Source organism: Amycolatopsis methanolica 239, from assembly GCF_000739085.1.
In the GTDB taxonomy this organism is placed as follows: Bacteria; Actinomycetota; Actinomycetes; order Mycobacteriales; family Pseudonocardiaceae; genus Amycolatopsis_E; species Amycolatopsis_E methanolica.
This window is the reverse complement of the sequence record NZ_CP009110.1, coordinates 2983929-3095272: the sequence shown is the minus strand read 5'-3', so window position 1 is coordinate 3095272 and position 111344 is coordinate 2983929. Positions and strand designations below refer to the sequence as shown.

At 72.2% G+C, this 111344-nt stretch carries 116 protein-coding genes, 1 tRNA gene and 9 pseudogenes (2 of these 126 cut by a window edge); 50 read left to right on the top strand and 76 right to left on the bottom strand.

Features of this window, described 5'->3' with window-relative positions; translation table 11 throughout:
• On the top strand, positions 1–161 hold the final stretch of the coding sequence (locus tag AMETH_RS14885; protein WP_026153989.1) for an IclR family transcriptional regulator. Its footprint begins 586 nt before the window's first position; only the last 161 of its 747 coding nucleotides appear in the window; its start codon lies off the left edge, out of view; the stop codon is at positions 159–161.
• 121 nt (positions 162–282) lie between these two features.
• On the top strand, positions 283–747 hold the full coding sequence (locus tag AMETH_RS14880) for a hypothetical protein (RefSeq protein ID WP_223843153.1): 465 nt from the start codon (positions 283–285) through the stop codon (positions 745–747).
• A 34-nt stretch (positions 748–781) separates the two neighbouring features.
• Here the strand turns inward: AMETH_RS14880 and folP are convergent, their stop codons facing one another.
• Entirely contained in the window at positions 782–1594 is an 813-nt protein-coding gene (gene folP / locus AMETH_RS14875; RefSeq protein ID WP_051079604.1) for a dihydropteroate synthase, read from the bottom strand.
• 145 nt (positions 1595–1739) lie between these two features.
• On the opposite strand from folP, the gene AMETH_RS14870 reads away from it, so the two are divergent.
• Complete coding sequence (locus AMETH_RS14870) at positions 1740–2366, top strand: TetR/AcrR family transcriptional regulator (RefSeq protein ID WP_017988059.1); 627 nt, start codon at positions 1740–1742, stop codon at positions 2364–2366.
• 250 nt (positions 2367–2616) lie between these two features.
• Here the strand turns inward: AMETH_RS14870 and rpsA are convergent, their stop codons facing one another.
• Positions 2617–4113 carry a 30S ribosomal protein S1 gene (gene rpsA, locus AMETH_RS14865; protein WP_017988058.1) on the bottom strand — a complete coding sequence of 499 codons (1497 nt, stop codon included), beginning with the start codon at positions 4111–4113 and terminating at the stop codon, positions 2617–2619.
• A 273-nt stretch (positions 4114–4386) separates the two neighbouring features.
• On the opposite strand from rpsA, the gene AMETH_RS14860 reads away from it, so the two are divergent.
• The 9 genes from AMETH_RS14860 (at position 4387) to AMETH_RS14825 (ending at position 11401) form a co-directional block, all read left to right on the top strand.
• On the top strand, positions 4387–5256 hold the full coding sequence (locus AMETH_RS14860) for a class I SAM-dependent methyltransferase (RefSeq protein ID WP_017988057.1): 870 nt from the start codon (positions 4387–4389) through the stop codon (positions 5254–5256).
• Complete coding sequence (locus AMETH_RS14855) at positions 5247–6170, top strand: GNAT family N-acetyltransferase (RefSeq protein WP_017988056.1); 924 nt, start codon at positions 5247–5249, stop codon at positions 6168–6170. Before AMETH_RS14860 ends, AMETH_RS14855 begins: the two co-directional genes overlap by 10 nt.
• A 73-nt stretch (positions 6171–6243) precedes the next feature.
• Positions 6244–6897 (top strand): ATP-binding cassette domain-containing protein, encoded by a 654-nt coding sequence (locus tag AMETH_RS14850; RefSeq protein ID WP_017988055.1) that lies wholly within the window; start codon positions 6244–6246, stop codon positions 6895–6897.
• On the top strand, positions 6894–8774 hold the full coding sequence (locus tag AMETH_RS14845) for a YhgE/Pip family protein (protein ID WP_017988054.1): 1881 nt from the start codon (positions 6894–6896) through the stop codon (positions 8772–8774). Before AMETH_RS14850 ends, AMETH_RS14845 begins: the two co-directional genes overlap by 4 nt.
• Positions 8771–9355, top strand: a complete 585-nt coding sequence (locus AMETH_RS14840; RefSeq protein WP_017988053.1) for a TetR/AcrR family transcriptional regulator — start codon at positions 8771–8773, stop codon at positions 9353–9355. Before AMETH_RS14845 ends, AMETH_RS14840 begins: the two co-directional genes overlap by 4 nt.
• Before the next feature lie 87 nt (positions 9356–9442).
• The gene (locus AMETH_RS14835; protein WP_017988052.1) at positions 9443–9745 is read left to right on the top strand and encodes a dihydrofolate reductase family protein; all 303 of its coding nucleotides are present in this window, start codon (positions 9443–9445) and stop codon (positions 9743–9745) included.
• 147 nt (positions 9746–9892) lie between these two features.
• A complete protein-coding gene (locus AMETH_RS14830) occupies positions 9893–10246 on the top strand; it encodes a YciI family protein (protein WP_017988051.1) in 354 nt (117 codons plus the stop codon).
• A gap of 40 nt (positions 10247–10286) precedes the next feature.
• Complete coding sequence (locus AMETH_RS42080; protein WP_338059789.1) at positions 10287–10598, top strand: sigma factor; 312 nt, start codon at positions 10287–10289, stop codon at positions 10596–10598.
• The gene (locus AMETH_RS14825) at positions 10523–11401 is read left to right on the top strand and encodes an RNA polymerase sigma factor (RefSeq protein ID WP_323807005.1); all 879 of its coding nucleotides are present in this window, start codon (positions 10523–10525) and stop codon (positions 11399–11401) included. The genes AMETH_RS42080 and AMETH_RS14825 overlap by 76 nt, the downstream gene beginning before the upstream one ends.
• A gap of 457 nt (positions 11402–11858) precedes the next feature.
• Here the strand turns inward: AMETH_RS14825 and AMETH_RS14820 are convergent, their stop codons facing one another.
• From AMETH_RS14820 to polA, 4 genes are all read right to left on the bottom strand, one after another.
• Positions 11859–12476: a Rossmann-fold NAD(P)-binding domain-containing protein gene (locus tag AMETH_RS14820; protein WP_223843152.1), complete on the bottom strand. Its 618-nt coding sequence runs from the start codon at positions 12474–12476 to the stop codon at positions 11859–11861.
• Positions 12477–12596: 120 nt separating this feature from the next.
• Entirely contained in the window at positions 12597–13028 is a 432-nt protein-coding gene (locus tag AMETH_RS14815; RefSeq protein WP_017988049.1) for a VOC family protein, read from the bottom strand.
• 31 nt (positions 13029–13059) lie between these two features.
• Positions 13060–13500, bottom strand: coding sequence for a helix-turn-helix domain-containing protein (locus AMETH_RS14810; RefSeq protein ID WP_017988048.1), 441 nt, complete (start codon positions 13498–13500; stop codon positions 13060–13062).
• A gap of 4 nt (positions 13501–13504) precedes the next feature.
• Complete coding sequence (gene polA / locus AMETH_RS14805; protein ID WP_026153987.1) at positions 13505–16240, bottom strand: DNA polymerase I; 2736 nt, start codon at positions 16238–16240, stop codon at positions 13505–13507.
• An 85-nt stretch (positions 16241–16325) separates the two neighbouring features.
• Between polA and AMETH_RS14800 the strand changes: the two genes are divergently transcribed.
• Positions 16326–16769 carry a hotdog fold thioesterase gene (locus AMETH_RS14800; protein ID WP_017988046.1) on the top strand — a complete coding sequence of 148 codons (444 nt, stop codon included), beginning with the start codon at positions 16326–16328 and terminating at the stop codon, positions 16767–16769.
• Between the two features lie 63 nt (positions 16770–16832).
• Here AMETH_RS14800 and AMETH_RS14795 read toward each other — a convergent pair whose 3' ends face one another.
• From AMETH_RS14795 to AMETH_RS14770, 6 genes are all read right to left on the bottom strand, one after another.
• The gene (locus tag AMETH_RS14795; protein WP_017988045.1) at positions 16833–17546 is read right to left on the bottom strand and encodes an ABC transporter ATP-binding protein; all 714 of its coding nucleotides are present in this window, start codon (positions 17544–17546) and stop codon (positions 16833–16835) included.
• Positions 17533–18450, bottom strand: coding sequence for an ABC transporter ATP-binding protein (locus tag AMETH_RS14790; RefSeq protein ID WP_017988044.1), 918 nt, complete (start codon positions 18448–18450; stop codon positions 17533–17535). The genes AMETH_RS14795 and AMETH_RS14790 overlap by 14 nt, the downstream gene beginning before the upstream one ends.
• The gene (locus AMETH_RS14785) at positions 18447–19559 is read right to left on the bottom strand and encodes a branched-chain amino acid ABC transporter permease (RefSeq protein WP_017988043.1); all 1113 of its coding nucleotides are present in this window, start codon (positions 19557–19559) and stop codon (positions 18447–18449) included. The genes AMETH_RS14790 and AMETH_RS14785 overlap by 4 nt, the downstream gene beginning before the upstream one ends.
• Positions 19556–20551: a branched-chain amino acid ABC transporter permease gene (locus tag AMETH_RS14780; RefSeq protein ID WP_026153986.1), complete on the bottom strand. Its 996-nt coding sequence runs from the start codon at positions 20549–20551 to the stop codon at positions 19556–19558. The genes AMETH_RS14785 and AMETH_RS14780 overlap by 4 nt, the downstream gene beginning before the upstream one ends.
• Positions 20552–20640: 89 nt before the next feature.
• Positions 20641–21813 carry a branched-chain amino acid ABC transporter substrate-binding protein gene (locus tag AMETH_RS14775; protein WP_017988041.1) on the bottom strand — a complete coding sequence of 391 codons (1173 nt, stop codon included), beginning with the start codon at positions 21811–21813 and terminating at the stop codon, positions 20641–20643.
• Positions 21814–22126: 313 nt separating this feature from the next.
• The gene (locus tag AMETH_RS14770) at positions 22127–22744 is read right to left on the bottom strand and encodes an ANTAR domain-containing response regulator (protein WP_017988040.1); all 618 of its coding nucleotides are present in this window, start codon (positions 22742–22744) and stop codon (positions 22127–22129) included.
• A gap of 226 nt (positions 22745–22970) precedes the next feature.
• Between AMETH_RS14770 and AMETH_RS14765 the strand changes: the two genes are divergently transcribed.
• A tRNA-Leu gene (locus AMETH_RS14765) sits at positions 22971–23044 on the top strand.
• Here AMETH_RS14765 and AMETH_RS36775 read toward each other — a convergent pair.
• Positions 23033–24874, bottom strand: coding sequence for a recombinase family protein (locus AMETH_RS36775; protein WP_156131663.1), 1842 nt, complete (start codon positions 24872–24874; stop codon positions 23033–23035). The two genes, AMETH_RS14765 and AMETH_RS36775, sit on opposite strands and share 12 nt — an antisense overlap.
• 41 nt (positions 24875–24915) lie before the next feature.
• The gene (locus tag AMETH_RS37970; protein WP_017988039.1) at positions 24916–25089 is read right to left on the bottom strand and encodes a hypothetical protein; all 174 of its coding nucleotides are present in this window, start codon (positions 25087–25089) and stop codon (positions 24916–24918) included.
• 735 nt (positions 25090–25824) lie between these two features.
• Here AMETH_RS37970 and AMETH_RS42075 point away from each other — a divergent pair.
• Together AMETH_RS42075 and AMETH_RS42070 are read left to right on the top strand one after the other, a co-directional pair.
• Positions 25825–25974 (top strand): annotated as a pseudogene (locus AMETH_RS42075) (ATP dependent DNA ligase); the annotation flags it as partial.
• 89 nt (positions 25975–26063) lie between these two features.
• Entirely contained in the window at positions 26064–26180 is a 117-nt protein-coding gene (locus AMETH_RS42070) for an ATP dependent DNA ligase (protein WP_323807004.1), read from the top strand.
• A gap of 115 nt (positions 26181–26295) precedes the next feature.
• Here the strand turns inward: AMETH_RS42070 and AMETH_RS14755 are convergent, their stop codons facing one another.
• Entirely contained in the window at positions 26296–26550 is a 255-nt protein-coding gene (locus tag AMETH_RS14755) for a hypothetical protein (RefSeq protein WP_017988038.1), read from the bottom strand.
• An 870-nt stretch (positions 26551–27420) separates the two neighbouring features.
• On the opposite strand from AMETH_RS14755, the pseudogene AMETH_RS37965 reads away from it, so the two are divergent.
• Both AMETH_RS37965 and AMETH_RS14745 read left to right on the top strand, forming a co-directional pair.
• A pseudogene (locus AMETH_RS37965) lies at positions 27421–27582 on the top strand (CpaF family protein); the annotation flags it as partial.
• A gap of 39 nt (positions 27583–27621) precedes the next feature.
• Positions 27622–27888: pseudogene (locus AMETH_RS14745) on the top strand (MmyB family transcriptional regulator); the annotation flags it as partial.
• A gap of 107 nt (positions 27889–27995) precedes the next feature.
• Here the strand turns inward: AMETH_RS14745 and AMETH_RS14740 are convergent.
• From AMETH_RS14740 to AMETH_RS14725, 4 genes are read right to left on the bottom strand one after another with little or no spacing between them, the layout of a single operon-like run.
• The gene (locus AMETH_RS14740) at positions 27996–29537 is read right to left on the bottom strand and encodes an acyl-CoA synthetase (RefSeq protein ID WP_026153984.1); all 1542 of its coding nucleotides are present in this window, start codon (positions 29535–29537) and stop codon (positions 27996–27998) included.
• A 14-nt stretch (positions 29538–29551) separates the two neighbouring features.
• Positions 29552–30472: a fumarylacetoacetate hydrolase family protein gene (locus AMETH_RS14735; RefSeq protein WP_017988034.1), complete on the bottom strand. Its 921-nt coding sequence runs from the start codon at positions 30470–30472 to the stop codon at positions 29552–29554.
• Positions 30469–31251 carry a cyclase family protein gene (locus AMETH_RS14730; RefSeq protein ID WP_026153983.1) on the bottom strand — a complete coding sequence of 261 codons (783 nt, stop codon included), beginning with the start codon at positions 31249–31251 and terminating at the stop codon, positions 30469–30471. Before AMETH_RS14730 ends, AMETH_RS14735 begins: the two co-directional genes overlap by 4 nt.
• A gap of 51 nt (positions 31252–31302) precedes the next feature.
• Positions 31303–32814 carry a CocE/NonD family hydrolase gene (locus AMETH_RS14725; RefSeq protein ID WP_017988032.1) on the bottom strand — a complete coding sequence of 504 codons (1512 nt, stop codon included), beginning with the start codon at positions 32812–32814 and terminating at the stop codon, positions 31303–31305.
• A gap of 156 nt (positions 32815–32970) precedes the next feature.
• Here AMETH_RS14725 and AMETH_RS14720 point away from each other — a divergent pair, with 156 nt between their 5' ends.
• Positions 32971–33606: a TetR/AcrR family transcriptional regulator gene (locus tag AMETH_RS14720; RefSeq protein ID WP_017988031.1), complete on the top strand. Its 636-nt coding sequence runs from the start codon at positions 32971–32973 to the stop codon at positions 33604–33606.
• A 148-nt stretch (positions 33607–33754) separates the two neighbouring features.
• On the opposite strand, the gene AMETH_RS14715 is transcribed toward AMETH_RS14720, so the two are convergent.
• The 3 genes and pseudogenes from AMETH_RS14715 to AMETH_RS41485 form a co-directional block, all read right to left on the bottom strand.
• Positions 33755–33991: a hypothetical protein gene (locus AMETH_RS14715; RefSeq protein ID WP_017988030.1), complete on the bottom strand. Its 237-nt coding sequence runs from the start codon at positions 33989–33991 to the stop codon at positions 33755–33757.
• 356 nt (positions 33992–34347) lie between these two features.
• A pseudogene (locus AMETH_RS14710) lies at positions 34348–35536 on the bottom strand (IS3 family transposase).
• Between the two features lie 39 nt (positions 35537–35575).
• Positions 35576–35929 (bottom strand): annotated as a pseudogene (locus AMETH_RS41485) (AMP-binding protein); the annotation flags it as partial.
• 30 nt (positions 35930–35959) lie between these two features.
• Between AMETH_RS41485 and AMETH_RS14700 the strand changes: the two are divergent.
• Positions 35960–36253, top strand: a pseudogene (locus tag AMETH_RS14700) (alcohol dehydrogenase); the annotation flags it as partial.
• A gap of 40 nt (positions 36254–36293) precedes the next feature.
• Here AMETH_RS14700 and AMETH_RS14695 read toward each other — a convergent pair.
• On the bottom strand, positions 36294–36524 hold the full coding sequence (locus AMETH_RS14695) for a hypothetical protein (protein WP_026153981.1): 231 nt from the start codon (positions 36522–36524) through the stop codon (positions 36294–36296).
• A gap of 25 nt (positions 36525–36549) precedes the next feature.
• Positions 36550–37002, bottom strand: a complete 453-nt coding sequence (locus AMETH_RS14690) for a winged helix-turn-helix transcriptional regulator (RefSeq protein WP_209436871.1) — start codon at positions 37000–37002, stop codon at positions 36550–36552.
• A 275-nt stretch (positions 37003–37277) separates the two neighbouring features.
• Between AMETH_RS14690 and AMETH_RS42065 the strand changes: the two are divergent.
• A pseudogene (locus AMETH_RS42065) lies at positions 37278–37955 on the top strand (MFS transporter); the annotation flags it as partial.
• A gap of 55 nt (positions 37956–38010) precedes the next feature.
• Positions 38011–38172: a hypothetical protein gene (locus tag AMETH_RS42060; protein WP_017988023.1), complete on the top strand. Its 162-nt coding sequence runs from the start codon at positions 38011–38013 to the stop codon at positions 38170–38172.
• A gap of 47 nt (positions 38173–38219) precedes the next feature.
• Here AMETH_RS42060 and AMETH_RS14680 read toward each other — a convergent pair whose 3' ends face one another.
• Genes AMETH_RS14680 through AMETH_RS14645 form a run of 8 tightly spaced genes read right to left on the bottom strand, consistent with a single transcriptional unit; the run spans position 38220 to position 46609 of the window.
• Positions 38220–38588: a hypothetical protein gene (locus AMETH_RS14680; protein ID WP_017988022.1), complete on the bottom strand. Its 369-nt coding sequence runs from the start codon at positions 38586–38588 to the stop codon at positions 38220–38222.
• Positions 38585–38956, bottom strand: a complete 372-nt coding sequence (locus AMETH_RS14675; protein WP_017988021.1) for a VOC family protein — start codon at positions 38954–38956, stop codon at positions 38585–38587. Before AMETH_RS14675 ends, AMETH_RS14680 begins: the two co-directional genes overlap by 4 nt.
• Entirely contained in the window at positions 38956–39651 is a 696-nt protein-coding gene (locus AMETH_RS14670; RefSeq protein WP_017988020.1) for an arsenate reductase/protein-tyrosine-phosphatase family protein, read from the bottom strand. Before AMETH_RS14670 ends, AMETH_RS14675 begins: the two co-directional genes overlap by 1 nt.
• Before the next feature lie 32 nt (positions 39652–39683).
• A complete protein-coding gene (locus AMETH_RS14665; RefSeq protein ID WP_017988019.1) occupies positions 39684–40571 on the bottom strand; it encodes an alpha/beta fold hydrolase in 888 nt (295 codons plus the stop codon).
• On the bottom strand, positions 40564–41748 hold the full coding sequence (locus AMETH_RS14660; protein WP_017988018.1) for a catalase family protein: 1185 nt from the start codon (positions 41746–41748) through the stop codon (positions 40564–40566). The genes AMETH_RS14665 and AMETH_RS14660 overlap by 8 nt, the downstream gene beginning before the upstream one ends.
• On the bottom strand, positions 41748–43091 hold the full coding sequence (locus AMETH_RS14655; RefSeq protein WP_017988017.1) for a Dyp-type peroxidase: 1344 nt from the start codon (positions 43089–43091) through the stop codon (positions 41748–41750). The genes AMETH_RS14660 and AMETH_RS14655 overlap by 1 nt, the downstream gene beginning before the upstream one ends.
• 6 nt (positions 43092–43097) lie before the next feature.
• Positions 43098–44792, bottom strand: coding sequence for a hypothetical protein (locus tag AMETH_RS14650; protein WP_017988016.1), 1695 nt, complete (start codon positions 44790–44792; stop codon positions 43098–43100).
• The gene (locus tag AMETH_RS14645; RefSeq protein WP_017988015.1) at positions 44789–46609 is read right to left on the bottom strand and encodes a peroxidase family protein; all 1821 of its coding nucleotides are present in this window, start codon (positions 46607–46609) and stop codon (positions 44789–44791) included. The genes AMETH_RS14650 and AMETH_RS14645 overlap by 4 nt, the downstream gene beginning before the upstream one ends.
• Positions 46610–46865: 256 nt before the next feature.
• Between AMETH_RS14645 and AMETH_RS14640 the strand changes: the two genes are divergently transcribed.
• Positions 46866–48119, top strand: coding sequence for a cytochrome P450 (locus AMETH_RS14640; protein WP_223843151.1), 1254 nt, complete (start codon positions 46866–46868; stop codon positions 48117–48119).
• 308 nt (positions 48120–48427) lie between these two features.
• Here the strand turns inward: AMETH_RS14640 and AMETH_RS14635 are convergent, their stop codons facing one another.
• Positions 48428–49978, bottom strand: a complete 1551-nt coding sequence (locus AMETH_RS14635) for a DUF2235 domain-containing protein (RefSeq protein WP_017988013.1) — start codon at positions 49976–49978, stop codon at positions 48428–48430.
• A gap of 147 nt (positions 49979–50125) precedes the next feature.
• Here AMETH_RS14635 and AMETH_RS14630 point away from each other — a divergent pair, with 147 nt between their 5' ends.
• From AMETH_RS14630 to AMETH_RS14615, 4 genes are all read left to right on the top strand, one after another.
• A complete protein-coding gene (locus AMETH_RS14630) occupies positions 50126–50509 on the top strand; it encodes an ArsR/SmtB family transcription factor (protein ID WP_017988012.1) in 384 nt (127 codons plus the stop codon).
• Entirely contained in the window at positions 50469–51098 is a 630-nt protein-coding gene (locus tag AMETH_RS14625; RefSeq protein WP_017988011.1) for an SRPBCC family protein, read from the top strand. Before AMETH_RS14630 ends, AMETH_RS14625 begins: the two co-directional genes overlap by 41 nt.
• 280 nt (positions 51099–51378) lie before the next feature.
• A complete protein-coding gene (locus AMETH_RS14620; protein WP_017988010.1) occupies positions 51379–51927 on the top strand; it encodes a L,D-transpeptidase in 549 nt (182 codons plus the stop codon).
• Between the two features lie 46 nt (positions 51928–51973).
• Entirely contained in the window at positions 51974–52342 is a 369-nt protein-coding gene (locus tag AMETH_RS14615) for an STAS domain-containing protein (RefSeq protein ID WP_223843150.1), read from the top strand.
• 3 nt (positions 52343–52345) lie between these two features.
• On the opposite strand, the gene corA is transcribed toward AMETH_RS14615, so the two are convergent.
• Positions 52346–53317, bottom strand: coding sequence for a magnesium/cobalt transporter CorA (gene corA / locus AMETH_RS14610; RefSeq protein WP_085929455.1), 972 nt, complete (start codon positions 53315–53317; stop codon positions 52346–52348).
• 103 nt (positions 53318–53420) lie between these two features.
• Here corA and AMETH_RS14605 point away from each other — a divergent pair, with 103 nt between their 5' ends.
• The gene (locus AMETH_RS14605) at positions 53421–54101 is read left to right on the top strand and encodes a Gfo/Idh/MocA family protein (protein ID WP_209436870.1); all 681 of its coding nucleotides are present in this window, start codon (positions 53421–53423) and stop codon (positions 54099–54101) included.
• A 16-nt stretch (positions 54102–54117) separates the two neighbouring features.
• The gene (locus AMETH_RS14600; protein ID WP_017988005.1) at positions 54118–54795 is read left to right on the top strand and encodes a GNAT family N-acetyltransferase; all 678 of its coding nucleotides are present in this window, start codon (positions 54118–54120) and stop codon (positions 54793–54795) included.
• A 2-nt stretch (positions 54796–54797) separates the two neighbouring features.
• On the opposite strand, the gene AMETH_RS14595 is transcribed toward AMETH_RS14600, so the two are convergent.
• From AMETH_RS14595 to AMETH_RS14565, 7 genes are read right to left on the bottom strand one after another with little or no spacing between them, the layout of a single operon-like run.
• Positions 54798–55784, bottom strand: a complete 987-nt coding sequence (locus tag AMETH_RS14595) for a pyridoxal-phosphate dependent enzyme (RefSeq protein WP_017988004.1) — start codon at positions 55782–55784, stop codon at positions 54798–54800.
• The gene (locus AMETH_RS14590) at positions 55705–56640 is read right to left on the bottom strand and encodes a GHMP family kinase ATP-binding protein (RefSeq protein ID WP_017988003.1); all 936 of its coding nucleotides are present in this window, start codon (positions 56638–56640) and stop codon (positions 55705–55707) included. Before AMETH_RS14590 ends, AMETH_RS14595 begins: the two co-directional genes overlap by 80 nt.
• Positions 56637–57440, bottom strand: a complete 804-nt coding sequence (locus AMETH_RS14585) for a Rossmann-like domain-containing protein (RefSeq protein ID WP_017988002.1) — start codon at positions 57438–57440, stop codon at positions 56637–56639. The genes AMETH_RS14590 and AMETH_RS14585 overlap by 4 nt, the downstream gene beginning before the upstream one ends.
• Positions 57437–58159, bottom strand: a complete 723-nt coding sequence (locus AMETH_RS14580) for a class I SAM-dependent methyltransferase (RefSeq protein WP_017988001.1) — start codon at positions 58157–58159, stop codon at positions 57437–57439. The genes AMETH_RS14585 and AMETH_RS14580 overlap by 4 nt, the downstream gene beginning before the upstream one ends.
• A gap of 11 nt (positions 58160–58170) precedes the next feature.
• Positions 58171–59157: an ABC transporter substrate-binding protein gene (locus tag AMETH_RS14575; protein ID WP_458645619.1), complete on the bottom strand. Its 987-nt coding sequence runs from the start codon at positions 59155–59157 to the stop codon at positions 58171–58173.
• The gene (locus tag AMETH_RS14570; RefSeq protein WP_017987999.1) at positions 59154–59936 is read right to left on the bottom strand and encodes an ABC transporter ATP-binding protein; all 783 of its coding nucleotides are present in this window, start codon (positions 59934–59936) and stop codon (positions 59154–59156) included. The genes AMETH_RS14575 and AMETH_RS14570 overlap by 4 nt, the downstream gene beginning before the upstream one ends.
• Positions 59936–61003, bottom strand: coding sequence for a FecCD family ABC transporter permease (locus AMETH_RS14565; protein WP_017987998.1), 1068 nt, complete (start codon positions 61001–61003; stop codon positions 59936–59938). Before AMETH_RS14565 ends, AMETH_RS14570 begins: the two co-directional genes overlap by 1 nt.
• Before the next feature lie 151 nt (positions 61004–61154).
• Between AMETH_RS14565 and AMETH_RS14560 the strand changes: the two genes are divergently transcribed.
• Positions 61155–62357, top strand: a complete 1203-nt coding sequence (locus AMETH_RS14560) for an MFS transporter (protein ID WP_017987997.1) — start codon at positions 61155–61157, stop codon at positions 62355–62357.
• Positions 62358–62433: 76 nt separating this feature from the next.
• Positions 62434–62847: an STAS domain-containing protein gene (locus AMETH_RS14555; RefSeq protein WP_017987996.1), complete on the top strand. Its 414-nt coding sequence runs from the start codon at positions 62434–62436 to the stop codon at positions 62845–62847.
• On the opposite strand, the gene AMETH_RS14550 is transcribed toward AMETH_RS14555, so the two are convergent.
• On the bottom strand, positions 62834–63208 hold the full coding sequence (locus tag AMETH_RS14550; RefSeq protein WP_223843149.1) for a hypothetical protein: 375 nt from the start codon (positions 63206–63208) through the stop codon (positions 62834–62836). The genes AMETH_RS14555 and AMETH_RS14550 overlap by 14 nt on opposite strands.
• A gap of 165 nt (positions 63209–63373) precedes the next feature.
• Complete coding sequence (locus tag AMETH_RS14545; RefSeq protein WP_017987994.1) at positions 63374–65377, bottom strand: acyltransferase family protein; 2004 nt, start codon at positions 65375–65377, stop codon at positions 63374–63376.
• Positions 65378–65457: 80 nt separating this feature from the next.
• Here AMETH_RS14545 and AMETH_RS14540 point away from each other — a divergent pair, with 80 nt between their 5' ends.
• The 3 genes and pseudogenes from AMETH_RS14540 to AMETH_RS14535 form a co-directional block, all read left to right on the top strand.
• Entirely contained in the window at positions 65458–66033 is a 576-nt protein-coding gene (locus tag AMETH_RS14540) for an NUDIX hydrolase (RefSeq protein WP_017987993.1), read from the top strand.
• 57 nt (positions 66034–66090) lie between these two features.
• Positions 66091–66228 carry a hypothetical protein gene (locus AMETH_RS40140; protein WP_223843148.1) on the top strand — a complete coding sequence of 46 codons (138 nt, stop codon included), beginning with the start codon at positions 66091–66093 and terminating at the stop codon, positions 66226–66228.
• A gap of 12 nt (positions 66229–66240) precedes the next feature.
• A pseudogene (locus tag AMETH_RS14535) lies at positions 66241–67044 on the top strand (TIGR03557 family F420-dependent LLM class oxidoreductase); the annotation flags it as partial.
• A 43-nt stretch (positions 67045–67087) separates the two neighbouring features.
• Here AMETH_RS14535 and AMETH_RS38720 read toward each other — a convergent pair.
• From AMETH_RS38720 to AMETH_RS14525, 4 genes and pseudogenes are all read right to left on the bottom strand, one after another.
• Positions 67088–67264, bottom strand: a complete 177-nt coding sequence (locus AMETH_RS38720; RefSeq protein ID WP_017987992.1) for a hypothetical protein — start codon at positions 67262–67264, stop codon at positions 67088–67090.
• 147 nt (positions 67265–67411) lie between these two features.
• Positions 67412–67681, bottom strand: coding sequence for an acyl-CoA dehydrogenase family protein (locus AMETH_RS40135; protein WP_017987991.1), 270 nt, complete (start codon positions 67679–67681; stop codon positions 67412–67414).
• A gap of 242 nt (positions 67682–67923) precedes the next feature.
• Positions 67924–68127 (bottom strand): annotated as a pseudogene (locus AMETH_RS42570) (acyl-CoA dehydrogenase family protein); the annotation flags it as partial.
• A complete protein-coding gene (locus AMETH_RS14525; RefSeq protein WP_017987990.1) occupies positions 68124–69416 on the bottom strand; it encodes a phosphoribosyltransferase family protein in 1293 nt (430 codons plus the stop codon). The gene AMETH_RS14525 and the pseudogene AMETH_RS42570, both read right to left, overlap by 4 nt.
• 195 nt (positions 69417–69611) lie before the next feature.
• On the opposite strand from AMETH_RS14525, the gene AMETH_RS40125 reads away from it, so the two are divergent.
• Positions 69612–70169, top strand: coding sequence for an HNH endonuclease signature motif containing protein (locus AMETH_RS40125; protein ID WP_081617759.1), 558 nt, complete (start codon positions 69612–69614; stop codon positions 70167–70169).
• A gap of 61 nt (positions 70170–70230) precedes the next feature.
• Positions 70231–71562, top strand: a complete 1332-nt coding sequence (locus AMETH_RS14515; RefSeq protein ID WP_017987987.1) for a carboxylesterase/lipase family protein — start codon at positions 70231–70233, stop codon at positions 71560–71562.
• A 305-nt stretch (positions 71563–71867) separates the two neighbouring features.
• On the opposite strand, the gene AMETH_RS14510 is transcribed toward AMETH_RS14515, so the two are convergent.
• A complete protein-coding gene (locus AMETH_RS14510) occupies positions 71868–72776 on the bottom strand; it encodes a proteasome assembly chaperone family protein (protein WP_017987986.1) in 909 nt (302 codons plus the stop codon).
• A 213-nt stretch (positions 72777–72989) separates the two neighbouring features.
• On the opposite strand from AMETH_RS14510, the gene AMETH_RS14505 reads away from it, so the two are divergent.
• Genes AMETH_RS14505 through AMETH_RS14495 form a run of 3 tightly spaced genes read left to right on the top strand, consistent with a single transcriptional unit; the run spans position 72990 to position 76633 of the window.
• Entirely contained in the window at positions 72990–74519 is a 1530-nt protein-coding gene (locus AMETH_RS14505; protein ID WP_017987985.1) for a prenyltransferase/squalene oxidase repeat-containing protein, read from the top strand.
• On the top strand, positions 74520–75758 hold the full coding sequence (locus AMETH_RS14500) for a cytochrome P450 (RefSeq protein ID WP_017987984.1): 1239 nt from the start codon (positions 74520–74522) through the stop codon (positions 75756–75758).
• Positions 75746–76633, top strand: coding sequence for a UbiA family prenyltransferase (locus AMETH_RS14495; RefSeq protein WP_017987983.1), 888 nt, complete (start codon positions 75746–75748; stop codon positions 76631–76633). Before AMETH_RS14500 ends, AMETH_RS14495 begins: the two co-directional genes overlap by 13 nt.
• Here AMETH_RS14495 and mmuM read toward each other — a convergent pair.
• Together mmuM and AMETH_RS14485 are read right to left on the bottom strand one after the other, a co-directional pair.
• Positions 76602–77480: a homocysteine S-methyltransferase gene (gene mmuM / locus AMETH_RS14490; RefSeq protein ID WP_017987982.1), complete on the bottom strand. Its 879-nt coding sequence runs from the start codon at positions 77478–77480 to the stop codon at positions 76602–76604. The two genes, AMETH_RS14495 and mmuM, sit on opposite strands and share 32 nt — an antisense overlap.
• Positions 77477–78100, bottom strand: coding sequence for a TetR/AcrR family transcriptional regulator (locus tag AMETH_RS14485; RefSeq protein WP_017987981.1), 624 nt, complete (start codon positions 78098–78100; stop codon positions 77477–77479). Before AMETH_RS14485 ends, mmuM begins: the two co-directional genes overlap by 4 nt.
• A 305-nt stretch (positions 78101–78405) precedes the next feature.
• On the opposite strand from AMETH_RS14485, the gene AMETH_RS14480 reads away from it, so the two are divergent.
• The 5 genes from AMETH_RS14480 to AMETH_RS37960 all read left to right on the top strand — a co-directional run bounded on the left by AMETH_RS14480 (position 78406) and on the right by AMETH_RS37960 (position 83557).
• The gene (locus AMETH_RS14480; RefSeq protein WP_017987980.1) at positions 78406–79497 is read left to right on the top strand and encodes a helix-turn-helix domain-containing protein; all 1092 of its coding nucleotides are present in this window, start codon (positions 78406–78408) and stop codon (positions 79495–79497) included.
• Between the two features lie 7 nt (positions 79498–79504).
• The gene (locus tag AMETH_RS14475) at positions 79505–80158 is read left to right on the top strand and encodes a YdcF family protein (RefSeq protein ID WP_017987979.1); all 654 of its coding nucleotides are present in this window, start codon (positions 79505–79507) and stop codon (positions 80156–80158) included.
• A gap of 13 nt (positions 80159–80171) precedes the next feature.
• Positions 80172–80888, top strand: coding sequence for a WbqC family protein (locus tag AMETH_RS14470; RefSeq protein ID WP_081617758.1), 717 nt, complete (start codon positions 80172–80174; stop codon positions 80886–80888).
• 78 nt (positions 80889–80966) lie between these two features.
• The gene (locus AMETH_RS14465; protein WP_017987977.1) at positions 80967–83072 is read left to right on the top strand and encodes a transglycosylase domain-containing protein; all 2106 of its coding nucleotides are present in this window, start codon (positions 80967–80969) and stop codon (positions 83070–83072) included.
• 290 nt (positions 83073–83362) lie between these two features.
• Positions 83363–83557 carry a hypothetical protein gene (locus AMETH_RS37960; RefSeq protein WP_156131662.1) on the top strand — a complete coding sequence of 65 codons (195 nt, stop codon included), beginning with the start codon at positions 83363–83365 and terminating at the stop codon, positions 83555–83557.
• 45 nt (positions 83558–83602) lie between these two features.
• On the opposite strand, the gene AMETH_RS39185 is transcribed toward AMETH_RS37960, so the two are convergent.
• From AMETH_RS39185 to AMETH_RS14450, 3 genes are read right to left on the bottom strand one after another with little or no spacing between them, the layout of a single operon-like run.
• The gene (locus tag AMETH_RS39185) at positions 83603–84097 is read right to left on the bottom strand and encodes a phosphodiester glycosidase family protein (protein WP_051079601.1); all 495 of its coding nucleotides are present in this window, start codon (positions 84095–84097) and stop codon (positions 83603–83605) included.
• Positions 84028–84747 (bottom strand): hypothetical protein, encoded by a 720-nt coding sequence (locus tag AMETH_RS39180; protein WP_209436869.1) that lies wholly within the window; start codon positions 84745–84747, stop codon positions 84028–84030. The genes AMETH_RS39185 and AMETH_RS39180 overlap by 70 nt, the downstream gene beginning before the upstream one ends.
• Positions 84748–84786: 39 nt before the next feature.
• Entirely contained in the window at positions 84787–85191 is a 405-nt protein-coding gene (locus tag AMETH_RS14450; RefSeq protein WP_017987975.1) for an SsgA family sporulation/cell division regulator, read from the bottom strand.
• A 130-nt stretch (positions 85192–85321) separates the two neighbouring features.
• On the opposite strand from AMETH_RS14450, the gene AMETH_RS14445 reads away from it, so the two are divergent.
• On the top strand, positions 85322–87268 hold the full coding sequence (locus AMETH_RS14445; RefSeq protein ID WP_017987974.1) for a YibE/F family protein: 1947 nt from the start codon (positions 85322–85324) through the stop codon (positions 87266–87268).
• An 85-nt stretch (positions 87269–87353) separates the two neighbouring features.
• Entirely contained in the window at positions 87354–87626 is a 273-nt protein-coding gene (locus AMETH_RS14440; RefSeq protein ID WP_017987973.1) for a hypothetical protein, read from the top strand.
• On the opposite strand, the gene AMETH_RS14435 is transcribed toward AMETH_RS14440, so the two are convergent.
• Positions 87583–88236 carry a hypothetical protein gene (locus AMETH_RS14435; RefSeq protein WP_017987972.1) on the bottom strand — a complete coding sequence of 218 codons (654 nt, stop codon included), beginning with the start codon at positions 88234–88236 and terminating at the stop codon, positions 87583–87585. The genes AMETH_RS14440 and AMETH_RS14435 overlap by 44 nt on opposite strands.
• Before the next feature lie 10 nt (positions 88237–88246).
• Positions 88247–88855 (bottom strand): MBL fold metallo-hydrolase, encoded by a 609-nt coding sequence (locus AMETH_RS14430; protein WP_017987971.1) that lies wholly within the window; start codon positions 88853–88855, stop codon positions 88247–88249.
• Between the two features lie 145 nt (positions 88856–89000).
• Here AMETH_RS14430 and AMETH_RS14425 point away from each other — a divergent pair, with 145 nt between their 5' ends.
• Positions 89001–89852 carry a peptidylprolyl isomerase gene (locus tag AMETH_RS14425; protein WP_017987970.1) on the top strand — a complete coding sequence of 284 codons (852 nt, stop codon included), beginning with the start codon at positions 89001–89003 and terminating at the stop codon, positions 89850–89852.
• A gap of 53 nt (positions 89853–89905) precedes the next feature.
• Here AMETH_RS14425 and AMETH_RS14420 read toward each other — a convergent pair whose 3' ends face one another.
• The 13 genes from AMETH_RS14420 to pdxS form a co-directional block, all read right to left on the bottom strand.
• Complete coding sequence (locus AMETH_RS14420) at positions 89906–90679, bottom strand: enoyl-CoA hydratase-related protein (protein ID WP_026153976.1); 774 nt, start codon at positions 90677–90679, stop codon at positions 89906–89908.
• Positions 90680–91047: 368 nt separating this feature from the next.
• Entirely contained in the window at positions 91048–93378 is a 2331-nt protein-coding gene (locus tag AMETH_RS14415; RefSeq protein WP_017987968.1) for a RelA/SpoT family protein, read from the bottom strand.
• 106 nt (positions 93379–93484) lie between these two features.
• A complete protein-coding gene (locus AMETH_RS14410; protein ID WP_017987967.1) occupies positions 93485–94003 on the bottom strand; it encodes an adenine phosphoribosyltransferase in 519 nt (172 codons plus the stop codon).
• A 1-nt stretch (position 94004) separates the two neighbouring features.
• Positions 94005–95234, bottom strand: a complete 1230-nt coding sequence (gene secF / locus AMETH_RS14405; protein ID WP_017987966.1) for a protein translocase subunit SecF — start codon at positions 95232–95234, stop codon at positions 94005–94007.
• A 1-nt stretch (position 95235) separates the two neighbouring features.
• The gene (gene secD, locus AMETH_RS14400) at positions 95236–96810 is read right to left on the bottom strand and encodes a protein translocase subunit SecD (protein WP_017987965.1); all 1575 of its coding nucleotides are present in this window, start codon (positions 96808–96810) and stop codon (positions 95236–95238) included.
• A 140-nt stretch (positions 96811–96950) separates the two neighbouring features.
• Positions 96951–97346, bottom strand: coding sequence for a preprotein translocase subunit YajC (yajC, locus tag AMETH_RS14395; RefSeq protein WP_017987964.1), 396 nt, complete (start codon positions 97344–97346; stop codon positions 96951–96953).
• Positions 97347–97443: 97 nt separating this feature from the next.
• Positions 97444–98502, bottom strand: coding sequence for a Holliday junction branch migration DNA helicase RuvB (gene ruvB / locus AMETH_RS14390; protein ID WP_410468251.1), 1059 nt, complete (start codon positions 98500–98502; stop codon positions 97444–97446).
• Positions 98503–98514: 12 nt separating this feature from the next.
• Positions 98515–99108, bottom strand: coding sequence for a Holliday junction branch migration protein RuvA (gene ruvA / locus AMETH_RS14385; RefSeq protein WP_017987962.1), 594 nt, complete (start codon positions 99106–99108; stop codon positions 98515–98517).
• Positions 99105–99734: a crossover junction endodeoxyribonuclease RuvC gene (gene ruvC / locus AMETH_RS14380; protein ID WP_081617757.1), complete on the bottom strand. Its 630-nt coding sequence runs from the start codon at positions 99732–99734 to the stop codon at positions 99105–99107. Before ruvC ends, ruvA begins: the two co-directional genes overlap by 4 nt.
• A gap of 96 nt (positions 99735–99830) precedes the next feature.
• On the bottom strand, positions 99831–100349 hold the full coding sequence (locus tag AMETH_RS14375; protein WP_017987960.1) for a DUF4262 domain-containing protein: 519 nt from the start codon (positions 100347–100349) through the stop codon (positions 99831–99833).
• Between the two features lie 176 nt (positions 100350–100525).
• A complete protein-coding gene (locus tag AMETH_RS14370) occupies positions 100526–101278 on the bottom strand; it encodes a YebC/PmpR family DNA-binding transcriptional regulator (protein WP_017987959.1) in 753 nt (250 codons plus the stop codon).
• The gene (gene pdxT, locus AMETH_RS14365) at positions 101275–101910 is read right to left on the bottom strand and encodes a pyridoxal 5'-phosphate synthase glutaminase subunit PdxT (RefSeq protein ID WP_017987958.1); all 636 of its coding nucleotides are present in this window, start codon (positions 101908–101910) and stop codon (positions 101275–101277) included. Before pdxT ends, AMETH_RS14370 begins: the two co-directional genes overlap by 4 nt.
• A gap of 87 nt (positions 101911–101997) precedes the next feature.
• Positions 101998–102912: a pyridoxal 5'-phosphate synthase lyase subunit PdxS gene (gene pdxS / locus AMETH_RS14360; protein WP_017987957.1), complete on the bottom strand. Its 915-nt coding sequence runs from the start codon at positions 102910–102912 to the stop codon at positions 101998–102000.
• Positions 102913–103120: 208 nt separating this feature from the next.
• Between pdxS and AMETH_RS14355 the strand changes: the two genes are divergently transcribed.
• Together AMETH_RS14355 and AMETH_RS14350 are read left to right on the top strand one after the other, a co-directional pair.
• On the top strand, positions 103121–105244 hold the full coding sequence (locus AMETH_RS14355; RefSeq protein WP_026153975.1) for an elongation factor G-like protein EF-G2: 2124 nt from the start codon (positions 103121–103123) through the stop codon (positions 105242–105244).
• Between the two features lie 43 nt (positions 105245–105287).
• Positions 105288–105596 carry a hypothetical protein gene (locus AMETH_RS14350; protein ID WP_017987955.1) on the top strand — a complete coding sequence of 103 codons (309 nt, stop codon included), beginning with the start codon at positions 105288–105290 and terminating at the stop codon, positions 105594–105596.
• Positions 105597–105662: 66 nt separating this feature from the next.
• Here AMETH_RS14350 and AMETH_RS14345 read toward each other — a convergent pair whose 3' ends face one another.
• From AMETH_RS14345 to AMETH_RS14320, 6 genes are all read right to left on the bottom strand, one after another.
• Complete coding sequence (locus tag AMETH_RS14345) at positions 105663–106169, bottom strand: XdhC family protein (protein WP_026153974.1); 507 nt, start codon at positions 106167–106169, stop codon at positions 105663–105665.
• A gap of 9 nt (positions 106170–106178) precedes the next feature.
• Positions 106179–106673, bottom strand: a complete 495-nt coding sequence (locus tag AMETH_RS14340; RefSeq protein ID WP_017987953.1) for a hypothetical protein — start codon at positions 106671–106673, stop codon at positions 106179–106181.
• Positions 106670–107809 (bottom strand): glycosyltransferase family 4 protein, encoded by a 1140-nt coding sequence (locus AMETH_RS14335; RefSeq protein WP_017987952.1) that lies wholly within the window; start codon positions 107807–107809, stop codon positions 106670–106672. The genes AMETH_RS14340 and AMETH_RS14335 overlap by 4 nt, the downstream gene beginning before the upstream one ends.
• Positions 107806–108720, bottom strand: coding sequence for a phosphatidylinositol mannoside acyltransferase (locus AMETH_RS14330; protein WP_017987951.1), 915 nt, complete (start codon positions 108718–108720; stop codon positions 107806–107808). The genes AMETH_RS14335 and AMETH_RS14330 overlap by 4 nt, the downstream gene beginning before the upstream one ends.
• Positions 108720–109328 carry a phosphatidylinositol phosphate synthase gene (gene pgsA / locus AMETH_RS14325; RefSeq protein WP_017987950.1) on the bottom strand — a complete coding sequence of 203 codons (609 nt, stop codon included), beginning with the start codon at positions 109326–109328 and terminating at the stop codon, positions 108720–108722. The genes AMETH_RS14330 and pgsA overlap by 1 nt, the downstream gene beginning before the upstream one ends.
• Positions 109329–109472: 144 nt before the next feature.
• Positions 109473–109979, bottom strand: coding sequence for a MarR family winged helix-turn-helix transcriptional regulator (locus AMETH_RS14320; protein WP_017987949.1), 507 nt, complete (start codon positions 109977–109979; stop codon positions 109473–109475).
• Positions 109980–110073: 94 nt separating this feature from the next.
• On the opposite strand from AMETH_RS14320, the gene AMETH_RS14315 reads away from it, so the two are divergent.
• Positions 110074–110622 (top strand): YceI family protein, encoded by a 549-nt coding sequence (locus AMETH_RS14315; protein ID WP_017987948.1) that lies wholly within the window; start codon positions 110074–110076, stop codon positions 110620–110622.
• Between the two features lie 53 nt (positions 110623–110675).
• On the opposite strand, the gene AMETH_RS14310 is transcribed toward AMETH_RS14315, so the two are convergent.
• Together AMETH_RS14310 and thrS are read right to left on the bottom strand one after the other, a co-directional pair.
• Positions 110676–111227, bottom strand: a complete 552-nt coding sequence (locus tag AMETH_RS14310) for an HIT family protein (protein WP_017987947.1) — start codon at positions 111225–111227, stop codon at positions 110676–110678.
• A protein-coding gene (gene thrS, locus AMETH_RS14305; RefSeq protein ID WP_017987946.1) for a threonine--tRNA ligase crosses the window boundary here: on the bottom strand, positions 111224–111344 show its final stretch. It continues 1907 nt past the right edge of the window; the window shows 121 of its 2028 coding nt (coding positions 1908–2028); its start codon lies off the right edge, out of view; the stop codon is at positions 111224–111226. The genes AMETH_RS14310 and thrS overlap by 4 nt, the downstream gene beginning before the upstream one ends.

The following is a 111344-nucleotide window of genomic DNA, read 5'->3' as shown; positions in this document are numbered from 1 at the left end:
CCGGGGTGGGCGTAACCTGTGCAGCCAGTCCAGTGCTCGGCGCGACCGGCCGGGCACGGGCGGCGATTTCGATCTCGGGCTGGAGCAACCGGGTCCGGGTCGAGCGCGTCTCTCCAGCGGTGCGCACGGCGGCTCTCGCTTTGTCGCGAGCCTTGCCGTAGGGTCTCGCGCACCAGCGGGGAAGATCGACATGTACGGTCCCGTAGCGCTCGCCGGGCCACGGGGATGTTAGGGAGGATTGGCGTGACCACCGCGACCACCCAGGTAGACGACCTTCGGCTCGTGGCTGCACCGACCGCCGTCAGCTGCGCCGAGATGTTCGTCCGTTTCGCCCTCCTGGAGTGGAAACTGCGGCCACTGGCCGACGACGCGGCGGCCGTCATCCGGCACCTGGTGCGGTCCTCGGTGGAAGGGGCGGACCGGCGATCGCCCCGCTTCCTGACCGTCCGGTTGCGCCTGCACCGCGACGTCGTGGTCGTCGAACTCGACGACGACCGCCCCGGCGAACCCCCCGAGCTCCCCGGCTGGACCATCAACACCGTCGCCCTGCCCGGCGGGCACCGCACGGCGTGGTGCGAGCTGCCGCTGCCGCCCGGCCTGACCGGGGCCCTCCCGACGCGCTCCCCGCACCGCATGCCCAGCCCGGCGACCGAATACCCGGCCGAGGAGCCGTTGCCGGAGCCGGACTTCCTGGACTCGCAGATCCTGCAGCGCGTGCTGCACGGGCTCAACGGCTCCTCGCGATAGCGCTTTCCCAAAGCTGGCGGAGGCGCCGTCCGGCTCAGGCCAGGCCGCGCACCGCCTGGGCCGGTGGCCGGTCCCCGGCGATCGTCGCCACCATCTCCAGCACGCGGCGCGTCTGCTGGACCTCGTGCACCCGGAACACCTGCGCGCCGTCCCTGGCCGCGAGCGCGGTGGCGGCCAGGGTGCCGTCCAGCCGTTCCGTGACGCCCGCGCCGAGGGTCTCGCCCACGAAGTCCTTGTTGGACAGTGCCATGAGGACCGGCCAGCCGGTCGCGGTCAGCTCGCTCGCGTGCCGCAGCAGGGCGAGGCTGTGCCAGGTGTTCTTGCCGAAGTCGTGCGTCGGGTCGATCAGGACCCCGCCGCGGGGCACGCCGAGCGCCACGACCTCCTCGGCCCGGCGGGTGATCTCCTCGATCACCTGGCCGACGACGTCCTCGTAGCGGACGCGGAACGGGCGCGTGCGCGGCACCGCTCCCCCGGTGTGCGAGCACACGTACCCGGCGCCGAACTCGGCCGCGACCTCCGCCAGCCGCGGGTCGGCGCCCGCCCAGGTGTCGTTGAGCAGGTCCGCCCCGGCCTCGCAGGCCAGCCGTCCGACCTCGTGCCGCCAGGTGTCCACGCTGATCACCAGGTCCGGGTGCCGCCGGCGGATCTCCGCGACGAACGGCACCACCCGGCGGGTCTCCTCGTCGACCCCGACGTCGCTGCCGGGGCCGGCCTTGACCCCGCCGATGTCCACGATGTCCGCGCCCTCCGCGACGGCGCGGTCGACCGCCGCCAGCGCGTCCGGGTCCGCGAAGGACGCGCCCCGGTCGTAGAACGAGTCGGGCGTGCGGTTCACGATCGCCATCACGAGCGCGCGGTCGGCGACGACGCGCCGCCCGCGGAAGACCAAGTCGACTGCCACGAGTTCATCATGCCTGCCGTGGCGGGGGCACGATAACACGCGTTATGCCCTAAGTTGCTTCCAGGAGAGCGAAGGGGGTGCGCGGCGGATGGCCACCCGACACGGCCACGGCGACAACCACAGCAGGGAACGCTTCCTGCAGGCCGCGCTGACGGTTCTCCTCAAGCAGGGTGTTTCCGGGCTGACGGTGCGCAGCGTCGCCGAGGCGGCCGGCACGTCGACGATCGGGGTCTACACGCGCTTCGGCGGCCGCAACGGGGTTCTGGACGCGTTGTACGAGCGCACTTTCGAGATGCTGCACGAGAAGATCCGGGCGGTGCCGCCGGTTTCCGGCGATCCGGCCACGGGGATCCTCGCGCTGGCCCACGCCTACCGCCGGTTCGCGCTGGACAGCCCGGCGCGGTACGCGTTCATGTTCGAGCAGTCGGTGCCCGGGTTCGACCCGGACCCGGACCTGCGGGCGTTCGCGCAGCGCAGCAGCTTCGACCTGCTCGTGGACCGGGTGGCGCCGGTGACGCCGTCCGGCCGGGACCCGAACGTCACCGGGTACCTGATCTGGACCACGATGCACGGGCTGGTGAGCGTCGAGCTGACCCACCGCGCACGCAACCCGCCGCCGAAGTGGTTCATCGAGACCACCGACGACGCCTACGACGAGGTGTTCGGCGCCGGCATCCGCGCGATGATCAACGGGCTGGACCTCGAACTCGCCTGAACCACTCCCGCCCCCTCCCCCGCCGCGGTCCCGCGACGCGGCATTCACCCCCGCACGAAGGCACAGCGCGCCGCCGCACGCATCGGAGCGCCGATCCGGGCCGCCCCGCAGCGCCCGCCCTCGGCCACGGCCCCCCGATCCGGCTTCGCCGTCCTGCAGCGCCGGCCCCGCCGGTCGCCCCCGGCAACGACCGTGGCCCCCGGTCCAAGCAGGACCGGGGGCCACGGATCAGTCACTCAGCCGGGAGGGCTCACGCACCGCCCGAGAGCTTTTCGCGCAGAGCCGCGAGCTGCTCGTCGCTGGCGAGGGTGCCGCCGCTCCGCTGCTCCGAGCCACCGCCGGTCGAGCTGTAGTTCTGCTCGCCGCCGCCGACCGGACCACCGGTGGCCTCCTCGGCCGCCGCCTGGGCGCTGGCCTCGGCAGCCTTGGCGATCTGCCGCATGTGGGCCTCGTAGCGGGCGTGCGCCTCGGCGTACTGGCGCTCCCACTCCTCACGCTGCTTGTCGTAGCCTTCCTGCCACTCCTGCGTGTCGGGGTCGAAGCCCTCGGGGTAGATGTAGTTGCCCTGGTCGTCGTACTCGGCGGCCATGCCGTACTGCGTCGGGTCGAACTCGGTGTCGGTGGTGAAGCCCTCGTTCGCCTGCTTCAGCGACAGCGAGATCCGGCGGCGCTCCAGGTCGATGTCGATGACCTTGACCATGACCTCGGTGCCGACCTGCACGACCTGCTCCGGGATCTCCACGTGGCGCTCGGCCAGCTCGGAGATGTGCACCAGGCCCTCGATGCCCTCCTCGACGCGGACGAACGCGCCGAACGGGACGAGCTTGGTGACCTTGCCCGGCACGATCTGGCCGATCGCGTGGGTGCGGGCGAACTGGCGCCACGGGTCTTCCTGGGTCGCCTTCAGCGACAGGGACACGCGCTCGCGGTCCATGTCGACGTCCAGCACCTCGACGGTGACCTCCTGGCCGACCTCGACGACCTCGGACGGGTGGTCGATGTGCTTCCAGGACAGCTCCGAGACGTGCACCAGACCGTCGACGCCGCCGAGGTCGACGAACGCGCCGAAGTTGACGATCGAGGACACGACGCCCTTGCGGACCTGGCCCTTGGCGAGCGCGTTGAGGAACTCGCTGCGGACCTCGGACTGGGTCTGCTCGAGGTAGGCCCGGCGGGACAGGACCACGTTGTTGCGGTTCTTGTCCAGCTCGATGATCTTCGCCTCGAGCTCGCGGCCGACGTAGGGCTGCAGGTCGCGCACGCGGCGCATCTCCACCAGGGAGGCGGGCAGGAAGCCCCGCAGGCCGATGTCGAGGATCAGGCCGCCCTTGACGACCTCGATGACGGTGCCCTTGACGGGCTCGTCCTTCTCCTTGAGCTCCTCGATCGTGCCCCAGGCGCGCTCGTACTGGGCGCGCTTCTTGGACAGGATCAGCCGGCCTTCCTTGTCCTCCTTCTGGAGAACGAGGGCCTCGACCTCGTCACCGACGCTGACGACCTCGCCGGGATCGACATCGTGCTTGATGGACAGCTCACGCGAGGGGATGACGCCCTCGGTCTTGTAACCGATGTCGAGCAGCACCTCGTCGCGGTCGACCTTGACGATGGTGCCCTCAACGATATCGCCGTCGTTGAAGTACTTGATCGTCTTGTCGATCGCGGCGAGGAAGTCTTCCTCCGACCCGATGTCGTTGACGGCGACCTGGGCGGCGCCGGACGTCGGGGCGGTGGTGGTGTCGGTGGTCATTAGGTGGGTTGCTCCGGTTGGTTTACGGCTCGAGTAGGTTTGCAGTTTGCGCGCGCGGTGAGCGTGCGACGGCAACCATGAGCAAACGTTCACAACGGAACGGCCGCGGAGCATCACCGCCGACGGTGCGCGACCCGGAACCCGGCTCAGCTCTGCCGAGTGGAAGGTAGCGCGAACCCACTGCGCTAGAGATATCGTACGCGGCCGCCCGCGCGCGGCACAAACAGGGTCGCCCGCACGGACGCGGCGGGGCTGACCGGTGAGAATACCGGTGTGACGACGGCGGCAGACGACAACGGCGGCGAGCTCGACCCGGACCGGCACGCCCGCGCCGAACACCGGCTCGGCACGGTCGGCGTGGCGCACCGGCAGGTGACCGCGGACGAGGCGACGGCGGCCAACCTGGCCTGGTGGGACGCGGACGCCGACGACTACCAGGCGGCCCACGGCGGCTTCCTCGGCGACGCGGACTTCGTGTGGTGCCCGGAGGGCGTGCGGGAGGCCGACGCCCGGCTGCTCGGCGACGTGCGCGGCCGCCGCGTGGCCGAGATCGGGTGCGGCCAGGCGGCGTGCTCGCGCTGGCTGGCCACGGCGGGCGCGCACCCGGTCGGCCTCGACCTGTCGCCCGGGATGCTCCGGCACGCCCGCGCGGGCGCGGCGCGCACCGGGATCGAGGTGCCGCTGGTCCAGGCGACGGCCGAGCGGCTGCCGCTGGCGGACGGCAGCGTCGACGTGGCCTGCTCGGCCTTCGGCGCACTGCCCTTCGTGGCCTCGATCGAGACCGTGTTCGCCGAGGTGCGCCGAGTGTTGCGGCCGGGCGGGCCGTGGGTGTTCGCGGTGACCCACCCGATCCGGTGGATCTTCCCGGACGACCCGGGGCCGGCCGGGCTGACCGCGAGCCAGCCGTACTTCGACCGCACCCCCTACGTGGAGGTCGACGGGGACGGGCACGCGACCTACGTCGAGTACCACCGCACGGTGGGCGACTACGTGCGGGCGCTGGCGGCCACCGGGTTCGCACTGGAGGACCTGGTCGAGCCGGAGTGGCCGGCCGGGCACACCCGGGTGTGGGGCCAGTGGAGCCCGTTGCGGGGCAAGCTCTTCCCGGGCACGGCGATCTTCCGGGCGCGCGCGTGCCCGTGAGCGCGGCGCTGCTGTCCGCGCAGCGGGCCCGGTTCAGCGCGCTGGACCCGCTGCTGCCGCCCGCCGCGCCGCAGCCGGAGGGCGAGGTGCTGGTCGCGGCGACCGCGGACGGCACCCGCGTCACCGGGGTGGTCCAGGTGCAGCGGCACCAGCCGGGCGCGTTCGACCTGCTGTGGTCGGCCGAGCAGGTGTGGCAGCTGTTCCCGTGCGTCGGGGACACCGGGACCGCGGGCATGGACGCGCTGCTGCGGGCCTGGCGGCGCCGGATGGACCAGGAGTCGCCCGGCGCGGACTCGTCGTGCACGGTGACCTGGCCGAGCCGGGACGCCGAGGCGGTGCGCGCGTTTCTCGACCACGGCCTGGTCCCGCTGTCCGTGCTCGCCGTGCGCACCGGCCGGCCGGCGGAGCACCCGCCCCCGCCGGGGGTGACGATCCGCCGCGCGCGGCCGGAGGACCTCGAGGAGGTCGTGGCGCTGTCGCTGGTCACGTTCCGCTACTCCAGCCTGGTCGCCGGGCCGTGGCGGCCGGGCACCGCGGAGCTGATCACCCCGCGGCTGGAGCGCAACCTCGCCGCGGGCGCGCCGGTCTGGCTCGCCGAACGGGACGGCGTCGCCGTCGCGCTGGCCGACTGCGGCTGGGTCGAGTCGGCGCCCGGGTCGTGGGCCGCCGAGTTGCTGCCCGCCGGACAGTGGGGTTACGTCAACAACGTGGCGACCAGCGAGCACGCGCGCGGCGAAGGCATCGGCAGGGCGCTGCTGAGCCGGGTGCACCGCGAGTTCGCCGACCTCGGCGCCCGCGCGACCTACCTCTACTACAACCCGGCCAACCCGCTGTCCTCGGTGTTCTGGCCGCGCCAGGGGTACCGGCCGCTGTGGTCGTACTGGGAGGTCCGGCCGGCGTCCGCACTGCGGTGACCCCCGAGTTGCGGGCTCCCGGGGACGGGCGTAGGTTTTGAACTGACCAGTCAGTTCAAAAGAAGGGGATCCTGTGCGGGTGCACGCCGACCGGGTCACCGTCGAAGGTCCGCACGGCACGGTGCTGCCGCCGACCTCGCTCACCGTCGCCGAGGGCGAACTCGTCTTCGCGCACGGCGAGCCGGGCGCCGGGGTGACCGCGTTCGGTCTCGCCCTGACCGGGCGGATGCGGCCGACGACCGGGCTCGTGACGATCGACGGCAAGACGGACGCGGCGAAACTGCGCCGCGTCAGCGCCGTGGTGGACGCGCCGGAGATCACCGCGCCGGAGGGCTCGCTGCCGGTGCGGATGGTCGTCGCCGAGGAGCTGTCGATCGGGAAGCTGCCCGCGGGCAAGGACGCCGTCGCGCGGTGGCTGTCCGAGCACGACCTCGCCGGGCGCGCGGACGTCCGGTTCGAGCACCTGTCCCCCGCCGAGCGCACCCGGCTGCTCACCGCGCTGGCCGCCGCGCGGCCCGGTGTGCGGCTGCTCGTGCTCGACGCCCCGGACCGGCATACCAGCGACGTCGGGAGCTGGGCCGGCCTCGCCCGCGAACACGCCGAGCGCGGCTTCGCCGTCGTCGTGCTGACCGCCACCGCCCCACCCGGGGTGCTGCCCGCTCCTCCGGCGCTGCTCGGCCGCACCGAACAGCCCGAACCCGAACTCGTGCAAGGAGATCCGCAGTGACCGGCCTCCGGCTCGCCGCCGGGGAACTGCGCCGCCTGACCTCCGGCAAGCTGCCCAAGCTCGCCGTGGCCGCGCTGGTGCTCGTCCCCCTGCTGTACGCGTCGTTCTACCTCTACGCCAACTTCGACCCCTACGGCCGCCTCGGCAAGCTGCCCGCGGCGATCGTCAACGAGGACGCGGGCACCGCCGACCGCAACGTCGGCGACGAGGTCACGTCCACGGTGGTCGGGTCGGGCACGTTCCAGTGGCACGAGGTCTCCGCGGCCGAGGCCGACGCCGGGGTGCGCGACGACCGCTACGCGTTCGCGATCACCGTCCCGCGCGACTTCTCCGCCGCGCTGCTCTCCAGCGGCAACTTCACCCCGCAGCGCGCCACGATCCAGCTGACCACGAACGACGCGAACAACTACCTCTCGCACACCATCGCCAACCAGGTCGCCGAGCAGATCCGCGACACGATCGCGGAGAAGGTGAGCAGCGAGGCCGCGAACCGGTTCCTGATGGGCTTTTCGACCATCTACCAGCAGACCCAGCAGGCCGCGACCGGCGCGACCCAGCTCGCCGACGGCGCGAACCGCCTGCTCACCGGCCAGCAGCAGCTCGCGGACGGGGCGCAGCAGCTGGCCACCGGCAGCGCCCAGCTGTCGTCCGGGCTGTCCACGCTCCGGTCGAGCACCGCGACCCTGCCGCAGAGCACGCGGCAGCTGGCCGACGGCGCGCAGCAGGTCGCCGACGGCAACAGCCAGGTCGCCGCGGCCGGGTCCACCGTCGCGAGCGGTTCCGCCCAGCTCGTGCGCAACCTCGACAACGTGAACAACCAGCTCACCGACCGGCTGCGCGCGGCCGGGCTGTCCGAGACCGACATCGAGCGGGTGCAGGGCGTGCTGGGCGACCTGCGGGCCCCGGTCGACCAGGCCAACGCGAAGGTCCAGCAGACGTCGGCCCAGCTGAACCAGCTCGCCGACGGGGCACGGCAGGTCGCGGCCGGCGCCGCCACGCTCGCGAACTCGGCGCCCGCACTGTCCGGCGGGATCGCGCAGGCCGCCGACGGCGCGAGCACGCTCTCGGCCGGGGCGAACCAGCTCAACGACGGTGAAAAGACCGCCCTGTCCGGCACGCAGGAACTGGCGACCGGCGCCGGGCAGCTGCGGGACGGTCTCAACAACGGGCTGCAGCAGATCCCCAACCCCAGCGACCCGACGCGGACCGCGACGGCGGACACGATCGCCGACCCGGTCGAGGTCAACTCGGTCGGCGTCGCCTCCGCGGGCACCTACGGCGCCGGGCTGGCCCCGTTCTTCCTCGCCCTGGCCACCTGGATCGGCGCGTTCGTGCTGTTCCTGCTGATCCGGCCGCTGTCGTCGCGGGCGATCGCGGCGGGCACCGCGCCGCTGCGGGTCGCGCTCGGCGGGTGGCTGCCCGCGGCTCTGCTGGGCATCGCGCAGGTCGTCGTGTTGTTCGCCGCGGTGACCTGGTTCGTCGGCATCCACATCGCGAACCCGGTGGGCGCGCTGGCGTTCGCGATCCTGGCGTCGCTGACGTTCACCGCGATCGTGCACGCGCTCAACGCGTTCTTCGGCGCCGTCGGCAAGTTCCTCGGGCTGGTGCTGCTGGTGCTCCAGTTGGTCAGCGCGGGCGGCACGTTCCCGTGGCAGACCCTGCCGGACGCGCTGTACCCGCTGCATGTCGTGCTGCCGATGGGGTACGTGGTCGACGGGCTGCGGCACCTGCTCTACACCGGCGCGTCGCTGCGGAACCTGCTGGACATCGGGGTGCTGGTCGCCTATCTGGCAGGCGCGCTCGCGGTGTCGGCGCTGGCGGCGCGCAGGCAACGGGTGTGGACGGTGTCGAAGCTGCAGCCGGAGCTGTCGCTGTGAGCCCGCGCGGCGAGAACACCAAGCAGAAGCTGTTCGAGGCGACGCTGCGGCTGGCCACCGAGAAGGGGCTGGCCGGGCTGACGGTGGACGAGATCGCGGCGGCGGCCGGGGTCGCGAAGGGCACGGTGTACTACAACTTCGGCAGCAAGGACGGGCTGATCGACGCGCTGCTGCGCTACGGCGTCGGTCAGCTCGCCGAGCGGCTGCGGGCGCACGCGGCCGAGCCGGACCCGGTGGCCGCGCTGGAGTCCCTGGTGGACACCGGGCTGGAGTTCATCGCGGGGCACCGCGGGTTCTCGCAGATCCTGGTGAGCGAGCTGTGGCGAACGCCGGGCCAGTGGCAGGAGACGCTGTCGCTGCTGCGCGAGGACATCGTCTCCATCGTGAAGGAACAGCTGCAGCGGGTGGCCGACGCCGGGCGTCTGCCGCCGGGCATCGAGGTGCCGACCGCGGCGGCCGGGCTGTTCGGCACACTGCTGGTCGTCGCGCTGGACTGGCAGGTGTTCCAGCCGCAGCGCTCCCGTGCGGAGGTGCGTGAAGGCATCATGCTCCTCGTCCGGGGTGTGGCCCGCGCAGATTAGTTCCCGCTGGTTGTCGATTCCGGGGCCGCTCGTTCGCTGTCAGGGCGCGGGCGTCACCAGGGCGCCCCCGAGGAGAGGGCCGACGGCGTGATGCAGGCGCCGGGCGGCCCGGACGAGGACCGCGACGGCGGTTTCGCGCACGGCGGCTGGGCGGTGCCGTTCACCGGCGAGCGGGTGCTGGAGCTGACGCTCGAGTTCGACCGCGGGGCAGGCGCGCTGCTGCTCGGCCGGAAGACCTATGAGGAGTTCGCCGCGGCGTGGCCGCTGGCCGACGACCCGTTCGTCGACGTGGTGAACGGCCTGCCGAAGTTCGTCGCCTCGCGGACGCTGACCGGGGTGGGCTGGCGCAACTGCACATTGGTGCGCGGACGCCGCCGCGGCGGTGGCTGAGCTCAAGCGCGGCTGTTCGGCGCCGGCGCCGGGCCGGGCTCGCTGGAGCTGACCCACTCGGAGCGGCTGCCGCGGGGCGGGCTGCTCCACCGTTACCGGCGCGCGGGCGGGCTCGATTGTGGCGATGGGCCCGGAAACGGGGAACTGGTGAGCGGGGACGAGACGATGCCGCAGTACGCGATCCTGATCTACGAGAAGGAACTCCCCGGCGGCGCGGCCGACATTGCGCCCGAGGTCATGGAGGCCAACCTGGCCGTCGGGCCGAAGATCGAGGCCATGGGGGCGCGGGTGGTGCACGAGCAGGGACTGCAGCCGGTGGCGCGGGCCCGCACGATCCACAAGGGCGGCGCGGTGACCGACGGCCCGTTCCTGGAGAGCAAGGAGGTCATCGCCGGGTTCCTCGTGGTCGAGGCGGCCGACCTCGACCAGGCGGTGGCGATCGGGAAGCTGCTGCCGATCATGGACGGGGCGGTCGAGGTGCGGCCGCTGATCGAGGTGTGACCGGGGTCCGGGACGCCGTCGCCGTCGCGCACCGCCGCGAGTGGGCCAGGTGCTCGCCGCGACGGTGCGCGTCACGCGTGATCTCGACCTGGCGGAGGAGTGCGTCCAGGACGCCTACGCCGCCGCGCTCACCGAGTGGGCACGCGACGGCGTCCCGGACCGACCGGCCGCCTGGCTGACCACGGCGGCGCGGCACAACGCGCTGGACGTTCTGCGGCGCGCGGCGACGCTGCGCGCGAAGCCGCCGTTGCTGGTCGAGCCCGCGCCGGACGGCCGGTGGCCGACGACCCGCTGCGGCTTGTGTTCCTGTGCTGCCACCCCGCGCTGTCGCCCGAGGCGCAGGTGGCGCTGACCTTGCGGCTGGTGTGCGGCGTGCCGACGCCGGACGTCGCGGCCGCGCGGATCTCGTTCCGGATGCCGGCGCCGGCCGAGCTGCCGGAGCAGCTGGACGCGGTGCGGACCACGATCCACCTGCTGTTCACGACCGGGCACACGGCGCCGTCGGGCGAGTCGCTGACGCGGGTGTCGTGCGCCGAGCGGGCGCTGGAACTGGCGCGGCTGCTGCGGGAGCTGGTGCCCGACTCGCGGGAGGTGCGCGGGTTGCTGGCGTTGCTGCCGATGGGGCACGCGCGCCAGGCCACGCGCACGGACGGGACGGGGCGGCTCCTGCTGCTGTCCGAACAGGACCGTTCCCGCTGGGACCGCGCCGCGCTGGCGGAGGCGGACGAGCTGGTGGTATCGGCCCTGCGGGGCGGCCCGCCAGGACGGTTCGCGCTGCAGGTGGCGATCGCGATGCCGCACGCGAGCGCGCCGTCGTACGAGGAGACGGACTGGCCGCAGATCCTGGTGCTGTACGACGAACTGGCGAAGGTGTGGCCGTCGCCGGTGGTGGCGCTGAACCGGACGGTGGCGGTGGCGATGGTGGACGGCCCGGCGCAGGCCCTGGCCGAGGTGACGGAGCTGGAAGCCGACCCGAGGCTGTCCGGGTACCACTACCTGCCCGCGATCAAGGCCGATCTGTTGCGGCGCTCAGGCCGGTTCGCCGAGGCGGCCGGATGTTACGAGGAAGCACTGCGCCTGACGGACAACGAGGTCGAACTCGCATTCCTGGCCGAACGCCTCGCGGAGATGCGGGAAACGGGCTCGGTGGGTTGACGCGCCGCGCGCGGCGCCCGCCGCCAGGGCGCTCCCCGGGGCATGCTGTCCCGGCTGTCAGGGCGCGCGCCGAGTGGACGGTCCAGCGCAGCAGCGGCCACGCCCGCCCGCCAACAAAGCGGCCCCGCCCGGCACCGGCAAACCACCGCGAACTCCGCCGGCACACAGTCCCGTGCCGGGGCGCGCGCCGAGCGCACCAGCGGCCGCGCCGCCATCGAGGCCGATCCCCCGCCCGGCGGCGGCAAACCTCCGCCAATCCCGGCGGCACATGATTCCCGCTGCCAGGCGGGCGCCGAGCGAGCGGTCCAGCGCAGCGGCGGCCGACCACCATCAAGGCAGATCCCGCCAGCCCGCTATCAAGGCGGCTCCCCGCCCGGCATCGTCACGCCATCAAGGCAGGTCCCATCCGGCATCGGCGATGCCTCCGGGCCGTCGGCCGGAGGCACCTGCCGCGGGGCTAGCGCACCATGGGCCGCAGCTGGCCGATCTGGTGGGTGGACGTCGCGTGGCCGTTCAGGGCCCGGCGCACCGCTTCGAGGACTCCCTCCCCGATCTCGGCCTGCGCCAGTGACCGGTGGGCGTCGTAGGCGGAGACCGTGCCCAGTTGCACCACCTGGGTCGGGTGCAGGGGCAGCAGCGGGTCGGGCGGCTCGACCGCCCCGGTGCCGCTGAGGCCGCCCCGCACCTCCACCACCGGCGCGCCGTCGGCGAGCAGGGACTCCACCGCGCCCATCACCGACCGCCGGTACTGCTCGTGGATCCACGCGACCAGCAGGTCCGCCTGCCCGCGCAGCGCCAGCTCCGCCTTCGCCCCGAGCTCCCGCGGCCGGTCCCAGTGCGCCTCGACCCAGATCGCCTTCCCACCGCCCCACGGACGGATCGTGCCGTCGCGGAAGGGCCGGTGCCCCGGCGGCCGCATCGACCGCCGCGCCGCCTCCCCCGGCCGCACCTCGCAGTCGAGCGGGTGGTATCGCCGGGACGGCAGCACCACGTGCCAGCCCTCCCGGGTCAGGACTTCGGCGAGCCCGGCCAGCATCCCCGTACCCGCCAGGATCAGCGCTTTCCGGCCAGCCATGACCCCACGCTACCTGCTGCTCCCGGCACGGGCAGCCTCTCGACGTGGCGTTCTCCCGCCAGCAACGCGCCGGAAACTTCCCACGCCGAAACGCCCGGTCCGGCCGGAAACCGGCGAAGATCAGCCCCAGTCCTTGCCCGGGTCGAACGCGTGCGGCTGGGTGAGGCTGAACCAATTGCCGGAGTCGTCGCGGAACACGGCCTCGATCCCGTACGGCCGTTCGGCAGGCTCCTGCAGGAACGTGACGCCGCGGGCGGCCAGTTCGGCGTGCGTCCCGCGGCAGTCGGCGGTCTTCCACACACCCCCGCCGAGCGCGCCCTTGGCCACCAGTTCCCGGATCTGCTTCTCGGTCTCCGCGTCGTGCTGCGGCGGCCCCGGCTTCATGAGGATGAAGTCGAGGTCCGGCTGGTCGGCCGGGCCGACCGTGAGCCAGCGGAACTCGCCGATCCGCAGATCCTGCCGCACCTCGAAACCCAGCTTCTCGGTGTAGAACGCCTTCGCCGAGTCCTGGTCCAGCACGTAGACGCTGGAGTGGGACAGCCCCTTGATCATCGCGAACCTCCTGTGGTCGATGGGAGGAACGCTACTGACCTGGGGCGTCCCCGGGCTTCTCCGAATGTGCTGTTCCCGCCGTGGGCCGGGTCCACATCATCAGGTAACACCCGGGCACCGGCGGCGGGGCGTCCGAGCGCACCCGCGCCCGGTACTCGCTCGGCGAGGAGCCGGTGATCTCGGCGAAGCGCCGGCTGAACGTGCCGAGGCTGGTGAACCCGACCGCCAGGCACACCTCGGTGACCGTCAGGTTCACCGACCGCAACAGGTCCTGCGCCCGCTCGATGCGCCGCCGCGTCAGGTAGGCCTTCGGGCTTTCCCCGTACGCGGCGGCGAACGAGCGCATGAAGTGGTAGCGCGAACAGCAGGCGACGGCGGCGAGCGCGTCCACGTCAAGGGGTTCGGCGTAGTGCGCGTCCATCCAGTCCTTGGCGCGGCGCACCTGCGCCACCACCGCCGCCCGGTCTGTCATGCCGTCAGTGCGCCGCCTCGTTCCAGGATCGGCCGAACCCGACCGACACCTCCAGCGGGACGGCCAGCTCGTAAGCCGCGCCCATCTCGCGCCGCACCAGCTCCTCGACCTGGTCGCGCTCGCCCTCGCTGACCTCGACGATCAGTTCGTCGTGCACCTGCAGCAGCACCCGCGACCGCAGGCCGGCCTCGGCGATCGCGCGGTGCACGCCGATCATCGCGACCTTGATGATGTCGGCGGCGCTGCCCTGGATCGGCGCGTTGAGCGCCATCCGCTCGGCCATCTCGCGCCGCTGCCGGTTGTCGCTGTTGAGGTCGGGCAGGTAGCGGCGGCGGCCGAAGATCGTCTCGGTGTAGCCGACCTTGCCCGCCTCGACCACGACGCTGTGCAGGTAGTCGCGCACCCCGCCGAACCGGGCGAAGTACTCGTCCATCAGCCCGCGGGCCTCCTCGGTGGAGATCCGCAGCTGCTGCGACAGCCCGTAGGCCGACAGCCCGTAGGCCAGGCCGTAGTTCATCGCCTTGATTTTCGCCCGCTGCGGCCCGGTGACCTCGGCCGGGTCGACGCCGAACACGCGCGCCGCGGTGGCGGCGTGGAAGTCGAACCCGGACTGGAACGCCTCGATCAGGGCCGCGTCCTCGGACAGGTGCGCCATGATCCGCATCTCGATCTGGCTGTAGTCCGCGGTGAGCAGCTCCGCGTACCCGTCGCCGACGACGAAGGCGTCGCGGATGCGGCGGCCCTCCTCGGTGCGGATCGGGATGTTCTGCAGGTTCGGGTCCACAGAGGACAGCCGTCCGGTGGCCGCGATGGTCTGGTGCAGCGTGGTGTGGATCCGGCCGTCGTCGGCGACCGACTTGAGCAGGCCCTCGACGGTGCTCTTGAGCCGGGTGGCGTCACGGTGCTCCAGCAGGTGCTGCAGGAACGGGTGCTCGGTCTTCTCGTACAGCGTCTGCAGCGCCTCGGCGTCGGTGGTGTAGCCGGTCTTGGTGCGCTTGGTCTTCGGCATGCCCAGCTCGTCGAACAGCACCACCTGCAGCTGCTTGGGCGAGCCCAGGTTGACCTGCTTGCCGATCACGCCGTAGGCGGCCTCGGCGGCCTGCTTCACGCGGGCACCGTAGTGCGCCTCCAGCGCGGTCAGCTGCTCGATGTCGACGGCCACGCCCGCGGCCTCGACCTCGGCGATGACCTGCAGCAACGGCAGCTCGATGTCGCCGAGCAGCCTGGTGCCGCTGATCTTCTCCAGCTCGCTGGAGAGCGCGCCGGCCAGCTCAGCGACGGCGCTGGCGCGGACCAGCTCGCCCTGCACCAGCTTCTTGTCGCCGTCGTCGCCGTCGAGCAGGGACAGCTGGCCGTCGCCGGAGTCGCTGTCGTTGCGCAGCTCGCGCTGCAGGTACCGCAGCACCAGGTCGTCCAGCTCGAACGACCGTTGCCCCGGCCGGACCAGGTACGCGGCCAGCTCGGTGTCCATCGCCAGGCCCGCGAGCTTCCAGCCGCGCGCTCGCAACGCGTGCAGCGGCACCTTCAGCGCGTGCCCGGCCTTGGCGATCGCCGGGTCGGCCAGCCACGCGGCCAGCGCCTGCTCGTCGGCCTCGTCCAGGGCGGTGACGTCGACGTACCCGGCCTCCCCGCCCGGCGCGGCCAGGCTGATCGACTGGATGTCGGACCGCACCGACGAACCGGTGGTGCGGAAGGACAGGCCCACGGTCTGGCCTGCCTTGGTGTGCTTCGACAGCCACGCCGCGAGACCGCCGGAGGGCACCGCGGCGCCCTCCACCTCGAACCCGGACTCGGCCTCCGGCTCGGCGCTGGACAGCGTCTGGAACAGCCGGTCGCGCAGCACCCGGAACTCGAGCTCGTCGAACAGCCGGTGGACCGCGTCCCGGTCCCACGGCCTGAGCGCGAGGTCGCCGGGCGTGGCGTCCAGCGGCACGTCCCGCACCAGCTCGGTGAGCTGGCGGTTGAGCGTCACCGAGCTCAGGTGTGCGCGCAGCGCGTCCCCGACCTTGCCCTTGACCTCGTCGACCCGGTCGATCAGCGCGTCCAGCGACCCGAACTGCTGGATCCACTTGGTGGCGGTCTTCTCCCCCACGCCCGGGATGCCCGGCAGGTTGTCCGACGGGTCGCCGCGCAGCGCCGCGAAGTCCGGGTACTGCGACGGCGTGAGCCCGTACTTCTCGGCGACCCCGGCCGGGTCGTAGCGGACCAGGTCGGACACGCCCTTGCGCGGGTACAGCACCGTCGTCGAGTCGTCCACCAGCTGCAGCGCGTCACGGTCGCCGGTGCAGATCAGGACCTGGTAGCCCTCGGCCGTCGCCTGCGTGGTGAGCGTGGCGATGATGTCGTCGGCCTCGTAGTTCTCCTTGGTCAGCGCCGGGATGCCGAGCACCCCGAGCACGTCCTTGACCAGGTCGACCTGCCCCTTGAACTCGTCCGGCGTCGACGTCCGGGTCGCCTTGTAGTCGGCGAACGTCGCCGAGCGGAACGTCTGCCGCGACACGTCGAACGCCACCGCGAGGTGCGTGGGCTGCTCGTCGCGCAGCAGGTTGATGAGCATCGAGGTGAACCCGAACACCGCGTTGGTGACCTGGCCGGTGGAGGTCTTGAACCGGTCGGCAGGCACGGCGAAGAAGGCGCGGTAGGCCATCGAGTGGCCGTCGATCAGCAACAGCCGCGGCCGTCCTTCCGCGGGCGCCGTCGCTGTGGTGTTGGCTACTGGCTGGTTCTGGCTGGGGCTCACGGGTGCGAGTCTAGGGTGGGGCACCGACAGAACCGCGCGAGCGGTCGTTCCGCCCTGCCGTCGTCTCACCGAGGAGTCACCCGCGTTGTCCGAGAACCTCTCCGAAGCCATCCGCGAGCAGCTCGCGGGCATCGATCCGCGCGTCGCGGAGCAGCAGCTCAACGACAAGCTCGGCATCGAGTTCGTCGAGCTCACGGCGGAGCGGGTGGTCGGCACGATGCCCGTTGAGGGCAACCTGCAGCCCTACGGCCTCCTGCACGGCGGCGCGAACGCCGTGCTCGCGGAGGCGCTGGGCTCGACCGTGGCAGCGCTCAACGCGGGGGCGGACAAGGCCACGCTCGGGTTCGAGCTCTCCTGCACCCACCACCGCGCGGCGCGGGAAGGCCTGGTCACCGGTGTGGCGACGCCACTGCACGTCGGGCGGGGCACCATCACCGCAGAGATCGTGCTGACCGACGACCAGGGCCGCCGCACCTGCACCGCGCGGCTGTCCTGCCTGGTGCGGGACGCCGCCCCCGGCAGCCGCTGACCCGGACGAAGAAGGGCCCCGGCGCACGAGCGCCGGGGCCCTTGTCGTTCCAGATCCACCCGATCAGGCGACGCCCAGGTAGGCCTCCTTGATCGCGGAGTCCGCCAGCAGCTCGGTGCCGGTGCCGGTCTTGGTGATCCGGCCGGTCTCCAGCACGTACGCCCGGTGGGCGCGGGACAGCGCCTGCTGCGCGTTCTGCTCCACCAGCAGCACGGTGGTGCCCTGCTTGTTGATCTCCGTGACGATCCGGAAGATCTGCTGGATGAACTGCGGCGCGAGCCCCATCGAGGGCTCGTCGAGCAGCAACAGCCGCGGCTTGGCCATCAGCGCCCGGCCCATGGCCAGCATCTGCTGCTCACCGCCGGACAGGGTGCCGCCGGCCTGGTTGCGCCGCTCCGCCAGCCGCGGGAACAGGTCGAACACGCGGTCCAGGTCGGGCTGCAGGTTCTTCCGGTCCTTGCGCGCGTAGGCGCCCATGTCCAGGTTCTCCGCGACCGTCATCCCCGGGAACACCCCGCGCCCCTCGGGCACCTGCGAGATGCCACGGACGACCCGCAGGTCGGCGCGCAGCTTCGTGATGTCCTCGCCGGCGAAGGTGATCCGGCCCGCCGACAGCGGGCGGATGCCGGAGATGGCGCGCATCGTGGTGCTCTTGCCGGCGCCGTTCGCGCCGATGAGAGCGACGACCTCGCCCTCGTCGACCCGCAGCGTCAGCTCCGAGACCGCCTGGATCCGTCCGTAGTGGACGGAGACCCCGTCAAGCTCAAGCAGCGTCATCGTCAGGCACTCCCAGGTAGGCGGCGATCACAGCGGGGTTCTCCCTGATCTCGGCCGGCAGTCCTTCGGCGATCTTCTTGCCGAACTCCAGTACGACGATCCGGTCGGTCACGCCCATGACCAGCTTCATGTCGTGCTCGATCAGCAGGACGGTGAAGCCGTCGTCGCGGATCTTCCGGATCAGCCCCATGAGCTCTTCCTTCTCCGCCGGGTTGAACCCGGCGGCAGGCTCGTCGAGGCACAGCAGCTTCGGCTCGGTGGCCATCGCCCGCGCGATCTCCAGGCGGCGCTGGTAGCCGTACGGGAGGTTCTTGGCCTTGTCCGCGGCCCGGTCGGCGATGCCGACGAACTCCAGCAGCGCCATCGCCCGCTCGACCGCCGTCTTCTCCTCGCGGTGGTGCCGCGGGAGCCGCAGCAGCGCGCCGAGGACACTGGTCTTGTGGCGGGCGTCGGTGCCGACCACCACGTTCTCCAGCGCGGTCATCTCGCCGAAGAGCCGGATGTTCTGGAAGGTGCGGGCGATGCCGCGCTGGGTGATCTGATGCCGGGTGGCCTTGCCCAGCGGCTTGCCCTCCAGCAGCACCTGCCCCGACGTGGGCCGGTAGACCCCGGTCATCGCGTTGAAGCAGGTGGTCTTGCCCGCACCGTTGGGCCCGATCAGGCCCAGGATCTCGCCGCGGCGGATGCCGAACGACACCGAATCCAGAGCGGTGAGGCCGCCGAACTTCAGCGTGACGTCGCGGAGCTCGAGCAGGGTCTCGCCGACCTCGACCTGGATGTCCCGGTCGACGGCGACCGCCTCGGCGACCTCGGCGTCGTGCTCGGCACGCTGCTCCGGGGTCATCCGGGCGACCTCGGCGACCAGGCCGCCCTCGACCGGGGCGTCCTCGGTGGGGTGGCTCATCGGGGACCTCCCGTCGTGTCGGCGGCCAGTGCGCTCTCCCCGCTGATCTGCTCACCGCGGCCGAGCAGCCGCTGGTAGGCCTGGCGGCCCCGGGCCAGCAGCCGCTGCCGGGCGCCGAGCAGGCCCTGCGGGCGGAAGATCATCAGGATGATCAGCGCGATGCCGAAGATGAGGTAGTTGTACTCGGCCAGCTGCACGAACCGCAGCGGCAGGTAGGCCACCACGGCGGCGCCGAGCAGCACGCCCACCTTGTTGCCCGCGCCGCCGAGCACCACCGCGGCCAGGAACAGCATCGAGGTGATGACGTCGAACGACTGGTTGTTCACGAACCCGAGCTTGCCCGCGTAGAGCGCGCCGGACAGGCCGCCGATCGCGGCGCCGATGACGAACGCCCAGATCTTGAACTTGAACACCGGGACGCCCATGATCTCGGCGACGTCCTCGTCCTCGCGGATCGACACCCAGGCGCGGCCGACCCGGCTGCGTTCCAGGTTCCCGACCAGCAGCAGGACCGCGATGATGATCGTGACCGTCAGCCAGTACCAGGCGGTGGCGTTGGCGAAGAACGGCGTGCCGTTCGCGTCGGTGCCGACCCGCTCGAAACCGGACTGGCCGCGCAGCGGGTCGACGTTGTCCGCCACCAGGCGGATGATCTCGCCGAACCCGAGCGTGACGATCGCCAGGTAGTCACCGCGCAGCCGCAGGGTCGGGGTGCCCAGGATGATCCCGAAGATCATCGTGACCACCATCGCCAGCGGCAGCGTCCACAGGTAGGGCAGGTGGTGCAGGCTGGAGTTCGGGCTGGTGAACAGCGCCGCGACGTAGGCGCCGACGGCGAAGAAGCCGACGTAGCCCAGGTCCAGCAGGCCCGCCTGGCCGACGACCACGTTGAGCCCGATCGCGACCAGCGCGTAGCGGGCCACGTCGAACATCGCGGTCGGGAAGTCGGTGCCGGTCGTCGCGATCAGCGGCGGGTTGAGCACCGGCAGGAAGTAGATCAGCACCACGACCGGGATGAGGAACGCCCACTGGGCCGGCCGGGACAGGTTGTTCCACTGCTCGCGGATGGAGCGGCGCTTCGGCGGCGCGCTCACCGTCTGGGTCGTCATACGCGTGCCTTCCCGAGGGACTCGCCGAGGATGCCGGTGGGACGGAACATCAGGACGACGATCAGCACGACGAACGCCACGATGTCCTTCCACTCGCCGCCGAACAGCGACTGCCCGTAGTTCTCCACGAGACCGAGCAGGAACCCGCCGAGCAGCGCGCCGCGCAGGTTGCCGATCCCGCCGAGCACGGCCGCGGTGAACGCCTTGATGCCGAGCAGGAAGCCGCCGTTGTAGATGGCGCCCTGCGGGATCCGCATCATGTAGAACAGCGCGGCGGCGCCGGCGAGCAGCCCGCCGACGAGGAACGTGATGACGATGACCCGTTCCTTGTTGACGCCCATCAGCGTGGCGGTGTCCGGGTCCTGGGCGACCGCGCGGATGCCGCGCCCGAGTCGGGTCCGGTTGACGAAGTAGTCGGCCACGAACCACAACAGGACAGCGGCCACGAACAGGATGATATGGATGTTCGTCACCGTCGCGCCGAAGAGCCGGAACAACGGTTCCGGCTGCAGCAGGCGGATCTGGGGCTGCTGGTTGAGACCGAAGATCAGCCGCAGGGTCTGCTGGATGGCGAACGAGGCGCCGATCGCGGTGATCAGGAAGACCAGGCGCGGCGCGTTGCGCTTTCTCAGCGGCCGGTAGGCCACGCGTTCCAGCAGCACCGCGGTGCCGCCGGAGACCGCCATCGCGGCGAGGCAGGCGATGGCGAGGAAGAGAATGATCTCGAAGACCGACAGCGCCGGAGTGGCGCCGGAGCGGAACCCGAGGCCGTAGAACGTCAGCCAGGTGGCGAACGCGCCGACGACGAAGACCTCGGAGTGCGCGAAGTTGATGAGTTTGAGCACGCCGTAGACGAGCGTGTAGCCCAGTGCCACGAGGGCGTAGATGCCGCCGAGCGCGAGGCCGTCGACGGTGTTGTTCCAGAACTGCTCCGCCAGGCCGGCCACGTCGAAGGAGATCCATGGCTCGGACTGCGCGAGAAATGGGGTCATCGCGGGGTACAAGGGTTCACTCTATTCCCGGGTACGGATCGGGCATGCACGCGACGGTCGGCCGCGTGCATGCCCGATAGGCCAGGTCGTTAGCTGATCTGGCCGTTGTTGACGATCCTGCCGTTCTCGACGCGGTAGCTCCACACCGGAGTGTCGGAGAGCTCGCCCTTGTCGTTCCACTTGAACTTCTTCGTCAGTCCCTGACCGTCGTAGTTCTTGACGTAGTTCAGCATCGCCGCGCGGTCCTTGATGCCGCTGTCGATGCCCTTGAGGAAGATGGTCGTGACGTCGTAGCCCTCGGGCGAGTACGTGCCCGGGTCGGCGCCCTCGACCGACTTGAACGCCGCCGTGAAGTCCTTGAAGTTGTCCTCCGGGACGCACGGGCAGGTGAAGTAGGCGTTGGTCGCGCCGCCGCCGGCGCCCTTGAGGAACTCGTTGTCCTTCACGCCGTCCGGCCCGACGAACTTGGCGGTGACGCCCTTGTCGTTGAGCTGCTGCGCGAACGGGCCCGCTTCGGGGTAGTAGCCGGAGTAGAAGATGGCGTCCGGGCTCTCGGTGGAGATCTTGTTGACCACCGCGGAGAAGTCGGTCTGGCCGGTCTTCACCTTGTCGCTGCACGAAGCCTTCGAGCCCAGCGCCTGCTTCACGGCGTTGGCCAGGCCGATGCCGTACTCGGAGTCGTCCTCGATGACGCAGACCTTGTTGGCCTTGAGCGTGTCGGTGAGGAACTTGGCCGCGGCCGGGCCCTGAACCGAGTCGTTGCCCATGCCGCGGAAGAAGGTCTTCCAGCCGTTGGTGGCCAGCGCCGGGTTGGTCGCCGAGGGGGTGATGGTCACCAGGCCGGCCTGGTTGAACAGGTTGCCCGCCGCCTTGGACTCACCGGAGAAGGGCAGGCCCACGACGCCGATGATGTCGGGTTCGCTGATGACCTGGGTGACGATGCCCGGGGCCCTGTCCGGCTTGCCCTCGGTGTCGAACTGCTTCAGCGTGACCTGGCAGTTCGGGTTCGCCTCGTTGTGCTGCTTCACCGCGAGGTCGGCGCCGCGCAGGATGTTCTGGCCGAGCGCCGCGCTGGCGCCGTTGATGGTGCCCGCGTACGCGATCGAGACTCCCGAGCACACCGCCTTGCCGTCGCCGCGCGGGTTGGCCGCGTCAGCCGCCTGCGAAGGCGCCGCCGCCGAGCCAGTGGTGTTGCCCGACGTACTCCCCTCGTCACGCGCCGCGCACGCACCAAGCGCCAGCGTCGCCGCCGCTGCCAGCACGAGAACTCGCGTGAGTCGTGCTCCTGACACTCGTTCCTCCAATATCCACCCGGCCGCGGACTGCGGCCGTCCCGGGATGGGACCTATCGGGCGCTGAACGTAGCCGCCCGGTGAGGTCAAGCACAGCGGTACGCGCTGTCTTGTTTCCACATCGTGACGGGGGTCACTATAGTTCACCCATGATTTACACCCGGTTGCTGCATTGCAACAACCGGGTGATAACAACCAGTGACCTTTGCTCAGATGAGCAGCGCCGTCACGCCCTCATTGGAGTGATGTCGGAGCTTTTGACCTCCCACGCGATCGCGGGGGGTTACTTCTGACCGATGCTCTCGACGACCGCCTGGGCAACGGCCTTCATGGTCGTGCGCCGGTCCATGGCGGTGCGCTGGATCCACCGGAACGCGTCCGGCTCGGTCAGCCCCTGGTGGGTCATCAGCAGGCCCTTGGCCCGGTCGATGACCTTGCGGGTCTCCAGCCGGTCGGACAGGCTGGCGACCTCGGCCTCCAGTGCCTGCATCTCCGAGAACCGGCTGACGGCCAGCTCGATCGCGGGAACGAGGTCCCGCTTGTTGAACGGCTTGACCAGGTACGCCATCGTGCCCGCGTCACGGGCGCGCTCCACCAGCTCGCGCTGGCTGAACGCGGTCAGGATGACCACGGGGGCGATGCGATCGGTGGTGATCTGGGACGCCGCCTCGATGCCGTCCAGCTTGGGCATCTTGACGTCCAGGATCACCAGGTCGGGCTTGAGCTCGGCTGCCAGCTTGATGGCCTCTTCGCCGTCGCCCGCCTCGCCGACCACCTGGTATCCCTCTTCGCGCAACATCTCGACGAGGTCAAGCCGGATCAGTGCTTCGTCTTCGGCGACGAGCACCCGACGCTGCGGAGCGGTGGCCACACCGCTGGCCTCGGTAGCCTCTTCGGTCACCGGGGTCCTCCTGCGTGCTCGACGGAATGTGGAATGCGGCTAACCGCAGGACGAGCCTACCCGGAACGATCCAGTCGGTGGATGACGCGGACCACGTGGCGGGCATGGTGTTCACCACGTCGTGGCACGGCGTGTCGCGTTGATCGGCCCGCCTGTGACCAGTCGTCACGCAGGGCTACCCCCACTGCCGCGGCGGCAGGCGGGGCGCGTAAAGTCTGGCTGCGCCGCCCCCGTAGCCCAACTGGCAGAGGCAACGGATTCAAAACCCGTCCAGTGTGAGTTCGAATCTCACCGGGGGCACTCACCAGATGCACACAGCCCCTGACCTGGGGCTTCACGGCATTCATCGCCAGCCTGCCGCGACACATCGCTCGTTGCCGCGCCAAGGTGCCCTATCGCGGTCACGTTCTCGGCGGGCAGAACCACCTTCAGCGTTGCCTCGTCGGCCGCGTAGTGCACCTGGATAGTTAGTTGAGTGAGGTCGAACAGCCGGTCGAGCAGCTCGGCCGGCGCCCGGTGGAGGTTGAGGGCCAGGTGCGGCAGCGCGTCGAGGAGATCGGCCTGACTGGCGTGCGGCCGGTCCGGCTGGTCGCGCTCGATCTCGTCCAGGCCGTCAAGCGTGCCGACGAGCGCTAGCCGTTCGGTCTCCAGTGCGTTGTAACGCTGCCTGAGCCCCTGCACAAACGGGTCAGTGGGATCAGCCGACTCGGCCTGCCCGAGAACGTTGTCCTGCTTACTGGCGATATCGGCGAGCCTGCGACGCAGCCGCTGACGCTGCTCCTCGCGGTCCCGGCTGGCGGCGTCGTCCGCAGTGTCGAGCGCGGCCAGGAACAACTCCCGACGGTTCGGCCCGAAGACCCGCTCGGCGAAGAACCGGCTGACTTCGGCCATGATCAAGTCTTCCCGCATGTACACGGTCGGCGGGTGGCCCTCGTGCTTGTCCGGACGGCCACGGTTGTTGCCCGCCGGGTAGCAGCGGTAGTAGACGCCGCCTGGGCGGGTGTGGCCCATCATCCGGCGGCCGCAATCGCACAGCACGCGGCGGCGGAACCGGTAGGTCCGCTTCGCCCGCGGATCGTTCTTGAGGCCGACCCCGTCGCGCGACCGTTCACGCAGACCGGGCTTCTCGTTGATCGCTTCCCACATCCACCTCGGGATCAGCGGCTCATGCACCGGTTCGGCCGACCACACCCACAACTCCGGCGGGTTGTGCCGGTTGCGCCCTCCCCGGCTGCGCCGCGCCCGGCGGTTGTAGACCTGATACCCGGTGTACTTCGGATTGCGGAGGATGTCACGGACGCTCGACTTCGACCAGGCGTTGCGCGCCCGCAAGCCACCCGGCGGCTCCGGCGGCGGATGCCGATCGAGATCCTGGTTCAGCCGCTCCGCGATCGTGTCCGTGCCCAGCTGTTCGTAGTAGCGCCACTTGGCGATCAACGTGACCGTCTCACCACGAACACCGTCCGGTTCGAGCCGAGATCTGGTCAGACCTTTCTCCGCTTTCGCCGCGTTCGGGTGGCGCAGTATTTTCGCGACATACCCGTGTGGCGGCTTGCCGATGTTGTAACCCTCCCGGATGTGGGTGCAGGTTCCACCCCAGGACAGTTCGAGCATGTTGAGCACTTCATACTCAGCGACCGACTGATTGATCCGCCGCTGCAGAATCTGCTGAGCCCGGCCCCCGGTGAGCATGATCGGCTCGTTCGACGCGAACACCGGGACATCCGCGCGCTCGAGCTCCCGCTCCACCGACAACGTCTCATACATCTTCCGCGCGATCCGCGACATCGACTCACAGATCACGACATCGAACCGGCGACTGTCCTTCGGTGCTTCCCCCAGTAGGTCGGCGATGCCACCGTCCCGGGCGATAGGGATGTCGAACCGGTCGTACCCGGTGCCCCTCCCCCGCCGCTCCAGCTCCATCCGCCCCGACTCGACGTCGTAGAAGTGGCAGACGATGACCCACGACTCGGGCAGCACCACCTTGCAACGCTCCAGCTGACGCAACAACGACTGCCGCGGATCCTGATGCTCCTCGGTGGACGTCCGGCCCACCCAAGCAACCCGAACCTCCTTCGCATGCAACGACAACGGCAACCCGAACGGCGACACAGCCAGATCGCTCAACCGGTTAGCCGCAGGCGACGGAGGGTTCGTACCGGAGACACTCACAGCGCACGCTCCTCGTCCGCCGACGTGCGCACGACCTCCCAAGTGGACCGATCCTGCAAGGCCCACAACAAAAGATCACGCACGACCATCCCGATCTCACCCTTCAGCCAGTCACCCTCCACGCCCTCGATCAACCGCACGTCGAGCCGGAACCGCTTTGCGTCGGACACGAACGGCTGCCGACGATGGGAATCACCAGCACCACGGGTCGTTGGCCGCCGCGCGTCGGTCCGCCCTTTAGGACGATTCACAGGAGGCACGACGACACCTTTCCCGATCCTTTTCCCACAACGCACAGACGTGATCGACGCCAACCGAATCCGGATCGAGGCACGCCTAGTGGAAACACGCGATTCGAATATCGTTCCGACACGATCGGATTTACGCTCCGCCACTACACCGACGTCAAGGACAATCGCCAGGCAGCGCCGGCCTTCCACGGTGTGGACCGATAGCCCGACGTGACCATCGCGCCGACAAGACCTGACGCCCTAAAATCCGAGCCAGGAACGCTGCGGGGACAGCCGGGCAGGCAAAATCCTCTCAGCGGGTGACACCCTAGAGCGGCGCGAACCGAACCGGCCGAACCCGATCGTGACCCCCCAGTCGCGGGACGACTGAGCGGCATGCTCCGGCCTGTTCTTCCAGGTCAGCTCCCAGCATAACCAGTCCGAGTAAAGGAGTCTTCGGATCCAGCCCCTTCGCCCCCCGTCGTGGCTGAGCAGGTGTGGAACTGAGGAGAACCTGGTCGGACGGGGCGAACCGGCGCTCCGGGTCAACGGCGACTGGCTTGCAGTCGTCGACTTCGAAGCCCCCTACGCCGACGGACACGAAACAGCTCGCCATACGCGCCCGGTCGCCGCTCCCGGGACTGGGTCAAGACGCCTCTGAGGCAGACGCAGGAGGTGATCATCTGCGGATGGATACCGGGCGAGGGGCGGCGAGCTGGAACGCTCGGCGCATTGCTGCTCAGCGTCCAGAACGAGCACGGTCAGCTCATCTACGCAGGCCACGTCGGCACGGGCTTCACCGACCAGGCGCTCGACGAGACGCGAGACCGGCTGGTGTCACTCGTTCGACAGGCGAGCCCGTTCGTTGTTCTGGTGCCGCGCGAGTTCGCGCGACACGCCGCTGGGTCAAACCCGTGCTCGTCGGCGAGGTCGAGCACCGGCAGTGGACCGGCGACAACCGGCTCCGGCATCCATCTTGGCGTGGTCTCCGCCCGGACCCCGACCCGGAACAGGTTCGACGCGCCGGCTGATACGCCGAGATTGAGGGGCCATCACCTGTCGAGCCGGCGCCTCGTTACACGGTTCTCGAACAGACGTTCTACGTCACTGGCCGCGCATGGAATACGAGTATCCGCAGGTTGACGGTTAGATCTTGTCCGACCGGCGCGAGCGGACTTCAGATGGCCCGACCAAGTGCTGGACGCCGCCGAAGATGAATCCGGCCGAGATGTTCCGCAGCGACGGGAACTCCTCCGGAATAGCCTCGGCCTTGGGGAGGAACACGTCATCGCGGCGCCGCGCCAGTACCTCGGCCGCCGTCGGTTCGCGATCCTCGCTCCCCTCATCCTCCGCCGTTCGCTGCTCCGTGCGCTCACCTGTCCGCTCGTCGATCTGGGTCATGCCTACATCACGACAGTCTCCGTCGAATCGTTCCGAGCGCCGCACAGTCACCGAACGTCACGACCTCCTCACCCACCGACGTTCCTCTGTGAGCTGCAACTGTCACCAAGAGTTCGTGACGTTACCGCGGTCGGTCGGTGCAGGCAGGTCCGCAGTTGCGCCTGGCGGGGACATGTTGCGTGCGACCCACCGGCCGCACTGCGGGGCGGGCGCGGTTGTGTGCGTCTGCGATCCGCCCGTGGGTCAGCAACGGCGATGTGCATGCTGCGGCGCGGACGGCCCTTCTCAACATGTCGGGTTGCCGGGCCGAACGCGCTGATCCTTACCAGCAAGCGCGGTCGCATGGGTAGCTGCCGAAGGCGCTCCAGGCGGAGGGCTCACTCCTCTCGGTTGCTGATGTTTGGGTGAGTCTATTGTGCTTGGTTTGGCGGCCGGAGCCGACGCGGGAGGCAGCGAAGGATGACGATGATCGCGTTCGCGGATGAGGCGGGTGGCCGGGACCGCACCGAAGCGCTCCTGTGGTCTGCCCCTACAGGAGCGCTGCCGGCACCACCGATCGACACCAGGGCTCGGCTGCTGCCTATCGGCGAACTGGAATGGCCCGACGCCGAGCGTCTGTTCCTGAGGCTGCTGCACACCGTCCGGCCTGTCCAGTACGCAAAGCTTTTCGGTGTTCCAGGTCAAGCCCAAGCCGGGATCGACGCCTACGCTCGGCTCCCGCTCGATCTGATGCACGGCGAGTCCGGCGGGCGGGACTACATCACCTTGCAATCTCGGCGGATCGAAACGCTGACCGCAACCAAGATCAAGAAGTCCGTCGACGACCTGCTGAAGGGCGAATGGGCGGACAAGACGTCGGCGTTCCACTTCGACGGGCCGCAGATCATCTCGAACGAGATCTACCGGCCGGGTCCGGACCGGCGCGCTCGCCCTGTTGCCGGCGCCCTGCGCAGCGACACGCTCGACGACCTGGTCGACGCTGGGTTCGACCCCGGCGTGCTCGAGAACCCCGAGGGCTGGTGGGCACCATGAGCGTCACGCTCGGCCTTACCGCCCTGCAGCGCCGATTTCAGGACCCGCTCGGCCGAGCGCAACGTGCGCCGCCACTTACGCGGGCGCAAGGTCGTCAACCACCCGGCCGTGGGAACCACGGACCTCGCGTACGACGACTTCGCCCTGCCCGGCGACCCGCACGTCTCCATCACCACCTACACCGCAGAGCCCGGCACACCCAGCGCCGACGCACTCACCCTGCTGGCGACCTGGGCCGAAGCGCAGAAGCAACCGCAGACCATCACCAGCAACGACGGACGCCGCACTCGCCCCCGTCACCCTTAGATGTGCGACCCGCCCGGGCGGCCCAGCTCCCGCCCGTCGTGATCCACCGCGACGACACGGCTCGACAAGCACGTGATCACGTCGCTACTTTGCGACTGTTGTCCGAGCTAGGACACCGGGGCCGCGTCGTGCTGGGTGCGTAGTGATCGCTTGAGGATTTTGCCGCTCTGGTTGCGTGGGAGTTCGTCGATGAAGACGACACGTTTGGGCACCTTGAACGGGGCGAGCCTGGCTTTGACGTGGTCGATGATGTCCCGGTCGGTCACGTCGCCGTGGCCGGGTTTGGTGACCACGTATGCGGTGACGGCTTCGATCCATTTGTCGTCGGGGGCGCCGACGACGGCGACCTCGGCGACGGCGTGGTGGGTGTAGATGGCGTCTTCGACTTCACGGGAGGCGACAAGCACGCCGCCGGTGTTGATGACGTCTTTGATTCTGTCAACGACCGTGATGTAGCCCTGCTCGTCCGCGGTGACGAGATCGCCGGAGTGGAACCAGTCCCCGTCGAACGCTTCGGCGGTCGCGTCGGGGTTGTTCCAGTACCCCAGGCACAACTGCGGAGATCGGTAGAGGATTTCGCCGGGCGTACCGGGCGGCACGTCGTCGCCGTTCTCGTCGACGACCCGGGTCTGCACGAACAGCACTGCACGCCCACACGAGGAGGGCCGCTCGGCGTGTTCGTCCGGCCCGAGCACCGTGGCGAGCGGGCCGATTTCGGATTGGCCGAAGCAGTTGTAGAACTCCAGGTCCGGGTAGCGTTCGCGCAACCGGTTGAGCACGGTCACCGGCATGATCGACGCTCCGTACTGGGCCTTCCGCAACGAGGACAGATCCCGCGTTTCCAGATCGGGATGGTTCGACAGCGGCACCCACACGGTCGGTGCCAGGAACAGCGACCCGATCCGCTCCTCCTCGATCCGCCGCAGGATCTCGGGCACGTCCGGTGCTTCCATCAAGGTGATGGTGGCGCCCACCGCGAGGTAGGGCATGAAGAACACGTACATGCCTGCCGAGTGGTAGAGCGGCATGCAGATCAGCGGGTTGTCGGTGTCGGTGAGCCGCAGCGCGACGATGCACGAGACGTATTCGTGCAGCAGCGCGCGATGGGTCATCATCGCGCCTTTCGGCTTGGACGTCGTCCCGGAGGTGTAGAGCAGCTGCACCAGATCGGTGTCGGAGGCCGCCGATTCGCTCGCCGGGCCCGGGTCGACGGACGCGATGGTGAGCAATGATCGGTCATTTCCGCGCAACGTGACGAGGTGCTCGATCTGCAGCTGGTCCTGCACCTTGTCAACCTCGGATGCCAGCGCCGGGTCGATGAGCACAACCCGGCTGCCGGACTGACCAATCAGGTACACCAGCTCTTCTCCGGTGAGTGCGTAGTTCACCGGGACGTGCACGAAGCCGGCGCGCGCGCAGGCCAGGAACGCGATGGCGTAGGCGTCGGAATTGCGGCCGTAGGCGGCGACCCGGTCGCCGTGCTGCAGGCCGAGCTGTTGCAGATGCGTCGCGGCCCGGCTTACCGCGTCGTCGAGTTCGCGATAGGTCCACGTTCGATCGGCGAAGGCGAGCGCACGGCGATCAGGGAACCGAGCTGCGCTTCGGCGCAGCACTCCATCCACGGTACTCGAGCGCGGATCAACGGTCATGGCGGGTTTCTCCTTCAGCGTGAGCGGCGAGCCGGTGGAACGTTGTGCAGCGGTGGGCCGGCGACCACGGTGTTGTGGATGGTGCCGATCCCTTGCACCGTCATGCGCACGGTGTCGCCGATGCGCAGTGGCGGTGGTTGCCGGTCACCGTGCCATCCCCACAGTTCGGCGAGGCAGCCACTGCCGCACGTTCCGGACCCGAGCACGTCACCGGGCCGCACCCAGGTGCCGCGGCTGGCGTAGGCGATCAGCTCGGCGAAGGTCCAGGCCATGTGCGCGAGCGTGTCGCCGCCGATGCGGGTGTCGTTCACGAACACCTCCATGGCGAGGTCGTAGCGGCCGTCGCTCTCGTAGTCGGCGAGTTCGTCCGGGGTGACCAGCACGGGGCCGAGTGTGGTGGCGGTGTCCTTGCCCTTGGCCGGTCCGAGCCCGACGCGCATTTCCCGGCTCTGCAGGTCGCGGGCCGACCAGTCGTTGAGGATGGTGAACCCGGCGATGTGGTCCACGGCCTCGGCCACGGACAGGTTGAAGCCCGCCGTGCCGATCACGACCGCGACTTCCAGTTCGAAGTCCAGCACCTCGCACCCGGGCGGGATCGGGACCGGTGTGCCGGAGCCGATCGCCGCGTGCGGGTTGGTGAAGTAGAAGGCGGGTGCTTCGTACCAGGCGTCCGGGACCTCGCTGCTCCCGGTGATCGCGCGGAGCGAGCCGGCCGTGTGCTGTTCGAAGGTGATGAAGTCGCGGATGCTGGCGATCGGCACCGGGACGGCGATCGACGCGGTCTCGTCCCAAGGCAACCGCTGACCAGCCGCCGCGGGATCCCCAGTCGCGAGCACCTCGAAGACGTCGGCGGTCTCGTCGAGCAGAGCGATGCGATCACCGTCGACGACGCCATAGCGCCGCACACCATCGACGAGCAGGGAACCGAGTTTCATGCCACGTCCTCGTCGAAGATCGCCACGGCGCGGGTCCAGCCGGCGGAGGCTCGATGGATCTTGACCGGGAAGCAGGCGACCTGAAAGCCGTGTGCCGGGAGGTTCTCCAGGTTGTGCAGCTTCTCGATGTGGCAATAGCCGATCTCACGTCCCGCCCGGTGGCCCTCCCAGATGATGGAGGCGTCGTGGTCCCGGGCGTAGCGTTCGGCGGTGAACACGAACGGGGCGTCCCAGCTCCAGGCGTCGGTGCCGGTCACCCGAACCCCTTGTTCGAGCAGGTGCAGGGTGGCGGCGCGGCCGACCCCGCAGCCGGAGGTGACGTAGTCGTCCTGGCCGTACCGGGTGCCGGCGCGGGTGTTGATCAGCACGATGTCGAGCGGGCGCAGCTGGTGGCCGATCCGGTCGAGCTCGGCGTCGATGTCGGCGGGGGTGACGACGTGGCCGTCGGGGAGGTGGCGGAAGTCCAGCTTGACCCCGGGCTGGAAGCACCAGTGCAGGGGGACCTCGTCGATCGTGATGGCCCGGCTTCCTCCGTCCATGGTGGACGCGTAGTGGTAGGGGGCGTCGAGGTGGGTGCCGGTGTGGGTGGTGGCCTCGATCCGCTCGATCGCCCAGCCGTCGCCGTCGGGCAGGTCCTCGGCCGTCGCGTCCGGGAAGAAGCGGAGCATGTCCGGGACTGACTGCTGGTGGTCGATGTAGGTGATCGAGGGCCGGTGGCCGGGTGGGTCGGAGGCGATCCCGCTCTGCAGCGGGACCGAGATGTCCACGAGTTGTCGCATGGCGAATCCCTTTCCGGGGCTCACGGGCGCAGGACCCGGGCGTGGCTGGCCCTATCGCGGGATGACGGGAACGAGCAGGTGGGAGGCGTGGTCACCGCCGAGGTGGATGGTGGCGGTGGTCGCCGGGCGGCGCAGATCGGGGTGGTCGTGGGTCATGAAGCCGAGGTCGCTGTCCCCGGTGACCAGTTCGAGGCGCAGCCGCTCGCCTGGTGCGAGTGTGATGCTGGTGGGCCAGATCTCGACTTCGAGCAGGGTCGGCTCGCCGTGCACGAGGGGGATCTCGCGGGCGTGGGTGTGCCACGGCCGGTAGGGCAGTGACCGCTCCGGGTCGGTCTCGCGGTGTGACGCCCTGAGCCAGCCCATGGCCATCGGGATCGGGTCGCCCTGCGGGCCGACAGCCGGGATCGGCTCGCCGTCGACGCCGATGTGCTGCACCCGCGCGAAGATGTCGAGGTCGTCCTGCTCGGCGCTGAGCCACAGGCGCAGCGCGACGGGACCGGTCAGCTCGAGTGGTTCGGACACCGGTGCGGTGTCGAAGCTGGCGGGGTAGGCCACCGTCGTGGCGTCTGCGGGCGGGTCCCAGTCGAGGACGCCGTCGCCGAGGTGGAGTTCGCGCCACTGCGTCTGCGGGAGCGGGAAATCCGTGGCGTCCCGCCAGCCCACCTCGCGTCCGCGCCGGATCGCCAATCGCACCGGGGCCACGCCGTCCATGCGGTCGGGCTGGTCTTTGAGGAAGCGGTCGAGGAAGCGCAACTGCAGATCCAGTGCCCACTCGGAGTAGTAGGGGTCGATGTGGGTGCCGGTGTGCACCACGAGCCACTTGTCCTGCGACGCCGCGCGGGCCCAGCCTTCGATGTTGCCGCGCAGGTGCACATGCAGGGCGCCCCAGTTGGCGGCCGACAGCACCGGAACCGTGACCCGGTCGAGATCGACGATGCGCGCTTGGTGGTACTCGTCGAGCACGGGATGCTGCGGGAGCACCTCGCGCCAGTCGTCGCCGTCGCTGCCGTTGCGCTGCGGTGTGATCTGGCGGTTCCACCAGAACTCGACGAACCCGTGGGCGTACAGGCCGCCCTGGTAGATGAAGTCGCGGTAGAAGTCGGACGCGCCTTCCCAGATCACGATCGCGGCGAGGTGCGGCGGCTGCAGCTCCGCCACCCTCCAGCCCATGATCGCGAGCCAGGAGATGCCGCTGGAAGCCACCTTGCCGTTGGACCACGTCTGTTCGGCCGCCCACTCGACGACGTCGTAGAAGTCCTCGGAATCAGCCGGGCTCAGCAGGTCCATCCGGCCGGGTGCCTTCCCGGTGCCCCGGGTGTCGGCGCGCAGTACCGCGTAGCCACGGGCCGTCCACCACTCGGGATCCGGGGTCTCCCAGACCATGTGCTCGTTCTGCGGAACGAGTTCGTAGAGCGGGTAGCGGTCCGGCCAGTGCACGTCCTTGCCGTACGGGCTGATCGACGCCAGCACGGGAAAGGCGCCGTCGCCATCGGGCAGGAACACGTCAGCCAGGATCGGCGAGCCCGTGCGGGTGGGGACCTCGATGTCCCGTTCGATGCGCATTTCAGTACTCCTGTGAGTGGGGCAGGCGGGCCGGGTCCGAGCGCCGCCGCGGCGACCCGGCAGCCGACGCTCGCCGTTAAGGCCAGTCGGCTTGCGTCAGGAGTATGTCGGGTCGCCAGCACTAAAGCAAGAGGACTTGTATTAGGATGTTGTCCTGTGAGTGACGTGGACGTCCGGCGACGGCCGGGTGGACGGTCGGCGCGCGTGCGCGCCGCTGTCATCGAGGCCACCAACCAGCTGCTGCTGGAGCAGGGCCTGGCGGGCCTGACGGTGTGCGAGGTCGCCCGGCGCGCGCAGGTGAACGAGACGTCGATCTACCGGCGGTGGGGCACCCGCGAGAACCTCATCATCGACGCCCTGCTCGCCGATGCCGCCGAACAGCTCCCGGTGCCCGACACCGGGAGCCTGCGTGACGATCTGATCGCCTACGCCACCGCGCTCGCCAGGTACCTGACCTCGCCCGGGGGTAACGCCCTCGATCGGGCGCTGGCCTCGGCCGGCGACGACCCGGCCACCCGGCGACTGCGCGACCAGTACTGGGACGCCCGCTACGCCCAGTCCGGACAGATCGCCGAGCGGGCGATCAAGCGCGGCGAGCTGCCCGGCACCACCGAACCCCGCTTCGTGCTCGAGATGCTCGTCGCGCCGTTGCACTTCAGGATCGTGCTCACCCGCGAGCCGCTCGAACCGGACCTGCCCACCCGCATCGTCGACGCCCTCCTCCACGGGCTCGTCACGCCCGTCGAGCCAGATCGTGAGGAGAGTTCGGTCAGCGGCGTGGCCGCTGGGTGAGGATGACGATCGATGATCACGTGCAGCAGCATCGCTGCTGAGAGGCAAGCAGCTGGCCGCGTCGTGCCGTTCGGCTCCGTCGCGCTGCTTCACAGCCCTCAGCAGCGCCACCTGAGGACCCGCAGACCCGCGTGCACTACTCCCAGATTCAAGTGCGGCTCACCACGCGCACGCCCGCGGCGACCCCTGGCCGACGGGAACGCGGAGTGCGGTGGGCGCGGCGGACCAGGGCGATCACGCGATGGGCGGGATCTGCGGTGATGAGGAACCTGCTCAGGTGACCGCGGGGGTCGAGCCAGGAGTCGAGGGCGATCAGGTCGGCGCGGACCTTGTCGGCCAGCTGCAGCGCGCTGTGCGGATCGAGGGCGTGCCCGGCCAAGAACATGCCTGCACCAGCCCGCGCAGGCCCTCGCGGTGAACCGGAACCGGATCCACCATCGCGACCGTGATGCCGCCGGTGTGCCTAGGCTCGAGGTGCGGTGCGGCCGCCACGATGGCACTCCGTTCGAGGTGGCCAGCCGTGGAAGCCCGCAGCCCCGTGCGGGTGGGCCGCCCCCTAGGGCCTGTTTCATAAGCGAGGTAGCCACTCGTTGATCGCGGCGATGTGGATTGTGGCTTCGTAGCGGACGGCGAGCTTGTCGTATCGGGTGGCGAGGGCTCGGTGACGTTTGAGGCGGTTGATCCCGCACTCGACCGCGTGTCTGAGCTTGTCCCCGTTCGTCGGACACGTGGGGTGTGGTGTCAGCGATCGTGTTGTGGTGACGGTCGCTCGGGGGTGTGGGCTTCGAACTGGACGGGGCTGAGCATTCCCAGGCTGGAGTGCCGCCGTTGCGGATTATACCAGCATTCTATCCATTCGAAGATCGCGGCGGCAAGCTCGTCGCGTGTTTCCCACGTTTGCGTGTCGAGTACTTCGAGTTGGAGTGTGCCCCAGAAGGATTCCATCATGGAGTTGTCGTAACAATCGCCGACGCTGCCCATGGAGGGCAGGAGTTCGGCGGCGCGGAGTCGTTGCCCGAATGCCCAGGAGGTGAATTGGGATCCGTGGTCAGAATGGAGGATAGTGTTGCCAGGTTCGGGTTTGCGGCGGAGCGTGGCCATGCCGAGTGCGTCGATCACCAGCTCGGTGCGCATGTGGTTGTCGATGGACCATCCGATGATGCGTCGTGAATAGGCGTCCATAACGGCAGCGCAGTACAATTTCCCTTCTTTCGTGGGATGTTCGGTGATGTCAGTCAGCCACAGCCGATTCGGGCCCTTGCTGGTGAACGTGCGGTTGACCAGGTCCTCGGCGGTTTCCTCGGCGGGGTTGCGGACGGTGCAGCCACGGCGGCGACGTCGGTAGAGACCCTGGATGCCGGCCTCGCGCATGAGCCGGGCCACCCGTTTATGGTTGACGCCGACGCCCATCCCGAGGACAAGTTCGGCATGCACTCGCGGCCAACCATAAGTGCCGCGAGATTCGGCGTGAATGGCCTCGATGTGCTTGAGCAGCAACGTGTTGTCCTGCTCTCGAGATGAGGGCGGCCGGTCACGCCAGTCGTAATAGCCCGACCGTGACACCTTCAATACCCGGCAGGCCACCGCGACGTCGATACCGTCCACGGCGAGTTCACGGACCAGCGGGTAAATTACTTTGGGAGGATGTTCTCCCGTGCGAAGTAGGCAGCCGCGCGTTTGAGAATCTCATTCTCCATCTCAAGCTGGCGGGTTTTCTTCTTTTCTTCCGCAGCTCGGCAAGTTCTTTCTTCTCCGCGCTCGTCAACCGGCTCGCTGAGCCGTTCTCGTCGGTCTCGGCCTGGGCCATCCAGTTGCGCAAGCATGACTCGCTGATGCCCAACTCTGTGGCCAGCCCAGAGACCGGTTTGGAGCCCTGACGGGCCAACCCGACGGCACGACGACGAAACTCAGGCGGGTGTGGTGCAGGCACCGCAACATCCTTCCTGGTGACCCAAGGCCACCTCAAGACCGGTGTCCGAGCCACGGGGACAAGCTCAGTCATGCCCCACCCGTGCAGCAGCTGCACACCGTACTTGTCCGCGAACGTCCGCATGACCGACGGCGGCAGCGCCGCGCCACCCACGACACAGGTGCGCAGGTGCGAGATGTCCTGCGGATTCTTCTCCAATGTGGACAGCAGACCGCTCCAGATCGTGGGCACGGCGGCGGCGAAGGTCGGCCGGACAGCGGCCATCATCCGCGGCAGGGGCTCCGGCTGCAGGAACCGGTCCGGCAACAGCAGATCGCTGCCCGCCATGAGCACCGCGTACCGAAGCCCCCAGGCGTTGGCGTGGAACAGCGGCACGATCGCCAGCACCATGTCCTCGGGCCCGAAGCCGAAGCCGCCCGGCGCGATCACTACCTCGGCCTGCTCCGCGTCGGGGGCGCGATGGTCAACGTCAGCGCGCCCGGCGAGCCGCTGTCCTACAACGCGTTCTCCCTGCTCGGCGGCAACAAGGTGCTGGCCGGGTCGATGATCGGCGGGATCGCCGAGCCCCAGGAGATGCTCGACTTCTGCGCCGAGCACGGCATCGGCGCCGAGATCGAGACGATCTCCGCCGACCAGGTCAACGAGGCCTACGAGCGCGTCGAGAACAGCGACGTGCGGTACCGTTTCGTCATCGACACCGCCACGATCGGCGCGTGAGCTCGGTGGGGCTGTCCGCGGCCGCGGGCAGCCCCACCGGCTAGTCCGAAGGGCCGCGCAGGGTCAGCACCACGCGGATCACGTGCTCGACGGCCGCCGCGAACATGGCGCCCCGCAGCTCGCCCCGCTCGGCGAGGTTGCGCGAGGCGAACTCGAGCACGGCGTCCGGCCCCGCCTTGCGCACCAGGAGTTCGGCGATCTCCTCCAGGTCGAGGTCCGGGTGGTCCAGCCGCGTCAGGGCGACCTCCACCAGCAGTTCCTCGTCCGTCACGCCGACCCGCCGCACGCTTCGCACACTACTTGCGCACCGACGTGGTGTCACTCGTCAGCGGACGCCCGCCCGCATCGGCGGGCACGATCGGCGGGACGACCTCGCCGCGGTCGTCGACCAGCACCGAATGCCGTTCACCGCTCGCGTAGGCATGGCGCTCGCCCCACTGCCGGAGCGTGACGATCACCGGGAACAGGTCCTTGCCCGCCGGGGTGAGCGCGTACACCTTCCGCCTGCCCGACGGCGCCTCGACCTGGGTGATCAGGCCGTGCGCGGCGAGCTTGCGGAGCCGGTCGGCGAGGATGTTGCGGGCGATGCCGGTGCGCTGCTGGAAGTCGGTGAACGAGCGGGCGCCGTCCATCGCGTCCCGGATGATCAGCAGGCTCCACCGGTCCCCGACCACGTCCGCCGCCCGCGCGACCGGGCACTCCGGGTCCGTCCACACGCCGTCCTCCACTGAGTTGCGTAATGAAACCATTCTGCCCTAACCTCCAAAGAGTTGCAATTTGAAACCAAATGGGAGGCCACGGGTGGGGCGCGGGACGAGGCTGCTGCTGGCGGCGGTGTGCGGGGTGGCGGTCGCGGGGGTGTACGCCGGGCAGCCGGTGCTCGTCCAGATGGGGCAGGATCTCGGCGTCGCCCGCGATTCGGCCGGCTGGCTGGTTGCCGCCGCGCAGCTGGGGTACCTAGCCGGGCTGGTGCTGCTGGTGCCGCTCGGCGGCATGCTCGACCGCAGGCTGCTGATCGCCACTGGTGGCCGCAGGGGTGGCGGTCACCGCGACCGCGCCAGTCGCGTGGCTGGCGTTCGCGGGTCTCCTCCTGGCGGGCGCGTTCGCGGTGGTCGTGCAGACCGCGGTCGCGTTCGCCGCGTCGATCTCTCCGCCCGGCGAGCGCGGCCGGAACCTCGGCGTCGTCACCTCCGGCGTGGTCGCCGGCATCCTCGGCGCGCGGGGGGTCACCGGGAGCCTGGCGGAACTGTGGGGCTGGCGGAGCAGCTACCTCGCCCTCGCGGCCCTCGCGGCCGCCCTGTGCGTGCTCAGCCTGGTCGCACTCCCCGCGGACGTCCGGGCCGGCGCGGAACCGTACGGACAGGTGCTCCGCTCGCTGGGTGGACTGTTCACGCGGCCGGTGTTCCTCGGGCGCGGGCTGATCGCGTTCTTCCTGTTCGCCTCGTTCGGCACGCTGTGGAGCGGGCTGGCGCTGCCGCTGGCCGGTGAGCCGTGGCGGCTGAGCGAGGCGCAGATCGGGCTGTTCGGGGTCGCCGGGCTGTGCGCCGCGCGATCCGGCCGCTGCGCCGACGCCGGGCACGGCGCCCGGGGCAGCGGCGTCGCGCTCGTCCTCCTGCTCGGCTCGTGGGCCGCCATCGGGCAGCTCGGCTGGTCGCTGGTGCGGCTGATCGCGGGGGTGGTCGTGCTCGACTTCGCCGTCCAGGCCGTGCACGTCGGCAACCAGCACGTCCTCACGAGCGCCTTCCATCGGCGGCTACATGGTCTTCTACTCGCTCGGCTCCGCACTCGGCGCCACCGCGACGACCGCCCTGTTCGAGGCCGTCGGCTGGACGGGCTGCGCCCTCCTGGGCGCGGCGTTCGCCCTGGCCGCGCTCGGCGCCTGGGCGGTCAGCGAACGCGGACGCGCGCGTTCGCCCTGACGTTGTCGTGCGCACCGCCCGCCGGTGACGATTCACGGGCCGCCGCTTCAAGCCGGGCCGGCGACGTCTTCGACGTGGACGACGTGGAGTTCCGTGGCGTCGCGGTGGCGTTTCGACCGTCCGAAGAGTCCGATCGTGACGTCGGACTCCGCGGGCGGCTCGCCGGGGGCCACGTGCGTCAGGACGTCCGGGCGGTACGAAGTGACCAGCCAGCCGCCACCCTCGTCGAGGGTGATCACCCCGAAGTCCCCGGCGGCGCCACCGCCGCGGACCGGGCCGAACGTCCGCAGGAGCTCCGTCGCCTGGTGGGCGAGGTCGCCCTCGGGCTCGGTCAGAACCACGCACGTTCCGTGTTCGAACAGGACCCACGGGCGCGCGCCGGTCAGAATGGCGCGCCAGACGCCGGCTTCGCTCATCGGGCCGCGGGCTGGAACAGCTCGACCAGGTTGCCGGCCGGGTCGGTGAGCAGGATCTGCCGTCCGCCCGGTCCGGTGACCGGCTCGCCGACGAAGGACACCCCTTCGGCGCGCAGGCGCTCGATCTCCGCGTCCAGTTCCGGGACCACCAGGTGGATCCGGTTGCCGCCACCGTCCAATCCGGACGGGGTGGCTCGCGCGCCGGAGCTCGCCGGACCGGACAGCAGCAGCCGCAGGGGTCCGCGGACCACGTCGGCGAACGCGGGGGCCGCACTGGTGTTCACCGTGAACCCCAGGTGCCCGGTGTAGAAGTCGACCGCCGCCTGGACGTCGTCGACCAGGTAGCGGACCGAGGCGTGTTCGGTCATCACACCGCTCCTCCGGTCAGGGCCGGCACCAGGTGCCGGACACGGACATCGATCTCCGCGGCCGTCGCGCGGAAACCCTCGTACCCCTCGGGCTCGGGAATGCTCCAGTGCGCCCGCCGCGCCCCCAGGTCCGGGCAGACCTCCCGCGCCTTGTCGCACAACGTGATCACGTGGTCGAACCGGCGCCGCGTCATCGTGCGGACGTCGCGGGTCCTCCCCGAAACCGCCACGCCCAGCTCGCGCAACACGCGCACGGCGGACGGGTGCAGGCGCTCCGCCGGCCGCACCCCGGCGCTCGCCGCCCGCACGCGCCCCTCGGTGTGGTGCCGCAGCAGCGCCTCGGCAATCGGCGACCGCACGCTGTTCCCGGTGCACACGAACAACACGGCGATCCCCCGCCGCACCGGCACCGCGCCCGGGCCCAGCGACGGGTGCAGCGCGGCGCCCGCCGCCGCGAGTCCCTCCCCGCACCGGCGCAGGTCGAGATGGTAGTAGCTGTCCCGGCCGTCGAAGGTGCTGCGCGCCGCGGTCACCAGACCCGCCTCGCGCAGCAGCCGCAAGTGGTAGGACACCAGGTTCTGCGGCTCACCGGTCAGCGCGACCAGTTCGCGGACGCGCAGGTCCCCGCCCGCGAGCAGGCCGAGCAGCTGCCACCGCAGCGGGTGGGCGGCGAGCCGGACGAAATCCGGGACCATCTCCCCATGGTGCATCAAACCGCCTTGATACATCAAGCCGATTTGACGAGTACCGCCCGCTCGATCTCCGCCGCCAGCAACGAGGGCGCCTCCAGGTCCACGAAGTGCCCGATGCCCTCCAGCGGCCGCCACTCCACGTCGCAGCCCGCGTCGCGGAAGCTGTCCCGCGCCACGGCCGACGGCAGCGCCTCGTCCTCCAGCCCCCACACCAGCGTCACCGGCACCGGGATCGGGCGGTCGTAGGTGGCGTACAGCCGCGCGCGGGACAGCGGGAACACCAGCGTCGCGAGGATCGCACGGTAGTAGTCGATCGGCGGGCCCAGATCGGCCGCCGACCGGAACCGGCCGACCAGCTCGTCCACCAGCGCCCGGTCCATCCGGCCCCGGGAGCCCTCCCGCAGCGTGAACGACAGCCGCAGCCCGGCACGGCCCAACCGGGTCGTCAGCAGGAACTCCGGCGCGAACGGCACCTGGAACGGCAGCACCCAGGGGATCCGCAGCGGCTGCAGCTCCCGGAACGTCAGCGCGGCCCGCACCAGCGTGCGCGGGTGGGTGCAGTTCACCACGACCAGTTTGCTGATCACCGGGCCGAACCGGTGGGCGAAGATCCACCCCAGCGCGCCACCCCAGTCGTGCGCCACCAGCGCGGGCCGGTCCAGCCCGAGCGCCTCGATGAGCAGCCGGACGTCGTCGGTGAGCGTGAACACGTCGTAGCCCCGCCGCGGCCGGTCGCTGCACGGGTAGCCGCGCAGGTCGGGCGCGTACACCCGCAGGCCGTCCAGCGCGGCCATCGTCGGCCGCCACCCGGCCGCGCCCTCCGGGAATCCGTGCAGCAGCAGGACCGGCGGGGCGTCGCGCGGGCCGTCGGCCAGCACGTGGAAGTCCAGCCCGTTCGCGGTGACCCGCAGGTGCTCAACCACGGCCGTCCTCCGGGAAGAACCGCTCGGCGCCCGGTTCAACGTGCTTGACCGCGTTCATGTCCTGCCGCAGCCGGGACAGCTGCTGGTAGACCTCCCGCCGCGCCCGGTTCTGGCTGCCCAGCGGCCGGTGCTCGGCGATGGTGTGCCACGGGTTGATCGACAGGCTGTCCGCCCGGGCGCGCTGCTCTGCCGGGTCAAGCTCCTGCCGGTCCAGGACCAGCGTGGCGACCCGCACCGGCGGCGACAGCCGCTCCGGCCACACGATCGAGGCGTCCTCGACCGGCATCCGCCGCGGCTCGGTCTGCACCTGCAGGCACAGGTCGAACCCGGCCTGGCGCTGCGCGAGCGTGGCCCGCAGCGCCTCGGACAGGTAATCGTCGGACGGGTTCCACGGCGCCCGCCCGCGCGCGCCCCGCGGCACGAACCGGTACTGCATCGCCCGGCCCCCGCCGAGCAGGTACGCCGCGCAGCTCCAGTACGGCGTGTCCAGCGGGCTGCTGTGCGTGCGGGCGTAGAGGCCCTGCATCACGAGGTCGGCGAGGTGGCTGTCCCGCGGGTTCACGAAGTACCACAGCGGCGAGTCGTGCCCGATCTGCCGCTGCAGCTTCGCGTTCTCCACCACGTCCGGCGTGGTGAACGTCGGCGCGCTGATGCCGGTGAGGTCCAGCGTGTGCCGCTCGTCGTCGAGAAGCTTCGGCCCTGGCACCCCGACGAGCTTGACGCCGATGCTGAGCACCCCGTTGTCCTTCAAATCCGGCGGGGCGAACGGCCCGGGGCCGGCGAACCGCACCCAGGCCGGGTAAGTCGCCGGGCGCGCGAACAGCCCGTGCCGCACCGGGAACGGCAGGCCGTCGTGGATCCGCAGCGAACCGCGCACCACGCCGTAGGTCTTCGTGTTGCCCGCCCGCAGCGCGTGCCCGTGCGGGTAGTGCCGGTGCAGGAACCGGCTCATCAGGTCGACGATCTCGTCGGTGGCGGCGGCCTCACCGGGCAGCGGCGTCTCCTCGGCGGGCACCGGCGAGCCGGGCACCCGGCTGCGGACGAGCGCGGCCTGCACGAGCGCCTGGACCGGCGGCCGGACCAGGGCGTCGAAGGCGGGCCGGACCCACGGGTCGACCCGCCGTTCCGCCGCGACCAGCCCGAGCACCGCGTCGTTGAGCAGTTTCAGCCAGTTCATCACGCCGCCAGGTACCGCAGTGCCGCCACGCCGGGCAGGAAGCAGTACGCGCCGCCGCGGACCCGCACGAAGGACGGCAACCCGCCGTGCCGCCGCCGCACCGGCGTGGCCTGTTCGGTGAACAGCGCGCCCCGCCCGTTCTTCGGCGCGACCAGCGGGTCGGCGTCGTCGTGCAGACCGTCGAACACCGGGCTGTTGACCCAGGTGTGCTGCACGAACTCGTACTGCCGGGCCAGGTTGGCGCTCAGGCACAGGAAGTGCAGCCCGCGTTCGTCCGGGCCGGAACCGTCCGCGCGGGCGATCGTGTAGCTGCGGCCGCGGCGCAGCAGCCGGTGCCGGTTGTTGACCGCCACCGACTTCGCCGAGCCCGGGTCGGGGTCGAGCGAGTCGCGCGGGTTCGCACGGCGCACGTGTGCGCCCAGCGGGCAGGACAGGCCGTGCGGATCTTCGGCCTGGTAGGCGAAGCCCTGTTCGGCGAGCGCGGGCTCGTCCCGCTCCGGGGCGAGGACGAGCGGCGCGCCGCTGGGCCACCGGCCCACCATCTTCGCCGCGAGCCGCCGGGCGGGCTGCTCGCCGCCGGCCCGCTCGCGCAGGTGCGCCCAGAACCCGTCGACGTCCTGGCGGAGCTGGCGGAACACCAGGTAGCTGCCGTTGCGGCCGAGGTCGGCGGCGCCGTCGGGGGTGCGCGGCAGCAGGCCGCGCGGATCGGCGTCGGCGGGCAGCAGCGGCCGTTCGGTGAGCCGCCCGTAGGCGTTGCGGTAGCCGAGGACGAACTCGCCCAGCTCGACGTCGCCGGGCACGGCCTCCTCCCCCAGGCCGGACAGCTTCGGCTGGGACAGGCCGTCGCGGAAGCCGAACGGCTCGGTCGTGGTGAGCTCGTCGGTGGGCAGCGCGACGGTCAGGGACAGTCCCTCGCTCTCCCGCTTGATCTGGGCCTCCCGCCGCCGCAGCTCGGTCACGGTCGCCGCGTACACCAGGACCAGCAGGTGCACCGGCGCGGTGGACGGCCCGCCCCACGCCCACCGTCGCGGGTCGGCGTCGCCGGAGTCGCCGAGCAGGCGGCTGCGGTGCTCGGTGGTCATGCCCTCGGCGAAGGGCGCCGAAAACGAGTCGACGACCGCCGCGGGGACGCCGAGCGCGCGCATCCCGGCGGCGGTGAGGGCCACGTTGACCGCGGTCTCGGCCGGCTTGGCCGCCGCCGTGGACACCTGGCCGGCGAGGTTTCGCAGCGTCGCGCGGGCCGCCCGCTCGTCGGTGACCGCGAACACCAGGAACGTGGCGTGCCGCAGCCCGCCGTAGCCGCGGACGAGCAGGCCCTGGGTGTCGCTGAAGTCGAGGGTCATCGCACCTCACAGCAGAGCCAGCCAGGACCGCGCCGCCTCCGCGTCGAGGTCGCGGGTGAGGCCGTCCCGGAGGGCGGAGTTGTCGTCGATGTTGCGGGCCGACAGGTCGCCGTAGGCGGAGTACCAGACGGCGGGCAGCTGGTGGGCGCGCAGGTAGGACTTGAAGGCCTGCTCGTCCCGCGCCCCGCCCCACAGCAGCCACCGGGTGCGCGGGTAGCCGGCGCCGTTGCTGAACACCGCGTTGAGCCCGGCGGACAACTTGTCGATGAAGTCGTCCATGTAGCTTTCCAGGCTGCCGTCGTAGTTGCTGGCGAAGACCAGCCTGCGGCCGCCGTCGAGGTAGACCCACCGGGCGAAGTGGATGGTCCGCACGCCGGCCAGCCCGCCGGTGGCGTAGACGTGCCGGTTGAACCAGTCCAGTCCGTAGAGGACGGTGCGCAGGGTGAAGTGCCGCACCGGCCCCGGTTTGACGTAACCGGTGGCGGTGAACGGGTTCTGCACCCGGGTGTCCTCCTGCTGCGTCAGCTCCGCGAGCCGCGCCCGGGACACGGTCGCGTGCTCGGGCTCGTCGCGCAGCTCCTTGAGGCGGATCAGCGCGGCCAGCGCCGGGACGGCCGGCAGCAGCAGCGGCGCGACCGCGGGGACCGCGACCAGGTGCGCGGCCTCGCGCAGGCGGTGCCCCACCGCGGTGGGGGCCGCGGGCCGCAGCGCCCACGACAGGTCCGGCTGCTGCGCGACGAAGTCCCGGATCGCACGGTGCACGGCCACCTCGCCGGTGCCCGTCCACTCCGGTTTCTCGTCGAGGAACTGCTCGATGCGTTCCCGCAGCCTCGCCTCGTCCCGGATCCGCGCGAGGCTTCGCCCGGTGCGGTGCACATAGGTCGCGGCGGGCGGGATCTCGTGGTCGCGCAGCCACCGCACCCGGCCGCCCGCGGTGCGGGTTTCCGGGTACTCCTCGCACAATCCGAGCAACGCGGACAGCGCGTCGCCGCGGGCGGCGGCGAGGTCGTGCAGGTGGGCCAGCACGGGCGTGTCCAGCTCGGCCATGTAGATCAGCGACTCGCGGCCGTCACCGTCGGGCGGGAGGACGAACACCCGCGCGAAGTGCACTCCGGCCATGTCGCGGAACGGGCCGCCGTCGGAGTCGACGCCCTTGCGCAGCTCGTCGAGCAGCCCGGGCACGTCGCCCTCGTGGCCCTGCCGCAGCGGCGCCCGGATCGTGAGCGGGATCTGGTGCGGCGACGGGCTGGCCGCGGCGCCGGTGCCGGGCCTGCGCAGCAGGAACCAGCCGACCCGGCGCCGCCACAGCCACACGACGCCGAGGTAGAGGTCCTTGGCCACCAGCCGGATCTCGTCCCGCACCCCGTGGGCCACCAGCGAGGTCTTGGAGTAGTCGATGACGACGCACTCCCGGCCGTCCACCCAGCTGTGCCCGGGCGCGACGACCGCCTTGATCGCGGTCACGCCGACCGGGCCGATGCGGTTCGCCAGGGTCCGGCCCGCGGGGTCGAAGACCTTGCCGCGCCAGGCCACCGACCGGGCGAGCGAGGCGACCAGCCGGTTCACCGGCGTGCCCGGCGCGAGCACCGCGGTGCCGTCCATCGGGCCGTGCGGCACCTCCCCGGGCGGGCTGGCCCGGAACAGCCGGTCCAGCTCGTCGTGGGTCGCGCGCAGCAGCGCGGCCTCGTCCACGACGGTCATGCCCGCACCTCCCAGGCGGCGAACGCGTTGTCCACCGTCGCGAGCACCGGCCGCAGGCCCGGGTAGTGCCGGGTGAGGACGGTCGCCATCGAGTTGTCCCGGATCCACGCCAGCCCGGCGTCGGAGTAGACCCGCGGTGTGTAGTACTCGGTGAAGAACCGGTCGCTGTTGAGCCGCCGAGACGCCATCAGGACGAAGATGCGGAACGCCGTGTCGCTGAACGCGAAGCCCTCCGGGCGGCGCTCGGCGAACATGCCGACCGTGAGGTCGACCTGCTCGATGTCCCCGTCGTAGGCGCGGCGGATCTCCTCGGCCCACTCCGGGTCGGCGGTCAGGTCGCGGAAGTCCCCCGCCGGCGGCAGGTGCAGCAGGCGGCGGAACTCGTTGTACCGCGGCACGCCGAGCTCCCGCGAGCGCAGGATGTCGGTGGCCGCCAGGTCCTGCAGGTGCCCGTCCGGGCGCTGGAACTGCTGCAGGTGCTTCGGGAAATTGTGCAGCGTGACCAGGCCCGGCGGCAGGGTGCCGAAGGAGTACAGCAGGTCGGTCATCGCGATGCTGTTGAGGACCTTGAGCGCGTTGGCGCCGGAGATGTCGGGGAATTCGCAGTCGAGGATCGTGCCGTCGTCCCCGGCGGAGCGCAGGCTCCAGGTGTCGCGCACCAGCGGGTGCATCCGGTACACCGCGACGAACTCCTCGGTCAGCCCGAAGGGCACCCCATAGTGGTCGGTCGCGCCGCCCGGGATCCCGCTGACCACCTCGCTGCCGCTGATGCGGCCGAACAGCCGGTGCACCCGCTCCCCCGCCAGGCCGAACCAGTTGGCCCGCAGCGCGGCCTTCGTAGTCGGGTGACTGATCACCGCGGGCGTCCACTCCACGGTGTGGATCTTCGCCAGCAGCGCCGAGGTGACCAGGCGGGCGCGCTGGAACAGCTCCTCGTCCGGCCACGACGGGTACTCGGCGTGCAGCCGGTCGCAGATCGCGTTGTGCTCCAACGTGAACAGGGTGCGCAGCATCTCGGTGCCGAGCCAGAAGCCGGGGACCAGCGCGGGGTCGCGGGATGGGTCGTCGGGGATCGGCAGCAGGCCGTTGTCGAGCACCCGCAGCTTGCCCTGCTCGCCGCTGCGCAGCCAGCCCTGATCCTCGCCGGTGACGCCGTAGATCTGCGAACCGTCCCACCAGTGGGTGAGCACGTTGACGCGGGTCTGGGGCATCGACGCGCCCGGCGGGCGGGTCGGGTCGTCCGGCGTGCGCATGATGCGCATGGGCTTGTCCGGCCACGTGTCGTCGTCGGCCAGCGGCACCACCCACGGGTTCTCCTGCGGGCTGGTGCCGTGGCTGAACCAGTCGCGGATCATGAACTGCAGCCACGCGGCCACCAGCGAGTTCACCGAGGTGGCCGGCACGAACGTGGTCCGGGTCAGCAGTTTCCGGCTGATCTCGCGCGGGCTCGGCTTCAGGACCGCGTCCTCGGTGGCCGGGGTGATCTTGTCGAGCGGGATGTTGCGGCCAAACCGCGAGCCCGCCATGCCCATCGCGGGCTCGGTCAGGTCGTTGTGGCTGCCGTCCACGGACCGGCTCACCAGCCGGTCCGGCGTGAGCGGCGGCACCGGCGGCGTGCCCGTCGCCGGCAGGTGGCTCATGTCGTGCAGGTTCTCCTGGCGCAGCCTGGTGCGCAGCCCGATCAGGTCGAGCAGGCCGAGCGGGACCGGCAGCCGGTCCCAGCCCACCACCCGGTCGACGATTCCGGTGATCATGGTGAACGCCCGCCAGGGCAGGCTGGTGCGATATGTCCGGGTGGTGTTTTCTTGATCGGCCATCGCGGGTTCCCCCGTATTCGTCGGTTGCGCGAATGGACGTGCGAAGATCGGCGCCTTGCCTGCCAGCGTGCGTCGCGAAATGCCCAGCGTGGCACCGGATCACGCGCCCTGTCCAGTACCCGGATGGCCCAAGTGCGCGGCGCCGCTGCGAGAATTTCACCAACACCGGCAGCCGGGCGATCGCGCATTTCCCGGGTAGCCTGGAAAAGGCCGGAATCGAATCTCCGCGGAATTGTCCTCGCCGGAGGTGGAAATGATGTCCACGACCACTCTCCCCGCCCGCACCGTGGTTCCCCGTGCGGCCCTGCCCGACGCGCTGGCGGTCGGCGCGCTGGTGCTGGCGCCGAACCTGGCGCAGGGGCTGTTCGCCCGCAGGCCCGCCATGGTCCGGGTCGCGGCGGCCGCCGGGGTGGACGTCGCGGCGGTGCGGCACCTGTCGGCGATGGCGCGCCGGAACCCCCGGCCGGTGCGCGTCGGCGGGACGGTGCTCCTGCTCGACCCGCGCGACGCCGACCGGGTGCTCGAGGGGCCGGTCGACGTCTACGCCGGTGACCCGGACCCGAAACGCCGGGGCATGGCGCACTTCCAGCCCGGCGCGGTGACGATTTCGCGGGGCGAGGCGTGGCGGGAGCGGCGCCGGTTCACCGACGCGGTGCTCGCGTCGGTACCCGCCATCGTGCCGCGGGTGGCGGAGTGCGTGGCGCAGGAGGTCGCCCGGCTGCCCGCGGTGACCGGGTGGCGGCCGTGGAACCGGGCGTTCCAGCGGATCGCGCGCCGGGTCGTGCTGGGCGACGAAGCCGCCGGCGACGACGCGCTGTCGGTGACGCTGGGCCGGATGATGGCCGAGGCGAACCGGTTGCCGCGCCGGCCGTCCCGGCGTCTGCCCGCCTTCCGCGCGAGCGTCGAGGGCCACCTGGAACGGGCCGAGCCGGTCAGCCTGGCCGCGGCGATCGCGGACACGCCGGCTGGTCCGGACACCGAGCCGGGCGCGCAGGTCACGCACTGGCTGTTCGCGCTCGGCGACACCCTGGCGGCCAACGCGCTGCGGGCGCTCGCGGTGCTCGGCCAGCGCCCGGGGGACGCCGAACGCGCCCTGGCGGACGCGGACCATGCGGCGGCGTGCCTGCAGGAGACGATGCGGCTGTGGCCGACCACGCCGATGCTGTCCAAGCAGACCCGCGCCGAGGTGGTGCGGGACGACGGGACGGTCCTGCCGGCCGGGACGCGGATCCTGGTGGTGAACACGTTCTTCCACCGCGACCCGCCGCGCGTGCCGGACGCGGACGCGTTCGTGCCGGGGCGCTGGCTGGACGGCCCGCCGCCCGGGGTGAACCACTTCAGCCGCGGCCCGCAGCGCTGCGCCGGGGTGGACCTGGCGCTGCTCACCGGCCGCGAAGCGCTGCGCGCGGCGTTGATGCGCACGCTGACCATCCGCACCCCGCGACTGCCCGCCCAGCCGCCGATGCCCCACGCGCTCGACTACTTCCGCATCGAAGCCGTACTCGCCTGACGCCGGGTGACCGTCGGCCGGCCCGCCGGCGGCACCACCGGCCGCGCGCGGGCCGCCGGCCACCGCAACCGGCTCGCCGCTCGGGCAACAAGACCTGGAGCCGGCTGATCGTCAGGCGGACCACCGCGACCCGGCGCACGTGCCGGGGCGGTGGCTGGACGGCCCGCCACCGGGGGTGAACCACCTCAGCCGCGGCCCCCGGTGCTGTGCCCGAGCCGCCGCGGGTAGCGGCCCCACCCAACAGCCACCAACGGCCCCGCGCCGGCCGGCGGCGCACCGCAACGGGCTCGCCGCTCGGGCAGCACGGCCTACAGCCGCGTCACCGTCAGGCGGACCGCGCCGGAGTTACGGCCGTAGAAACCCCACGCGTCGTTGGCGAAGGCGTAGAAATACCCGGGCTCGGTGACCTCGTGGGCGGTGCCCGTGCCGATCGCGATCCGTTCGTGTTCGGGGTCCGCGCTGGTGCGGTCGCTGTCGTTGGCGACGTAGCCGACGAGGAACAGCCACGGCAGGTCCAGCTCGCGCGGCGCGAGCGGGGCGTGCGCGCCGCGTGCGCGCCGCACGAGCCGGTACAGTCCGACCGCCTCGCCGACCACCGTGCCTGCCAGGCGCCGCGGGCTCAGCCCGCGCAGCAGCGGGATTCCGCCTGGCCCGCACCAGTCCACCCCATCCGACCACTGCCCGGCCGCGGTGAAGGTGTACCGGCCGGGTTCCAGGTAGAGCCCGGTGCCGGTCCACAGCTCCTCCGCCGGAACCTCGATCGTCGCCTGCTGGCCGCTGCCCAGGATGCGCGTCCGCCGGTACGGGCCGCCGGTGATCGGCTGCGCCTGCTGCCGTTCCAGCGCCGACGGGTCCAGCACACCGCCCTGGCCGCCGGGCACGACGGCGGGCACCGCCCGCGGCCGGTAGTGCAGACCGGCCTCCAGCAGCGGCTGCAGCAGCGGGTCCACCAGCGGCGGCGCGACCCCGAACACGCCGCGGTCGTCGTCGTGCAGCAGGCCGGCCGGGTCCGGCGCGAGGCCGGCCAGCGCGGGCGGGTGGAACGCGATGCCCGCGCACTTCGCCGCCTCGTCGGTCATCCACTGCAGCGAGATGTCGCTCAGCCCGGTCTCCCGGTGGCCGCCGCCGACGTCCATGTGGCTGCCGGGGAACCAGCGTTCCGCCATGTCGGTGCTGCCGTTGGGCGTCCACCGCGCCGGGGTGAAGGGCCGTCGCCACTCGTCCAGCGCCAGCGCGTGCCGGGCGTACGGGATGTGCGGGTTCAGCTCGACGTCGTGGAACCGGTAACGCGAGCCCGGGGTCAGTTCGCTCAGCCCGGCGAAGTAGCCCGGCACGCCGAGCGCGCCCACGGTGTCCCACACGCCGATGAAGTCGATCGGGATGTCCGCGGCCCGCTCCGGGTCGAAGTGGAACCGCAGGCCGGCGCGCCACGTGTCGCCGGGTGAGCGGGTGCGGTAGTGGCGGTAGGCGCGGGCGGCCAGCAGCCCGCTGGTGCGCGAGTCGATCTCGCGCAGGTCGAGCAGGCCGGATTCCTTCACCAGCCCGGCGAGGCTTCGGGCGGTGAACGCGCCGCGGCTGAACCCGAACAACGCGATCTGGTCGCCGGGCCGGTAGGTGGTGCACAGCCACAGGTAGGCGGCCACGATGTCCTTCGGCAGCCCGGCGCCGATCGCGCCCGCGGCGAGCCTGCTCAGCAGCCCGCCCCGCGTGCCGACGCCGCGCCGGTAGCTCGACACCTGCTCGCGGCCGCTGCTGTCGGCCGCGGCGAGCGCGTTGTGCAGGCGGCGCACGTTGGTGACCGCGTCCAGTTCGGGGTCGCACCAGGTGCCGTCGCAGCACACGATCAGCCTTCTGGACATTTGGCCGTCCTCCCCGTCGAGGGCCTCCGCAGCGGTATAGCGAACCCCGGCCGCGGCCGCCTAGAGCCGAAGGTCCCCTGCGCGCGGGCCCCTGGAGCAGGAATTTAAGACTTGACTTATATAACCTGCGACTGACACACTGGGCACGTGCACGCGTTCGATGTGCTCGGCGACCCGGTTCGCCGGCGGATCCTGGAGCTGCTGGCCGACGGGGAACAGTCGTCGGGGGCGATCGCCGCGGTCATCCGGGAGGAGTTCGGCATCTCCCAGCCGGGCGTCTCCCAGCACCTGCGCGTGTTGCGGGAAACCGGTTTCACGACCGTGCGCGTGGCAGGGACCCGCCGGCTCTACGCGGTGAACTCCGCGCCGCTGCGGGAGGCCGGGGAGTGGCTGGAGCGGTTCCGCCACATCTGGGACCAGCCCCTCGACGCGCTCGCCACCGAACTGGCCCGCGGTAAGCGGGAACGACGACTCAGGCAGGAGAAGGACAATGCTCGACATCGCGAACCACCTGAAGGCGATCCACCGTGAGGTCCGCCGCGGCACGACGACCGAGGGCGAGACGGTCACGGTCCTGGTGCGGCGACGCTACGACGCCACCGCCGAGGACGTGTGGGACGCGGTGACCGACCCGGCGCGGGTGCGCCGCTGGTTCCTGCCGCTGACCGGCGACCTGCGCGAGGGCGGCTCGTTCCAGCTGGAGGGCAACGCCGGTGGCGACATCCTCACCTGCGACCCGCCCCGGCTACTGAAGGTGACCTTCGGCGGGCCGACCAGCGTGGTGCAGGTGCGCCTGGCCGGCGACGGCGACAGCACCGAGCTCGAGCTGGAGCACACGGTGCCGATCGAGATCGCGCAGAGCGGCGCGGGCGCGCTGTTCGTGGGCCCCGGCTGGGACAGCGCGCTGATGGCCCTGGCACAGTACTTCGCCGGGGACATCGCCGAGGACCCGGTGGCGGCCGCGAATTCCCGCGAGGTGCAGGAGTTCTGCGCCGGTTCGGTGACCGAGTGGAGCACTGTGGTCGAGGACTCCGGCACGGCCACCGCGGAGGAAATCGCCGGCGCCGCGCAGATCTCGATGGCGCAGTTCGCACCCGACCTGACCGGAGACACCGAGTAGCGGCGCCGGTGCGCACCTGGCCGCCTCGGCGACGCTCGCCGGGAGCTGGCAGGGCCGCCAGGCCCGGCACCGCCGGCAGTGCCGGGCCTCGCCGCCGCACCACCGAGTTCCCGCCCGCTCCCGATCGTCACGTGGATCCGGTTGGACAGGTCGGTCAGTGCGAGCGCCCGGAACTGTGGCCGTACCGGCTCAAACCCGCGTCGGCGATCATTCACCCGAAGTCGTGGAAACCCGCCGGATTCGGGCGACCGGACCGGTTCAGCACCGCTAGGGTGCGGCCGTGGCACCGCACCGCTCCACTTCCTCCGGTCTTCATCGCCAGGCCTGCTGGACCACCCTCGCCGCGCTCACCCTGGTCGCCGGGTGGGCCGTTCTGGAGGCCGCGCCCGCCGAGACGGCCGCCGCGCCCGCGCCCCGCCCGGTTCCGCCGCCGATGCCGTTGTCCATCGCCGCCGCGCCCGCCCCGCGCACCGAACTCTGCCCGGACACCGCCCGCGCCTGCGTCGCCGAGGAACGGCGCGTGAGCTGGCTCCAGCACGACGGTGAGATCACCCACGGCCCCGTCCCGATCATGCCCGGTGCCACGGACACCCCGGACTCCGTCGCCACCCCGCGCGGCGTCTTCCGCGTGGAGTGGAAGGACGCCGAGCACACCAGCGCCCAGTTCGGCGACCCGATGAACCACTCGGTGTTCCTCGCCCCGCGCGGGATCGCTCTGCACGAGGGCAGCCTCGACGCCCCGTCGCACGGGTGCGTCCACTGGTCGGCCAGGGATGCCGCCCTCTTCTACGACGCCCTGCCGGTCGGCGCCGAGACCGCCGTGGTCTGAAACGACCGGATCGATTTCCCGGTGCGGCCGTGTCATCATGAAGGCGATGCAGTCCAGCGGCGGCCCCCAGCCCGGCCCCGGCGCTCCCTTCGCCGTCACGGTGCAGGAGCGGGAGGCCGCCGTCGTCGTGCACACCTCCGGCGAGCTCGACGCCTCCACCGTGCCGCGGCTGCGCGCGATCATGCGTGGCGTCCTGAGCGGCGCGCCCGCGGTGCTGGTCGTCGACCTGTCCGGCGTGACCTTCCTCGGCTCGGCGGGGATGCACGTGCTGCTGGAGATCCAGGACCTCGCCGGGAACACCGAACTGCGCGTCGTCGCGGAGGCGCACGGCACCGTGAAACCGTTGTGCCTCACCAGGCTCGTTGACGTGCTCGACGTCTACCCCACCCTCGCGCAGGCGCTGCGCCCGGCATGACGATCACAGCCAGTCGCGCCGTTTGAACATCGTGTACAGCGCGCCCGACAACGCCACGATCACCGCGGTGGACAGCCAGAACCCCCACGGCCGCTCGAATCCCGGGTAGGGCACGTTCTGCCCGTAGAAGCCGGTGATCGCCGTCGGCACCGCGATGATCGCCGCCCAGCTGGTCACCTTCTTCATGATCAGGTTGAGCCGGTTGGCCTGCAGGCTCAGCTGGGTCTCGCGGATCGTGGTGACGAGGTCCCGCAACGACTCCGTCCACTCCGACGCGCGCAGCACGTGGTCGTAGACGTCCTGGAAGTACGGCATCAGCGTCTCGTCGACCAGGTGGTGGTCGCGGCGCATCAGCGAGTTCACCACCTCACGCATCGGCAGCACGACCCGGCGCAGCGCCACCAGGCTCTTGCGCAGCCGCAGCGACCGGCGCTGCATGTCGGTGTGGTCGACGTGATCGGCGAACACCCCGTCCTCGAGGGACTCGATCTGGTCGTCCATCGCCTGCACCGCGTCGAAGTGGGTGTCCACGATGTAGTCGAGCAGGCCGTGCACGAGGTAGCCGGTCCCGCCCTTGGCGAGGTCGGCGGAGGCGTCCCAGCGCTGCACCACCGCCTCGATGTCGAAGTGCTCGTCCTTGCGGACCGTCACCAGCGCGCGGTCGGTGAGGAACGCCGCCAGCTCGCTGTCGGACAGCACGCCGGTCGCGGTGTCCAGCCGCACGGCGTAGGCGGTGAGGAACGCGTGGCTGTCGTACCGGTCGACCTTGGGCCGCTGGTGCTCATGCACCGCGTCCTCGACGGCCAGGCGGTGCAGGCCGAGCTCCTCGCTGATCGTGGCGAGGTCGGCTTCGGTGGGCTTGACGAAGTCGAGCCACACCACCGCCGCCGGGTCCTGGAGGTGGTCGGACAGTTCGGCCGCCGGGAAGTTCTCGGCTTCGAGAACTCCGTGGCGGTACACGCGGGTACGGGCCATGCCCCAACGCTAGGCTGTGCGACGGACGACGGCGCAGCAGAGGATCTGGAAGCACGTGCTGAGCGAGAAACCGTTCGCCGCCAACGCCGAGTAGGCCCGCGAGGTGGCCGCCGCGGCAGAGGCGGCCGGGGTGCGGGTCATGGAGGCCTTCCACTACCTCTACCACCCGGTCCTGCTGCGGCTGCACGAAATCCTGGACTCCGGCAAGCTGGGCGAACTGCGCGCCGCCGAGGCCGAACTGCGCATCCCCGCGCCCGCGGACAGCGCTCCGCGGTGGTCGTTCGAGCTGGCGGGCGGGGCGCTGATGGACGTGGGCTGCTACGGGTTGCACGCGCCGCGTGGTCTCGCGCCGTGGGCGGGCGGCGCGCCGGTGCTGGAGTCGGCGACCGGGACAGCGCGGCGGCCCGGCGTGGATCAGGCGGTGGACGCGCGGCTGGCGTTCCCCGGCGGCGCGGCCGGCATCGTGCGGTGCGACATGGCCGCCGCGGAGGTCCGCTTCTGCCTGCGGCTGACCGGCACGCGCGGCGAGGCGACCGCGGTGAACTTCGTGCGTCCGGACATCGACGACCGGGCCCTGGTCGGCGACCGGGTCGAGCACCTCGGCCGCCGCCCGTCGTACTCCTACCAGCTGGAGGCCTTCGCGTCGCACGTCCGCGAGGGCGCGCTGCTGCGCAACGACCTCGCCGACGCGGTCGACACGATGGCGTTGATCGACGAGTGCTACCGCGCCGCCGGCTTCCCGGTGCGTCCCCGCTCACGTGTGGAACCGGTGACGGGCGCCTGACCGGTAACGTCGGGTCGTGAGTTCTGTTCTGGACAACCCGGCCTTCGCGTCGCTGACCGGTCCGCACGCCCGGTTCGCCGAAACGCACGGGACAGCCGTGCGGTACGACCCGGAAGTCTCGCCGTGGGCGGGCATGCCGGACGACGCGGACGAAACGGCCTGGAAGGACCTGGCCGAGCTGGCCGGGCCGGGCGGCGTGCTGGCGCTGCCGGGGCCGCCGCTGCCACCGCCCGCGGACTGGGCCGTGGAGTTCGGCGTGCCGGGCGTGCAGATGGTCGCCGACTCGGCCGACACCGCACCGGATCCGGAGGCGGTGCGGCTGACCGCGGCCGACGTGCCCGAAATGCTCGCGCTGGCGGAGCGGACCCGGCCGGGCCCGTTCCTGCCGCGCACCGTCGAACTGGGCACCTACCTCGGCTTCCGCCACGAGGGGCGGCTGGTCGCGATGGCCGGGGAGCGCATGCACCCGCCCGGCTACACCGAGATCAGCGCGGTCTGCACGGATGCGGAGTTCCGCGGGCAGGGGCTGGGCACGCGGCTGGTGCTCGCGGTGGCGCACGGGATCCGCGAGCGCGGCGAAACGCCGTTCCTGCACGCGGCGGCGGACAACACCAGCGCCATCCGGCTCTACACCGCACTGGGCTTCCGGCTGCGCCGCGAGATCGACTTCGTCGGGGTGCGGGTGCCGGCCTGACCTCAGGCGGGCGCCGGCCACGCCATGCGGGACCACGGCAGCGCCAGGCCCGCCCGGGTCGCCGGCTCGACCGGCGCCAGTGACGTCACCGGGACCGCTTCGGCGTGGCGCGCGAACACCGTGTCCACGTACCGGTGCCCGGTGTCCGCGCCGATGAACAGCACCGTGCGGTCGCACCGGTCGCGTTCCCAGCGCGCGGCGAGGTAGGCGGCTCCGGTGGAGAGCCCGGCGAAGATCGCGTGCCTGCGCAGCAGGTCGACGCTCCCGGACAGCGCCGCGCCGAACCCGACCCAGTGGATCGTGTCGTACAGCTCGTGCGCGACGTTGCCGAACGGGATGGAACTGCCGATCCCGGCGATGATGATGTCCGGATCGGCGACGTGCTCGCTGCCGAAGGTGACGCTGCCGAACGGCTGCACCCCGACCAACCCGACCCCGGGCGCGGCGGTCCGCAGCCACGTCGCGAGCGCCCCGGTGGAGGCGCCCGATCCGACGCCGCCCACCACGATCAGCCGGGACGGATCCAGCTCCCGCGCGATCTGCCGGGCCACCGCCCGGTACCCGAGGTAGTGGACGCGGTCGTGGTACTGCCGCATCCAGTGCCAGTCCGGGTGCGCGTGCAGGATCTCCCCGATCCGCCGCACCCGCCGGTTCTGGTCGAGCTTGAGGTCGGCCTCCGGCGGCATCTGCTCGAGCGTCGCGCCCAGCACCGCCAGCTGCGTGCGCAGCGTGTGGTCCACTGTGGTCGAACCGACGATGTGGCAGCGCAGGCCGAACCGGTGGCACGCCAGCGCGAGCGCGTAGGCGTAGATCCCGCTGGAGCTGTCCACCAGGGTGTCGCCGGGGGCGATCACGCCGGTGCGCAGCAGGTGCCGCACGGCCTCCAGCGCGGAGACCACCTTCATCGTCTCAAACCGCAGGCAGACCAGCCGCTCGCCGGTCCGGACCAGGTCCGGCCGCGCGATCGCCTCCGCGATGTGGTTGTGCATCCGTCCCTTCCGTGGTGAACAGGCGGGTCGCGGGCAGTCCGGCGGCCCGCAGCGCGCGGAAGCACCGGCGCACGCGATCGGGGTCGCCGCCGGGGTCGAACAGCAGGCCGGCCACGTTGCCGCTGTGCGCGACCTGCACCCCGGCCGCGCCGGTGACGGCCGCGATCCGTTCCAGTTCCGGCAGTTCGTCCTTGACGAGCACGCGCTGGTTCAGCCGGGCGCTTTCGGTGCTCACGCGGCCGAGCAGCGCGACGTCACCGGTCACGATCGCCAGCCGCAGCATCCGCCGCAGCCGCTCGAAGGCGGCCACGTCGGCGACGGCGCCCAGCGCGAGCGTGTCCACCGGCGCCCCGCCGCCGGTCACGCACCCGATCACGACGACGGGCGGGAGCCGCGGGCCGAGCCGTTCCAGCACCCGGCCTTCCCGCTGCGCGAACAGCACCGCGCCGCCGCCGAGCATGATGGGGTCGCAGGCGCGCTCGGCCCGCACCGCGATCCGCGCGACGGCCTCCGGCGCGAGCACCACGCCGAACGCGGCCGACACGGCGCGCACGGTCGCCAGGATGTCGCTGGTGGACGATCCGAGCCCGAGCCCGACCGGCAGACCGCTGTCCAGCCGGAGGGATCCGCCCGCCGGGCGGCCGCACGCGGCGGCGGCCAGTTCGGCGGCGCGCCGCGCCTTCGCGCGGTCCGGCGGGGTCACCGTCACCGGACCCGGCCCCGGCACGAACTCGGCACGCGTCACCGCGCCGGGCACCGGCAGCGTGACCAGCCCGCGGCAGCGGCGGCCGCGGTCGCGGAAGACGCCCTGCAGGATCTCGCCGTGGTGCCCGGGCGCGTGCCCCACACCGGTCACACCGCCGCCCGGTACCGGTACAGCGTGGTGGGCGCCGCGCTGAACTGCGAGAACGGGAACGGCTCGGCGGACAGCGCGCTGACCCCGTGGCCGAGGAACGCGCGGGCCACCGCGCTGCCGGTCTGCGCGTAGACGACCAGCGGCACGGACCGCTCCCGGCACCGGCGGACGATCTCGTCGAAGGTCCCGTTGCCCAGGGTCATCCCGGTCGCCACGACCGCGTCCGCCACACCGAGCACCTCCCCCATCTCCGGCGTCACCGGATCGCCCCACTGGGTGCGGCGCAGGTTGAGGTCGCACGGCAGGCAGGTCCCGCCGCGGTCGCGGATCGCCGCGACGAGCGGGTTCACCACGCCGATGAGGGCGACCCGCGCGCCGGGGGCGATGTCCAGCAGCCGGGCGATCGCCGCGTCCCTGGCGTGTGCCCGGACCTCGGGGGTGCCGGCGGGCAGGACGACCGGCTCCGCCGCGGGCTGCGCCTCGTGTGGCGCGGCCGCCGACAGGTAGGCGTCCAGCGCGGCGATCCGCAACGGCACGGAGTGCTGGCGCAGCAACACATCCAGTGGCGCCCCGGAGAACTCGGCGCACACCTCCGGCGGCAGCTGCCCGGTCTCGAAGGCACACGCGCCGAACGCGGCGCCCAGCCGCACCAGGACGTAGGAGTTGCGGTAGGTCACGTCCCCGCCCGCCAACCGGGTGCCGTGGTGCAGCCAGAAGACGCTGGTGGCGGTCAGCTCGGCCGGGTCCGGGCCGTGCTTCCCGGCGAGGACCTCGGTGGTCAGCGCGGCGACGGTGGTCACGCCGCCTCCAGCCGGAACAGGTAGGTGAGCACGCCGTCCCCCCAGTCGTGGCGACTTGCGACCTCGGCGGCGAACCCGTGCCCGGCGGCGTCCCGCACGATCGTGCGGAGGTCCGCGGTGTTGGACGCGATGAGGAACACCTCGCCGCCGGGAGCGAGCAGGTTCCGTCCGGCCAGCTGCGCGAAGAACCGCTCCAGCAGCGGGGCGCCCACGCACACGTTGCGCACGACGTCCGGGTCGTCGCTCACCGGCTGGCTCACCGCGGGCGGGTTGAAGGTGATCACGTCCAGCCGCACGCCGTCCGGGAACCCGTCGAAGAGGTCGGCGACCACCGGGACGAACCGGGTGCCCGGCCGCGCGCCCACGATGCGTTCGTAGTGCCGCCGCGTGGTTTCGACGCTGTCCGGGTGCACGTCGATCGCGTGGATCTCGCGTGCCCCGCGCAGGCCGGCGGCGACGGCTTCGACGCCGAGCCCGCTGCCCATCGCGGCGTAGACGCGGCCGCGCACCTCGATGGTCCCGTCCAGGACCCGTTCGTGGATCATCCGGCTGGTCGCGCCGGGCAGGAACACGCCGGGCGGCGCGGTGAACTCCCACCCGCGCCAGGTGTACGGGCGGGTGGTGCGCAGGTCGCCCTTCGGCTGGTTGAGCGCGATGATCCGCTCGGCGGGCAGGGGCGGCGGGAGCCGGTCGATCAGGGCGGTGTCCACAGTGTCCATTTCTGTCTCCGTCAGCGTCCGAGCGATCGCAGGTAGCCGGCCAGTTTTTCGGCGGCGTCGAGGTTGCGCGGGCCGCTCACGGCCTCGCCGTAGTCGAGCACGTGGAAGCGGTTCTCCCGCACCGCGGGGCTGTCCGCGAGCGGCGGGAAGGACTTCAGGAACGCGATCTTGTCGGCTACCGGCCGGTCGCCGTAGTCGACGACGGCGATCACCTCGGGCTGGGACCGCACGACCGGTTCCCAGCCGATCGTGGTCCAGCGGGCATCCAGGTTGCCTGCGATGTTGCGGCCGCCCGCCAGCGACACGATGGTGTCCGGCGCGGCCTGGTTGCCGGAGGTGAACGGCTGATCGGTGCCGGAGTCGTAGACGAACACCCGCGCGGGCTCCCCCGCCGGCGCGTTCGCACGCAGCGCCGCGGCGCGGGCCTGCAGGTCCGCGACGAGCGCTTCGGCGCGGTCGGGGACGTGGAAGATCTGCCCGATCTGCCGCAGGTCGGTGTAGAGCGCCTCCAGCGGCGGCACCTTGACCGGCCGGTCGCCGTAGTTGAAGCAGCTCTCGGTGTGCTGGTAGCTGCGGATGCCGACGCCGTCCAGTTTGGCCGGTGTGATGCCGCGAGCCTCGCTGAAGCCGGAGTTCCAGCCCGCCAGGACCCAGTCGGCCTGCGCGCCGACGACGGTTTCGAAGCTGAGCACATCGGTGCTCAGCGTCTCTACCGAGCGGTAGTCGGCGCCGTACGGCGAACGCGCCACGGCGGGTTCGGCCGTGCGTGGCATGACGATGCCGCGCATCCGGCCGGCCAGCCCGAGCGCGAACATCTTCTCGGTGCTGCTCATGTCGTAGGCGACCGCGCGCCGCGGCAGCGGGTAGGTGATCGCGTGCCCGCAGTTCTCGACGGTCACCGGCGCCGGGCCGGTGTCACCGCCGGGCCGCACCTCGGCGCCGCACGCGGTGAGACCCAGCGCGACCGTCACGAGCACGGCTGTCCAACGCCCTCTCACGGGCTTCCTCCTCGATCAGTGAAGGTCCAGAGCAGTTGCGGGGCCCCGGTGACCGGGTGGGTCACCACGACCGGGGTCACGCCGAAGACCCGGCGGACGAGGTCCGGGGTGAGCACCTCGGCGGGCGGGCCCGCGGCCGCGAGCCGACCGTCGTGCAGCACCGCCACGCGGTCGCAGGTGGCCGCGGCGAGGTTGAGGTCGTGCAGGGCGACCAGCACGGTCAGCCCGCAGGAACGCAGGAACGACAGCAGTTCGACCTGGTGCCGCACGTCGAGGTGGTTGGTCGGCTCATCGAGGACCAGGATCCGCGGTTCCTGCGCGAGGGCGCGGGCGATGAGCACGCGCTGCCGTTCGCCGCCGGACAGCGACAGGATGCCGCGCCCGGCCAGCTGCGCGACGCCGGTCCGCTCCAGGCAGCGGTGGACGAGGTCGCGTTCGCGCTCGCTCAGCGCCCGGTTGCCGGGGTGGTGCGGGAACCGGCCCATCGCGACCACGTCGGCGACGGTGAAGTCCAGATCGGCGCCCGCCTCCTGGGTGACCGCGGCGACCAGCCGGGCGCTGTCCCGGTTGGACAGTCCACTCAGGTCGGTCCCGCCGGCGAGGACGGCCCCGGCGCTGGGGGTCAACACTCGGTACACGCAGCGCAGCGCGGTGGACTTGCCGCTGCCGTTCGGGCCGACCAGCCCGACGACCTCGCCGTCGCCCGCCTTGAGGCTGAGCGCGTCGACCAGCTTGCGTCCGGCGGCCTCGACCGTGACCGCATCGAGAGCGAGGTCCATCAGCGGCCCCCGAACAGGTAGCCGCGGCCGCGCAGCAGGCCGACGAACACCGGCACCCCGATCAGCGCGGTGATCACCCCGAGCGGCAGCTCGCGCGGCGCGAACAGGGTGCGGGAGGCGAGGTCGACCCAGATCAGGAAGATCGCCCCGGCCAGCGGCGCGAGCACGAGCACCCGGCGGTGCCCCGGTCCGGCCACCATCCGCACCAGGTGCGGCAGGACCAGGCCGACGAAGCCGACCGCGCCGCTGACCGCGACCAGCGCGCCAGTCACCACAGCGGTGAGCAGGAACAGCTCCCGCCGCAGGGCGTCGGCGTCGAGCCCGAGGCTCGCGGCGGACTCGTCGCCCAGCGCCAGCACGTCGAGCGCCCGGCTGCGCCGCAGCAGCACCACCACGGCCAGCGCGACCGCGGCCACCGCGACCGGCAGCGCGCCCCAGGTGGCCCCGCCGAGGCTGCCGAGCAGCCAGAACAGCACCGAGCGGGCGGCCTCGCCGAACGGCGCGAAGAACACGATCACGCTCATCACCGCCTGGAACCCGTAGGCGAGCGCGACACCGGTGAGCACCAGCCGCAGCGGAGTGAGCCCGGCGCGGCCGCGGGCGGCCACGTACACCAGGACCGACGCGGCGAGCGCGCCGAGGAACGCGGCCGCCGACAACGCGTACACGCCGAGCGCCCCGAACAACCCGAAGGACACCACCGCGCTGGCGCCGACCGACGCGCCCGAGGAGACGCCCAGCACGAACGGATCGGCGAGCGCGTTGCGGACCATCGCCTGCACCGCGACCCCGATCACGGACAGCCCGGCACCGACGACGGCGGCCAGCAGCACCCGCGGCGTGCGCACCTGCCACACGATCGAGTAGCCGGTCACCTCGTCCGGGCCGATCTGGCCGCCGGCCAGCGCCGCCGCGAGGTACCGCAGGGTGTCCGGCAGCGGCACCACGGTCGGTCCGAACGCGACTCCGGCCACGGCGGACACCCCGAGCACGGCGACGAGCACGGGCACCGCGAGCGCACCCGTCCCAGCTCGGGCCGGCGGCGAACCGGTCACGGCGACCGTCACGAGTACCCCCCTTTGTCGTTACCACGGGCGAAGGACGGAGGCCCGGCCGGCTGACTCTCCGTGAACCGGACCCGATAGTACAAACGATAATCATTTTCGTCTAGAGTCCGATGTCGGACATCCCTGCCGACCGAGGAGGACCTCCCCCGCCGTGACCACTCCCGTCCTGCGTGACCCCGCGTTCCTGCGCCTGTGGTGCGGCACCACGGCCTCCGGGCTGGCGACCTGGGCACTGCCGTTCGTCCTGGGCCTGGCCGTCCTGAACTCCTCCCTCACCCCGGCCGGACTGGGCGTGCTCCTCGCCGCGCGCACGATCGGGTTCCTCGCGGCCGTGCCGGTCGGCGGCGTGCTGGCGGACCGGTTCCCGCGACGCCGGGTGGTCGCCGTCGCCGGTGCCGCGGCCGCCGTGGCGAGCCCGGTCATCGGGGCCGGGCTGCACGGCTCCCTCGCCGTGGCCGTCGTGGCGGCCGCCGTCGCGGGGGCCGGGCAGGGCGCGTGCCGTCCGGCCTTCCAGGCGCTCACCGCCGAAGTGGTCGCCGAGACGGGGCGGCAGCGCGCCAACGCCGCGATCACGCTGTCGGTGCGCGTGACGACCCTGGTCGCGCCGGGCCTGGCCGCGCTGCTGGCGACCGTGCTGCCCGTTCCGGCCCTGCTGTGGGGCACCGGGCTGCTGTGGCTGGCCGCCGCGCTCGTCCCGCCGGCCGGGCGCCCGCTCGCCGCGGTCCCCACCGCGCGTGCCTCGTTCGTCGCCGAGTTCGCCGACGGGACCCGCGAAGCCCGCCGGCACCCGTGGTTCATCGCCGGGCTGTTCGCGCTCACCGCGGTGATCGCGACCGGCTATTCGGCCACCGGGGTCGCGCTGCCGCTGGTCAGCCGCGACCGGTACGGCTCGGAAGCCGTGCTCGCCGCCGCCACAACGGCCTACACCCTCGGCGCGCTGGCCGGCGCGCTGCTGCTCGCGCGGTGGACGCCCCGGGCGGCGGGCCGGACGGCGCTGGCGGGACTGGCCGCCTACGCCGTCGCCCCGCTGAGCCTGCTGCTGCCCGTGCACCCGGCGGTGGTCGTCGCCGCCTACGCGGTCGCCGGCGCGGGCATCGAACTGTTCAACGTCCCATGGTTCACCGCGATCCAGCGCGAGGTCGACCCGGCCAAGCTCGCGCGGGTGTCCGCTTTGGACTTCCTGCTGTCCTACGGCCTGGCGCCGGCCGGGCTCGCCCTCATCGCGCCGGCGATGGCGGAATTCGGCGCCGGACCGGTGCTCGGCGCGTGCGCGCTGGTGTGCCTGTTCGCGCCCGCGGCGGCCGCGCTGGCACCCGGGACGCGACATTTCGCCCAGCCGCGTGACCGTCTCTGAACTGGTGCTCGTCGCGCGGACGTGATTACGCTACGAGGAGAAGCCAGGCCAGACAGGGCTGACGGGGAGGAGAGTCATGAGCCACTCGGCGCGCAACTCCACCGGTGCCGTGAGCACGGCCGTTCGCCGCGGGGCCCGCGTCCCCGCGCAACGGGCCGCGCCCGCAGCCCTGCGGCTGCAGGTGTTCTGGCCCCTGCCCGGGATCGCCGTGCTGAAGGTCGCCGGCGACATCGACGTGGCCACCGCCGCCCCGCTCCACCGCGCGCTGGACGAACTGACCGCGCACCGGCCCCGCGTCGTGGTAGTCGACCTCAGCGCAGTGGACTTCCTCGGCTCCGCCGGCCTGGCCGCGCTCGCCCAGGCGAGTGAACAGGCCGAAATCCGCGTGGTCGCCCCGACGCGGCAGACGGCGCGGCCGCTGGCGATCACCGGTCTGGACCAGCGGCTGCCGGTCTACACCACTCGCGACGAGGCGCTCACCGGCGGCTGAACCGAGTGCGGGCCCGCAGCTCACGCTCGGCCCACAGCACCCCGCGCGGCCCGGTGCCCCACCGGGTGCTGATCGCGTCGAGCACCCCGGTGCCGAGGCCCGGCTCCGGCACCCCGCCCACGCCGTCGACCTCCACTCGCAGCACGTCCCCGGCTCGGCTCAGCCGGACCTCGAACGGCGGGAACCCGGTGGCGCACGCCGACGCGGCCAGCTCGTCGACGAGGAGCACCACGTCGATCACGACCGGCGACGGGCAGTCCGCGAGCATCGCGCGCACCCGCCTGCGCAACGGCGCCAGCCCCTCCGGGCCGTCGAGGCGCACGGCCGTGACCGGCGTGCGCTCGTCCAGTGAGTCGGTCAAGGACCCGGACACCTCCGCTGTCTCGTCAACGGCCGCCGTCGCTACCCACGCGCGGATTCATCAAACCTTGGACGAATGAAATCACGCGGCAGGGCGGCGCGCACCACACGGTCGGGCGCACTCGGCCACCCGGTCGGCGGATCGCGGCTCTACGAACGGTGGGTGTCAGGCGGGCGCGGGCGGCTCCGGGGCGGGCGGTCCGAGGGCGTCGTCGATGGCCTGTTCCACGATCGTGTCCATGGTGCCGAGGTAGGTCGCGCCGACGTGGTTGTCATCGAGGTAGACCAGCACGTTGCCGATCACCGGCGGGCAGACGGCCTCGTCGCAGTAGTAGTCGCTGAAGTCCAGGAACGACACGTTCGGGGGAACGTCGTCGAGGAACAGCCAGGGCGGTTCATCGGCGTAGAAGTCGGCGCGCGGCGGGTTGCACTCGGGGGCGTCCGCGCCGCGCAGCTCCACGCACTCCGACGGCGCGTAGTCGTAGCGCGGGTTGTCCCGCACCGCGAGCACCGGGATCCCGGCGGCCTCGATCTTCCGCCACTGCGCGACGAACCCGGGCGGCGTCCACTCGGTCAGGCCGGCCCGCACGTCCCGGGTGGCGGTGGTGAACACCGCGTCCGGCCGCAGGTCCAGGATCTCGTCGGCGGCCGCGGCGTTCCAGTCCCGGCAGGCCTGGTCGTCCGGGTCGATCTCGGACTCGGTGGAGAACGGGCACCCGCCCCGCGACATCACCACCAGCTGCCAGTTCCGCCGCTGCGCCACCGGCTCCAGCGCCGCGATGAACTGGGTGGGGTGCGAGTCGCCGACGATGGCCAGGGTCTTCTCCGGCGGGCCGTCCGGCGTCGTGGTGCACACCAGCAGTTCACTGCCGCGCGGCGATTCGGCGCAGTCGTCGATCCAGGCCCAGTCGTCGGGCAGCTCGACCGGCGACGGCACCGGCGCCACGTCGGCGGCGCCGCGGTAGACGAACCCGGGCGTGCGGGCCAGCGCGCCGGGGTGGTCGGCACCACCGGCGGCGGGCGTCCCGGACCGGGCGAGGCCGGCGATCTGCCAGGCGCCCGCGGCGGCCAGCACGGGGATCATCGCCAGCACCGCGAACCGGTAGGCGCCGCGCACGGCCAGCTGGGACCGGCGCACCGGCGTCTCGACCAGGTGGTGGGTCGCCACCGCGAGCGCGAGCGACAGGCCGATGACGAACGCGCCGCCGAGTAGGCCGACCTCGGTCCGCCCGCGGTACACCAGGTAGAGCACCAGCACCGGCCAGTGCCACAGGTAGAGCGGGAAGCTGAGCCTGCCGAGCCAGGTCAGTGGCCGGGCCGTCAGCAACCGGTCCGCGCCGGCGGGGCTGCCGGTGGCGCCGGCCAGCAGCACGAACGCCGCCGAGGCGACCGGCCACAGCGCGGCGAAGCCCGGGAACACGGTGCCGACCTGCAGCACGAGCCCGCAGGCGACGAGCCCGGCGACACCGAGCCAGCCGAGCGCGATCCGCAGCGCGCGGGGCAGGGTGACCGCGTTGATCACCAGCGCGAGCAGTCCGCCGATCGCGAACTCCCAGATCCTGGTGAGCGCGGAGAAGTAGGCCAGCGGCTGGTTCGCCGCGGTCAGCCACACCGAGTACGCCAGCGACGCGGCGGTCAGGACCAGCAGCGTGCCGGTCAGGGCGGCACGCAGGCGTCCCCGCGCGGCGTAGGCGAGCGCGGCCACCAGCAGCGGCCACACCAGGTAGAACTGGCCCTGGATGGACAGCGACCAGAAGTGCTGCACCACGCTGGCGTCGCTGTGCCGGGCGAAGTAGTCGGCCGAGTTCGCGGCGAGCTGCCAGTTCTCCAGGTACAACGTGGCCGCGACGACCTCGCGGACGGTGGCGAACCAGCGGGCCTGCGGCAGCACCAGCGCGGCGGCGGCGATCACCACGAGCAGCACGGTGAGCGCGGCCGGGAACAGCCGCGTGATCGTGCGGCCCCACAGCGCGCGGAGGTCGATGCGGCCGCGCTGCCCGGCGCGGAACAGCTGGCCGGTGATCAGGAAGCCGGTCAGGAAGAAGAACACGTCGACGCCGCCGGAGATCCGGCCCAGCCACACGTGGTAGACGACCACCAGGACGCAGGCGAGCGCGCGCAGGCCTTCGATCTCGGGGCGATACCGGGTGCGCGGGTGGGGCGGGGTCATCGGCACCTTTCCTCACTCGGCGTCCCGGGCGAGACCGAGGTTACCCATGGCCGTTCCCGGCTCCGGCTAGGGTCGGCAGGATGCGGACCGACGTGATGGAGACCTTCCCGCGGGTGGCCGTGCCGCTGGACGGGCGGCGCGCGGCCGCGGTCGCGATCGTCGTCTCGGGCGAGGAACCGGTGATCTGGCTGACGCGGCGCGCGACCGGGATGCGCGCCCACCCCGGGCAGTTCGCGCTGCCGGGCGGCCGGGTCGACCCCGGCGAGGACGCGATCGGCGCGGCGCTGCGGGAACTGGAGGAGGAACTCGGCGTCACCGCCACCCGCGCGGACTGCGTCGGCCTGCTCGACGACTATCCGACCCGCTCGGGTTACGTGATCACGCCGGTGGTCGTGCGGCTGCCCGGCGAGGTGCCGCTCCGGCCGAACCCGGACGAGGTGGCGCACGTGCACGTGATCCCCGTGCCGGACCTCGGGGTCGAGCCGCGGTTCCTGACGATCCCCGAGTCGGACCGGCCGGTGATCCAGCTGCCGCTGGCCGGGCACCTCGTGCACGCCCCGACGGCCGCGGTGCTCTACCAGTTCCGGGAGGCGGCGCTGCACGGCCGCACCACACGCGTCGCCCACTTCGAGCAACCCGTGTTCGCCTGGCGGTGACGTCCCGTTTCCGCGCGCCGCGGCCGGGTACGCCGCGGGGGACGAAGGGAGAGCGACGTGCGGATCGGGTACAACCTGGCCGCCGAGGCGTTCGGGCGGAAGGAGCTGGTCCGGCAGGCGGTGGCCGCGGAGCAGGCGGGCTTCGACTTCGTGGAGATCAGCGACCACTTCCACCCGTGGCTGGACAACCAGTGACACTCGCCGTTCGCGTGGACCGTGCTGGGCACGATCGCGGCGAAGACCGAGCGGATCGGGCTGGCGACCGGGGTGACCTGCCCGACGGTGCGCTACCACCCGGCGATCATCGCGCAGGCCGCGGCGACGCTCGCGCTGGTTTCCGACGGCCGGTTCACGCTCGGGGTCGGCGCGGGCGAGCGGCTCAACGAGCACGTGGTGGGACCGGGTTTCCCGGAGACGGTGCCCGGGCGTCACGAGCGGCTGCGGGAGGCGCTGGAGATCATCCGGCTGCTGTGGCGCGGCGGCTACCGGTCCTACGTGGGCAAGCACCTCACGCTGGCCGACGCGCGGGTGTCCGACCTGCCGGACGAGCTGCCGCCGATCGCGGTCGCCGCGAGCGGCAAGGCGTCGGCCGAGCTGGGTGACGGGCTGTTCGCGACCGAGCCGAAGGCGCACGTCGTCTCGCACTACACCGCGGCGGGCGGGGACGGCCCGCGGTACGCGGAGGTGCCGATGGCGTGGGCGGAGGACCCGCACACGGCCGCGAGCGGCGCTGGACACGTCGCGGTGGGCGCTGACCGGGTGGAAGGTGATGAGCGAGCTGCCGAACCCGGTGAACTTCGAAGCGCCTCGGCGACGGTGCGCGAGGTGGACGTGCTGGGCAAGTTCGCGTGCGGTTCCGACGTGGACCGGTACGTGGAGGTGGCGCAGCCGTTCGCCGACGCCGGGTTCGACCACCTGGTGATGCAGAACGCGGGGCCCGATCCGGACGGGTTCCTGGAGTTCTTCCAGCGTGAGCTGGGAAAGCGGATCCGGTCGCTGACGCCGGGCTGACCCGGTGGGGGCGGGCGTGCCCACCCCCACGCCGGGCGCGGTCTCAGCCCCGGTTCGCGGGCTCCGCGATGCTCACCGCGCCCGGCGTCTCGGCGCCGGCCTCGCGGACCTGCCACTTGTCCAGCCCGCCGCCGAGCCGGTCGGCGTAGTGCTCCGCCGCCGCCTGGGTCGGGAACCGGATCTCCTGTGCGCGTGACACGTGCGTGATCTTGTAGGCCATCGCTACTCCCCTGCCCCTGTCGTCCTGGTGCGGCCCGTCACTCCCCGACCGGCCGCGTCGAACGCTAGAACACCTGTTCGAGTGCGCGCAAGCCGACACGCCGGGGAACGGTCCGGAAAATTCGATCGTCCATTAAGGACTTTCGACTCAGCGGAATAGTGGCTGGCCAACGGCATCACGCCCGGCGAACTCCCGGAGAGACTCACCCGTGGGGCTCATCACCCTGGCGGTGAGGGCGTCCCGGTAGTGCCGCTCGAGGGCCAGCTCCCTGCGCGCCGCCGCGAAGCCGCACAGCCGGAGCGGCCGGTCGCCGACCTCGGTGGCGGTCTCCGCCCCGGCGAGCCTCGCCTGCGCCGCGCGCACCCGCGCGTCCGCCCGGCCCCCGGCGACCGCCGCGACGGTGTCGTCGCAGAACACGCGCAGCAGGTCCGCCCTGGCCCGCAGCGGGGCGAACTCCCGGCGCTCCCCACGCGCCCGGCGGCGTCGGCGAGCATCGCCTCGGTCAGGCCCAGCGAGAACACGGCACCGAGCACGAGGCTCGTCAGGGCGCACCGGTCGCCCGGCTCGCCGAGCGCGAGGGTCGCCAGGTGCTCGCCGCGGGCGATGGCGCCCCGCACCGACAGCGGGCCGAGCGCCTCCACGACGGCCGTGGCCGCGTAGTGCGTCAGCAGGACCATCGCGGTCGAACCGCACACGCCGGCCAGCCGCTCGACCACACGCGCGGTCTCCGCGAGACCGGCTCCCCCGCCGCCGACCGCGGTCGCACTGGCCAGTCCCAGCAGCCCGATCTCGCCGAGCGCGGCCACCCCGGACCGCGGGAACCGCCCCGCGCGGTCCACCTGGTCGGCCTGCGGGGCCGTCAGCCGCCGTCGACCGTCACCGGCGTCAGGTGACTGCGGAACCAGTCCGTGGCCAGGGTGGCGGCCCCCTCCAGGGCGCCGGGCTCCTCGAACAGGTGCGTGGCGCCGGGCACGACCGCGAGGTGCGCCTCGCCGCGGAGCTGGGCGCGCGCCTTCCGGTTCAGCTCCAGCGCACCGGTGTCGAAGGCACCCGCGATGAGCATGGTCGGGGTCCGGACCCAGCCGAGGCGCTTCGCGGCGAGGTCGGGCCGCCCGCCGCGCGCGACGACCGCCGCCACCTCGACCCGGTAGTCGGTGGCCGCCAGCAGCGCCGCCGCGGCCCCGGTGCCCGTGCCGAAGTAGCCGACCGGCAGCCCGGTCCGCGCGCGCACCCACCGCGTCACCTCCACCAGCCGGCTGGCCAGCAGTTCGACGGCGAACACCCGCGCGCGGTCCGACTCCTCGCTCGGGGTCAGCAGGTCGACCAGCAGCGTCGCGATCCCCGCGCGGTGCAGGCGTTCCGCGGCCGTGCGCGCCCGCGGGCTGTACCGGCCGCTGCCGCTGCCGTGCGCGAACACGACGATCCCGGCCGCGCGCTCCAGCACCGTCAGCCGCCCGCCGAGCGGCACCGCCCCGACGAAGACCGTGACCTCCTCGTCGCCCGTCACCAGGTCCTGGTCCCCGCTTTCGCCTGCCAGCAGCCGCGCGACCTCGTCGTCCGGGGTCTGCGTGAAGTCCTCGTACCACTGCCCCACCGCGGTGAACGCCGCCGGGCACTCCAGGCACACCACGTCGTCGGCGTCCTCGCGCAGGGCTTCCACCGCCTGCCGGGCGCCGACCGGCACCGCGACCACGACCCACGCCGCGCCCGCCGCCCGCGCGGCGGCCACCGCGACCCGCGCGCTCGAGCCGGTGGCCACCCCGTCGTCGACGACGATCGCGGTCCGGCCCGCCAGCGGCGTCCGCGTCCGCCCGGACCGGAAGCGGGCGGCGCGGCGGTCCAGTTCGGACCGTTCCGCGGCCTCCACCGCGGCCAGTTCCGCCTCGCTGATCCCGAACCGCCCCACCAGCACGGGATTCACCAGGCGCAGCCCGCCCTCGCCGATCGCGCCCAGCGCGAGCTCCGGCTGGAACGGCAGGCCGAGCTTGCGGACCAGGAGCACGTCGAGCGGCGCGCCGAGCGCGCGCGCCACCTCCGCCGCGACCGGCACACCCCCGCGCGGGAGCCCCAGCACCACCACGTCGCTGCCTCGCCACCGGACCAGTCGCGCCCCGAGGCGGCGACCGGCGTCCCTCCGGTCGGTGAACGGCATCGGAGCACCTCCTCCGCGAAGTTCTCCGGCGACCGTAGCGGCGGCGCCGCCCCACGGCGAGAGTCCTAGGGCCTCACTGAGCCGAACGGCGGCGCGGGGAGCGGCCGGGCGCGTTCCGTGGTGAGGGGTGGATCCGCGCCGGGCGCCAGGTGCAGCGGACCAGGTTCCGGGCGCTTGGACGGAGAAGGGTTGCGGATGTGCTCCACGACGTCGTCCGAGCGCTCATCCGGCACGATCGCGCCACGGCGGACGCCCGGATGGGTGCCATCTCCGAACGGCTACGGCCACGCGTCCCCAGTCGAACGCCCTCGGTCGGCGTGCTGGCGGAGATCTTCGAGCGCGATCGCTACCAGTGCCGCTACTGCGGCGTCCCGACCGTCCTCACCCCGGTCATGCGTCTCCTGTCCACCGCGTACCCAGAGGACTTCCCCTGCCACCGGAACTGGAAGGCCGGCGAGGTCCACCCGGCCGTGGCCACGATCTCGGCCACCCGACCACATCGAACCGGTGACGCGGGGCGGCGATCCGCTCGCCCCGGACAACATCGTCACCGCCTGCTGGGTGTGCAACAGCGCGAAGGGGAACCTCACGCTGGACGTGCTGGCGTGGACGCTGCGTGACCCGGCGGACGACGGCTGGCACGGTCTGGCCGACCACTACGCCGACCTGTGGGCGGCCCTCGGCCGCCCGGTGCTGAGACCGGGCGAGCGGGCCTGGCTGGCGGCAGAGCGGCTCTACCCGCGCCCGTCCTGAGGCGCTCGCGGCGAAATCCGTTCCGCGATCATCCGCCGGGGGCCGCGGTTACAGTTGTGGCGTGGACACGGTGGTGGCCGCCGGTGGCGGCAAGCTTCGCGGGTTCGTCACGGCCGGCGGCCTTGCCGAGTTCCGCGGCATCCCGTTCGCGCGCGCGGCCCGGTTCGCCCCGCCGGAGCCCATCGAGCCGTGGACCGGCATCCGCGACGCCACCCGCCACGGCCCGGTCAGCCCGCAGCCGCCGGTGCGGCCGGACGGCGTCATGGGCGTCCCGGCGGACGTGCCGGCGCAGGACGAGGACTGCCTCAACCTGACGGTCCTCACGCCCGCCGCCGACGACCGCAAGCGGCCGGTGATGGTGTGGCTGCACGGCGGCGCCTACGTGACCGGGTCGAACTCGTTCGGGTTCTACGGTGGACACCGGCTCGTCGCCGAGGGCGACGTCGTGTTCGTGGCGCCCAACTACCGGCTCGGCGCGCTCGGCTACCTGCGGCTGCCCGGGGTCTCGCCGGGCAACCTCGGCCTGCTGGACCAGCTCGCCGCGCTGCGGTGGGTGCGGGAGAACGCGGTGGCCTTCGGCGGGAACCCGGACGACGTCACCGTGTTCGGGCAGTCCGCGGGCGCGCACTCGATCGCGTGCCTGATGGCGCTGCCGGAGTCCCGCGGCCTGTTCCGGCGGGCGATCCTGCAGAGCGCGCCGCTGGGCCTGCGGCTGGCCGGCGCTCGCACCGCGGCCCGCACCGCGCGGTTGTTCACCGCGGCGCTGGGCGCCGACCCGCGGACGGCCCCGGTGACGGAGGTCCTGCGCGCGCAGAACGAGACGATCGTGAAGGCCGCCGGCCCCGGCGGGCTGTACTCGGTGCCGCCGTTCTGCCCGGTCGCCGACGCGCCGCCGCTGCCGAGCGTCGCGCACTGGATGTCGCAGCGGGCGCGGTTCGCCCCCGACGTCGACGTGCTGATCGGCACCACCGCGGCGGAGATGAACTCGTTCCTCACCGGCAAGCCGGGAATCGCGCAGCTGGAACGGTTCCCGGTCACCGCGCGCGGGGTGGCCGCGCTGAAGGCCGGTGTGACTCGGTGGATGTTCGCGGCGCCGTCGCTGGCTTTCGCCGACCAGCTCGCCGCGCGCGGCGGGCGGGTGTACAGCTACGTGTTCGACTGGGGCGCGCCGGAGTCGCCGTACGGCGCCGGGCACTGCGTGGACCTGCCGTTCCTGCTGGGCGACGAGCCGGCGTGGCGGAACGCGCCCATGCTGGCCGGCGCCGAGTGGAGCGAGCTGACCGAGCTGGGCCGCGAACTGCGGGCGGCGTGGCTGTCGTTCGCCAAGACCGGCACGCCGTCCCCGGGATGGGCGCGGCACACGCCGAAGCAGGCGCCGCACCGCCTCCCCTGAGGACACGGCACGCGCGGCCGGGCGCGGAACTCGCGGCCACGAACGTGGAAGTCGCGCCGCCGAGCGTGGGACTCGCGGTCCGGAGCGTGGGACTCGCGCTTTCGCGCGTGCTGCGGCGGCGGGCAGTCCGGAGCCCGGCCGGATTCCGGAGCCGGGTGCGGCCGGATCCCGAATTCCGGAGTCGGAGCCAGGTGCCGGTGCCGGAGCCCGGCGCAGGGGCCTGCGGCCGGAGGCCGGGGCGCGAGGCCGGGGCCGGGCGGGGGCGGACGCCGGCTGCGGGATCCGGGGGCGGAGTCCGGGCCGGGTCAGTCCCGGCGGTCCTGTTCGGCCAGGAAGCGTTCGAACTCCGCGCCCAGCTCCTCCGCGGTCGGCATCGCGGTCTCGTCGGCCAGCAGCGTCTTCTTCTCGTCCATCGCCTCGACGAACAGGTCGTACTGCCGCTCCAGCGCGTGCACCACGTCGGCGACCTCGTCGGATTCGGCCACCTGCCGGGCGATCTCCGCGTCGGTGCGGCGGGAGGCCGCCCGCAGTGCCTCGTCCGGCAGGGACAGTCCCGCGAGCCGCGTGATCGAGCCGAGCACCGTCAGCGCCGCCGCCGGGTAGCGGGACTGCGCGAGGTAGTGCGGCACGTGGGCGGCGAACCCGACGGCGTCGTGCCCGGCCTCGCCGAGCCGGAACTCCGTCAGGTTCAGCGCGCTGCCCGGCACCTCCAGCCGGTTGAGCACCGGGTCGTAGTCGCCGATCAGCTCGCGCCGCGTCGCGTGCGCGGTCACCCCGAGCGGGCGCGTGTGCGGCGCGCCCATCGGGATCCCGTGGAACGACACGGTCATCCGCACGTCCCACCGCTCCACGAGCGTCCGCACCGCCGCCGCGTAGCGCTCCCACAGCCCATCCGGTTCCGGCCCGCTGAGCAGCAGGAACGGCGTGCCGACCTCGTCGTGGAACAGCCGCACCGCCAGCTCGGGTGTGTCGTAGCTCTCCCAGTGGTCGGTGTCGAACGTCATCACCGGCCGCCGCGCGCGGTAGTCGATCAGCCGGTCCACATCGAACCGGGCCACCACCCGGTTGTCCCAGTTCGCCTTGAGGTGCTCGCTCACCAGCGCGCCGGCCTGGCCGGCGTCCATGAAGCCGTCGAGCTGGTGCAACAGCACCGCCCCGCTCAACTCCGGGAGCTCCGAGTCCACCTCGTAGAGATCCGTCGGATCGAACACCACAGCCTCCAGCCTGTTCCGGGCACCTCTCTCCTCGACACTCAACGTAGCGAGGGCCGCGATCCATCCCGTCGAAGGGCTTACTTCCACCGGGCTACTGCGCCACTCGGGCGAACCGGGTTAAGAACACTGTTCAGGAGTGCTAGGTTGGATCTCTCCGTCACGTCCTGCACACCGAGCGTGATCAACCTCTCCGCTGGACCACGAGGACCGCCCATGACCACCGACCTGGCCGAGCACGCGCACCACCTGCTGCGCGCCATGGTCACCGACCCCTACGGGGACTTCTCCCCGTCGGTCTACGAAACCGCCCGCGTCGTCGCGCTCCTGCCCGATCTGGCCGGGCACGCCAACCGGATCGCGTTCCTGCTGGACCAGCAGGCGCCGGACGGCGGCTGGGGCGGGCCGGACGGCTACGGCCTGCTCCCGACGCTGAGCGCCACCGAGGCGCTGCTGACGGAGTTCCGCCGCACCGGCGCGCCGTCGATCGCGGCCGCGGCGGAACACGGGCTGCAGGCGCTGACCACACGGTGGGGCCGGGATCTGCGGGTCGGGCTGCCGGACACGGTCGCGGTGGAGATCCTGGTGCCGTCGCTGGTGTCGGCGCTCAACGCGCACCTGGACGCGCTCGAGGCCGAGGACATGGTGCTGGCCCGCGCCCGCCTGCCGCACCCCGAAGGCACCCATCCGGCGCTGCTGCACGGGATGCGCCGCCTGGTCGAAGACGGCCGGGCGCTGCCGGACAAGGTCCTGCACTCGCTGGAGGCGCTGGGCCCGGCCGCGCGCGGGGTCGGCTTCGCCCGTCCCGGCGACGACGGGCTCGGCTGCTCCCCCGCCGCCACCGCCGCCTGGTTCGGCGCGGACGGCGCCCGCGGCCACCCCGGCGTGCGGTATTTGGAGAACGTCCAGGCGCGCCACGGCGGAGCGGTGCCGGTGGCCGCGCCGCTCACGGTGTTCGAACGGTCCTGGGTGGTGTCCACGTTCGCCGACGCCGGCCTCGCCGTCGACGTCCCGGGCGAGGTGCTGGACGGGCTGGCCGCGGAGCTCGGCCCGCACGGCGCGTCCGGCGGCGCCGGGCTGCCGCCGGACGCCGACGACACCTCCACCGCGCTCTACGCGCTGGCCGCGCAGGGCCGCCCGCACCCGCTGGACTGCCTGCGGGAGTACCAAGTGGACGGTCACTTCTGCACGTACCCGGACGAGCGTACACCGTCGGTCACCACCAACGCCCACGTGCTGCAGGCGCTTCGCGCGCACGGACAGTCCGAAGTGGCCGGACGGGTGGCCGCGTGGATCGCGGCCCAGCAGCACCCGGACGGCAGCTGGACCGACAAGTGGCACGCCTCCCCGTACTACGCGACGGCGCGGTGCTTCCTGGCGCTGGCCGGCAGCGGGCACGGCGCCGCCGCCCGCGCGCGGGCGCTGCGGTGGATCGCGCGGACGCAGAACCCGGACGGTTCGTGGGGCCGGTGGCAGGGCACGTTCGAGGAAACCGCCTACGCCGTGCAGGTCCTGGCGCGCGCCGGGGGACCTGGGGCGGACGAGGCCGCCGCCCGCGGCTGCGCGTTCCTGCTGTCCTGGGCGGACGCCGGGCACCCCCCGCTGTGGCACGACAAGGACCTCTACACACCGGGCCGGATCGTGCGCGCAGAGGGGATCGCCGCGTTGCACCTGGCCGGCGCCCGGCCACGGGTCGCGGCACTGCTGACGCGGCTGGAGCCGGCGCCCGCGGAGCGGACGGGCTGAATGAACCGGGTCGAACTGGCGCTCGCCGTCGCCCCGCTGCCCTTCCTCGACGCGCACGCGGACGACCCGGGCGCGATGCTGGACGTGCGGGGCGGGCCGGCGCCGAAGGTCCTGGTGTGGCACCACGAAACGCTCGCTTCGCTGTTCCGGCGGGATTCGTGGCTGCGGCACCCGGCCAGCCGCTCGCTCGGCCCGCTGCTCGGGCCGAAGTCGATGCTGTGGGCCGACGGCGCGCGCCACGCGTCGTACCGGAAGCTGCTCGGCCCACCGCTGCGCGGACGGCGGCTGGCGGCCTACCACGGCCTCATCGCGCGGGCGGCCGCGTCGGCGATCGACGCGCTGGGCCCGGGCGCGGTGTTCGGGCTGGCGGCGTGGACGCGGCGGCTGGCACTGGACATCGTCGCGCGGATCGTCCTCGGCGACGCGGATCCGGTGCTGCTGAGGGACGTCACGGCGTGGCTGGACCGCGCGCTGGGGTCGCGCCACCGCACGCTCGCCTACCGGTTCCTGCGCGGCGGGCTGCCCGCGTCGGGCGCGGAGCTGGACGCGCGGCTGGTCGCCGCCGCGAAGTCGGGCCGGGAACCGCGGAGCCTGGTTTCGCCCCTGCTGACCGGGAACGGCCCGCTCGGCCCGGTGCCGGACGACGAGCTGCGCGACCAGGTGGTGTCGCTGCTGTTCGCCGGACACGAGACCACCGCGGCGGCCACCGCGTGGACGTTGTACTGGCTGACCAGGCGCGCCGACCTGCGCGACGCCGTGCTGTCCGAACTGGACGCCACCACCGACGACGGCTCCGATCCGGCGGAGGTCCCGGTGCTGCAGGCGGTGATCGCCGAGGCGCTGCGGCTGCACCCGCCGGTCGAGTTCGCGGGCAACCGGGCGCTGCCGGAGGCGGTGGACGTGCACGGCCGCACGCTGCCCGCCGGGACGGTGCTCACCCCCGCGATCTACCTGGCGCACCACCGGTCCGAGTACTTCCCGTCCCCGCTGACCTTCGACCCCGGCCGGTTCCTGGGCCGCCGTGGCGTGCCCGAGGGGTACCTGCCCTTCGGCGGCGGCTCCCGGTTCTGCCTGGGCAGCCAGCTCGGGCAGCTGGAGATCCGCATGATCACCACGGCCCTGCTGCGCCGCCGTGCCCTGCGGTGCGTCAACCCGCGGGCCGGGGTGCCGAAGCTGCGCGGGCACGCGATGGCGCCGTCGGTCCGGCTGCGCCTGGAAGTCGTGGCGTGCCGGGATTGACCGGGTGGCGCGACGTCGTCGTCGTGCACCGCCTGCGCTTCCCGCTGCCGTTGAGCTACCTGGCCTACGCGTGGTGGGGCGCGGCGTTCGCGGATCCGCGGCACCTGCTCAGCGGGCCGGTGCTGGTGACCGTGGCGGCCACGTTGCTGGTGCTGCTGGCCGCGCTGGCGCTGAACACCGCGGCCGATCTGCGCACCGACGAGCAGGACCCGGACAAGGCGGACCTGGCGGGCGCGGCGCGACGCCTGGGCAGCAGGCGGATCTTCGGCTGGGCGGTCGCCGAGGCGGCCGGGGCGCTCGCGCTGGCCGCGGTGGTGGCGGTGCGGCTGGGCCGCTGGGCGGCGCTGCTGGTGATCGCGTCGGCGTTGTGCGCGCACCTGCTGTACAACCTGGAGCCGGTGCGGCTGAAGCGGCGCGGGTTCGCCGGCCCGGCCGTGTTCGGCGCCAGTTTCCTCGCCGTGCCGGGACTGGCGTCCTACTTCGCGGTGCGCCCGGCGCTGGAGCGGTCGATGGTGCCGGTGCTGGCGGGGCTGTGCGTGCTCGCGTTCGGCCGCACGGCCTGGTTCTCCGCGCCGGACCACGCCGCGGACGCCCGGTCGGGCGTCCGCACCCCGGGTGCGCGGTACGGTCCACGACGGACGCTGGCCGTCTCGTGCGGCGTCGTCGCGGCCGGGCTCACGCTGCTGGGCGCCGGGTTGTGGTGGCGGTACGGACCGGGCTGGGCCGTCGCCGGGGTGCTCGCGGAAGGCGCTTTCCTCACCGGGATGATCGCCCTGATCGGCCCTGGCGGATCGTTGTCGCGCATGCGGAAACTCGCCACCCCGGTCGTGCTGGCAGGCGACCTCACCCTCGTGGCGATCCCGCTCCTGGCCTGACCGCCGCGGCGAGCGCGGCGATGTCGTCCGGGCTCACCCGGCAGCACCCGCCCACGTACGCGACGCCGGCGGCGAGCCAGTCCCGGACCAGGTCCGGCGAGAACCGCGACTCGCCGGTCCAGCCGCGCGCCCGCGTGTCCCAGGTCTCGCCGCTGTTGGGGTAGGCGATCACCGGCTTCCCGCTCGCCTCGCGGGCGATCTCCGCCGCGGCCGCCACGTCGCGGGGGTCGCAACAGTTCACGCCCACCGCCACGATCTGGTCGTTGCCCCGCGCGACGGCGAAGGCTTCGGTCAGGGGCTGCCCGGCGCGCGTGCTCTCGCCTTCCACCGTGTAGGACAGCCACGCCGGCACGTCCAGTCCTTCGATGGCGAGCAGCATCGCTTCAGCTTCGTCCACATCGGGCACCGTCTCACAGGCGAGCAGGTCCGGCCCGGCCGCGGCGAGGATCTCCGCGCGGGGCCGGTGAAAAGTGGCCAGTTCCGCGACGGTGAGCCCGTAGTGGCCGCGGTACTCCGACCCGTCGGCGAGGGTGGCGCCGTACGGCCCGATCGAGGCGGCGACCAGTTCGTCACCGGTCACGCGCGCCTCGCGGGCGAGCTCGACGCTCAGCTCCAGCAACCGCACGGCCTCGTCCCGGTCGAGGCCCAGTTCGGCGAACCCGCCCAGGCTCGCCTGGTAGCTCGCGGTGGTAGCGACCGTCGCCCCGGCGCGGAAGAACGCCCGGTGCGCGGCGACGATCGCGGCCGGGTCGTCGGCGAGCAGCCGCGCCGACCACAGCTCGCCGGACAGGTCGTGCCCGCGCGCCTCCAGTTCGGTGGCCAGGCCACCGTCGAGCACGACGGTCACGGGCCGGCGCGCAGGAAGGTCAGCTCGCGCCACCACACGTCGGCGAGCACGTCCAGCGCCAGCTCGCGGTCGTGCCCGACGCCGCGGATCAGCCAGTGGTAGCAGGCCTGTTCCAGTTGCAGCACCAGCAACAGCGCGCGGGTCAGCCCGGCCTGCTCGTGCTCGCCGGTCCACTGTGCCAGGTACGGCGACAGCTCGCGGGCGGCGTCCACACCCCACTGGTAGTGCCGCGCCGCGACGCGCGGGTCGTCGGCGACCGCCTGCGTCAGGACGTCGATCTCCACCGCGTAGCGCGCCCAGAACGCCAGCACGTGCTCGTCCAGCCAGGCGCGCACGCGGTCGCGCGTCAGCTCCGGGAACCGGGCGAGCATGCGATAGAGCGCGGCGGTGTCCGGCAGGATCCGCTCGAACAACGCCGCCGCGATGTCTGCCTTGTCGCGGAAGTGCGCGTAGAAGGTGGCCCGGCTGCCGTTGGCGGACGCCACGATGTCGGCGACCGTGGCGGCGTGGTAGCCGAGACGGGCGAAGACCTCGCGGGCGCACTCGAGGTAACGGTCGTGCGCTTCCCGCCACTGCTGCTCGCGGAACGTGTTCCGGGCAGGCGTGGAGATGCCGGTCATCACCCCATCGTAGTGCGCCCGCCGGGGGACGCCACCTCCGCGCGTGCGGTTTCCCCTGCCGCAGCGCGGGATCCGCCTCGGGAGGCCGGGGCGGGCGCGCGTCCCGCGGGCACGTGGAGCGCGCCTGCCCCGGCGGGCGGGGCGGGTTGGAGCGGCACCCGGCGCCGCGGATCGGCCCGGGACAAAGGAGTCATCCCGGCGACGAGTGCCTCGCTCTAGACTGAACGAGCGAACTCGTGACGGAAACGAACCACCGTTGCACTTTCGGTGTACTTGCCGGGCCACGATGTGGTTACCCTGATCGTGTGGCCACCGGGACGAACTCTCCGGGAGCCGCGACCGCCCACCAGTGGACGGGGCGGGAGGCGCGGCTGCTGCGGCACGCCCTCCGGATGTCCGTGCGGGGGTTCGCGGCCTACCTCGGCGTCGCCGCGCGCACCGTCGCCAAGTGGGAGAGCGGCGGGACCTCCACGGTGCCGCGGCCGGACACCCAGGCGATCCTCGACACGGCGCTGGCCAGGGCCGACGACGGCGCCCGCACCCGGTTCGACGTGCTGGTGACCGAAGCGCGTGAAGCCGGCCGCCCGCAGGCACCGGTCCCCCGCTACGACTACGAGGCCTGGACCGACGACCTGGACCGCACCGTGGCGTGCCTGGGGCGCCAGGAGTTCCGGCTCGCGGGCACGCTGCTGGACCGGTGGCTGGGCCGCTTCGAGCCGAACAGCTCGGACCGGCAGGGCATGTACCTCTACGGCCGGTCGCTGCGGCTGCTCGGCGAGGTGCGGCAGGACCAGGGCGCGCTGCGCGGGCCGCTGTCGGCCGAGCACGTCTACCGGCAGGCGCTGCGGGTGTTCACCGAGCTGGAGTCGCCGCGCCGGGTGGCCCAGCTGGAACTGCAGCTGGTCGTGATCGACGAGATGTCCGGCCGGCTCGACGCGGCCGCGGCCCGGTACCGGAGCCTGGCCGACGACGAGCGGCTCAGCCCGCGCGACCGCACGCGCGCGCGGCTGTGGGTGGGCACGGCACTGAGCAAGCGCGGCCTGCACGAGACGGCGACCGGCCACATCGTGCCCGCGATCCGCGAGTTCGAAGCGCTGGAGGAGCCCGCGGACTGGTCGATCGCGCACCAGAAACTGGCGCTGGCCCACCGCGGCGCAGGCGATCTCACCGCCGCCGGCCGGGCCATCGATGTGGCACTGTCCAACCGCGTCGACGACACGCCGCTGCAGCAGGTGCGGCTGGACACCGCGCACGCGCACATCCTGCTCTCCGACACGGCCACCGCGGATTCCGGGCTCGCCATTCTGGAGCGGACGGCGCGCATTTCCACCCGCTACGGGCTCATGCACCAATTGCGCAGCATCGACGGCATTCGCCGCGGTTTCGAGTCCCGGTAAGAAGCCGATGCGGAAAGTGCTGCTCGACCGGGTGTGGGCGGACGCCGAACTGGTCTGGGAGTTCCACCGGCTGCACCACCGCCCGAAGCCCTGTTCGGCCGCCGTCGCACTGGGCTGCAACGACCTCGGCGTCGCCGCGCACGCGGCCGAACTGTACCACCGCGGCCTGTTCCCGGTCGTGGTGTTCACCGGGGGCAACAGCCGCGAGACCGCGCGGACCTTCCCGCGCGGCGAAGCCGTGCACTACCGGGAGCGGGCACTGGAACTCGGGGTGCCCGACGACGCGATCCTCGTGGAGCCGAACGCCACCAACACCGGGGAGAACATCGCGCTGTCGCGGGAGGTCCTCGCCGCCGCCGGGGTCGAGGTGTCGTCGTTGATGCTGGTCTCGATGCCATACATGGAGCGGCGGGCGTTCGCGACGACGCGGAAGGTGTGGCCGGAGGTGGAACCGGTGTGCGCCTCGGCCCCGGTGTCGCTCACCGAGTACGCGCTGCGGACCAAGCACGGCACCGAACTCATCGACATGATCGTGGGCGATTTCCAGCGCCTGATCGAGTATCCCCGAAAGGGTTTCGCGATTCCGCAGAAAATTCCTCCGATCGTGTATTCGGCGTATCGGCGACTGGTGGCCGCCGGATTCCGCAGCCGCATGCTGTGATTCCATACGGGCCGTGCCCGAGACGCTTTCCTGCGCCGTCCATCAACCGAATCTCTTCCCCCGACTGTCCACACTGGCCAAACTGGCGCGCGCCGACGTGTGGGTCGTGCTCGACGACGTCCAGTTCAACGCCCGCGACTACCAGCACCGCGCGCGCCTCGCCGCGGCCGCCGACCCGGAAGCCCAGCGCTGGCTGACCGTGCCGGTGCACCGGCCGCGCGGCCGGGACAGCCGCATCGGCGAGCTGCGCCTCGCCGACCCGGCCGCGACGCACCGCACGATGTCCCGCCTGGTGCGGCAGTACTACGGCCGCTGCGCGCACTGGGCGGAGACCGGCGAGATCGTCGAGGAAGTGCTCGCCGCGCTGGCGCTGAACGAGCACCTGGCGGTCGTGGCCGAGGTGTCGGTGCGCGCCATGCTGCACCGCCTCGGCTGGCGGGGCGACGTGCTGCGCAGCAGCGAGCTGCCCGCGCGCGACGGGCGGTCCGAACGGCTGGCCGACCTGACCGCCGCGGTCGGCGCGAGCACCTACCTGTGCGGGCCGGGCGGCGCGAAGTACCTGTCGGAGCGCCCGTTCCTGGACCGCGGGCTGCAGGTGCGCTACCCGCCGCCGCCCCCGCTGAGCCGCGAACCTGGGATGCGCACCGCGAGCGCGCTGTGGGCGTTCGCCGCGCGCGGCGCCGCCGGTGTCCGGGACGCGCTCGCGGCGGACTGCGTGCCCGCGCGCTGACCCAAGAACCCTTCTACACGAGGTAAAGACCATTCCGGTAACCGGGCCTTCACGGCGGCCCGGTTACCCTCGCCTCCCGTGCGCCCGTCTCGTGCCCTCCCCCGGTTCCTCGCCTTCTGCGCCGTCGCGGGGATTCTCGTCGCCGGCGTCGTCGCGCCCGTCGCACTGGGCGCGGGTGTGCTGTCCAACCAGGTCGCCGACGCGGTGGACGGGATTTCCGCGACGCTGGCCAACAGCGAGCAGCCGCTGGTGACCACGGTGACCGACCGCGACGGCACGCCGATCGCGACGCTGTTCGACCAGTACCGCCTCCCGGTCACCGCGGACGAGATCGCACCGGCGATGAAGGCCGCGATCGTGTCGATCGAGGACCGCCGCTTCTACGACGAGGGCGGTGTCGACGTGAAGGGCATGGTGCGCGCGGTGCTGCACGACTCCTCCGGCGGCAGCACGCAGGGCGGGTCGACGATCACCCAGCAGTACGTCAAGAACTACCTCATCAACGTGGTCGACCGGAACGACAGGGCGGCGCAGCTGGCCGACCAGGCCGACACGATCGCCCGCAAGCTGCGGGAAGCCAAGATCGCCGTCCAGCTCGGACAGACGGTGTCCAAGGAGGACATCCTCACCGGCTACCTCGACGTCGTGGAGTTCACCGGCAACGTCTACGGGGTGGGGGCCGCCGCGCACGCCTACTTCGGCACCACGCCGGACAAGCTGACCGTGCCGCAGGCCGCGCTGCTCGCCGGGATGGTGAACAACCCCAACCTCTTCAACCCCTACACCCACCCGGACCAGGCCCGGCAGCGGCGCAACCTGGTGATCGACGCGATGGTCAGCACGAAGACTCTCAGCGCGGCCGACGGCGCCACGGCGAAGGCCGCGCCGCTCGGCGTGTTGCCGGACGGCCCGGACATCCCGTCCAGCACCTGCTTCGGCGCGGCGCCGGACGCCGGGTTCTTCTGCCAGTACGCGGAGAGCTACCTCGTCCAGGCCGGGTTCACCGCCGACCAGCTGGAGACCGGCGGATACACGATCCGCACGACGCTGGACCCGGTGGTGAGCCGGATCGCGAAGAACGCCGTGGACGCCAACGTGCCGACCACGCAGGACGGTGTGGCGAACACGTTCGCGGTCGTCCGGCCGGGCCAGGCAGGCCACGAGGTGCTCGCGATGGTCGCCAACCGCGACTACGGCACCGATCCGGCGCGGGGCGAGACGTCGACCAACATCGTGGCGGGCGCGAGCAACGTGTTCGGCGCAGGCTCGTCGTTCAAGATCTTCACCTCGGCCGCGGCGCTGGAGAGCGGGAAGGCGGGCCTGGACACCCCGCTGCCCAACCAGGCCGGCCAGTGCTTCACCCAGCCCGGCGCGAACCGGTACACGCGGCCCTATTGCGTGCAGAACGACGGGGTGGGCTACCCGGACCCGATCTCGCTGCGGGACGGGCTGGCCACCTCGCCGAACGTCGCCTTCGTCAACCTGGAGCAGCAGGTCGGCATGCCTGCTGTGCTGGACATGGCGCGGCGGCTGGGCCTGCGTAACACGCTGGCGACGAACGACGCGGGCGCGAAGCCCGATCCGTCGTCGTCGAACCCGCAGTACAGCCTGCCGCAGTCGCAGTACTTCCAGGACAAGCTGTCGTTCACGCTCGGCAACAGCCCGGTGAGCCCGCTGGAGATGGCGAACGTGTCGGCGACGCTGATGAGCGGCGGTACGTGGTGCCCGCCGAACCCGGTCCTGTCGGTCACCGACCGGTACGGGCACGACGTGCCGGTGCGGCAGCAGGCGTGCGAGCAGGTGGTGCCGCCGGGGCTGGCGGACTCACTGCTGAACGGGCTGAGCCAGGACACGGTGTCGGGCACCTCCGCGGCCGCGGCCGCCGCGGCCGGCTGGCACCACGCCGACTTCGGCAAGACCGGCACGACACAGCAGAGCGAGTCGGTGGCGTTCGTCGGCGGGGTCGACGACTACGCCGTGTCGTCCATGGTCTTCGCCGACGGCCCGCACCCGGCCGAGATCTGCCCCGGCACGCCGGTGCACCTGGGCTCGTGCGGACACGGCGCGTTCGGTGGCACGGTGGCGGCGCCGCCGTACTTCCACGCGATGAGCCAGATCCTGGGCAACCGCCCGGACATCCCGATCCCACCCGCCGATCCGGCTTACCTGCAGGCCCGCTCCTAGCTGTAGTGCCCACTGAGGTTGTGGACGCGGGTGATGGGTGGTTGGCCGCTGAGGATGGTGTGGGCGCGGTGGTGGTTGCCGATGGCTGGCCCCGATGTCGGCCAGCGCGGTGCGGAAGGCGTGCGAGCGCCGGTAAGCCAGGGCGTGGTCAGTCATGACCCGCTCAATGGCTGGGACGCCGTGGGCGGCGAAGGCCTGTGCGGCGCGGCGGAGGAAGGCAGCGCAGGTGGTGACGTTTCGTCGGGGTGTATTCCGGCGTAGGCCGGCCGGTGGTGATCACCGAAGGCGCAGTGCACGAACTCAAACCCGACCCGTGGTGCGCGGCGGGCGGCCTTGTGCTGATCACTGCCGCGACCGTGCGCCCGCCCGCCGCCACTCACATCGACATGCACCAGCTCGCCCGGCCGGTCCCGCTCATTCAGCTGGACCGCATCCGGCTGGGCGTGCCGCCGCAGGAGTGGCTGTCCGTCCCGTGTGGACGATGAAGGCAACCACGAACCCGGCGGCCGGGGCGTTCGCCGGTGTGCACGCTACCTCGCCGCCGCACTGGCACTGGTGGTGGGCGTCGTGCCGCGCCGGCTAACGCACGAACACGCCGATCCCGTTGGCGACCGCGCGTTCGGCGCCGTCCGAGGGGGTGTTGCGCACCGTCGCGGGGCGCCGCGGCCGGCCGTCACCAGGGTCGTCGACCCGCCGCCGTCGAGGTTCACGGCCTCGCTCGCGCCCAGCGACGCCAGCAACGCGGCGACCTCGCCGACCCCCATCCCGGTGCTGGCTGCGCTGCGGCCGTCGACCGCGAGCAGGTACAGCGTCCGCCCGTCCGCGCTCGCCCCGGCCGCCGTGCGCGGTGCGAGCGAGGCGTCCAGCCCGGGCAGCGCGGCCCCGTCGTCGAGGATGGGGAACCCGCCGACCGCGAACTCGAACGGCGGCACGCCGCGGGCGACGAGCCGGTCGGTCACCAGCACCCGGTCGCCCACCCGGAGCCCGGCCAGCTCGGCCGCCCCGCGCTCGCGGCCGAGCAGCACGACGCTGCCGGGCTCGTCGGCCCCGCGCCCGCGCCCGCGGACTCGGCGACCACGACCCCGTGCCGCACGACGACCTCTTCGACCTGCGGGGTGCACGGCGCCGAGCGGCTGGTGCCGGTGCCGCAGGCCGCGCGGGCCCGGGACATCGCGCCCCAGTTGGGGGTGTAGACGCCGATGCCGTCCACCGGCAGCGCGTACTGGTTGAGCCCTTCCAGGTCGAACTCGCCCGCCCGGGAGCGCAGCGTGCCCGCGAACTCCAGCCGCGCGGTGCGCAACCGGTGGTCGGCGCCGAAGCCGAACACGTCGCTGGTGGTGACCCCGGACGGCATCGCGGGCCCGAACCGCTGCCAGAAGTCGCCGTTGATCCCCGCGACCGCGTGCTGCGCGGTGACCAGGGCGGAGACGGTGGCCCGCTCGGCGACCGACGCGGGGTGCAGCAGGTCGACGTCCACGCGCGGATCGGTCAGGTCGGCCGTGACGAGGTGCGCGACGACCAGTCCGTGCGCGCTGGACAACGTCAGCGTCCGGTAGGTGGCGCCGCGGGCCAGCGCGGTGTCGGCGCCGCCGCGGGAGCCGTGACGAGGAGGAGCAGGAGGGCGGCGATCGCCGCCGTGGCGCGCGTGAGCAGGCTCATCCGCGGAGTTGATCACGGCGTGGTGAACGCCGTTCGCCGCCGCGGGGAACGGGGCTCAGACCTTGGTGACCTCCGCGATGAACCCGTCCACGTCGACCAGGTCGCCCTCCGCGCCGAGCGGCACGAGCGCGTGGGTGGAGGCGATGAAGCGGGCCGCGCCCTCGCGGCTGAACTCGACGATCGCGTACCCGTCCGGCGACTCCAGCTCCATCATCAGCTGGTCCGGGCCGGCCGTCATGTCGGGCCGGATCCGCACGTCGCCCTCGCCCGCCGGCGCGTTCAGGCCTTCGACGAGCAGGTCGCGCGCGAAGCACCACTCGACCCACCGGCCGCGGTCGGCGCGGAAGGACAGCGTGACGGCGTAGGGATCGGCGGTGGTGTAGCTCCACCGCGAAAAGACCGGGATGTCGTAGCCGTCCAGGCTGACGAACTGGTGTTCTTCGACCGTTTCGGCGTGCACGATGGGCCTCCTGTCCTCCCGCTGCTCTACGCCAGTAGGACGGAACTGCGCCGCCGTCGTTACGCCGTTTCGCGGAGGAATTTCACGACCCACCCGCTGGAGTGACACGGGAGGGCGGGACGATGGACCGGTGCAGCACGACGACGACCCCGCGGCGGAGACCGGGCCGATCCGCCGCGTCCCCGGGCCGCCTGCTGCCGACCCGGGACAACGCCGCGCGCGACGAGCCCGCGGCTACGCCGAGAGCGACGCGCCGTCCGCGCCCACCGGCCCGCGCCACGCCCCCGCCGACGCTCGCCGGTCCGGGCGCCTGGACGGCTCCGATGGAGCCGTCCGCGGGACCGGGAGCGCTGCCCGCCGAAGCCACCACGCCACCGGCCCTGCCGAGGAGAGCCACCTCCGCGGCCGCCACCACCCCGCCGCGACCCGGCGCGGGCACGCCCCCGGCGCCGGAACCCACCACACCAGCACCGAGCCAGACGCCGACCGCCCCGGCGCAGCACACCGCCCCGGCGCCCGCCACCCCCGGAGCGCGGACACCACCGGACAACACCCCACCACCGAACCCACACCCGACCCCGCCACCACACCCCGCGCGAACAGCACCATCCGACGCGGAACCACCCCCAGCGCCGACGGCACCCACCACACCAGCACCGATCCAGACCCCGACCTCCCCGGCGCAGCACACCGCGCCAAAGGCACCCGCCGCGCCCTGGAGGCGGACGGGCACCAGCCCACCGCCGAGCCGGCACCAGACCACGCCGAACGCCCCCGCACCGCGCGCCGCACCAGGGCCGACGGCAGCACCGCCGCCCCCAGCCGCCGCCGGGCTGCCGCGCCGCCCGTCACCCCACCTGCCGGGCACGGCCACGGTCACGGCCACTCCCCCGCGCCCCCGGCCTCCCGGCGCGTCAAGCTCCTCCTCATCTGGCTGCTCGCGCCCATCGCGGCCCTCACCGTCGCCGGGCTGCTCCTGCTCTACCCCTGGGGCCAGGACAAGCCCACCTCGGCGATCTCCCAGGGCAGCCCGATCCACGGCACCATCACCACCGCCACCTCCGGCCCGTGCCTGGCCGACGGTCAGGTGCAGGTCGGCGACCAGCCGGACGCCAAGCCCTGCCTCGCCGCCACGATCGCCCTCACCGACGGCCCGGGCAGCGGGCGCAGCGTCGAGCTGACCGTCCCCATCGAGCCGAGCACACCACGCTTCACCGCCGGGGACGACGTCGTACTGGCCTACAACGGCGGGGACGCCACCGATCCCGCTTCCTACCAGCTGGTCGACTTCCAGCGCGGCTTCCCGCTCGCGGTGCTCGCCGCGCTGTTCGCGATCGCCGTGGTCGTCCTCGGGCGCTGGCATGGCGTGGCCGCGCTCGGCGCGCTGGTCCTCAGCTTCGTCGTGCTCGTGGCGTTCGTGCTGCCCGCGATCCTGGCCGGGGAGAACCCGCTGCTGGTCGCGATCGTGGGCGCCGGGCTGATCATGTTCATCGCCCTGTACCTGACCCACGGCGTGTCCGCCCGCACGTCGGTCGCGGTGCTGGGCACGCTGGTGAGCCTCGCGCTGATCGGCACGCTGTCGGCGATCTTCTCCGCGGCCGCGTCCCTGACCGGCCTGGACGACAGCACCTCCACGCTCATCGCCGCGCTCGGTCACGGCATCGACGCGCGCGGCCTGCTGCTGGCCGGCATCGTCATCGGCGCGCTCGGCGTGCTCGACGACGTCACTGTCACCCAGACCAGCGCGGTGTGGGAGCTGCGGCGCGCCAACCCGTCGCTGAGCTGGCGCGAGCTGTACTCCGCCGGGCTGCGCATCGGCCGCGACCACGTCGGCTCGGCGGTGAACACGCTGGTCATGGCCTACGCGGGCGCGGCGCTGCCGGTGATGCTGTACTCGTCGATCTCCGGCGTCGGGCTCGGCGCGATCCTCGGCTCGCAGGACATCGCGCAGGAGATCGTCCGGACACTGGCAGGCAGCGTCGGCATTGTCGCGGCCGTGCCGGTGACCACCGTCCTGGCCGCGGTGATCGCCAGCCGGGAGCCCATGAGTCACATCAGCCACACCAGCGCCCACTAGCCACAGCCGGGCACCCCGGCCTGGTCGCGGCCCCCGCGATGCGGTACGAAGGCCGGGCACAGTTCCCGTCCGGCGGGGAGGGGTCATGGTCGTTCACGCACTGCCGCGGCGCCTGACGAAAGCCGTGGCCGGCACGTTCACGAGCCTGCCGCGGATCGCCACCGCCCTCACCGAGCTGCGCGACGCGGCCAAGCACCTGGAGCGGCTCGCCACCTTCGCGGCGGAGGAGCTGCCGGAGATCGTCTACCAGCTGGAAGGCATCCGCGAGCAGCTGGCCCGGATCGAGGACCGGCTCGGCGGCCGCAACGGCGAAGTCAGCCCAGCTGCGCGACGAACCGGCTCACAGCCTCCATCGTGAACCGCTGCGCGATCTTGCCCGACGGCGCCGCGGACGCCAGCTGGTAGAGCGGCCGGTCCGGCACGCCGGCGCCGCGCGCTTCGGCCCGCAGCTGCGCGACCAGCAGCTCGGAAAAGACCAGCCCGTTGGCCTCGATGTTGTTCGCCACCGCGTCGGCCAGCTTCCGCAGCGTGAGGATGGGCAGCTCGCGCCCGCCGGTGCCGGCGTAGACCGCCAGGTCGATCTTGACGACCTGCCCGCGCTGCCCGGAGTTGAACAGCAGGCTGACCGTGCGCGCGCCGCGCACGTCGGTCACCAGCAGGTCGATGCGCCGCGCCTGCGCCAGATCCACCCGGCTGGTGCGCCACGTGCGCACCAGCACGGCGCTGCCCTCCAGCCACAGCTTGCGCCGCACGTTCCACAGCACGACGTACAGCAGCGGCAAGCCGACCACCGCCGCGGCGACCAGGCCCGCGACCTGCCCGCCGATCAGGCCCGCGATCCCGCCGAACGCGGCGGCCATGATCAGCACGCCCGCCAGTCCGGAGATCAGCCTGCGGCGCGTCAGCCCCGGGTCCTCCTGGTGCAGCGGCAGCCGCTGCGGTTCCACCGGCTTCTTCGGCTCGGTCACTTCTCCCCCATCACCGCGCCGGGACGACGCTGCGCGCCCCGCTCAGGAACGGATTGCCGGCCCGTTCACGGCCGATCGTCGTGGCCGGGCCGTGCCCGGGCAGCACCACCGTGTCGTCGGGCAGCGGCAGCAGCGCGTCGCGCAGGGACTCCCCGAGCCGCCGCTGGTCGCCACGGCCGACCGAGCCTGCGAAGAGCGTGTCGCCGGTCAGGGCCAGCCTGCCGCCCTCCGGTGTGGTCACGCGGAACACCACCGAGCCGTCGGTGTGGCCGGGCACCAGGTCGACGTCGATCGCCAGGCCGGCCAGCTCCAGCGGCGCGCCGGTCAGGTCGCGCACGTCGGCGGGCTCGCCGCCCTCGTGCAGGCCGCGGTCGGCGGGGTGGATCCACATCGGAACGTCGTGCGCCGCAGTCAACACCGGAGCGCCTCCGACATGGTCGGAGTGGCCGTGGGTGGCCAGCACGGCCGCCGGGGTCAGGCGGTGCTCGGCGAGGGCCTCGGCGACGCGGGCCGCGGAGTCCTCGCCCGGGTCGACCACCACGCAGGCGGTGTCCGGGCCGGGCGCGAGCAGGTAGCAGTTGGCCCGCAGCGCGCCTGCCGGAAACCCGACGACGAGCACGAAAACCCACCTCCGCGTCGACCCGTCCACCCGTGCCCGGGATGCCCGGCACCCACCCTAACCGGGGCTGTACAGGGTCCTCACAGGCTGTGCCCATAGACTGCCGCCACCCGATCGGTGACGTCGAGTGGATTCTGGAGGGCAGGTGGCGACCAACCAGCAGCGCCGTGAGGCCGCGAAGCGCAAGCTCGAGCGGCAGATGGCCCGCCGGGCGGAGCAGGCGCGACGGCGCAAGATCGTCGGCGTCGGCGCGACCGTCGGCGCGGTGGTCGTGGTCGCCGGGCTGGTGGTGTTCTTCGCTACCCGCGGCGGCGACGGCGGCGACGCGGCGGCCTCCCCGACGACCTCGCCCTCGGCGACCGAGCTGAACATCCCGACGCAGCGCGCCGCGGTGCCGCACCGGCCGACGCCGCTGGCGAACCCCGTGCAGTGCGAGTACCCGGCCACGCCGAACGAGCCGGCCGCGAAGCCGAACAACCCGCCGCAGACCAAGGACATCCCATCGACCGGGACGGTGAACGTCACGCTGAAGACCACCGCCGGCGACATCCCGCTGACGCTGGACCGCGCACTCGCGCCGTGCACCGTGAACAGCTTCCTGAGCCTGGCGCAGCAGGGGTACTACACCGACACCTCGTGCGCGCGGCTGGGCACCGACGCGAGCCTGATGATGCTGCAGTGCGGCGACCCGAGCGGCACCGGCAGCGGCGGTCCCGGCTACTCGTTCGCCGACGAGACGTTCCCCGAGCTGACCTACGGCCGCGGCCTTCTGGCGATGGCCAACGCGGGCCCGAACACCAACGGCAGCCAGTTCTTCATGGTGTACGGCCCGGCGGAGCTGAGCCCGGACTACACGGTGTTCGGCTCGATCGGCGACGCGGGCCTGGAGGTGCTCGACAAGGTGGCGCGCGCCGGCCACGACGGCAGCTTCGACCCGAGCCCGGGTGGCGGCAAGCCGAACATGGAGGTCAAGTTCACCGCGGTGACGATCGGCTGAGTTCTTGTCGCGGGAGCGGCCTCCGTCCGGTTCGGACGGAGGCCGCTTCGTCGTCAGGAGGCGGTGAACTTCGGCGGGCGGCGGTCGAGGAAGGCAGCCACGCCCTCGGCGTAGTCCTCGCCGTGGATGGCCGCCGAGCGGATCCCCTCGACCTCGCTGTCGCTTTCGGACTGTCCGTCGAGGATCTTGCCGATGATCCGGTTCATACCGCGGACCGAGGTCTGCGACCGGGAGCAGAGGGTGGCCGCGAAGTCCGACACGCCGGCGTCGAGGTCGGTGAACACGTCGTTGAGGAGGCCGATCTCGCGGGCGCGGGCGGCGTCGATGAGCTGGCCGGAGAGCAGGAAGTACCGCGCGTGGGCGGGCCCGATGAGGGACACCAGCTGGCGGGTGGAGCGGAAGTCGTAGACGATGCCGAGTTTCGCCGGAGTGATCCCGAAGCGCGCGGTGGTGTCGGCGAAGCGGAAGTCGCAGGCGACGGAGATCTGGCAGCCGCCGCCGATGCAGTTGCCGCGGATCTTCGCCACGGTCGGCTTCGTCATCCCGGCCAGGGCGGTGACCGCGCCCTCGACGACCTGGTCGTAGGCGGCGGCGCCGTCGGCGGTGGAGCGCAGGCTGCCGAACTCGGAGATGTCCGCCCCGGCCGAGAAGTCCGGGCCGGCACCGGTCAGGACGAGCACCTTGAGCCCCGGATCGCCCTCCACCTCGGCGACGACGTCCGGAATGGCCGCCCACATGTCGTGGGAAATCGCGTTCTTCTTCTCCGGCCGCGCGAAGGTGAGGGTGGCCACATCCCCGTCGCGCGCGAACTCCAGCCCAGCTGTCATGAGCCGACACTAGAGGGCACGCCCGGGCGAGCGCCGTGAGCCACACCACCGCGGGCCGACAGTGGCTCTCACCCCGGCGGGGCAGCCCCGCCGGGCATCGCTAACAATGTTCAAACTCCACGCGAGTCGCCTCCCGATCCGAGATCGGGGTAGGCAGGGCCTTCACTCACAACGGCGCAGCCTCGGGCGCGTCCACCCGCGGGCGGCGGCGCATCCACAGTGGAGCCCGCGTCCTCGCCACCGGCCACCGCGTCGAGTCGGCGCAACCACCCAGCGCAGGCTGCGGCGACTACGCGTTCTCTGGGCGACCGAGGACGAAGCGTCGACGCTCGGCTTCGTGCTCACCCTCGGTTGACCGCCCGGATGCCCTAGGAAGCCGACGTCACGCGGTACACGTCGTAGACGCCCTCCACGCCGCGCACCACCTTGAGCACGTGGCCCAGGTGCTTGGGGTCGCCCATTTCGAAGGTGAACCGGCTGACCGCCACCCGGTCGCGCGACGTCTGCACCGAGGCGGACAGGATGTTCACCTTCTCATCGGCCAGCACCTTCGTCACGTCGGACAGCAGGCGGTGCCTGTCCAGCGCCTCGACCTGGATGGACACCAGGAAGACCGAGTTCGCGGACGGCGCCCACTCCACTTCGACCAGCCGCTCGGGCTGTGCGCGCAGGTCCTCGGCGTTCGTGCAGTCCGTGCGGTGCACGCTGACGCCGCCGCCGCGGGTGACGAAACCGAGGATCTCGTCGCCGGGCACCGGGGTGCAGCAGCGCGCCAGCTTGGTCCACACGTCGGTGGCGTCCTTGACCACGACACCCACGTCGTTGGCCGCGCGGCGCCGGGTGACCGTGGACGGCGTGGACCGGGCCGCGAGCTCGTCCTCGGCCTCCTCGACGCCACCGATCAGCGCCACCAGCCGCTGCACGACGTGCTTCGCGCTGACGTGGCTCTCGCCCACCGCCGCGTACAGCGAGCTGATGTCCGGGTGGTGCAGCTCGGCCGCCAGCGCGCCCATCGCCTCCGCGGACACCAGGCGCTGCAACGGGAGGCCGACCTTGCGGACCTCCTTGGTGATCGCGTCCTTGCCGGCGTCGATCGCCTCGTCGCGGCGTTCCTTGGCGAACCACTGGCGGATCTTGGCGCGCGCCTTGGGCGACTTGGCGAACGTCAGCCAGTCGCGGCTCGGCCCGGAGTTCTCCGCCTTGGAGGTGAAGATCTCGACGACGTCGCCGTTCTCCAGTTTGCGTTCCAGCGCCACCAGGCGGCCGTTGACGCGCGCGCCGATGCACCGGTGCCCGACTTCGGTGTGCACGGCGTAGGCGAAGTCCACCGGCGTGCCGCCGACGGGCAGCGTCACCACGTCGCCCTTGGGCGTGAACACGAAGATCTCGCGGGCGGCCAGTTCGTAGCGCAGCGAGTCGAGGAACTCGCCGGGGTCCGCGGCCTCCCGCTGCCAGTCGAGCAGCTGCCGCATCCACGCCATCTCGTCGATGTCGACCGCGGTGCCGTGGTGGGTGCCCTTGGTTTCCTTGTACCGCCAGTGCGCCGCGATGCCGTACTCGGCCGTGTGGTGCATCTCGTAGGTGCGGATCTGCACCTCGAGGGGCTTGCCGTCGGGGCCGATCACCGTGGTGTGCAGCGACTGGTACACGCCGAACCGCGGCTGGGCGATGTAGTCCTTGAACCGGCCCGGCATCGGCTGCCACAGCGCGTGCACGACACCCATGGCGGCGTAGCAGTCGCGCACGTCCTCGACGAGGATCCGCACGCCCACCAGGTCGTGGATGTCGTCGAGGTCCCGGCCGCGGACGATCATCTTCTGGTGGATCGAGTAGTAGTGCTTGGGCCGCCCCTCGACCTTCGCGGTGATGCGGGAGCCGCCGAGCGCGCCGGTCAGCTCGTCGATCACCTTGCGCAGGTAGATGTCCCGCGACGGGGCCCGGTCGGCGACCAGGCGGACGATCTCGTCGTACTTCTTGGGCTGCAGGATCGCGAACGCGAGGTCCTCCAGCTCCCACTTGACGGTGGCCATGCCCAGCCGGTGCGCCAGCGGGGCCAGCACCTCCAGGGTCTCCTTGGCCTTGCGGACCTGCTTCTCCGGCGGCAGGAACCGCATGGTGCGCATGTTGTGCAGCCGGTCGGCGAGCTTGATGACCAGCACGCGCGGATCGCGGGCCATCGCGATGACCATCTTGCGGATGGTCTCGGCCTCGGCCGCCGTGCCGAGCTTCACCTTGTCCAGCTTGGTCACGCCGTCGACGAGCTGGGCGACCTTGTCGCCGAAGTCGGCGGTCAGCTGCTCCACCGAGTAGCCGGTGTCCTCGACCGTGTCGTGCAGCAGCGCGGCGACCAGCGTGGTGGTGTCCATGCCCAGCTCGGCGAGGATGGTCGCCACCGCGAGCGGGTGCGTGATGTACGGGTCGCCGGACTTGCGCCGCTGGTGGCGGTGCAGCTCCTCGGCGACGTCGTAGGCGCGCTGCAGGAGGCTCAGGTCGGCGTTCGGGTGCAGGTCGCGGTGGATCGCGGCGAGCGGCTCCAGCACCTGCTTCACCGGCGCGGCGCGCTGAGCGGTGATCCGCCGCGCGAGCCGGGCGCGGACCCGCCGCGTGGCGGACGGTGCCCTGGTGACGCCCTGCGGCTGCGTGCCGCGGTTGTCGGCGGTCTCCCGGGCGGGCGCCGGGCTTTCGAGCTCCTGGCTCAAGCCCACCTCCTGCTGATCGCGCGGCCTTCAGAGCACCAAGCGTAACCCCGGCGGGCCACCTCGTTGTTCCCAGCCGCGCCGACCGCCGCGCTCGCGCGCCGAACGGTCAGGTGACCAGGAGCGAGCTGACCTTCCGGCCACTCAGCGCCGACCGCCCGTCGAGGGCGGCCAGCTCCATCACCACGGACACGCCGGTGACCGTAGCGCCGGCCTTCTCCAGCAGCTCACAGGCCGCGGCGACGGTGCCGCCGGTGGCGAGCACGTCGTCGAGCACCACGGCCCGCTGCCCCGGCCGCACCACGCCGGACGGCAGCTCCAGGGTCGCCGAGCCGTACTCCAGGGCGTAGTCCACCCGCCCGGCCACGTTGGGCAGCTTCCCGGGCTTGCGCACCAGGACGACACCCATCCCGCGGGCGTAGCCGACGGCCGCGGCGAGCAGGAACCCGCGCGCCTCGACCGCGGCCAGCACGTCAGTGCCCGGGTCGACCGTCGCCGCCAGCGCGTCGATCACCGCCGCGAACCCGTCCGCGTCGGCGAACAGCGGCGACAGGTCCCGGAACAGCACACCGGGCTCCGGGAAGTCCGGCACCTCGGCGATCAGGCCGAGCGCACGCTCCAGGTCCACGTCAGCGCTTCCGCTTGCCCGACGGCCGCCCGCGCCGCGGCTGCGACTTCGGGGTGCGGGCCGGGATGCTCGCGGCCGCCGCGTAGGCCTTCTCCTTGCGCAGCTCGGCGTCCAGCGCCTCGTCGTCGCTCGCGTCGAAGTCGGCCTCGCGCTCGGCGGCCTTGCGGGCCTGGTTGGCGCGGCGCGCGCGGACCCGCTCGGCCTGCTGCTTGTACCTCGGGTCGCGCATCTTGAAGTCCACCAGCAGCGGGGTCGCCAGGAACAGCGACGACAGCACGCCGGCGAGCATGCCGCTCAGCTGCACCAGCGCGAGGTCCTGCAGCGTGCCGGACCCGAGCAGGATGTAGCCGACGACCAGCAGGCCCAGCACCGGCAGCAGCGCGATGACCGAGGTGTTGATCGAGCGCATCAGCGTCTGGTTCAGCGCCAGGTTCGCGGTCTCGGCGTAGGTGCGGCGCGTCAGGCCGAGGATGCCGCGGGTGTTCTCCTTGACCTTGTCGAACACCACCACGGTGTCGTAGAGGGAGAACCCGAGGATGGTCAGCAGGCCGATCACCGTCGCCGGCGTGACCTCGAACCCGACGAGCGAGTAGATGCCCGCGGTGACGACGATGTCGTGCACCAGCGCGATGAGCGCGGTGACCGCCATCCAGCGCTCGAAGTAGACCGCCAGGAACACGGTCACCAGGACCATGAACACGGCGAGCGCGATCAGCGCCTGCTGCGAGATCTCCTGGCCCCAGGACGCGCTGACCGCGCTGTCGCTGATGGCCTGCACGCTCGGCTGGCCGTTGCCGCCGATCGGCTGGAGCTGGTCGAACAGGGTCTGCTTGACCTTGGCGACCTGGTCGGCGTCGAGGGTGTCCGACCGCAGCTCGACGGTGGCCGCGTCGCCGACGCCGACCGTCTGCGCCGAGTCGGCCTGCTGGCCGAGCGCGTCGGCGAACGCCTGCTTGGCCTCGTCGGCGGTGATCGGGCCGTTCGCGCCGCGCGCCGGCATCTGGATCTGGGTGCCGCCCTCGAACTCGATGCCGAGGTTGAAGCCCTTGATGCCGATCGAGGCGATGCACACCAGGACCAGGACCGCGAAGAAGATGTACCAGCGCTTGCGCTTGCCGACGATGTCGAAGGCGCCGGTGCCGACGTAGAGGCGGTGGAAGACGCTCTCCCGCCCGGCCTTCTTCGTGGCCGGCGCGGCGTCCGTGCTCTCGGTGTTCAGCTCGTCTGCCACGTCAGGACTCCTTCGCGCCCGCGCCGGCGGGCACCTTGCGCGCGGACCGGCGCTCCGCGGCCAGCGTCTGCACGCCGCCGAGGCCGGTGAGCTTCGGCTGGGACAGGAACTTCGACCTCGACGCCAGCGCGACCAGCGGGTGCGTCACGAGGAACACCACGATCAGGTCGAGCACGGTCGACATGCCGAGGGTGAACGCGAAGCCCTGGACGTCGCCCACCGCGATGGCGTAGAGCACCGCGGAGGCGAGGAACATGACCGCGTCCGAGGCCAGGATCGTGCGGCGGGCGCGCACCCAGCCGCGCGGCACCGCGGAGCGGAAGCTGCGGCCGCCCTCGCGGATCTCGTCCTTGAGCCGTTCGAAGAACACCACGAACGAGTCCGCGGTGACACCGATCGCGATGATGAACCCGGCGACGCCCGCCAGGTCGAGCGTGAAGTTGATCCACCGCCCGAGCAGGACCAGCACCGCGTAGACGATCAGGCCGGACAACGCCAGCGAGACGACCGTGAGCACCCCGAGCAGGCGGTAGTAGACCAGGCAGTAGATGAACACCAGCGCGAGGCCGATGCCGCCGGCGATCAGGCCCGCCTCGAGCGAGGCGAGGCCGAGTGTGGCCGATACGGTGGTGGCGTCGGAGGAGGTGAACGACAGCGGCAGCGAGCCGTACTTCAGGACGTCGGCGAGGTCCTTGGTCTGCGCCTGCGTGAAGTTGCCGCTGATCTGGGTGTTGCCGTCGAGGATCGCGCTCTGGATGGTCGGCGCGGACACGACCTGCGTGTCGAGCACGAACGCGGCGCGCTGGCCGATGTTGGCCGTGGTGAAGTCGGCCCAGACCTGGCGGCCCTCGGACTTGAAGGTGAGGTCGACGGTCCACTGCGGCTTGTTCTGCGCCGGCGACGAGGACACCGCGTTGTCGATCTCGGTGCCCTTCAGGAACACCGGGCCGAGCAGATACTTCTCCGTGCCGGCCTGGTCGCAGGTGAGCAGCGGCAGGTTCGGGTCGTCGTTGCCGCGCAGCGGGTCCTGCGTGGAGCAGGTGAACGCGGCCAGCGCGGCGGACGCGTTCGGCCCCGCGGCGAGCGAGTCGCCGGTGCCGGTGACCAGGTCCGCGGCCTGGCGGGCGGCCTTGGCCTCCTGGATCGCGGCCGGGTCGTCGGCCTGACCGGGCGGCGGCGCGACCGGCGGGGTGGTCACCGGCTGCGCGTCGATCACCTTGCGGAAGCCGAGCTGGGCGGTCTGGCCGAGCTTCTTGGCCTGGTCGCCCTGCTCGCCGGGGACGGTGATCACGATGTTGTTGCCGTCGAGGACCACCTCGGTGCCGCTGACCCCGATCCCGTTCACGCGGGTCTCGATGATCTGGCGCGCCTGGTTGAGCGACTCGCGCGAGGGCGCGGAGCCGTCCGGGGTGCGCGCGCTCAGCGTCACCCGGGTGCCGCCCTGCAGGTCGATGCCCAGCTTCGGCGTGGGCTTCCCGCCGCCGGTGAAGAACACCAGGGCGTAGAGCACGACCACGATCAGGACGAAGAAGCCGAGATAGCGTCCCGGGCGGATCCGCCCGGCCGGTGGTGCCACGGTGGTCGTTCTCCTCGACGGTCAGCTACGCGGGGTTCGTGCCGCCTACGCGGCGGTACGCAGACACTACTCGCCGCGTTGTGAACGCGGCGTTGACCCCGGCGTCACCACCGGACGCCGGGGTGTTGCCCTCCGTTGGGCTACTTCTTCTCGCTCTCCAGCGACGGAGCAACGGCCTTCTCGCCGGCCTCGGCCCTGGGCGCCTCGACCGTCTCGGTGACCTCGGCGGTCTCGGCCGCGTCGTCCTCGTCGGTCTCGACCTCGTCGGCCACCTCGGGCGCGACCTTCTCGCGCACCGCCTGGCGCAGCCACGTCGTCACGACGCCGGGCGCGATCTCGATGTCGATCGTGGTGTCGCTGCTGGTGTCCGCCACCGTGCCGTACAGGCCGGAGGTGGTCATCACCCGGTCGCCCTCGGACAGGCTGCTCTGCAGCTTCTGCTGCTCCTGCACAGCACGCTTCTGCTTCCGGGTGCCCATCACCAGCGGGATCGCCACGACGAGCATGAGCAGCAACGGCAGGAAAAGCTGTTCCATGATTCTCCATTCGGTGTGCGACGCCCGGCCGCTCACCAATTTGTCCGGATGTGCTCTTTCGAGTGTGCCAGGCACCACTGGCCAGGCCAGCACCCGGTTAGTCGAACAGGGTAGGCCCTGCCTGGTCCGGGCGGGGCGGGGGGCGCAGCCCCAGGTGCTCCCAGGCACTCGCCGTCGCCACCCGGCCACGCGGAGTGCGCGCGAGCATACCCGCGCGCACCAGGTAGGGCTCGCAGACTTCCTCGACCGTCGCCGGTTCCTCGCCGACGGCGACGGCGAGGGTGGACACCCCGACCGGACCGCCGCCGAAGGAGTGCACCAGCGCCGACAGCACCGCGCGGTCCAGCCGGTCCAGGCCAAGCTCGTCGACGTCGTAGACGGCCAGCGCGGCGCGGGCGACGGCGAGGGTGACCTTGCCGTCCTCGCGGACCTCGGCGTAGTCGCGGACGCGGCGCAGCAGCCGGTTGGCGATGCGGGGCGTGCCGCGCGAGCGGCGGGCGATCTCCGCGCTGCCCTCGGCGTCGATCTCGATGTCCAGGATCTTCGCCGAGCGGCGGACCACCTGGTCGAGCTCGTGGTCGGCGTAGAACTCCATCTGGCCGGTGAAGCCGAACCGGTCGCGCAGCGGGCCGGTCAGCGCACCGGAGCGGGTGGTGGCGCCGACCAGGGTGAACGGCGCGATCTCCAGCGGGATGCTGGTGGCGCCCGGGCCCTTGCCGACGACCACGTCGACGCGGAAGTCCTCCATCGCCAGGTAGAGCATCTCCTCGGCGGGGCGCGCGATCCGGTGGATCTCGTCGATGAACAGCACGTCGCCCTCGGCGAGGTTGGACAGCATCGCGGCGAGGTCGCCGGCGCGTTCCAGCGCCGGGCCAGAGGTGATGCGGATCGAGGCGTCCAGCTCGGCCGCGACGATCATCGCGAGGCTCGTCTTGCCCAGGCCGGGCGGGCCGGACAGCAGGACGTGGTCCGGCGGCACGCCGCGCCGCCGGGCGCTCTCCAGCACCAGTTCCAGCTGCTCGCGCACGCGCGGCTGGCCGATGAACTCGCTCAGCCTGCTCGGGCGCAGCGTCGTCTCCATCTCGCGCTCGCCCAGCTGGGGCAGCGCGGAGAGGGTCTCGTCCGCCGGGTGCTCGGTCACCTCTTCATCGTGCACGCGTCAGCAGCCTCACTTGCGCCCGAGGGTGCTCAGCGCGGCGCGCAGCACGGCCGGGGTGGTGTCGGCGCCGCCGGCGGCCAGCACCTTCTCCACGGCCTGCTCGGCCTGCTTGGCGGGGAAGCCGAGGCCGGTGAGCGCCTCGACGACCTCGGCGCGCACCGCGCCCGCCGCCGGTGCCGCGGCGGCCTCGGCACTCCCGCCGGCCGCGGTGACCTTGTCCCGCAGTTCCAGGGTGAGCCGCTCGGCACCTTTGCGGCCGATGCCCGGCACCTGGGTGAGCACGGTGATGTTGCCTTCGGCGAGCGCCGTGCGCAGCTTGTCCGGGTCGAGCACGGCCAGCGCCGCCAGCGCCAGCCGCGGCCCGATGCCGGAGACGGTCTGCAGCAGCCCGAACAGCTCGCGGGCCTCGGCGTCGGCGAAGCCGAACAGCGTCAGCGAGTCCTCGCGCACGACGAGCGACGTGTAGAGGCGGACCTCTTCGCCGCGCCGCAGCGTGGCCAGCGTCGACGGCGTGGCCTGCACCGCGAGGCCGACCCCGCCGACCTCCACCACGACGTGGTCGAGCCCGACCGAAAGCACCTCGCCCCGGACCGAGGAGATCATCCCCGCACTCCCTTCCCTGGTGTCCGCGTGTTCGCCCGGCGGGGCGCCACCGCCGCCACGGTGCCTGCCGACTTCGCCGCCGCGGCGAGCCGGGCCTTGTGCGCGCGGGCGAGTTCGGCCGCGCGCGCCTCGGCTTCGGCGAGCCGGTCGCGCATCGGCTGGCGCCACAGGTGGCAGATGGCCAGCGCGAGCGCGTCGGCCGCGTCGGCCGGGCGCGGCGCCTGCGCGAGCCCGAGCAGCCGGGTGACCATGCCGGTGACCTGCGCCTTGTCCGCGCGGCCGCTGCCGGTGACGGCGGCCTTGACCTCGCTCGGGGTGTGGAAGACGACCGGCAGCCCGCGGCGGGCGGCGGCCAGCGCCACGACTCCCCCGGCCTGCGCGGTGCCCATCGCGGTGCGCACGTTGTGCTGGCTGAAGACGCGCTCGACGGCGACCGCCTCCGGACGGTAGGTGTCCAGCCAGTGCTCGACGGCGTCGGAGACCGCGAGCAGGCGCCGTTCCAGCGTGTCGTCGACCGGCGTGCGGACGACGTCCACCGCGACGCAGCTGACGGTGCGGCCGGTCCCCCCGTCCACCACGCCGAGCCCGCACCGGGTCAGTCCGGGGTCCACGCCGAGCACTCGCACCGATCACCCTCCTGCCGCCGAACACGCGTTCGAGGTGAGGCTACCGCGCCACGCGGCGCGCGCCCGGCAGGACGCGCCGGGGCCGATGATCGTCCTTTATGGACCGTCGACGCCCGGGGTCCAGCTCTCCGGCGCGCCGCTCTCGGTCAGCACCGGCTGCCAGTCGGCGAACCCCTCCGGCGCGTCCGCGCTCCACGGCCAGTGCCCGTCCGGCGTGGCGACGATGATCTGCAGCGCGGGGAAGTCGCCGTCCGGGTAGACGAGGAACGCGCTGCCGAGGTACTCGAGGTAGTGGCCCTTGGCGACGCGCTCGAAGGTGACCGGCACGCCCTCGAAGAAGTCGTCGTAGACCTTGCCCGGCACGAACTCCTCGCCGTTGGCGGCGCGGTCCACGTACGCGTCGAGCAGGATCGGCGCCATCTGCTCGGGCAGCCCGACGACGACGGCCTCGGGGACCTCGTGCAGCGCCCACACGCACGCCGTGAACGCGTACCCCGCGCCGGAATCGTCGGCCGCCACGGAGATCACCGCGTTGCCGCGGGTCTCGGCCTGGTTGACGATCCACTCGAGGAGGTCGGATTCTTCGGGCACGAGGGTCTCGGTCACGGGCGGCATTCTGCCGTACGCCGGCGGCGGCGGGACAGCCCCCGGTGGTGGAAAATTCCCGTTGCACGCCAAGGCCCTCCGGTGCGGGCGCACCGGAGGGCCTTGGGAAGTACGGTGTTACGCGCCGACCTCTTCGAACACCTCGTCGGAAACATGGAATTCGACGCAGGGCGTACACGTTCCCGTCACGCGCTGACCTCTTCGAGCACCTCGTCGGAAACGTCGAAGTTGGCGTACACGTTCTGGACGTCGTCGCAGTCCTCCAGCGCGTCGATCAGCCGGAAGACCTTCTTGGCGCCCTCGGCGTCCAGCGGGACGCTGACCGACGGCAGGAACGTCGGATCGGCCGACTCGTAGTCGTATCCGGCGTCCTGCAGCGCCTTGCGGACGTTGACCAGGTCGGTGGCCTCGGAGACGATCTCGAAGTTGTCGCCGAGGTCGTTGACCTCCTCCGCGCCCGCGTCGAGGACGGCCATCAGGACGTCGTCCTCGGACAGGTCGTTCTTGGGCATGATCACCACGCCCTTGCGGTTGAACAGGTACGACACCGAGCCCGGGTCGGCGAGCGAGCCGCCGTTGCGGGTCAGCGCGGTGCGCACCTCGCCTGCCGCGCGGTTGCGGTTGTCGGTCAGGCACTCGATCAGCACGGCGACGCCGTTGGGGCCGTAGCCCTCGTAGTTGATCGTCTGCCAGTCCGCGCCGCCCGCTTCCTCACCGGCGCCGCGCTTGCGGGCGCGCTCGATGTTGTCCTGCGGGACCGAGTTCTTCTTCGCCTTCTGGATGGCGTCGTAGAGGGTCGGGTTGCCCTCGGGATCGCCCCCGCCGGTCCGCGCGGCGACCTCGATGTTCTTGATGAGTCTCGCGAACAGCTTGCCACGCTTGGCGTCGAGGGCGGCCTTCTTGTGCTTCGTGGTGGCCCACTTGGAGTGGCCGCTCATCTCTCCTCCGTCTCGCTCGTCGTCGCCGCGTCCCGCACCATCTCCACGAACAGGCGATGGACCCGATCGTCACCGGTCAGCTCCGGGTGGAAGGCCGTGGCGAGCACCGGCCCCTGCCGGACCGCGACGATCCTAGCGCCGGTGCCGTCGGCGCCGGGCACCGTGGCCAGCACCTCGACCCCGTCGCCTGCTTTTTCCACCCACGGGGCGCGGATGAAGACCGCGTGCAGGGGGCCGCCGGGGAGCGCCGCGAAGGCCAGGTCCTCCTCGAAGGAGTCCACCTGGCGGCCGAAGGCGTTGCGCCGGACGATCACGTCCAGCGCGCCGAGCTGGTGCTGGTCGGGACGGCCGTCCAGGGCCTGCTTCGCGAGCAGGATCATGCCCGCGCACGAGCCGAAGGCGGGCAGTCCCGCGGCCAGCCGCTCGCGGAGCGGGCCGAGCAGCTCGAACGTCTCGAGCAGGCGCGACATGGTGGTGGACTCGCCGCCGGGCAGGACGAGCCCGTCGACGGCGGCCAGCTCGGACTCGCGCCGGACGGCGACGGCGCGCCCGCCCGCGCTCTCGACCATGGCGGCGTGCTCCCGCACGTCCCCCTGCAGCGCGAGAACGCCGATCACCGGTACCGCGGACACCTGACCTCCTGGAACACGTCGAAAACCACTGTACGACCGCGCAACGGGGGCCGGTCGCGCCCACGCGACCGGCCCCCGCGCCGAGAACTACCAGCCGCGCTCGGCGAGCCGGTGCGGCTCCGGCACGTCGTCCACGTTGATGCCGACCATCGCCTCGCCAAGGCCGCGCGACACCTTCGCGATCACGTCCGGGTCGTCATGGAACGTGGTGGCCTTGACGATCGCCTCGGCGCGCTTGGCGGGGTCGCCGGACTTGAAGATGCCGGAGCCGACGAACACGCCCTCGGCGCCGAGCTGCATCATCATCGCGGCGTCGGCCGGGGTCGCGATGCCGCCCGCGGTGAACAGCACGACCGGCAGCTTGCCCTTCTCCGCCACCTCACGAACCAGCTCGTAGGGCGCCTGCAGCTCCTTGGCCGCCACGTACAGCTCGTCCTCCGGCAACGACGTGAGCCGCCGGATCTCGGCGCGGATCTTGCGCATGTGGGTAGTCGCGTTGGACACGTCGCCGGTGCCCGCCTCGCCCTTGGAGCGGATCATGGCCGCGCCCTCGTTGATGCGGCGCAGGGCCTCGCCCAGGTTCGTCGCCCCGCACACGAACGGCACCGTGAAGGCCCACTTGTCGATGTGGTTGGCGTAATCGGCGGGGGTGAGCACCTCGGACTCGTCGATGTAGTCGACACCGAGCGCCTGGAGCACCTGCGCCTCGACGAAGTGGCCGATCCGCGCCTTGGCCATCACCGGGATGGAGACCGTGTCGATGATGCCCTCGATGAGGTCCGGGTCGCTCATCCGCGCCACCCCGCCCTGCGCGCGGATGTCGGCGGGCACGCGCTCGAGCGCCATCACGGCCACCGCGCCGGCATCCTCGGCGATCTTGGCCTGCTCGGGGGTGACGACGTCCATGATCACGCCGCCCTTGAGCATCTCGGCCATGCCGCGCTTGACGCGCGCGGTGCCCGTTTCGGGCGTGGCGGAACTGCTGGACTGAACTTCGGACACGACAGAACGCCTTTCACGAAACACAGAGGGGGTTCGGTGTCCAGTCTAGGTTCCGGTGGACCGCTCCCCCAGGCCAGTTCGCCGCGATTTCAGCAGTCCACTTTCGCCCCGCGGGCACAACCTGTCCGCGCGGGGTTGCCGGACCATGCTCGCCGGGTGTGTGATCGAGGACACACCTTTCGACAGCGTCGTCCCCGGGGAGCCCGTCATGGCCGACAAACAAGCCCGCACCGTCGATGCCGGAGCCGCGGTCGCTGTAGACGACCCGGTCAAGGTTCGCAACGTGGTCCTGGTCGGTCCGTCCGGCTCCGGCAAGACCACCCTCACCGAGGCCCTGCTCACGGTGTCCGGCACCGTGACCAGGGCCGGTTCCGTTGTGGAGGGCACCACGGTCTGCGACCACGACCCGGCGGCCGTGCGCCAGCAGCGCTCGGTCGGGCTCTCCGTCGCGCCGGTGACGCACGACGGGCACAAGATCAACCTGATCGACACCCCCGGCTACGCCGACTTCGTGGGCGAGCTGCGGGCCGGTCTGCGTGCCGCCGACGCCGCGTTGTTCGTGGTGTGCTCGGCCGAGGGCGTCGACCCGGCGACGGTGGCCATCTGGGAGGAGTGCGCCGCGGTGGGCATGCCGCGCGCCGTGATCGTCTCCCGCCTCGACCACCACCGCGCTGACCCCGAGGGTGAGATCGCCGCGTGCCAGGACGCGTTCGGCGCCGGCGTGCTGCCGCTGTACCTGCCCGCGAGCGGCCCGGAGCCGGGCCTGGTCGGGCTGATCACGCGCCGGCTGTACGACTACTCGGACGGCTTCCTGCCGCGCCTCGGCGAACCGTCGCCCGCGGACCTGGAGCGGCTGACCGAGGCGCGCAACGAGCTGATCGAGGGCATCATCGCCGAGAGCGAGGACGAAACCCTGATGGACCGCTACCTCGCGGGCGAGGAGATCAGCGAGGACACGCTGGTCTCGGACCTGGAGACGGCCGTGGCCCGCGGGTCCTTCCACCCGGTGATCCCGGTGTGCGCGGCCACCGGCGTGGGGCTGGCCGAGGTGCTCGACGGCATCGTCCGCGCCTTCCCGTCACCGCTGGAGCACAAGCTGCCGCCGGTCACCACGCCCGAGGGCGCCCCGCACCCCGAGCTGAGCACCGACCCGGACGGGCCGCTGGCCGCCGAGGTGGTGCGCACCGCGGTCGACTCCTACGTCGGGCGGGTGTCGCTCGTCCGGGTGTTCTCCGGAACGCTGCGGCCCGAGCGGCCGGTGCACGTGTCCGGGCACGGCATGGCCGAACGCGGCCACGAGGACCACGACACCGACGAGCGGGTGGCGCACCTGTACTCGCCGCTGGGCGCGAACCTGCGCGAGGTGCCCTACTGCGTCGCCGGTGACCTGTGCGCGCTGACGAAGGTCGGGTCGGCCGAGACCGGCGACACCGTCTCCTCCCCCGAGCACCCGCTGCTGATGCGCCCGTGGCCGATGCCGGAGCCGCTCTTGCCGGTGGCCGTCGTAGCCCGCAACCGCAGCGACGAGGACGCCCTGGCGCGCAACCTGTCCCGCCTGGTGGCCGGCGACCCGACGCTGCGGCTGGAGCGCAATGCCGAGACGGCGCAACTGGTCCTGTGGTGCATGGGCGAGGCGCACGCGGACGTCGTGCTGTCCCGGCTGCGGGCAGGCGGGGCCGAGGTGGACACCGAGCCGGTGAAGACGAGCCTGCGCGAGACCTTCGCCGCGCCGGCGAAGGGGCACGGGCGGCACGTGAAGCAGTCCGGCGGGCACGGCCAGTACGCGGTGTGCGACATCGAGGTCGAGCCGCTGCCGCGGGGCGCCGGGTTCGAGTTCGTGGACCGGATCGTCGGCGGGGCCGTGCCGCACCAGTTCATCCCGAGTGTGGAGAAGGGGGTGCGGGCGCAGCTGCAACGCGGGCTGGTGGCCGGCTACCCGGTGGTCGACGTGCGCGTGACGCTCGTCGACGGCAAGGCGCACAGCGTGGATTCCTCGGACGCGGCGTTCCAGACCGCCGGCGCGCTGGCGCTGAAGGAGGCCGCCGCGAACGGGCGGGTGGTGCTGCTCGAACCGCTGGACGAGGTCGACGTCCGGGTGCCCGACGAGTACCTGGGCGCGGTGCTCGGCGACCTGTCCTCGCGGCGTGGCCGGGTGCTGGGGACGGAGTCGGTGAGCGGCGGGCGGAGCATCGTCCGCGCCGAGGTGCCCGCGACCGAGCTGCTGCGGTACACCACGGAGCTGCGGTCGCTGAGCTCCGGCACGGCGACGTTCACCCGGCGGCACACGCGCTACGACCCGATGCCGGACAACCTGGTGGCGGCGCACGCCTGAAATTCACGGGCGCTGGCCGCGGTGGGTTGCCTATTCTCGCCGCATGACCAGCAAGCGCTACCACGAGGACGCGGCGGTGCTGGCGGCGATCGGCACGGCGATCGGTGCGCACCGGATCACCGTCCGGCTGCCCCGCGCGCTCGCCGAGGCCGCCGTGGCCGCCTGGCAGCGCGACGAGACCGGCCCGGTGGAGCCGGAGACGCCGGAGCAGTGGGTGCTGCGCGACCGCGCGGCCGAGCTGGCGCTGATCGGGCTCGCGGTGTCCGAGCGGGGCCGGCCGGACGGCGATTTCGTGGTGGTGGACCTGGATGTGGCCGCGGCCGGCGCCGCGGTGCGAGCCGCCCGGGAGTGAGCCGGAGGCGGCACCCGCGCCCACCAGCGCCGCGCACGCGGTCTGCGGAGGGAACCGCCGGAGGCCTCAGCGGCCGAAGAAACCACCAGGGCGGCCGTTGCGATCCGCGATCAGCCCGGCCAGCGTCGCGATCGCGATCTCCGCCGGGCGGCGCGAGCCGATGTCCAGGCCGATCGGCCGGTGCACCCGCGCGATGTCGGCCTCGGCCACGCCCAGCGAACGCAACGCCTCGACGTGCGGGCCTTCGTGCCGCGGGTTGCCCATCACCCCAGCCCAGCGCACCGGCCGCGCCAGCACGTCCCGCAGCGCGGCGCCCAGCTCGGGCCGGTGGTGGTCGGTCACCACGACGTCCGTGTCAGCGTCCAGGTCCGGCAACTCGGCCGCCACCTTCACGCCCGGGACCGCGCGGGCGGGGTCCGGTTCGAACAGCAGCGTCCGGTAGCCGAGGTCCTCGCCGTAGCGCAGCAGGAACTCCGCGACCGGCGAGGCGAACACCGCGACCAGCGTCCGCGTGTCCGCCTGCGAATCATCCGCGCCGTGCGCCACCGCGCACGCCGAGTCTTCCGTAGCCATACGCGGATCCTAAGCGCCCGGCACCGGTGGTTCCGCGATCTCGAAGTACTCCGGCTGCCGCGCGGTGCCCGCCAGCTTGAAGTACCGCACCTTCCGCCGCCGTCGCAGCGCCAGCGTGTCCCGCACCGCGTCGTTGTGCACGCGCCGCGCGATCACCACCCGGTGCTCGGCGTCGGCCAGTTCCTCGGCCAGCGACGCGGGCAGCCGGGCGCGGTCGACCGACTCCAGCAGCCGGGTCAGCTCGTTCTCCGCGACCTCCCGCTCGGCGCGCGGGGCCTTCTCCGCGATGTCCGCCGCCTCACGCAGGCCGGGCGCCGCGCCGTCGACGGCCGCCACCGCGCGCGCCACCACCGCCCGCCGCGCCAGCGCCGCGTCCAGCGCCGCCCACCCGGCGTCCAGCCGGACGTGCAGCCGGTCCAGCCGGTTGGCGGTGGCGACCAGGAACAACCCGCCGAGCACGACGATCGCCGCGACGATCGCGACGACCAGCACGAACCAGTTCACAGCGGCGCGTCCTCCGCACTGACCCGCCGCGGGTCGGCGGCGATCGCCGTCTCGTAGACCCGCAGCACCTGCGTCACCACGACCGGCCAGTCGTAGATCGCGACCCGCTCCCCCGCCGCGGCGGCCAGCGACGTCCGCCGCGCCGGGTCGCCGAGCAGATCACGCAGGCAGCCGGCCAGCGCCGCGCTGTCGCCGGTCGTGAACAGCGCCCCGGCGCGCCCGTCGTCGAGCACCCGGCGGAACGAGTCGAGGTTGCTCGCCGCCACCGCCGTCCCGGCCGCCATCGCCTCGGTCAGGATCATCCCGAAGCTCTCGCCGCCGGTGTTGGGCGCGCAGTAGACGTCCACGCTGCGCAGCGCCCGCGCCTTCGTGGCGTCGTCGACCTGCCCGAGCAGCTCCAGGTGCGGCGCCAGCTCCGGGCCCGCCATCCGGCGCAGCGCGTCGGCCTCGCCGCGCCCCACCACGAGCAGCCGCAGCTCCGGGAACTCCGGCAGCAGGCGGCGGGCGGCCTCCAGCAGCACGTCCATGCCCTTGCGCGGCTCGGTGAACCGGCCGACGAACCCGATCGTGCCGCCGGCCCGCGGATACCCCTCCAGCGGCTTGGCCCGGGAGAAGAACTCGACGTCGACGCCGTTCGGGATCTCCACCGCGTCGCCACCGGCGTGCTCGACCTGCACCCGCCGCGCCAGCGCGGACACCGCGATGCGCGCGGTGATCTTCTCCAGCAACGGCCGCAGCACCGGCTGGAACGCCGACAGCGTCCGGGACCGCGGCGTGGAGGTGTGGAACGTCGCGACGATCGGGCCGTCGGCCACCTTCAGCGCCAGCAGCGACAGGCTCGGCGCGGCGGGCTCGTGCAGGTGCAGCACGTCGAACCCGCCCTCACGCAGCCACCGCCGCACCCGCGCGTAGGACACCGGACCGAACTGAAGCCGGGCCACCGAGCCGTTGTACGGGATGCCGAGCGCCTTGCCCGCGGGGTGGACGAAGTCGGGAAGGTCGGCGTCGTCGTCCGCGGGCGCCAGCACCGACACCTCGTGCCCGCGGTCGCGCAACGCGCGCGCCAGGTCCGTGACGTGCCCCTGGACACCGCCGGGGACGTCGAAGGAGTACGGGCAGACGATCCCGACCTTCACGCCGCTTCCTCCGCCGAAAAGGTCGCCTCCTCGAAATCTGCGGCCCACAGCTTCTGCATCATGTGCCAGTCCGCCGGGTGCGCGGCGATGTCGCCGGCGAAGACGTCGGCCAGCGCCTGGGTGGCCGCGGGCACCTCGGTGCGGTGCGCGACGCGGATGCGCGGATGGATGCGGATGCCCCAGCCGTCCTCGGTGAACCAGCTGCCCACCGGCAGCAGCGCGGCGCCCGTGCTGGCGGCCAGCCGGGCCGGGCCGGCCGGCATGCTCGTCTTCTCGCCGAAGAACGACACCGGCACCCCGCTGCCGGACAGGTCGCGGTCGGCGATCAGGCACACCACCCGGTTCTCCCGCAACCGCTGCAGCAGCAACCGGAACGAGCCGGTGCCGCCGTCCGCGGACAGGATCTCGAAGCCCAGCGACTCGCGGTAGGCGACGAACCGCTGGAACAGCGACTCCGGCTTGAGCCGTTCGACGACCGTGGTGAACGGGCCGTACCGGCCGACCGCCCAGATGCCCGGCACGTCCCAGTTCCCGCTGTGCGGCAAGGCGACCACGGCGCCGTTGCCCTCGGTGAGCGCGGCGTCGAGGTTCTCCACGCCGCTGATCGTCGCGTCCACCCGGGCCCGGATGCCGTCCGCGTCCATCGTGGGCAGCCGGAACGCCTCGTGCCAGTAGCGCGCGTAGGACCGCACGGCCTGCCGGGTCAGCTCGTCGAGTTCGGTCTCGTCGGCCTGCGGCACGACGCGGGCCAGGTTGCGGCGCAACTGCCGCACGCCGGCGCCCTTGCGCCAGGCCGCGAAGTCCGCGGCCAGCCCGAAACCGGCCTTCGCCAGCGGCACCGGCAGGCGGCGCACCACGTTCCAGCCGGCCGCGTAGCCGAAGTCGGCCATCCGCTCGCCGAACCGGCCCATCAGCCCGCCTCCCTGGCGGAGGCGGCGACGGCCAGCATCCGCTGGACCGTGGTGACGATCGAGCCGGCGGCGAGCAGCCACAGCGTGCCCTCGACGGCGAACGGCACCCCGAGGCCCTCCAGCCCGGTGCCGACGAGCGCGATGATCAGCCGCTCGGCGCGTTCGACCAGTCCGCCGTCGGCCTTGAGACCCTCCGCCTCGGCGCGGGCCTTGATGTAGGAGATCACCTGCGCCAGCACGAGGCAGATCAGGCAGGCCGCCGCGGCGCGCAGGTTGTGCTCGACCGCGAAGCACCACCACGCGATGCCGGCGAACAGGGCGCCGTCGGCGAGCCGGTCGCAGGTCGCGTCGAGGGTCGCGCCGAACGGGGTGCCGTAGCCGCGGGCGCGGGCCATCGCGCCGTCGAGCAGGTCGAGCATCGCGAAGCCCCACACGGTGAACGTCCCGGCGAGCAGCATCCCGTTCGGGAAGAACACCAGGGCACAGGCGATCGCGCCGGCCGTGCCGATCATGGTCATCGCGTTCGGGGTCAGCCCGGCCCGCACCAGAGCGTGGCCGAGCGGGTCCAGGGCTCGCGAGACGGACGCTCGCGCGAAGATGTTCAGCATCAGATCGTGGGGGTGGCGGTATCGGCGGGCATGTCCATCGCTCTCGGCGTTCCACCTGGGGCTGCGGGGTCGGTTTGCTGACCGCAGCCTATCCACCCGCTACGACGATCCGGTGACGCGGCGCGCCCAAGGCGCCGGGCGCGCTCAGGCGAGGCGGTCCAGCCGGGCTTCCTCGGCCGCGACGGCCTCGGCGCAGCGGGGCGTGAGCTTGTCGCGGATCGCCTCGGAGATCTCCCCCAGCGCCCGCACCTGGTCCGGGGTGAGCGCGTCGAACAGGGCCTCGCGGACGGCCTCGACGTGCCCGGGAGCTGCGGCTTCGAGTGCGGCGAAGCCGCGGTCGGTCAGCTTCGCGAACGAGCCGCGCTTGTCGGTGCCGCAGCTGTCGCGGCGCACCCAGCCGTTGGCCTCCAGGCGGGCGACCGCGTGGGAGAGCCGGCTGCGTGACGAATGGCACTTCTCGGCCAGCTCGCTCATCCGCAGCGTGCGGCCGGGGGCCTCGGACAGCACGACGAGGACCTCGTAGTAGGTGTGCGGCATGCGGGCGTCGCGCTGGAGCTGGGAATCCACGTGGCCGCGCAGCATGGTGACGGCGACCGAGAACGCGCGCCACACACGCTGTTCGTCTTCGCTGAGCCATCGCGGTTCGGACATGTCTCACATAGTAGCCCTAGTTGAGCCCTCAACCATCCCTTCGCTAGGGTGTGGTTGAGGGCTCAACCAAGCTTCGTTGTGAGGAGACAACCACATGACCGCTTCGACGACCGAGATCCCCGGCTACATCGCGGGCACCTGGACCATCGACTCGGTGCACTCCGACGTCGACTTCGTCGTCCGCCACCTGGGTGTGTCCAAGGTCCGCGGCCGCTTCGCCGAGGTCGAGGGCGAGATCGTGACCGGCGCCAACCTCGCGGACTCGAAGGTGACCGCGACCATCAAGGCCGACAGCATCGACACGAAGAACGCCGACCGCGACGCGCACGTGAAGGGCGCCGACTTCCTGGACGTCGAGCAGTTCCCGACGCTGAAGTTCGTGTCGACGGGCGTGCGCGCCGAGGACGGCGAGTACTTCATCGACGGCGAGCTGACCCTGCACGGCGTCACCAGGCCGGTCACCCTGACCGCCGAGGTCGGCGGCTTCGCCGACGGCATGGCCGAAGGCACCAAGGTGTTCGGCATCTCCGCCACCACGGAGATCAAGCGCAGCGACTTCGGCGTCGGCGCCACCATCCCGGCCGCCGTGGTGAGCGACAAGGTGAAGATCGAGCTGAACATCGAAGCCGGCCTGCAGGCCTGAGAACTTCGTCGGGAAAAGGGTCCGGACGGGCACTCCGTCCGGACCCTTTCGCGCTACTGGACCCGTTTCCAGGCGTCCGAGAGCAGCTCGCGCGTCTCGCCGAGCAGCTGGGGCAGCACCTTCGTCTGGCCGATCACCGGCATGAAGTTCGCGTCGCCGCCCCAGCGGGGCACCAGGTGCTGGTGCAGGTGCGCCGCGATGCCTGCGCCCGCGATCACGCCCTGGTTCATCCCGATGTTGAACCCGTGCGCCCCGGACACCGACCGCACCACCTTCATCGCGTGCTGGGTGAACTCCGCCAGCTCCCGCGTCTCCTCCACCGTCAGGTCCGGGTAGTCCGCCACGTGCCGGTACGGCAGCACCATCAGGTGCCCCGGGTTGTACGGGTACAGGTTCAGCACCGCCCACACGTGCTCACCCCGCGCGATGATCAGCGCGTCGGCGTCGTCCATGCCGAGCAGGCGGCAGAACGGGCACCCCTCGGGCTCGTCGCCCTCCGGCTTGTCCTGCCCCTGCACGTAAGCGAGCCGGTGCGGGGTCCACAGGCGCTGCAGCGCGTCCGGCACCCCGACGCCGTCCTGGCCCACCAGCTCCGGCTCGGTCAAGGCAGGACCGCCTTCAGCGCCTCGGCCGTCGGCGAGCTGTTCTCCCTCCGCTCGACCCAGCTCGTGATGGCCTCCACCGCGTCGGCCACCGGCACCCCGTTGATCTGGCTGCCGTCC

Bases quoted from the DNA above. Each gene is read 5' to 3' on its own strand.
- folP (WP_051079604.1), bottom strand. From the start codon at position 1,594: ATGGCGATCGTGAACCGCACGCCCGACTCGTTCTACGACCGGGGCGCG.
- AMETH_RS14870 (WP_017988059.1), top strand. From the start codon at position 1,740: ATGGCCACCCGACACGGCCACGGCGACAACCACAGCAGGGAACGCTTC.
- rpsA (WP_017988058.1), bottom strand. From the start codon at position 4,113: ATGACCACCGACACCACCACCGCCCCGACGTCCGGCGCCGCCCAGGTC.
- AMETH_RS14820 (WP_223843152.1), bottom strand. From the start codon at position 12,476: ATGGCTGGCCGGAAAGCGCTGATCCTGGCGGGTACGGGGATGCTGGCC.
- AMETH_RS14815 (WP_017988049.1), bottom strand. From the start codon at position 13,028: ATGATCAAGGGGCTGTCCCACTCCAGCGTCTACGTGCTGGACCAGGAC.
- AMETH_RS14810 (WP_017988048.1), bottom strand. From the start codon at position 13,500: ATGACAGACCGGGCGGCGGTGGTGGCGCAGGTGCGCCGCGCCAAGGAC.
- AMETH_RS14795 (WP_017988045.1), bottom strand. From the start codon at position 17,546: ATGACGCTGCTTGAGCTTGACGGGGTCTCCGTCCACTACGGACGGATC.
- AMETH_RS14790 (WP_017988044.1), bottom strand. From the start codon at position 18,450: ATGAGCCACCCCACCGAGGACGCCCCGGTCGAGGGCGGCCTGGTCGCC.
- AMETH_RS14785 (WP_017988043.1), bottom strand. From the start codon at position 19,559: ATGACGACCCAGACGGTGAGCGCGCCGCCGAAGCGCCGCTCCATCCGC.
- AMETH_RS14780 (WP_026153986.1), bottom strand. From the start codon at position 20,551: ATGACCCCATTTCTCGCGCAGTCCGAGCCATGGATCTCCTTCGACGTG.
- AMETH_RS14755 (WP_017988038.1), bottom strand. From the start codon at position 26,550: ATGACCCAGATCGACGAGCGGACAGGTGAGCGCACGGAGCAGCGAACG.
- AMETH_RS14740 (WP_026153984.1), bottom strand. From the start codon at position 29,537: ATGACCGTTGATCCGCGCTCGAGTACCGTGGATGGAGTGCTGCGCCGA.
- AMETH_RS14735 (WP_017988034.1), bottom strand. From the start codon at position 30,472: ATGAAACTCGGTTCCCTGCTCGTCGATGGTGTGCGGCGCTATGGCGTC.
- AMETH_RS14730 (WP_026153983.1), bottom strand. From the start codon at position 31,251: ATGCGACAACTCGTGGACATCTCGGTCCCGCTGCAGAGCGGGATCGCC.
- AMETH_RS14725 (WP_017988032.1), bottom strand. From the start codon at position 32,814: ATGCGCATCGAACGGGACATCGAGGTCCCCACCCGCACGGGCTCGCCG.
- AMETH_RS14715 (WP_017988030.1), bottom strand. From the start codon at position 33,991: ATGTTCTTGGCCGGGCACGCCCTCGATCCGCACAGCGCGCTGCAGCTG.
- AMETH_RS14690 (WP_209436871.1), bottom strand. From the start codon at position 37,002: ATGGTTTCATTACGCAACTCAGTGGAGGACGGCGTGTGGACGGACCCG.
- AMETH_RS42060 (WP_017988023.1), top strand. From the start codon at position 38,011: ATGGTCTTCTACTCGCTCGGCTCCGCACTCGGCGCCACCGCGACGACC.
- AMETH_RS14680 (WP_017988022.1), bottom strand. From the start codon at position 38,588: ATGAGCGAAGCCGGCGTCTGGCGCGCCATTCTGACCGGCGCGCGCCCG.
- AMETH_RS14675 (WP_017988021.1), bottom strand. From the start codon at position 38,956: ATGACCGAACACGCCTCGGTCCGCTACCTGGTCGACGACGTCCAGGCG.
- AMETH_RS14670 (WP_017988020.1), bottom strand. From the start codon at position 39,651: ATGGTCCCGGATTTCGTCCGGCTCGCCGCCCACCCGCTGCGGTGGCAG.
- AMETH_RS14660 (WP_017988018.1), bottom strand. From the start codon at position 41,748: ATGAACTGGCTGAAACTGCTCAACGACGCGGTGCTCGGGCTGGTCGCG.
- AMETH_RS14655 (WP_017988017.1), bottom strand. From the start codon at position 43,091: ATGACCCTCGACTTCAGCGACACCCAGGGCCTGCTCGTCCGCGGCTAC.
- AMETH_RS14650 (WP_017988016.1), bottom strand. From the start codon at position 44,792: ATGACCGTCGTGGACGAGGCCGCGCTGCTGCGCGCGACCCACGACGAG.
- AMETH_RS14645 (WP_017988015.1), bottom strand. From the start codon at position 46,609: ATGGCCGATCAAGAAAACACCACCCGGACATATCGCACCAGCCTGCCC.
- AMETH_RS14640 (WP_223843151.1), top strand. From the start codon at position 46,866: ATGTCCACGACCACTCTCCCCGCCCGCACCGTGGTTCCCCGTGCGGCC.
- AMETH_RS14635 (WP_017988013.1), bottom strand. From the start codon at position 49,978: ATGTCCAGAAGGCTGATCGTGTGCTGCGACGGCACCTGGTGCGACCCC.
- AMETH_RS14625 (WP_017988011.1), top strand. From the start codon at position 50,469: ATGCTCGACATCGCGAACCACCTGAAGGCGATCCACCGTGAGGTCCGC.
- AMETH_RS14615 (WP_223843150.1), top strand. From the start codon at position 51,974: ATGCAGTCCAGCGGCGGCCCCCAGCCCGGCCCCGGCGCTCCCTTCGCC.
- corA (WP_085929455.1), bottom strand. From the start codon at position 53,317: ATGGCCCGTACCCGCGTGTACCGCCACGGAGTTCTCGAAGCCGAGAAC.
- AMETH_RS14595 (WP_017988004.1), bottom strand. From the start codon at position 55,784: ATGCACAACCACATCGCGGAGGCGATCGCGCGGCCGGACCTGGTCCGG.
- AMETH_RS14580 (WP_017988001.1), bottom strand. From the start codon at position 58,159: ATGGACACTGTGGACACCGCCCTGATCGACCGGCTCCCGCCGCCCCTG.
- AMETH_RS14570 (WP_017987999.1), bottom strand. From the start codon at position 59,936: ATGGACCTCGCTCTCGATGCGGTCACGGTCGAGGCCGCCGGACGCAAG.
- AMETH_RS14555 (WP_017987996.1), top strand. From the start codon at position 62,434: ATGAGCCACTCGGCGCGCAACTCCACCGGTGCCGTGAGCACGGCCGTT.
- AMETH_RS14545 (WP_017987994.1), bottom strand. From the start codon at position 65,377: ATGACCCCGCCCCACCCGCGCACCCGGTATCGCCCCGAGATCGAAGGC.
- AMETH_RS14540 (WP_017987993.1), top strand. From the start codon at position 65,458: ATGCGGACCGACGTGATGGAGACCTTCCCGCGGGTGGCCGTGCCGCTG.
- AMETH_RS38720 (WP_017987992.1), bottom strand. From the start codon at position 67,264: ATGGCCTACAAGATCACGCACGTGTCACGCGCACAGGAGATCCGGTTC.
- AMETH_RS14525 (WP_017987990.1), bottom strand. From the start codon at position 69,416: ATGCCGTTCACCGACCGGAGGGACGCCGGTCGCCGCCTCGGGGCGCGA.
- AMETH_RS40125 (WP_081617759.1), top strand. From the start codon at position 69,612: ATGTGCTCCACGACGTCGTCCGAGCGCTCATCCGGCACGATCGCGCCA.
- AMETH_RS14505 (WP_017987985.1), top strand. From the start codon at position 72,990: ATGACCACCGACCTGGCCGAGCACGCGCACCACCTGCTGCGCGCCATG.
- AMETH_RS14500 (WP_017987984.1), top strand. From the start codon at position 74,520: ATGAACCGGGTCGAACTGGCGCTCGCCGTCGCCCCGCTGCCCTTCCTC.
- AMETH_RS14485 (WP_017987981.1), bottom strand. From the start codon at position 78,100: ATGACCGGCATCTCCACGCCTGCCCGGAACACGTTCCGCGAGCAGCAG.
- AMETH_RS14475 (WP_017987979.1), top strand. From the start codon at position 79,505: ATGCGGAAAGTGCTGCTCGACCGGGTGTGGGCGGACGCCGAACTGGTC.
- AMETH_RS14440 (WP_017987973.1), top strand. From the start codon at position 87,354: ATGGTCGTTCACGCACTGCCGCGGCGCCTGACGAAAGCCGTGGCCGGC.
- AMETH_RS14420 (WP_026153976.1), bottom strand. From the start codon at position 90,679: ATGACAGCTGGGCTGGAGTTCGCGCGCGACGGGGATGTGGCCACCCTC.
- yajC (WP_017987964.1), bottom strand. From the start codon at position 97,346: ATGGAACAGCTTTTCCTGCCGTTGCTGCTCATGCTCGTCGTGGCGATC.
- ruvA (WP_017987962.1), bottom strand. From the start codon at position 99,108: ATGATCTCCTCGGTCCGGGGCGAGGTGCTTTCGGTCGGGCTCGACCAC.
- AMETH_RS14375 (WP_017987960.1), bottom strand. From the start codon at position 100,349: ATGCCGCCCGTGACCGAGACCCTCGTGCCCGAAGAATCCGACCTCCTC.
- AMETH_RS14370 (WP_017987959.1), bottom strand. From the start codon at position 101,278: ATGAGCGGCCACTCCAAGTGGGCCACCACGAAGCACAAGAAGGCCGCC.
- AMETH_RS14355 (WP_026153975.1), top strand. From the start codon at position 103,121: ATGGCCGACAAACAAGCCCGCACCGTCGATGCCGGAGCCGCGGTCGCT.
- AMETH_RS14350 (WP_017987955.1), top strand. From the start codon at position 105,288: ATGACCAGCAAGCGCTACCACGAGGACGCGGCGGTGCTGGCGGCGATC.
- AMETH_RS14345 (WP_026153974.1), bottom strand. From the start codon at position 106,169: ATGGCTACGGAAGACTCGGCGTGCGCGGTGGCGCACGGCGCGGATGAT.
- AMETH_RS14330 (WP_017987951.1), bottom strand. From the start codon at position 108,720: ATGGGCCGGTTCGGCGAGCGGATGGCCGACTTCGGCTACGCGGCCGGC.
- pgsA (WP_017987950.1), bottom strand. From the start codon at position 109,328: ATGCTGAACATCTTCGCGCGAGCGTCCGTCTCGCGAGCCCTGGACCCG.
- AMETH_RS14320 (WP_017987949.1), bottom strand. From the start codon at position 109,979: ATGTCCGAACCGCGATGGCTCAGCGAAGACGAACAGCGTGTGTGGCGC.
- AMETH_RS14315 (WP_017987948.1), top strand. From the start codon at position 110,074: ATGACCGCTTCGACGACCGAGATCCCCGGCTACATCGCGGGCACCTGG.